Annotated in this window: 79 protein-coding genes and 1 tRNA gene; 44 read left to right on the top strand and 36 right to left on the bottom strand. The window is 69.1% G+C overall.

Features of this window, described 5'->3' with window-relative positions:
* Window positions 1-201: 201 nt before the first annotated feature.
* The 4 genes from KIH27_RS12555 to KIH27_RS12540 form a co-directional block, all read right to left on the bottom strand.
* Window positions 202-1,665 (bottom strand): PPE family protein, encoded by a 1,464-nt coding sequence (locus tag KIH27_RS12555; RefSeq protein ID WP_214093276.1) that lies wholly within the window; start codon window positions 1,663-1,665, stop codon window positions 202-204.
* A gap of 155 nt (window positions 1,666-1,820) precedes the next feature.
* Window positions 1,821-3,002: a cupin domain-containing protein gene (locus KIH27_RS12550; protein WP_214093275.1), complete on the bottom strand. Its 1,182-nt coding sequence runs from the start codon at window positions 3,000-3,002 to the stop codon at window positions 1,821-1,823.
* A 40-nt stretch (window positions 3,003-3,042) separates the two neighbouring features.
* Window positions 3,043-3,426 (bottom strand): nitroreductase family deazaflavin-dependent oxidoreductase, encoded by a 384-nt coding sequence (locus KIH27_RS12545; protein WP_214093274.1) that lies wholly within the window; start codon window positions 3,424-3,426, stop codon window positions 3,043-3,045.
* Window positions 3,427-3,440: 14 nt separating this feature from the next.
* Entirely contained in the window at window positions 3,441-3,824 is a 384-nt protein-coding gene (locus KIH27_RS12540) for a nitroreductase family deazaflavin-dependent oxidoreductase (RefSeq protein WP_214093273.1), read from the bottom strand.
* Window positions 3,825-3,974: 150 nt separating this feature from the next.
* Between KIH27_RS12540 and hemL the strand changes: the two genes are divergently transcribed.
* The 7 genes from hemL (at window position 3,975) to KIH27_RS12505 (ending at window position 11,347) form a co-directional block, all read left to right on the top strand.
* Complete coding sequence (gene hemL, locus KIH27_RS12535) at window positions 3,975-5,288, top strand: glutamate-1-semialdehyde 2,1-aminomutase (RefSeq protein WP_307856864.1); 1,314 nt, start codon at window positions 3,975-3,977, stop codon at window positions 5,286-5,288.
* Entirely contained in the window at window positions 5,288-5,896 is a 609-nt protein-coding gene (locus tag KIH27_RS12530; protein ID WP_214093272.1) for a histidine phosphatase family protein, read from the top strand. Before hemL ends, KIH27_RS12530 begins: the two co-directional genes overlap by 1 nt.
* Window positions 5,896-6,501, top strand: coding sequence for a TlpA disulfide reductase family protein (locus KIH27_RS12525; protein ID WP_214093271.1), 606 nt, complete (start codon window positions 5,896-5,898; stop codon window positions 6,499-6,501). Before KIH27_RS12530 ends, KIH27_RS12525 begins: the two co-directional genes overlap by 1 nt.
* The gene (locus KIH27_RS12520) at window positions 6,498-7,277 is read left to right on the top strand and encodes a cytochrome c biogenesis CcdA family protein (RefSeq protein ID WP_214093270.1); all 780 of its coding nucleotides are present in this window, start codon (window positions 6,498-6,500) and stop codon (window positions 7,275-7,277) included. Before KIH27_RS12525 ends, KIH27_RS12520 begins: the two co-directional genes overlap by 4 nt.
* Window positions 7,274-8,848, top strand: coding sequence for a cytochrome c biogenesis protein ResB (gene resB, locus KIH27_RS12515; RefSeq protein WP_214093269.1), 1,575 nt, complete (start codon window positions 7,274-7,276; stop codon window positions 8,846-8,848). Before KIH27_RS12520 ends, resB begins: the two co-directional genes overlap by 4 nt.
* Window positions 8,849-9,838 (top strand): c-type cytochrome biogenesis protein CcsB, encoded by a 990-nt coding sequence (ccsB, locus tag KIH27_RS12510; RefSeq protein WP_214093268.1) that lies wholly within the window; start codon window positions 8,849-8,851, stop codon window positions 9,836-9,838.
* Window positions 9,839-9,922: 84 nt separating this feature from the next.
* Complete coding sequence (locus tag KIH27_RS12505) at window positions 9,923-11,347, top strand: nucleotide-binding protein (protein WP_372451361.1); 1,425 nt, start codon at window positions 9,923-9,925, stop codon at window positions 11,345-11,347.
* 15 nt (window positions 11,348-11,362) lie between these two features.
* Here KIH27_RS12505 and KIH27_RS12500 read toward each other — a convergent pair whose 3' ends face one another.
* On the bottom strand, window positions 11,363-11,524 hold the full coding sequence (locus tag KIH27_RS12500) for a hypothetical protein (RefSeq protein ID WP_214093266.1): 162 nt from the start codon (window positions 11,522-11,524) through the stop codon (window positions 11,363-11,365).
* 77 nt (window positions 11,525-11,601) lie between these two features.
* Here KIH27_RS12500 and KIH27_RS12495 point away from each other — a divergent pair, with 77 nt between their 5' ends.
* Entirely contained in the window at window positions 11,602-11,925 is a 324-nt protein-coding gene (locus KIH27_RS12495; RefSeq protein WP_214093265.1) for a DUF4229 domain-containing protein, read from the top strand.
* Window positions 11,926-12,128: 203 nt separating this feature from the next.
* Here the strand turns inward: KIH27_RS12495 and KIH27_RS12490 are convergent, their stop codons facing one another.
* Window positions 12,129-12,998, bottom strand: coding sequence for a 1,4-dihydroxy-2-naphthoate polyprenyltransferase (locus KIH27_RS12490; protein ID WP_214093264.1), 870 nt, complete (start codon window positions 12,996-12,998; stop codon window positions 12,129-12,131).
* A 39-nt stretch (window positions 12,999-13,037) separates the two neighbouring features.
* On the opposite strand from KIH27_RS12490, the gene KIH27_RS12485 reads away from it, so the two are divergent.
* On the top strand, window positions 13,038-13,814 hold the full coding sequence (locus tag KIH27_RS12485) for an S-methyl-5'-thioadenosine phosphorylase (protein WP_214093263.1): 777 nt from the start codon (window positions 13,038-13,040) through the stop codon (window positions 13,812-13,814).
* Between the two features lies 1 nt (window position 13,815).
* Here KIH27_RS12485 and KIH27_RS12480 read toward each other — a convergent pair whose 3' ends face one another.
* A complete protein-coding gene (locus tag KIH27_RS12480) occupies window positions 13,816-15,201 on the bottom strand; it encodes a DUF7937 domain-containing protein (protein WP_214093262.1) in 1,386 nt (461 codons plus the stop codon).
* A gap of 121 nt (window positions 15,202-15,322) precedes the next feature.
* On the opposite strand from KIH27_RS12480, the gene KIH27_RS23000 reads away from it, so the two are divergent.
* The gene (locus KIH27_RS23000) at window positions 15,323-17,635 is read left to right on the top strand and encodes a DUF7159 family protein (protein ID WP_214093261.1); all 2,313 of its coding nucleotides are present in this window, start codon (window positions 15,323-15,325) and stop codon (window positions 17,633-17,635) included.
* A 15-nt stretch (window positions 17,636-17,650) separates the two neighbouring features.
* On the opposite strand, the gene menE is transcribed toward KIH27_RS23000, so the two are convergent.
* From menE to KIH27_RS12430, 9 genes are all read right to left on the bottom strand, one after another.
* The gene (gene menE / locus KIH27_RS12470; protein WP_250150041.1) at window positions 17,651-18,736 is read right to left on the bottom strand and encodes an o-succinylbenzoate--CoA ligase; all 1,086 of its coding nucleotides are present in this window, start codon (window positions 18,734-18,736) and stop codon (window positions 17,651-17,653) included.
* 47 nt (window positions 18,737-18,783) lie between these two features.
* Entirely contained in the window at window positions 18,784-19,080 is a 297-nt protein-coding gene (locus tag KIH27_RS12465; protein WP_214093260.1) for a DUF3349 domain-containing protein, read from the bottom strand.
* 64 nt (window positions 19,081-19,144) lie between these two features.
* Entirely contained in the window at window positions 19,145-19,450 is a 306-nt protein-coding gene (locus KIH27_RS12460; RefSeq protein WP_214093259.1) for a hypothetical protein, read from the bottom strand.
* Window positions 19,447-20,616 carry an inorganic phosphate transporter gene (locus KIH27_RS12455; protein ID WP_214093258.1) on the bottom strand — a complete coding sequence of 390 codons (1,170 nt, stop codon included), beginning with the start codon at window positions 20,614-20,616 and terminating at the stop codon, window positions 19,447-19,449. Before KIH27_RS12455 ends, KIH27_RS12460 begins: the two co-directional genes overlap by 4 nt.
* 59 nt (window positions 20,617-20,675) lie before the next feature.
* Window positions 20,676-20,969, bottom strand: coding sequence for a hypothetical protein (locus tag KIH27_RS12450; protein WP_214093257.1), 294 nt, complete (start codon window positions 20,967-20,969; stop codon window positions 20,676-20,678).
* Window positions 20,966-22,258 carry an inorganic phosphate transporter gene (locus KIH27_RS12445; RefSeq protein ID WP_214093256.1) on the bottom strand — a complete coding sequence of 431 codons (1,293 nt, stop codon included), beginning with the start codon at window positions 22,256-22,258 and terminating at the stop codon, window positions 20,966-20,968. Before KIH27_RS12445 ends, KIH27_RS12450 begins: the two co-directional genes overlap by 4 nt.
* 118 nt (window positions 22,259-22,376) lie before the next feature.
* A complete protein-coding gene (locus KIH27_RS12440; RefSeq protein WP_214093255.1) occupies window positions 22,377-22,784 on the bottom strand; it encodes a VOC family protein in 408 nt (135 codons plus the stop codon).
* 10 nt (window positions 22,785-22,794) lie between these two features.
* A complete protein-coding gene (locus KIH27_RS12435; protein ID WP_214093254.1) occupies window positions 22,795-23,679 on the bottom strand; it encodes an SDR family oxidoreductase in 885 nt (294 codons plus the stop codon).
* A gap of 94 nt (window positions 23,680-23,773) precedes the next feature.
* Window positions 23,774-24,676: a 1,4-dihydroxy-2-naphthoyl-CoA synthase gene (locus KIH27_RS12430; protein WP_214093253.1), complete on the bottom strand. Its 903-nt coding sequence runs from the start codon at window positions 24,674-24,676 to the stop codon at window positions 23,774-23,776.
* A 194-nt stretch (window positions 24,677-24,870) separates the two neighbouring features.
* On the opposite strand from KIH27_RS12430, the gene KIH27_RS12425 reads away from it, so the two are divergent.
* Both KIH27_RS12425 and KIH27_RS12420 read left to right on the top strand, forming a co-directional pair.
* Entirely contained in the window at window positions 24,871-26,028 is a 1,158-nt protein-coding gene (locus KIH27_RS12425; RefSeq protein ID WP_214093252.1) for a DUF7159 family protein, read from the top strand.
* A 48-nt stretch (window positions 26,029-26,076) separates the two neighbouring features.
* Entirely contained in the window at window positions 26,077-27,036 is a 960-nt protein-coding gene (locus KIH27_RS12420) for an o-succinylbenzoate synthase (protein ID WP_214093251.1), read from the top strand.
* A gap of 1 nt (window position 27,037) precedes the next feature.
* On the opposite strand, the gene KIH27_RS12415 is transcribed toward KIH27_RS12420, so the two are convergent.
* The gene (locus KIH27_RS12415; protein ID WP_250150021.1) at window positions 27,038-27,736 is read right to left on the bottom strand and encodes a sensor domain-containing protein; all 699 of its coding nucleotides are present in this window, start codon (window positions 27,734-27,736) and stop codon (window positions 27,038-27,040) included.
* Between the two features lie 115 nt (window positions 27,737-27,851).
* Here KIH27_RS12415 and KIH27_RS12410 point away from each other — a divergent pair, with 115 nt between their 5' ends.
* From KIH27_RS12410 to KIH27_RS12390, 5 genes are all read left to right on the top strand, one after another.
* A complete protein-coding gene (locus KIH27_RS12410) occupies window positions 27,852-28,682 on the top strand; it encodes an alpha/beta fold hydrolase (RefSeq protein ID WP_214093250.1) in 831 nt (276 codons plus the stop codon).
* Between the two features lie 19 nt (window positions 28,683-28,701).
* The gene (gene menD / locus KIH27_RS12405) at window positions 28,702-30,363 is read left to right on the top strand and encodes a 2-succinyl-5-enolpyruvyl-6-hydroxy-3-cyclohexene-1-carboxylic-acid synthase (RefSeq protein WP_214093249.1); all 1,662 of its coding nucleotides are present in this window, start codon (window positions 28,702-28,704) and stop codon (window positions 30,361-30,363) included.
* A 14-nt stretch (window positions 30,364-30,377) separates the two neighbouring features.
* Window positions 30,378-30,869, top strand: a complete 492-nt coding sequence (locus KIH27_RS12400; RefSeq protein ID WP_214093285.1) for a DUF3592 domain-containing protein — start codon at window positions 30,378-30,380, stop codon at window positions 30,867-30,869.
* 104 nt (window positions 30,870-30,973) lie between these two features.
* The gene (locus KIH27_RS12395) at window positions 30,974-31,171 is read left to right on the top strand and encodes an excalibur calcium-binding domain-containing protein (protein ID WP_214093248.1); all 198 of its coding nucleotides are present in this window, start codon (window positions 30,974-30,976) and stop codon (window positions 31,169-31,171) included.
* A gap of 12 nt (window positions 31,172-31,183) precedes the next feature.
* A complete protein-coding gene (locus tag KIH27_RS12390) occupies window positions 31,184-31,702 on the top strand; it encodes a hypothetical protein (RefSeq protein WP_214093247.1) in 519 nt (172 codons plus the stop codon).
* A 314-nt stretch (window positions 31,703-32,016) separates the two neighbouring features.
* Here KIH27_RS12390 and KIH27_RS12385 read toward each other — a convergent pair whose 3' ends face one another.
* Entirely contained in the window at window positions 32,017-32,655 is a 639-nt protein-coding gene (locus KIH27_RS12385; protein WP_250150019.1) for a thioredoxin domain-containing protein, read from the bottom strand.
* 24 nt (window positions 32,656-32,679) lie between these two features.
* Between KIH27_RS12385 and KIH27_RS12380 the strand changes: the two genes are divergently transcribed.
* A complete protein-coding gene (locus KIH27_RS12380) occupies window positions 32,680-33,363 on the top strand; it encodes a demethylmenaquinone methyltransferase (RefSeq protein WP_214093246.1) in 684 nt (227 codons plus the stop codon).
* Window positions 33,364-33,454: 91 nt separating this feature from the next.
* Here the strand turns inward: KIH27_RS12380 and menJ are convergent, their stop codons facing one another.
* The gene (menJ, locus tag KIH27_RS12375) at window positions 33,455-34,681 is read right to left on the bottom strand and encodes a menaquinone reductase MenJ (protein WP_214093283.1); all 1,227 of its coding nucleotides are present in this window, start codon (window positions 34,679-34,681) and stop codon (window positions 33,455-33,457) included.
* A gap of 39 nt (window positions 34,682-34,720) precedes the next feature.
* Here menJ and grcC1 point away from each other — a divergent pair, with 39 nt between their 5' ends.
* From grcC1 to KIH27_RS12360, 3 genes are all read left to right on the top strand, one after another.
* The gene (gene grcC1 / locus KIH27_RS12370) at window positions 34,721-35,737 is read left to right on the top strand and encodes a nonaprenyl/(2E,6E)-farnesyl/geranylgeranyl diphosphat synthase (RefSeq protein ID WP_214093245.1); all 1,017 of its coding nucleotides are present in this window, start codon (window positions 34,721-34,723) and stop codon (window positions 35,735-35,737) included.
* Window positions 35,738-35,798: 61 nt separating this feature from the next.
* Complete coding sequence (gene htpX, locus KIH27_RS12365; protein WP_214093244.1) at window positions 35,799-36,647, top strand: zinc metalloprotease HtpX; 849 nt, start codon at window positions 35,799-35,801, stop codon at window positions 36,645-36,647.
* A gap of 135 nt (window positions 36,648-36,782) precedes the next feature.
* Complete coding sequence (locus KIH27_RS12360; RefSeq protein ID WP_214093243.1) at window positions 36,783-37,127, top strand: type II toxin-antitoxin system HicB family antitoxin; 345 nt, start codon at window positions 36,783-36,785, stop codon at window positions 37,125-37,127.
* 69 nt (window positions 37,128-37,196) lie between these two features.
* Here KIH27_RS12360 and KIH27_RS12355 read toward each other — a convergent pair whose 3' ends face one another.
* Together KIH27_RS12355 and KIH27_RS12350 are read right to left on the bottom strand one after the other, a co-directional pair.
* On the bottom strand, window positions 37,197-38,654 hold the full coding sequence (locus KIH27_RS12355) for a SulP family inorganic anion transporter (protein WP_307856865.1): 1,458 nt from the start codon (window positions 38,652-38,654) through the stop codon (window positions 37,197-37,199).
* Between the two features lie 225 nt (window positions 38,655-38,879).
* Window positions 38,880-39,902 carry an NAD(P)H-dependent glycerol-3-phosphate dehydrogenase gene (locus KIH27_RS12350; RefSeq protein ID WP_214093242.1) on the bottom strand — a complete coding sequence of 341 codons (1,023 nt, stop codon included), beginning with the start codon at window positions 39,900-39,902 and terminating at the stop codon, window positions 38,880-38,882.
* Between the two features lie 145 nt (window positions 39,903-40,047).
* Between KIH27_RS12350 and KIH27_RS12345 the strand changes: the two genes are divergently transcribed.
* Together KIH27_RS12345 and KIH27_RS12340 are read left to right on the top strand one after the other, a co-directional pair.
* Window positions 40,048-41,904, top strand: a complete 1,857-nt coding sequence (locus KIH27_RS12345; protein ID WP_214093241.1) for an alpha/beta hydrolase — start codon at window positions 40,048-40,050, stop codon at window positions 41,902-41,904.
* Between the two features lie 142 nt (window positions 41,905-42,046).
* Window positions 42,047-42,472 carry a lipoprotein LppJ family protein gene (locus KIH27_RS12340; protein WP_307856863.1) on the top strand — a complete coding sequence of 142 codons (426 nt, stop codon included), beginning with the start codon at window positions 42,047-42,049 and terminating at the stop codon, window positions 42,470-42,472.
* A gap of 1 nt (window position 42,473) precedes the next feature.
* On the opposite strand, the gene KIH27_RS12335 is transcribed toward KIH27_RS12340, so the two are convergent.
* Together KIH27_RS12335 and KIH27_RS12330 are read right to left on the bottom strand one after the other, a co-directional pair.
* Complete coding sequence (locus KIH27_RS12335; RefSeq protein ID WP_214093240.1) at window positions 42,474-43,946, bottom strand: flavin-containing monooxygenase; 1,473 nt, start codon at window positions 43,944-43,946, stop codon at window positions 42,474-42,476.
* Between the two features lie 44 nt (window positions 43,947-43,990).
* Complete coding sequence (locus KIH27_RS12330) at window positions 43,991-44,482, bottom strand: YajQ family cyclic di-GMP-binding protein (protein WP_214093239.1); 492 nt, start codon at window positions 44,480-44,482, stop codon at window positions 43,991-43,993.
* A gap of 72 nt (window positions 44,483-44,554) precedes the next feature.
* Between KIH27_RS12330 and KIH27_RS12325 the strand changes: the two genes are divergently transcribed.
* Window positions 44,555-44,637 (top strand) — tRNA-Tyr (locus KIH27_RS12325).
* Window positions 44,638-44,831: 194 nt separating this feature from the next.
* On the top strand, window positions 44,832-45,785 hold the full coding sequence (locus KIH27_RS12320; protein ID WP_214093238.1) for an oxidoreductase: 954 nt from the start codon (window positions 44,832-44,834) through the stop codon (window positions 45,783-45,785).
* A gap of 23 nt (window positions 45,786-45,808) precedes the next feature.
* Here KIH27_RS12320 and KIH27_RS12315 read toward each other — a convergent pair whose 3' ends face one another.
* Entirely contained in the window at window positions 45,809-46,021 is a 213-nt protein-coding gene (locus tag KIH27_RS12315) for a hypothetical protein (RefSeq protein ID WP_214093237.1), read from the bottom strand.
* A gap of 112 nt (window positions 46,022-46,133) precedes the next feature.
* Between KIH27_RS12315 and KIH27_RS12310 the strand changes: the two genes are divergently transcribed.
* The 4 genes from KIH27_RS12310 to KIH27_RS12295 all read left to right on the top strand — a co-directional run bounded on the left by KIH27_RS12310 (window position 46,134) and on the right by KIH27_RS12295 (window position 49,679).
* Window positions 46,134-46,922 (top strand): class I SAM-dependent methyltransferase, encoded by a 789-nt coding sequence (locus KIH27_RS12310; RefSeq protein WP_214093236.1) that lies wholly within the window; start codon window positions 46,134-46,136, stop codon window positions 46,920-46,922.
* A gap of 89 nt (window positions 46,923-47,011) precedes the next feature.
* Window positions 47,012-47,494: a DUF309 domain-containing protein gene (locus KIH27_RS12305; RefSeq protein WP_214093235.1), complete on the top strand. Its 483-nt coding sequence runs from the start codon at window positions 47,012-47,014 to the stop codon at window positions 47,492-47,494.
* Window positions 47,491-48,591 (top strand): galactose-1-phosphate uridylyltransferase, encoded by a 1,101-nt coding sequence (gene galT / locus KIH27_RS12300; protein ID WP_214093234.1) that lies wholly within the window; start codon window positions 47,491-47,493, stop codon window positions 48,589-48,591. The genes KIH27_RS12305 and galT overlap by 4 nt, the downstream gene beginning before the upstream one ends.
* A complete protein-coding gene (locus KIH27_RS12295; RefSeq protein WP_214093233.1) occupies window positions 48,588-49,679 on the top strand; it encodes a galactokinase in 1,092 nt (363 codons plus the stop codon). The genes galT and KIH27_RS12295 overlap by 4 nt, the downstream gene beginning before the upstream one ends.
* 4 nt (window positions 49,680-49,683) lie before the next feature.
* On the opposite strand, the gene KIH27_RS12290 is transcribed toward KIH27_RS12295, so the two are convergent.
* Window positions 49,684-52,050, bottom strand: coding sequence for a lysylphosphatidylglycerol synthase transmembrane domain-containing protein (locus tag KIH27_RS12290; RefSeq protein ID WP_214093232.1), 2,367 nt, complete (start codon window positions 52,048-52,050; stop codon window positions 49,684-49,686).
* 149 nt (window positions 52,051-52,199) lie between these two features.
* Window positions 52,200-53,168, bottom strand: coding sequence for an oxidoreductase (locus KIH27_RS12285; protein ID WP_214093231.1), 969 nt, complete (start codon window positions 53,166-53,168; stop codon window positions 52,200-52,202).
* A 127-nt stretch (window positions 53,169-53,295) separates the two neighbouring features.
* On the opposite strand from KIH27_RS12285, the gene KIH27_RS12280 reads away from it, so the two are divergent.
* Window positions 53,296-54,060, top strand: coding sequence for a hypothetical protein (locus KIH27_RS12280; RefSeq protein ID WP_214093230.1), 765 nt, complete (start codon window positions 53,296-53,298; stop codon window positions 54,058-54,060).
* A gap of 13 nt (window positions 54,061-54,073) precedes the next feature.
* Here KIH27_RS12280 and KIH27_RS12275 read toward each other — a convergent pair whose 3' ends face one another.
* Window positions 54,074-55,195 (bottom strand): hypothetical protein, encoded by a 1,122-nt coding sequence (locus tag KIH27_RS12275; protein WP_214093229.1) that lies wholly within the window; start codon window positions 55,193-55,195, stop codon window positions 54,074-54,076.
* Window positions 55,196-55,346: 151 nt separating this feature from the next.
* Here KIH27_RS12275 and KIH27_RS12270 point away from each other — a divergent pair, with 151 nt between their 5' ends.
* The 5 genes from KIH27_RS12270 to KIH27_RS12250 all read left to right on the top strand — a co-directional run bounded on the left by KIH27_RS12270 (window position 55,347) and on the right by KIH27_RS12250 (window position 59,091).
* The gene (locus KIH27_RS12270; protein WP_372451360.1) at window positions 55,347-56,216 is read left to right on the top strand and encodes a lytic transglycosylase domain-containing protein; all 870 of its coding nucleotides are present in this window, start codon (window positions 55,347-55,349) and stop codon (window positions 56,214-56,216) included.
* A gap of 122 nt (window positions 56,217-56,338) precedes the next feature.
* Window positions 56,339-56,866, top strand: coding sequence for a hypothetical protein (locus KIH27_RS12265; protein WP_214093227.1), 528 nt, complete (start codon window positions 56,339-56,341; stop codon window positions 56,864-56,866).
* Window positions 56,867-56,905: 39 nt separating this feature from the next.
* Window positions 56,906-57,745 (top strand): DUF2182 domain-containing protein, encoded by an 840-nt coding sequence (locus KIH27_RS12260; protein ID WP_214093226.1) that lies wholly within the window; start codon window positions 56,906-56,908, stop codon window positions 57,743-57,745.
* A 12-nt stretch (window positions 57,746-57,757) separates the two neighbouring features.
* Window positions 57,758-58,354, top strand: a complete 597-nt coding sequence (locus tag KIH27_RS12255) for a DUF1326 domain-containing protein (protein WP_214093225.1) — start codon at window positions 57,758-57,760, stop codon at window positions 58,352-58,354.
* 11 nt (window positions 58,355-58,365) lie between these two features.
* A complete protein-coding gene (locus KIH27_RS12250) occupies window positions 58,366-59,091 on the top strand; it encodes an FAD-dependent oxidoreductase (RefSeq protein WP_214093224.1) in 726 nt (241 codons plus the stop codon).
* A 6-nt stretch (window positions 59,092-59,097) separates the two neighbouring features.
* Here the strand turns inward: KIH27_RS12250 and KIH27_RS12245 are convergent, their stop codons facing one another.
* The gene (locus KIH27_RS12245) at window positions 59,098-59,862 is read right to left on the bottom strand and encodes a chymotrypsin family serine protease (protein ID WP_307856862.1); all 765 of its coding nucleotides are present in this window, start codon (window positions 59,860-59,862) and stop codon (window positions 59,098-59,100) included.
* Between the two features lie 70 nt (window positions 59,863-59,932).
* Between KIH27_RS12245 and KIH27_RS12240 the strand changes: the two genes are divergently transcribed.
* Window positions 59,933-60,352, top strand: a complete 420-nt coding sequence (locus tag KIH27_RS12240) for a hypothetical protein (protein WP_214093223.1) — start codon at window positions 59,933-59,935, stop codon at window positions 60,350-60,352.
* Between the two features lie 95 nt (window positions 60,353-60,447).
* On the opposite strand, the gene KIH27_RS12235 is transcribed toward KIH27_RS12240, so the two are convergent.
* The 8 genes from KIH27_RS12235 to KIH27_RS12200 all read right to left on the bottom strand — a co-directional run bounded on the left by KIH27_RS12235 (window position 60,448) and on the right by KIH27_RS12200 (window position 66,684).
* Window positions 60,448-61,527 (bottom strand): HNH endonuclease, encoded by a 1,080-nt coding sequence (locus KIH27_RS12235; RefSeq protein ID WP_214093222.1) that lies wholly within the window; start codon window positions 61,525-61,527, stop codon window positions 60,448-60,450.
* Between the two features lie 144 nt (window positions 61,528-61,671).
* Window positions 61,672-62,451 carry a DUF3800 domain-containing protein gene (locus KIH27_RS12230; protein ID WP_307856861.1) on the bottom strand — a complete coding sequence of 260 codons (780 nt, stop codon included), beginning with the start codon at window positions 62,449-62,451 and terminating at the stop codon, window positions 61,672-61,674.
* A gap of 58 nt (window positions 62,452-62,509) precedes the next feature.
* Window positions 62,510-63,781 carry a hypothetical protein gene (locus KIH27_RS12225; protein ID WP_307856860.1) on the bottom strand — a complete coding sequence of 424 codons (1,272 nt, stop codon included), beginning with the start codon at window positions 63,779-63,781 and terminating at the stop codon, window positions 62,510-62,512.
* A 258-nt stretch (window positions 63,782-64,039) separates the two neighbouring features.
* Window positions 64,040-64,492: a hypothetical protein gene (locus KIH27_RS22560; protein ID WP_250150017.1), complete on the bottom strand. Its 453-nt coding sequence runs from the start codon at window positions 64,490-64,492 to the stop codon at window positions 64,040-64,042.
* A 1-nt stretch (window position 64,493) separates the two neighbouring features.
* Entirely contained in the window at window positions 64,494-65,354 is an 861-nt protein-coding gene (locus KIH27_RS12215; RefSeq protein ID WP_214093221.1) for a RelA/SpoT-related domain-containing protein, read from the bottom strand.
* A gap of 90 nt (window positions 65,355-65,444) precedes the next feature.
* Window positions 65,445-65,861 (bottom strand): hypothetical protein, encoded by a 417-nt coding sequence (locus tag KIH27_RS12210; RefSeq protein ID WP_214093220.1) that lies wholly within the window; start codon window positions 65,859-65,861, stop codon window positions 65,445-65,447.
* Window positions 65,862-65,884: 23 nt separating this feature from the next.
* Window positions 65,885-66,292, bottom strand: a complete 408-nt coding sequence (locus KIH27_RS12205; RefSeq protein WP_214093219.1) for a helix-turn-helix domain-containing protein — start codon at window positions 66,290-66,292, stop codon at window positions 65,885-65,887.
* Window positions 66,289-66,684: a type II toxin-antitoxin system RelE/ParE family toxin gene (locus KIH27_RS12200; RefSeq protein WP_214093218.1), complete on the bottom strand. Its 396-nt coding sequence runs from the start codon at window positions 66,682-66,684 to the stop codon at window positions 66,289-66,291. Before KIH27_RS12200 ends, KIH27_RS12205 begins: the two co-directional genes overlap by 4 nt.
* 229 nt (window positions 66,685-66,913) lie before the next feature.
* Between KIH27_RS12200 and proA the strand changes: the two genes are divergently transcribed.
* From proA to KIH27_RS12160, 8 genes are all read left to right on the top strand, one after another.
* Window positions 66,914-72,763, top strand: coding sequence for an anti-phage protein ProA (proA, locus tag KIH27_RS12195; protein ID WP_307856858.1), 5,850 nt, complete (start codon window positions 66,914-66,916; stop codon window positions 72,761-72,763).
* A 101-nt stretch (window positions 72,764-72,864) separates the two neighbouring features.
* Complete coding sequence (locus KIH27_RS12190; protein WP_250150016.1) at window positions 72,865-74,382, top strand: DUF726 domain-containing protein; 1,518 nt, start codon at window positions 72,865-72,867, stop codon at window positions 74,380-74,382.
* A gap of 367 nt (window positions 74,383-74,749) precedes the next feature.
* Complete coding sequence (locus tag KIH27_RS12185) at window positions 74,750-79,885, top strand: DEAD/DEAH box helicase (protein ID WP_214093216.1); 5,136 nt, start codon at window positions 74,750-74,752, stop codon at window positions 79,883-79,885.
* A 2-nt stretch (window positions 79,886-79,887) separates the two neighbouring features.
* Window positions 79,888-82,704 (top strand): DUF8741 domain-containing protein, encoded by a 2,817-nt coding sequence (locus tag KIH27_RS12180; RefSeq protein WP_214093215.1) that lies wholly within the window; start codon window positions 79,888-79,890, stop codon window positions 82,702-82,704.
* Window positions 82,701-86,681 carry an Eco57I restriction-modification methylase domain-containing protein gene (locus KIH27_RS12175; protein ID WP_214093214.1) on the top strand — a complete coding sequence of 1,327 codons (3,981 nt, stop codon included), beginning with the start codon at window positions 82,701-82,703 and terminating at the stop codon, window positions 86,679-86,681. Before KIH27_RS12180 ends, KIH27_RS12175 begins: the two co-directional genes overlap by 4 nt.
* The gene (locus KIH27_RS12170) at window positions 86,678-88,927 is read left to right on the top strand and encodes an McrB family protein (RefSeq protein WP_214093213.1); all 2,250 of its coding nucleotides are present in this window, start codon (window positions 86,678-86,680) and stop codon (window positions 88,925-88,927) included. Before KIH27_RS12175 ends, KIH27_RS12170 begins: the two co-directional genes overlap by 4 nt.
* Window positions 88,896-90,143, top strand: a complete 1,248-nt coding sequence (locus KIH27_RS12165; RefSeq protein ID WP_214093212.1) for an McrC family protein — start codon at window positions 88,896-88,898, stop codon at window positions 90,141-90,143. Before KIH27_RS12170 ends, KIH27_RS12165 begins: the two co-directional genes overlap by 32 nt.
* A partial coding sequence (locus KIH27_RS12160; protein WP_214093211.1) for a hypothetical protein occupies window positions 90,136-90,773 on the top strand: 638 nt, incomplete at its 3' end. The genes KIH27_RS12165 and KIH27_RS12160, both read left to right, overlap by 8 nt.

Here is a 90,773-nt window from a genome sequence, read left to right as displayed (position 1 = left end):
AGCGGGTCGGCCGGCGTGCAGGGCGCCGGCGGCAACGGCGGCAACGGCGGTAGCGGTGACGTGGCCGGTGGCGGCGTGGGCGGGGCCGGCGGCGCCGGTAACCCGGCGGGCCAGCCCGGCGCCACCGGCCCGGCCGGCACCTACCTGCCCGGTCAGGGCATCACCAAGTAGGTCGCCCGACCGGGCGTTGCGCGTGCCCGGTCAGTGCGCGGCGTCGGGGTCCTCGCCCGGCGCCCAGGTGTGCGGCACCATCGGGATCGTCGGCCGGTCGGCGGCGACGTCGGCCGTCAGCGTGGTCATCCCGGTCGCCGTCGCGGCCGCAGCCCGGTTCGTCCCGGTGAACCCCAGCACTCCGGCGCCGTGCGCCGACGCCTCGGCGTCCAGGTATTCGTAGCGGTCACCCGGGTCGGTCAGCCCGGTGCGACGGCGGCGCTTCCGGCGAGCCGATTCCTCGGCCTGCGCGGCGGAGCCGGCGGTGGCCGCGGCTGCCGGGGCCGCCGCCTTCGTCTCGGTGCGGACCGGCAGCGACGCCCGCGCGCCGGACGTCGGGCCGGCGACCAGGTACGGGAACGCGAAGCCCTGCGCGCCGATCACCGGCGGTGCTCCCGGCGGTGCCGCCGGGGGCGCCATCGTGCTCGGCACCGGGATGCCCGACGCCGCCGGTGGCGCGGCGATCGTGCCGGCCTGCATCGCCGGGGGCGGGGCGACGGCGTCGACCGCGCCCGGCACGATCTGCGGCGGGGCGTCGGGGACGAAGCCCGCGATGGGAGTCGGGGTCTGTATGCCGGCCAGACCGGCCAGGCCGGCCAGCCCCGCGGGGGCGCCGGAGAGCCCGACCGTCGGCACCAGGGCGTACATCATCGGGCTCAGCGTCGACAGCGGCGCCGACAGCCCGGCGATCACCTCGCCGGCGTAGTGCGGGATCACGCCCTGCAGGAAGCCGTCGGTGAGGATCGACTGGAACGGGTTCGGCGACGCCAGGTCGTTCTGGACCGCGGTCACCAACTGATCCCACCGGGACTCCCACCACTCCGGGTTGGTCACGCCTTCGCTGTCCTGGGTGGCGGGCTGACTGCCCGGATCGTTGAGGTGATGGTGCACGTGGATCGGTCCGACGCTGGCGGCGGACGCCGCGATCTGCGGGGCCGCCGTGGTCTGCGGGGTCGCCGCGACCGCGGCGCCGGCGACCGTCTGATACGTCGCCATCGTCGTCGCCGCCTGCACCCACATCCGGATGTAGTCGGCCTCGTTCAGGGCGATCGGCACCGTGTTGATCCCGAAGAAGTTCGTCGCCACCAGCACCCCGTGCACGGCGTGATTGGCGGCCAGCTCGGCCAGGGTCGGCATCGCCGCCAGCGCGGTGGTGTAGGCGGTCGCCGCGGTCTGGTGCTCGGCGGCCGCGGCGGCGCTGTTGCCGCTGGCCCGGGTCAGCCAGGCCAGGTAGGGCACGTTGGCGGCGAGGTAGGACTCGGCGCTGGGGCCCTGCCAGGTGCCGGCCTGCACCGCCGCCAGCATCGCGGCGAGTTCTTCGGCCACCGAGGCGTATTCGGTGCTGAGCGACTCCCACATCGCGGCTGCGGCCAGCAGCGGCCCGGCGCCGGGCCCGCTGCTCAGCAGTGTCGAGTACACCTCCGGGGGGGATGCCATCCAGATTGGTGCCGTCATGACCAGTAGCTCGCCCTTCCGAATGTGCCCGAACTTAAGAAGCTTACAACCTCAAATCTCGAAACACACCTGGATAATTCCTTGGAATGCGGATCGACTGACCGTATTTGTCCGCATATCTGGGTCGACACGGTTTCGGTCGGGTTGGCCGGGTCTCAGCCCGATGCCAGCCGGACCAGAAAACCGCTGGTGAGCAGCTGCCGGGCCAGCTCGATGCGCTGCTGCGGCGTCAATCCGGGCAGCTCACCCACCCGGAACGGCGTGCTGCTGTCGGAGGCGAACCGCAGCGCCGCCTCGTGGTCGGGGGCGGCGCTGATCAGCAACTGGGCGAACTGCAGTGCCACCCGGCCGTCGGTGTTGACCACCCGGGAGTACAGCGGCCGATGCTTGCGCACCAACGTCTGCTCGTCGATGTCGACGACGTCCGACACCCGCCCGACCGGTGGCAGCCGGCCGCGCCGCACCAGCAGATCCTCGAAGGCGTCCAGGCCACCGGCGATCACGGTCGGCTCGGTCAGCAGTCCCAGGGCGTCGTCCACCACCGCCGGAAGATCCGCCCGCACGCCCGGGTCGTCCAGGTAGCGGGCCGCCAGCCGGGTGTGGATGCGGTCGTCGGTGAAGCTCAGCAGCTGCAGCATGTGGGTGAGCAGGTCGAGGACGGTCGGCACGTGGATGCCGACGGTCAGGTGCACCGACGGCTCGGCACCGGTCTCGGCGGCGTGCACCCGGCCGCGTGGCAGGTACAGGGTGTCGCCGGCTTCCAGCACCAGGTCGGTCGGCTCCGGCAGGTCGCCGCCGAACACGTCGGCGACCTCCTTGCGGCGCCGCATGTCGTGCGGGGTCACCGCGGCGTCACCGTAGAGGTGCCAGGTCTTGCGCCCGTGGATCTGCAGCACCAGCACGTCGTGGTGGTCGTAGTGCGGCAGGAAGCCCCGCGACCCCGGCGGGCTCAGGTAGGCGTTGAGTTGCGTCGGATAGTTCAGCTCGACCTCGAGGGCGTGGGTCAGCCCGCCGAGTGAGCGGACGTACCGCTCCAGGTTGTCCAGGATGACCGTGTAGCCATCGGCCAGGTCGTGCCGGACAGCGGCGGTGTTCAGGGTGCCGTCCGGGAGCCGGTAGGCCGCCGCCTCCCGGGACGCCGCGCCGCGCACCGCGTGCACCCCGGCGGGTTCGTCGCGCAGCTGCGCCAGCAGTTCGTCGACCGCCGTCGGCCCGTCCAGCAGCGGAGTGAAATAGCCCGGGTCGCCGCGCCGGATGTGGTGGTGGCGGTCCCCGAACAGCTCGTCGAGGAAACCCTGCACTCCCAGCGGCGCCAGCAACCAGGCCAGATCGATCACCCGACTGAAACTACACCCGCAGCTGCGGCTGTCCTGAGCCTCAGTCGGCGCGGTTGAGCAACAGCGTGTGCGGCACCCCGAGGCGTCCGAGCAGTTGCCGCCACGGCGATTTCAGCAGCCCCGCGGCGTCGGTGGTGTCCACGATCCGCGGATCGGTCACCGCGAACGTCCGGCCGGAGAACTTCACCCGCCCGCCGCCGGCCGCCGTCAGGTTCTTCACCCAGTCCCGGTCGGTCCCGTAGGGCAGCAGCACCGCCACCCCGTCGGGCGTGCGGAACATCGACACCGGGGTGCGGTACGTCGTGCCGGAGCGGCGCCCGGTGTGCTCGACGATCGACCACAGCGGCACGAAACCGGAGACCGGTCGGAACAGTGGATTGGTCACCACCCGGTTGAACCGGGCGCGGCGTTCGGAGAACTGCATGGGTCGATCTTCGGCTAATCCTCACCGACGAGCAGCACCGCCCGCTCGAACGGCAGCCGGGCGAAGATCGGCCGCCAGCGCGGATGCACGTACAGCGCCGCCTCGGCCCGGCTCACCACCCGCGGTTCGGTGACTCGGAAGGACCGGCCGTACCGGCGCAGCGTGCCGCCGCCGGCCGCGCGCAGATTCTTCAGCCAGTCCCGGTTCGGCCCGTAGGTGAGCAGGATCGCCACCCCGTCCCGGGTGCTGAACACGTTCAACGGGGTGCGGTAGGGCTTGCCGGACTGCCGGCCGACGTGCTCGAGGATGCCGAACGCCGGCAGCCAGCCGGCCCACAACCGTTGGATCGGGTTGGTGACGTGCCGATTGAACCGGGCCAGCCATTGCGGAAGTTGCATGTTTCACCGTCTGAGTCATCGACCGGGGGACTGTGATAGTGCTCACCATTGTCCTCGCGCGCGCGGCCGCGATCAAGGTGTGCGACGGTCCACTACACCCTCTAGACCCCCTTGGTCGGCTTGCCCGGATCGGCTGGGACACTGGTCGGCGTGGCTAGCACGGATCAGACGGTGTCGGAACGGCTGTTCGCCGACGCCTGCGCGGTGACACCCGGCGGGGTGAACTCGCCGGTGCGGGCGTTCGCCTCGGTCGGCGGGACGCCGCGCTTCATCGCCGAGGCGGCCGGCTGCTGGCTCACCGACGCCGACGGCAACCGCTACGTCGACCTGGTCTGCTCGTGGGGGCCGATGATCCTCGGCCATGCGCACCCGGCGGTCGTCGACGCCGTGCAGCGGGCCGCCGCCACCGGGCTGTCGTTCGGGGCGCCGACCCGCAGCGAAACCGAACTGGCCGCCGAGATCATCAACCGGGTTGCCGCGGTGGACAAGATCCGGCTGGTCAACTCCGGCACCGAGGCCACCATGAGCGCGCTGCGACTGGCCCGCGGTTACACCGGCCGGGAGAAGGTGGTGAAGTTCTCCGGCTGCTACCACGGTCACGTCGACGCGCTGCTCGCCGACGCCGGCTCCGGGGTCGCCACGCTCGGATTACCGTCCTCACCCGGGGTCACCGGCGCGACCGCCGCCGACACCATCGTGCTGCCCTACAACGATGTCGACGCGGTGCGGGCGGTCTTCGCCGAGCAGGGCGACCGGATCGCCGCGGTCATCACCGAGGCCGCCGCCGGCAACATGGGGGTGGTGGCGCCGGCGCCCGGCTTCAACGCCGCACTGCGCGAGATCACCGCCGCCCACGGCGCGCTGCTGATCCTCGACGAGGTGATGACCGGGTTCCGGGTCAGCGCCGGCGGTTGGTACGGATTGGAGCCGGTGGACGCCGACCTGTTCACGTTCGGCAAGGTGATCAGCGGCGGGCTGCCGGCCGCGGCGTTCGGCGGCCGGGCGCAGGTGATGGATCGCCTCGCGCCGCTGGGGCCGGTGTATCAGGCGGGCACGCTGTCCGGGAACCCGGTGGCGGTGGCCGCCGGGCTGGCCACGTTGCGCTCCGCCGACGCCGCCGTCTACGCCACGCTGGACGCCAACGCCGACCGGCTGGAAGTCCTGTTCGCCAGCGCGCTGACCGATGCCGGTGTGCCGCACCAGATCCCGCGGGCCGGCAACATGCTGGGCGTGTTCTTCACCGACACCCCGGTGACCGACTACGCCGCCGCCCGGGCCAGCCAGACGTGGCGTTATGCCCCGTTCTTCCACGCGCTGCTGGACGCCGGGGTCTACCCGCCGTGCAGCCCGTTCGAGGCGTGGTTCGTCTCGGCGGCGCTCACCGACGACGCGTTCGAGCGGATCGCCGCCGCGCTCCCCGCGGCCGCCAAGGCCGCCGCCGCTGCCACGAAACCGGAGAACTGATGTCCGAACACACCCGCGTCCACCTGGTGCGGCACGGCGAGGTCTACAACCCGGACGGCATCCTCTACGGCCGGCTGCCCGGCTTCCGGCTCTCCGACACCGGGCAGGCGCAGGCCGCCGCGGTCGCCGACGCGCTCGCCGACCGCGACGTCGTCGCCGTCATCGCATCGCCGCTGCAGCGCGCCCAGGAGACCGCCGCGCCGATCGCCGCCGCGCACAACCTGACGATCGACACCGACGACAACCTGATCGAGTCGCTGAACGTCTTCGAGGGCAAGCGGGTCTCACCCGGCGACGGCGTGTGGCGCAGCCCGCGGTTCTGGTGGCATCTGCGCAACCCGATCAGCCCGTCCTGGGGCGAGTCCTACGGTCAGATCGCCACCCGGATGGCGGCCGCGGTGGACAAGGCCCGGGCCCGCGGCGCCGGCCATGAGGTGGTCTGCGTCAGCCACCAGTTGCCGGTGTGGACGGTGCGGCAGTTCCTGACCGGCAAGCGCCTCTGGCACGACCCGCGCAAGCGTGAATGCGAGGTGGGTTCGGTGACCACCCTGGTGTACGACGGCGACGAGCTGGTCGACGTCGAATACCTTGTCCCGGCCCGCGACTGATGAAGCGGACGCTCGTCGTGACAGTGGCAGTGGCCCTGGCACTGCTGGGGTCGGGCTGCGCGACCGGTGACGACGCCGTAACCCACGGCGGCACCTTCGAATTCGTCTCGCCCGGCGGCAAGACCGACATCTTCTACGACCCGCCGGCGGCGCGCGGCAAGCCCGGCAAGGTGTCCGGACCGGACCTGATGGACCTGTCGCGCACCATCGGCGTCGACGATTTCCCGGGCAAGGTCGTCGTCCTCAATGTGTGGGGGCAGTGGTGCGGGCCGTGCCGCACCGAGGTCAGCCAGCTGCAGAAGGTGTACGACGACACCCGTGCGCAGGGGGTGGCGTTCCTGGGCGTCGACGTCCGCGACGCCGACCCGCAGCCGTCCCGGGACTTCGTCAAAGACCGGCACGTCACCTACCCGTCGATCTTCGACCCGGCGATGCGCACGATGATCGCGTTCGGCGGCCGGTACCCGTCGTCGGTCATCCCGGCGACCATGGTGCTCGACCGGCAGCATCGGGTGGCGGCGGTGTTCCTGCGCGAGGTGCTCGCCGAGGACCTGCAGCCGGTGGTGCAGCGGCTGGCGGCCGAGCCCCCCGAGGGGCAGCCGTGACCGGGTTCGCCGCAACCGCGGCCACCGGGCCGCTGCTGCTGGCGGTCGCGGTGGCGGCGCTGGCCGGGCTGGTGTCGTTCGCGTCGCCGTGCGTCGTGCCGCTGGTACCCGGCTACCTGTCGTACCTGGCGGCGGTGGTCGGCGTCGACGAGACCCCGGCCGCGGGTGCGCTGAAGGCACCGCCGTCGGCGAGGTGGCGGGTCGCCGGGTCGGCGGGACTGTTCGTCGCCGGGTTCACCGCGGTGTTCCTGCTCGGCTCGATCGCGGTGCTCGGCATGACCACCACGCTGATCACCAATCAGGTTGTGCTGCAACGCATCGGCGGTGTGGTGACGATCGCGATGGGACTGGTCTTCGTCGGCTTCGTCCCGGCGCTGCAACGCCAGCTGCGGTTCACCCCGCAGCAGCTGTCCACCGTGGTCGGGGCGCCGCTGCTCGGTGCGGTGTTCGCCCTGGGCTGGACGCCGTGCCTGGGGCCGACGCTGACCGGGGTGATCGCGGTGGCCTCGGCGACCGACGGCGCCTCGGTGGCCCGCGGCGTGCTGCTGGTGATCGCCTACTGCCTGGGCCTGGGAATCCCGTTCGTGGCACTGGCGTTCGGATCGGCCAGTGCGGTGGCCGGGTTGAGCTGGCTGCGGACGCACACCCGCGCCATCCAGATCTTCGGCGGGGTGCTGCTGATCGCGGTCGGCGTCGCCCTGCTCACCGGGGTGTGGGCGGACTTCATCTCCTGGGTGCGCGACGCGCTGGTCTCCGACGTCAGGCTGCCGGTATGAGCAAGGCCGTGGCCTGGATCCGCAACACCTGGCGGGCGCTGACGTCGATGGGCACCGCCCTGGTGCTGCTGTTCCTGCTCGCGCTCGGCGCCATCCCCGGCGCCCTGCTGCCGCAGCGGAACCTCAACGCCGCCAAGGTGGATGAATACCTGGCGCTGCACCCGGTGCTCGGGCCGTGGCTGAACCGGGTGCAGGCGTTCGACGTGTTCTCCAGCTTCTGGTTCACCGCGATCTACGTGCTGCTCTGCGTCTCGCTGATCGGCTGCCTGACGCCGCGCACCGTCGAGCAGTTCCGCACCCTGCGCGCCGTGCCGGTGCCGGCGCCGCGCAACCTGTCCCGGCTGCCCAAGCACGCCGCCACCGAGCTGCCCGGCGAGCCGGCGGTGCTGGCGGAGACACTGGCGGCGCGGCTGCGCGGCTGGCGGCGGATCACCCGCACCGGCGACGACACGGTCACCGGCGCGGTCGAGGTCTCCGCGGAGAAGGGGTACCTGCGCGAATTCGGCAACCTGACCTTCCATTACGCGCTGCTGGGCCTGCTGGCGGCGGTCGCCGTCGGCCGGATGTTCGGCTACGAGGGCAACGTGATGGTGATCGCCGACGGCGGCGCCGGTTTCTGCTCGGCGTCGCCGGCTGCGTTCGACTCGTTTCGGGCCGGCACCACCATCGACGGCACCGAACTGCACCCGATGTGCATCCGGGTCAACGACTTCGACGCCAACTACCTGGACTCCGGGCTGGCCACGTCGTTCACCGCACACATCGACTACCAGGCCGGTGACGACCTGGCCGCCGACAACTGGCGGCCGTACCTGCTGGAGGTCAACCACCCGCTGCGGGTCGGCGGCGACCGCGCCTACCTGCAGGGACACGGCTACGCGCCCACCTTCACCGTCGTGTTCCCGGACGGTCAGGCCCGCACCCAGACCGTGCAGTTCCGGCCCGACAACCCGTTGACGCTGCTGTCGTCGGGCGCGATGCGGTTCGACCCGCCGGCCGGCAGGTACCCCGACCCGACCGAGCGCCGCAAGCACCAGATCGGCATCCAGGGCCTGTTCGCCCCGACCGAGCAGCTCGATGACGGGCTGCTGTCCTCGGCGTTCCCGGCGCTGCGCGACCCGGCCGTCGCGATCGACGTCTACCGCGGCGACACCGGCCTGGACACCGGCCGGCCGCAGGGCCTGTTCACGCTGGATTCCCGGCTGATCCACCAGGGCCGGCTGACGAAGGTGGCCCGCGCCAACCTCAAACCCGGCCAGCAGACCCGACTCGACGACGGCACCGTGGTGCGCTTCGACGGCGCGGTGCCGTTCATCAACATCCAGGTGTCGCACGATCCGGCCGAGTTCTGGGTGCTGGTGTTCGCGATGGCGATGATGGCCGGCCTGGTGGTGTCGCTGGTGGTGCGCCGCCGCCGGATCTGGATCCGGCTGAGTCCGGGCGGGACGGCCGGTACGGTGAACGTCGAGGTGGGCGGCTTGGCGCGTACCGACAACTCCGGCTGGGGGGATGATTTCGAGCGGCTGACCTCCCGGCTGTTCACCGGATTCGACCGAGGCGAGGAGGCCTGAGTGAACCGCACTCACATCGACGTCGGGCTGGCCCGCTACTCCGACTGGGCGTTCACGTCGGCGCTGATCGTGCTGGTCGGGGCGCTGCTGCTGCTGGCCGTCGAACTGGCCTACACCCGCAGCCGGGCTTCCGATGAACGCGCGGCTGAGCGTGAACTGGTGGCCGCCGGCGGGGTGACCGCCGACAGCGCCACCCCCGGTGTCGTGCTGCCCGCGGCGCGCCGGTCGGTCGACGAACGGGTCGGCCGGGCCGGGCTGGCCCTGGTCTACCTGGGCATCGCGCTGCTGTTCGGCTGCATCGCGCTGCGCGGGGCCGCCACACTGCGCCCGCCGTGGGGCAACATGTACGAGTTCATCAACCTGACCTGTTTCTCCGGGCTGATCGCCGCCGCCGTCGCGCTGCGCCGCCCGCAGTACCGCAGCCTGTGGGTGTTCGTGCTGTTCCCGGTGCTGATCCTGCTGGCGGTCTCCGGGCACTGGCTGTACGCCACCGCGGCGCCGGTGATGCCGGCGCTGCAGTCCTACTGGCTGCCGCTGCACGTCTCGGTGGTCAGCATCGGCTCCGGGGTGTTCGTGGTGGCCGGTGTGGCCAGCATCCTGTTCGTGCTGCGCCGATCACGGCTCTCCGACCCGGCCACCCCGGGTGTGTTGGCCCGGGTCGTGCGCCGACTGCCGGACGCGCAGACCCTGGACCGGATCGCCTACCGGACGACGATCTTCGCGTTCCCGGTGTTCGGTTTCGGTGTGATCTTCGGCGCGATCTGGGCCGAGGGCGCCTGGGGCCGCTATTGGGGCTGGGACCCCAAGGAGACGGTGTCGTTCATCGCGTGGATCGTCTACGCGGCCTACCTGCACGCCCGGTCGACGGCCGGTTGGCGGGACTACAAGGCGGCCTGGATCAACATCGCCGGATTCGTGGCGATGATCTTCAACCTGTTCTTCGTGAATCTCGTCACGGTGGGGTTGCACTCCTACGCAGGGGTGGGCTGAACCGCACTGACAGGTTCCGCTGGGAGTGCTGCGCTACCCTGCGGTGGCAACCATGAATTGACCACCGATCACTCGACGGGGGATATGTCAGTGTCCGAGCATCCGCCGCACGGCGGCGACGTTCCGCAGGCGTACAGCCAGCCGGAGCAACCCACGACCCAGTTCCGGCCGTACCACCAGGAGGCTGAGGCTGCGGCCGTCGAGGCCGACAGCCCGGAGACGCCGCCGTTCGGCACCCCGGCCGAGACGGCTGCCTACAGCGCCCCGGAGGCAGCCGCTTACGGCGCCCCGGAGGCGCCCGCGTTCGACAACCCGGAGGCGCCCACCTACAGCCACCCGGTCGAGGTCGCCGCCGAGCCGTCGTTCGGCGGCTTCCGCACCGAGCGCCGCTTCCAGGAGCCCTGGCCCGCGCAGCACCCGGTCGAGCCCCAGCCGCAGCAGCAGGCCTGGACGGCCACTCAGAGCTGGAACCCGCAGCCGGCGACCGAGCAGTCGCAGGTCTACTTCGGCGGCGGATCCAACGCCGGCCCGGTCGACGCGCCGTACCGGCCCGGCGCCCCGGCGTCGCCGTACTCGGATCTGTCCACCACGTCGCTGCTGCGGCAGGTCAAGCCGCCGCCGACCAGCGGCTGGCGCCGGCTGCTGTACGTGCTGTCCGGTCAGCTGATCAACGTCGGCGATTCGGCGCGCACCGCCCGCTACAGCGACCTGGTGGTGCAGGCCAACCGGCCGCTGCAGGGCTGCTACCGGATCGCGGTGCTGTCGCTGAAGGGCGGCGTCGGCAAGACCACCATCACCGCCACGCTCGGCGCCACCTTCGCGTCGATCCGCGGTGACCGGGTGGTGGCCGTCGACGCCAACCCCGACCGGGGCACGCTGAGCCAGAAGGTGCCGCTGGAGACCCCGGCCACCGTGCGCCACCTGCTGCGCGACGCCGACGGCATCCAGCGTTACAGCGACGTGCGCAGCTACACCAACCAGGGGCCGAGCCGCCTGGAGGTGCTGGCGTCGGAGAGCGACCCGGCGGTGTCGGAGGCGTTCAGCGCCGACGACTACACCCGCACCCTGCAGGTGCTGGAGCGGTTCTACAGCCTGGTGCTCACCGACTGCGGCACCGGCCTGATGCACTCGGCGATGTCGGCGGTGCTGGACAAGGCCGACACCCTGATCGTGGTGAGTTCCGGCTCGGTCGACGGGGCCCGCAGTGCCTCGGCGACGCTGGACTGGCTGGACGCGCACGGCCACGAGGACCTGGTCCGCCGGTCGATCGCGGTGATCAACGCGGTGCGGCCGCGGTCGGGCAAGGTCGACATGCAGAAGGTCGTCGACCACTTCTCCCGGCGGTGCCGGGCGGTGCGACTGGTGCCGTTCGACCCGCACCTGGAGGAGGGCGCGGAGATCGACCTGAACCGGTTGAAGCGGGAGACGCGTGAGGCGCTGATCGAGTTGGCGGCTGTTGTGGCCGACGGGTTCCCCGGCGACGACCGGTCGAACCAGCACTTCGTCTGAGTCAGCCGGAACCAGTCAGGCCTTCGGGCCGTGATCGCCGCGGCCTAGTCGCCACAGGAATTCGGGGTCGTCGTCGGGTCCGATCACCCGGGTCTTCGGGCGTGCCTGCGCGCGGGCGCTGCGCAGCCCGAAGTAGATGACCGTCCCCAGTGTGACGATGAGGAGCAGGTAGAGCACGGAACACCTCCTGGCGTCCGAATATACCGTCATCGGCACCCGGTTCGGGGCCACTGGGTGACCAGTAGGCTCGACCCGTGACGGAGGGTCGGGCCCAGCGGGGTCGTGCGGTGGTCGATGTTCTCAGCTATACCGCGGCGCGGTTGGCACTGGTACTCGTGCTCAGCGCAGTGATCTACGGGCTGGGACGGCTGGTCGGGGTGAGCGACTTCCCGCCGATCGTCGCGCTGCTGTTCGGCCTGATCATCGCGATGCCGCTGGGCATGTGGGTGTTCGGCCCGCTGCGCCGCCGGGCCACCGCCAGCCTGGCATCGGCGGGCGAGGGCCGGCGCCGGGATCGCGAGCAGTTGCAGGCCCGGTTGCGCGGGGAGGAACCCGCTGAGGAACCCGCCGACGACTGACCCCCGGCGTTGACTGTGCGCCCACCTGTCATCAATGTCCTCAGCGGCCTCGTCTGCCACTTGTGCACCTGGAAGTAAGGCATGGGGTCGGTCAGAGATTGATACCGGATGCGCTATCACCGTCCTGTGGATCGCGACATGATAGCACTGGCGGTATCGAAATCCAGAAGGTCCACATCCTCCTGACCGGGGGCTGCTGAGGCCTATGTGACAGCGAGTGCACCCGCCACCGCGGTCGACCACACCAGCATCGCCAGACCGGTGTCACGCAGCACCGGGATCAACTCACCACCGCCCCGACCGGACCGCACCGGCCGGGCCGCCCGCACCGCCAGCGGCACCGCGACCAGCCCCAGCGCACACCACGGCGTCGCCAAAACCAGCGCCAGCGTCAGCACCCCCGGCAGCGCCAGCAGCAGCTGAAACAGCACCCGGGTCCGGGCGTCGCCGAGCCGCACCGCCAGCGTCGTCTTCCCGGCCACCGCGTCGGTGGGAATGTCGCGCAGGTTGTTGGCCACCAGCACCGCCGACGACAGGGCGCCGACCGCCACCGCCAGCGTCCACCCCACCCAGTCCACCCGCAGCGCCTGGGTGAACTCGGTACCCAGCACGGCCACCAGGCCGAAGAACACGAACACCGCCACCTCGCCGAACCCGGCGTAGCCGTACGGCCGGGAGCCGCCGGTGTACAGCCACGCCCCGGCGATGCAGCCCGCCCCGACCGCCAGCAGCCACGGGGCGCTGACCAGCGCCAGGGCCAGCCCGGCCACCGCCGCCACCGCCAGCGCCGTCACCGCGGCGGCCAGCACCGCGCGCGGGGTGGCCAGCCACGAGCCGACCAGGCGCACCGGCCCGGTCCGGTCGTCGTCGGTGCCGCGGATGCCGTCGGAGTAGTCGTTGGCGAAGTTCACCCCGATGATCAGCGCCACCGCGACGGTCAGCGCCAGCAGCGCCCGCCACCACACCGCGCCGCCCAGCCAGGCCGCCGCGCCGGTGCCGGCGATCACCGGGGCCACCGCGTTCGGCAGCGTCCGGGGCCGCGCCCCCTCGATCCACTGTGCAAAGTCGGCCACCAGCCGATCCTGCCACGGGCGTATCGGAGAATGATCGCCATGATCGGGGTCATCGGCGGTAGCGGCTTCTATTCGTTCTTCGGCGACGACGCGCAGCGCGTCGACCTCGACACCCCCTACGGCACACCCAGTGCACCGGTCACCGTCGGCACCGTCGGCGGCCACGACGTCGCGTTCCTGCCGCGGCACGGTGAACGGCACGAGTACTCGCCGCACACCGTGCCCTACCGGGCGAACATGTGGGCGCTGCGCACGCTGGGGGTGCGCCGCATCTTCGCGCCGTGCGCGGTCGGCAGCCTGCGGCCCGACCTGCAGCCCGGTGCGATCGTGGTGCCGGACCAGTTGATGGACCGCACCCGCGGGCGGGCCGACACCTACTTCGACGAGGGCGGGGTGCACGTCGAGTTCGCCGACCCGTACTGCCCGGCGCTGCGGTCGGTGGTCACCGGGATGGCCGACGTGGTCGACGGCGGCACCATGGTGGTGATCCACGGGCCCCGGTTCTCCACCCGGGCGGAGAGCCAGTGGTACGCCCGCGCCGGGTTCAGCCTGGTCAACATGACCGGCTACCCGGAGGCGGTGCTAGCCCGGGAGTTGGAGATGTGTTACGCGGCAATCGCTTTGGTGACCGACGTGGACGCCGGTGTGGACGTCGGCGACGGCGTGCGGATCACCGACGTGATGGCCGAATTCGCCAAGAACATCGAACCGTTCAAGAAGCTGGTGCACCGGGCGATCGAGCAGGTCGACGCCGAGCGCACCTGCACGCACTGCCTGCCGCATCAGGGCGTGCAGCTGCCGTTCGAACTGCCCTGAGCTACTCCGGGGCAGGGTCGGCTTCGTCGCCGGCTGAATCGACTTCGCCGCGATAGATTCTCGGTCCGCCGACCGGGATCCGGACGGTGGTGTCCGCGGACCGGAAGATCCGTGGCGACCCCGCGGCACCGGGTTTGGGTCGAGCCCTCCGACGACGCGGGAGTCGGCCGACAACGATCGCGACAGCCAGCCCGTACAGCGCCAACCCGCACAGCACCACGTCGAACGTGCTGGTGATCTGCTGGGCGAGACCGTTGCCGTACACCGGATGCGTCAGCGCGGCCGAGCGCTGCGGATCGGCAAGGCGCGGAGCCAATCCGACGCCGACCATGATCCGGGCGATGGTGAACCCGAGCAGCACCGCGCTCACCGACCAGATCGCGGCCGCCGGCAGCGACCGGTTGCTCAGGTTGATCCGCAGCCAGATCGCGATGACCGCGGCCACCAGGTCGAACGCGGCCATCGTCGCACTGTCGTACGGCGAGTACGGCAGGTGCAACGTCACCGCGACCACCAGGTCGGTGATCCGCATCAGGGCCGAACCCACACACCAGACGACGATGAGCAGCAGGGTGTTTCCGGTCGCGTCGAGCCAGGCGGGGGCCGGTGAACCACGCAGCACCGGAACCAGGAAGATAGCCGCCGCTGCCGCCCACGCCAGGTATCCCTCGAAACCGACACCCGCGGTGGAGGTGTTCTGCGCGATCCCGTGGAACCCGTCGATGATCCGGCCGGCCGGCAGCAGCCACACCAGCACACCGGCGCCCAGTGTCGAGACGCCCAGCACCACGGTGGCGATCCGAGACCGACTGTCGGCGTGCACAATCCAGCGCGCTCCGGCGTACACGGTCACCCAGGCGACGGCCGCGTACACCACTGCGGTCGCGATGATCGCCACGTGCTGCCGGCCGAACCCGTCGCCGGAATGCGGGTCGGGCAGGGCGTAGCGCACCCGCCAGTAGAGGTTGAACAGCGCGCTCGCCCCGGCGCCGATCATCGCGGCGAAACCGAGGAATCGCACTGTTCGCGGCCGGCTTTCGATGCGCGCGGCCAGCAGTGCTCCGGCGACGCCCAGAAAGGCGCCCGGCCCCACCCCACCCGGCGGGTGATCGGTCCCGCCGTACCGGACCGTCTGCACCACGTCGAAAACCACTGCGGCACAGACCAGCAGCAGGTACGGGGTGTTGAGCGTGACCCGCAGCCGCCGGATTCCGATCGACGCCAGCGACAGCACCGTCGCAGCCGCCAGCACCGCGAACAGTCGTCGGTCGCTGCCGGGGATGCCGAGGCCGAGGTAGAGATTCCACGGCAGCACCAGCGCACCGCACAGCAGCAACCCGGCGACGGCATCCCGGCCGAAGGACCGTCGGGTCGACTCACGCGTCATCTGCCCACCATAACCGTGCTGCCTGCGGGTATCGGTGTGCAGCGACGGTTCGCTCGGGTCGCGGTGTCGCCCGGCGCGACTAGACTGGCGAAGCGATTCGACGGCGGAAGGGAGACACGCGATGGACGTCGCGTTGGGCGTGTCGGTTTCCGACGCGATCGCCCGCCTGGCGCTCGTCGAATCCGCCGGCGGCGGTGATGCGGTACTCGATGAGTCGCTGCTCGACCTGGCGCAGGAGCCGGTTGAGACGCTCACCGAGACCGTGATCGGAACGCACCGAATGCTGGCCGACGAGGGGCACCGGCTCGTCGCCACCCGGCTGTCCTGGACCGACGCGGACGCGGTGACGCGACTGCGTCAGGCGCTGGACGACGCCGGCGTGCGTGACGTCACCGTGCTACCCGGTGCGCGCTCGGCGGTGGCGCTGGCGCGCAACCTGGCCGCCGACGCCGGGGAGACGGCACTGCTGCCGACGGGCGCCGGTGACGCGACCACCGCGGCGCCGGCGGTGACCGCCGCCGAAGCGACCGCGCTGGCACCGGCGCTCGCCCCGGACGAGTCGACCGCCCCGCCGACCGAGGTGACACCGGCGGTGCCCGACGCGGACGCCGAGCATCAGCTGGCCTACTCGATGACCGACGACGACTCCGAGTTGCTGCCACTGGAGTACGACGGCGACGACTACGAGAGTGACTACGACGGCGGCACCTACGACGAGATGTTTGACGACGGCGCCGGTATCGACGTAGCGAGTCTGGCACCGCCGGTCGGCCGGGCGCTGCTGGTGGGCAGTTCGGTCGGCGGCATCCTCGTCGCCGGCTGCGCGGCGCTGGCGGTCGCGGTCACGATCGGCATCCGGCCGACCGCCGCCGCCGTTGTGCAGCAACCGGTTCAGGCGCAGCCGCAGGTGGCGCCGCAGCCCGTCCCGGGCAACTTCGTGCCCCCGCTGCCGGCGCCGAAACCGGTCCCGGTGCGGCCGCCGGTGGAGAATCCCGTTGGGGGCGAGTCGGTTCCGGTGCCGCAGGCACCCGCAGCCGTTCCGGCGCCGACGATCCCGATTCCGAGTGCGGTGCCCGCCCCGGCGCCGGCGCCGCCGGTCATCCCGGTGCCCATCCCGATCCCGATCATTCCCGGGCCGATCGGCGGTGCGGGCGGTCTCGGTGGTCTCGGTGGGTTGGGCGGACTCGGCGGGCTCAACCCCGATGGTATCGCGGGCAGTAACGGCGAGATCGGCTCCGGCGGTGGGCAACTCGGCGGCAGCGGCGGTGGTGTCGGCGGTTCCGGTTCGGGTGTGGGCGGGACCGATGGCGGCGGCGGATCCCATGGCGGCACCGGCGGTTCCGGCGGGACGACGGGTGGCAGCGCCGGCGGTTCCGGCAACAGCACCGGTGGGTCGGACAGCAGCGCCGGTTCGGGCGGTGAATCGAGCGGTACGGGTGGCTCGGGTGGGTCAGACAACAGCACCGGAGGCTCGGGATCGGGTAGCGGCACCGGGTCGGGATCGGGTGGCACCTCCGGCGGTTCCGGGTCCGGCGGCGGCGCCGGGTCGAGCGGCGGGACCGGCGATTCGGGAGGCTCGGGCAGCACTCCTGGTGGATCCGGGCCCGCCACCGGCGCCGGCGGGTCGAGCGGCAGTGGCGCCGGCGGTTCGGGTTCAAGCGATAGCGGCAGCACCGGGTCGGGCGGCACTAGCGGCAGCGGGTCGGGTAGCGGCACCGGGTCGGGTAGCAGTGGCTCCGGCGGCAACTCCAGCGACTCCGGCGGTTCGGGGAGTACCCCCGGCGGTTCGGGGTCGAGCGGCAGCAGTGGCTCAGGTGGCGGCTCGTCCAGCGGGTCGAGCGGTGGTCACTCGGGTGGCGGGCCGAGTGGCGGGTCCTCCGGCGGGTCGAGCGGCGGATCCTCCGGCGGGTCGAGTGGCGGATCCTCCGATGGAGGCCTCGGTGGCGGTGGACATTCCGGCTTCGGCGGAGGCTCCAGTTCCGGTTCCAGTGGTGGGTCCGATTCCGGTTCGAGCGGTGGATCGGGCGGTGGCCTCGGCGGCTTCGGTGGCGGTGGTCATTCCGGTGGTGGCTCTGATTCGGGTTCCGGTGGTGGCCTCGGCGGTTTCGGTGGCTTCGGCGGCGGTGGCCACTCCGGTGGTGGGTCCGATTCCGGCTCGAGTGGTGGATCGGGTGGTGGCCTCGGTGGCTTCGGTGGCGGTGGTCATTCCGGTGGTGGCTCTGATTCGGGTTCCGGTGGTGGCCTCGGCGGTTTCGGCGGTTTCGGCGGGGGTGGTCACTCCGACGGCGGCAGCGGTTCGGGCGGCGGCTTCGGCGGCGGCTCGGGTGGTGGCTTCGGTGGCTTCGGTGGCGGCTCCAGCAGTGGCGGCTCAAGCGGTGGTAGCTCAAGCGGAGGTGGGCTCGGCGGCTTCGGCGGTTTCTTCGGCGGCCACTGAGCCGCGCCGACCCGGCTAGCCGGCGAACCGCTGCGCCAACGCCTTTCGGTCCAACTTGCCGATCCCGCGCCGCGGCAGGGCGTCGACCAGATGCAACTCGCGCGGCGCGGCCGTCACCTCCAGGACGGCCCCGACGTGCGCCCGCAACGCCTCCAGCGTCGGCGGCGTCGCGCCGGCCACCACCACGGCGACGGCCACCCGCTGCCCCAGCCGGTCGTCGGCGACCCCGAACACCGCACAGTCGGCCACCGCGGGATGCGTCACCAGCGCCGCCTCCACCGGCCCCGGCAGCACGGTCAGACCGCCGGTGCTGATCGCGTCGTCGGCGCGGCCCAGGATCGTCAGCACTCCCGCGTCGTCCACCCTGCCGATGTCGCTGGTGTGGAACCAGCCCGGCTCGGCGAACGGGTCCGGGTCGACCGGGTTGCGGTACCCGGACGCCAGCGTCGGCCCGCCGAGCGCCACCCGGTCGTCAGCACCGATCCGCACCCCGACCCCGGTCAGCGGCACCCCGTCGTAGACGCAGCCGCCTGTGGTCTCACTCATCCCGTAGGTGCGCACCACCCGGATGCCGGCGTCGGCGGCCGCCGCCAGCACCGGCTGCGGTGCCGGGCCGCCACCGAGCAGCACCGCGTCGAACCCGGCCAGCGCCGCGGTCGCCGCCGGCGACCCCAGTGCCTTGCCGAGTTGGGTGGCCACCAGCGAGGTGTAGCGCCGACCGGACCCGAGTTCGGCGACCGCGGAAGGCAATTCGTCGACGTCGAAGCCCGCCGAGACGTCCATTTCGACGGGGGTCGTCCCGGCCAGCACGCTGCGCACCAGTACCTGGACCCCGGCGATGTGGTGCGCCGGCAGCGCCAGCAGCCAGCGTCCCGGACCGCCGAGCCGCTCGGCGGTCGCGGCCGCACTGGCCCGCAGCGCGGTAGCGGTCAGCAGCGCGCCCTTGGGCGCCCCGGTGGTGCCCGACGTCGTCGCCACCAGCGCGACGTCGTCGTCGATCGGTTCCCCGGCCCGCAGTTCGGGTGGGGGAGCGGAGTGCTCCGGGATCGGCAGCAGTGCTGGGCCGTGCCCGCTGAGCGCCTCGGTCAGGGCCGGCAGCAGCGCGCTGACCGCGCCGCCCGCCGGGACGGGCAGTGCGCGCAGAACGGCTATGACGACTCCCCGGCGGGGATGTCCAGCGGCCAGCCCTTGGCGGCCAACCGCTCCCACACCCGCTCGACGTCCTCCTGCGCGGGCAACTCGTTGGTGAACCGGGCGATCAGCACCCCGATGTCGATGTGGTCGAACTCGCCGCGGCCCATCAGTTCCCGGGCCACCTCTTTGACCTCGTCGTGGGTGAGCCGCCGCGACAGCAGCGCCAGCAGTGGCACGTAGTCGGTCTGCGGGACGCCATCGGGGTATCCGGCGCGCAACCACGCGACGATCGAGCTGAGGAATCGGTTCACTCTGCGTCAACTTCCCGTGCCGACACCGGCGTCTGTACCGCTTGATACTACGTGCACCGCACGACTAGGCGAGTCCGAAGACGTCGTCCCAGCCACCCCAGTCGTCCCACTGCCAGCCGATGCGGTGCTCGATGAAGTCGCGGGCGATGAACAGGACACCGACGGCCACCAGCACCAGCAGCAGCAGAAAGATCAGCCAGCGCAACGTGACCAGATTGCCGCGCCTGCGCTCTGCCGGGCCGCCGTCGGCCGCGGCGCCGAGTCGCACCCCCACCGCGAACAGCGACGGGATGGCCGCGCCGATCAGCAACCCGAAGATCAGGATCTTCGCCGTGGCGACGTAGTCGAACCAGTATTTGAGGGTGCTCATGCGCCCGACGCCTCCGCGGCGCCGACGGGTTCGAGCCCGTCGGTCATGTGCTCGCCCCAGTCGGCGGTGACGTTGTTGTGGTCGACCGGCACCTTGCGCGACTCGCGCCAGATCAGCCCGGCCGCCGCCGCCAGCAGCGCGAAACCGCCCAGCACCCCGGCGTATCCGCCGAGCCGGTGCACCAGCGTGTAGCTCAGCGCGCCGATCGCACCGGCCAGCGGCAGCGTGATCAACCAGGCCATCGCCATCCGGCGGGCCACCCCCCAGCGCACCTCGGCGCCGGGCCGGCCCAGGCCGGCGCCGAGCACCGAGCCGGTGACGACCTGGGTGGTGGACAGCGTGTAGCCGAAATGGCTGGACATCAGGATGATCGCCGCCGACGACGACTCCGCGGCCATGCCCTGCCGGGATTCGATGTCGACCAGACCCTTGCCGAGGGTGCGGATCACCCGCCAGCCACCGGAGTAGGTGCCCGCCGCCATCGCCAGCGCGCAGCAGACGATCACCCACAATGGCGGCAGCACGTCGGTGGTCTTGGCCGCCCCGTAGGAGATCAGTGCGAGGAAGATCACGCCCATCGTCTTCTGGGCGTCGTTGGTGCCGTGCGCCAGCGCGATCAGGGCGGTGGTGCCGATCTGGCCGCGCCGGAACTCGCGGCGGGCGCGCTTCTCGTCGACCCGGCGGGTGAGGCGGTACACCAGTGCCGTGCCGACCGTGGCGACCAGCGTCGCCGCCAGCACCGCCACCACCGACGGCACCAGCACCTTCGACACCACCCCGCCCCAGCGCACACCGTGGGTGCCGACCGCGGCGATCATCGCGCCGACGACGCCGCCGATCAGGGCGTGCGACGAACTGGACGGGATCCCGAACAGCCAGGTCAGCAGGTTCCAGACGATGCCGCCGACCAGGCCGCCGAACATCACCTCCAGCGTCACCAGGTGGGTGACCACCAGGTCCTTGGCGATGGTGGCGGCCACCTGAGTGGACAGGAACGCGCCGACGAGGTTCAGCGAGGCACAGAGGGCCACCGCGGTTTTCGGTTTCAGCGCACCGCTGGCGATGGCGGTGGCGATCGCGTTACCGGTGTCGTGGAAGCCGTTGGTGAAGTCGAAGGCCAGTGCCGTGACGACGACGATGATCAGCAGCAGGAGCTCCACGGTCACCGTGCGGATTTTGGCAGCCGGGTGGGGGATTTGTCGAACCGGCCGGGTCGAAACCGGCGCTACTTGGGTTTGGCGCCCAGGATGTACCAGCCGACGTGGTGGGCGATGAAGTCGCGGGCGATGAACAGCACCCCGACGATGACCACGATCAGCACGAACGCGAAGATCGCCCAGCTCAACGCGATCAGCAGCGGCCGGCGGGGGGCGGCGGTGCCGTCAGCATTCGCGGTAAGGCCGTTGCCGACCGCGTGCACCCGCATCGCCACCGCGAACAGGGCCGGCAGGGCGGCCCCCACCAGTAATCCGTAGACCAGGATCTTGAGGGTGGCGACGTAGTTGAACCAGTGGCTCATGACCGAACGGCGTGGCGGGCGGGGACCAGATCCCGCGCGGCGACGGTCAGCGGCGGCAACTCCGGTGCGGCCTCCAGGGCGGCTTTCAGGGCCAGGTCGCCCACCGGCTCGCCGGTCGGGGCCGCCACCGAACCGGTCGGCAGTGCCCGGCTGTCGATGCCGCCGGTCAGGCTGCCTTCCCATTCGGCGTTGACGTTGCTGTGGTCGATGCGCACCGTGCGCGAGCGCAGCCAGATGCCCACCACCACAGCGGTCAGCAGCGTCACGCCGACGCCGATGCCGGGGTAGCCGCCGATGCCGTGCACCAGCCCGTAGGCGGCCGCGCCGACGCCGCCGGCCAGCGGCAGCGTCACCAGCCAGGCCGTCGCCATCCGGCCGGCCACACCCCAGCGCACCTCGGCGCCGGGCTTGCCGACCCCGCTGCCCAGCACCGAACCGGTGGCGACCTGGGTGGTGGACAGCGAGTAGCCGAAGTGGCTGGACAGCAGGATCACCGCGGCCGCAGCCGATTCGGCGGCCATGCCCTGCGGGGACTTGATCTCGACCAGGCCCTTGCCCAGGGTGCGGATGATCCGCCAGCCGCCGGTGTAGGTGCCCGCGGCCATCGCCAGCGCGCAGCAGACGATCACCCACAGCGGCGGCAGGGTGGCCGACGTGCTGACAGTGCCGTAGGACATCAGCGCCAGGAAGATGACGCCCATCGTCTTCTGGGCGTCGTTGGTGCCGTGCGCCAGGGACACCAGGGCGGCCGAGCCGATCTGGCCGCGCCGGAACATCTTCTCGGCGTGCTTGTCGTCGACGCCGCGGCTGATCCGGTAGACCAGCCAGGTTCCGGCGGACGCGATGACGGTGGCGATGACGGTGGCGACCACGGCGGGCACCAGCACCTTGGAGACCACGCCGCTCCAGTTCACCCCGTGCCCGCCGACCGCGGCGATCATCGCGCCGACGATGCCGCCGATCAGGGCGTGCGACGAGCTGGACGGGATGCCGAGCAGCCAGGTGAGCAGGTTCCAGACGATGCCGCCGACCAGGCCGGCGAAGACCAGCTCCAGGGTGACCAGGTGCGCGTCGACCAGACCCTTGGCGATGGTGGCCGCCACCGCGGTGGACAGGAACGCGCCGACCAGGTTCAGGCACGCGGACAGTGTCACCGCCGCTTTGGGCTTGAGTGCACCGCTGGCGATCGAGGTCGCCATCGCGTTGCCGGTGTCATGGAAGCCGTTGGTGAAGTCGAAGGCGAGCGCCGTGACCACCACGATGATCAGTAGGAACAGATCAAGGCTCACGGAGCATCACGGCACTGATTCTGACGGTCGGTGATGCGGTTGTCTAACGAACGGGTACCGGAAACGCCGGTGTACTTGGAGCCGTTGCCGATTGTTTGCCTGTTGTTAACCTTGCGACTCACGGCTGCTTGCCGGGTTTGTCCTGGCGGGTGTCCCGGCGCAGCGGATGCTCGGGCGGGATCTCCACGAAGATCAGCGTCACCCCGTCGGGGTCGGTGACATGCATCTCGATCAGCCCCCACGGTTCGCGACGGGCCGCCCGGGTGATCGGCACCCCGCGTCCCCGCAATTCGGTCTGGGTGGCCTCGATGTCGCGGACCTGCAGCCACAGCGCCCCGGGAAAGGGCGCGGTGCCGTGCTCGCCGGTGCTGAAACCCGCCAGTTCGATGAGGGATTGGCCGGCGTAGAACACCGTGCCGGCGCCGTAGTCGCGGGCGATCGCCAACCCCAGCTCGTCGCGGTAGAACCGCAGCGACCGCTGGTAGTCGGTGGGTCGGAACAGCACCCGGCTGGCCAGAATCTCCATCAGGCGTCCATCAATCCTCGACGGGCTCGATCCGGTTCCGCTTCACCAGCGCGGTGGCCCAGCCCGCGTTGAGGTTGTCCAGGGCGCGGAACGCCAGCGCCAGCCGCGGCGCGATGCGGATCGGGCGGTAGCGGGCCGCCTCGATCATCCACTCACCGGCCTCGGCGGGGGTGAGCGCCGGCTTGCCCTGGAACGCCTCGGTCGGCGCGATCATCGGGGTGGCCACCAGCGGGTAGTACAGCGTGGTGGACTGTACGCCGTCGCGGGCCCACTCGCTGTCGATGACCCGGCTCACCGCGCTCAGTGCGGATTTGGAGGCGTTGTACACGCCGAACAGCGGGGAGGAGTCGGTGAAGACGCCCCAGGTGGCGACGTTGATGATGTGGCCGTCGCCGCGCTTGAGCATCGCCGGGGCGAACCCGCGGATCAGCCGCAGCGGCGAGTAGTAGTTGAGCTGCATGGTCCGCTCCACGTCGTGCCAGCGGTCCAGGGATTCGGCCAGCGGCCGGCGGATGGAGCGGCCGGCGTTGTTGACCAGGATGTCCACCCCGCCGAACCGCTCGTCGACGTCCTTGACCAGGGCGTCGATGGCGTCCAGGTCCGACAGGTCGCAGGCGATGGCGTGCGCGGTGCCGCCGGCGGTGGTGATCCGCTCGACCAGCGCGTCCAGCTTCTCCTGGCGGCGGGCCACCGCGATCACGGTGGCGCCGGCCTTGCCGAACCGTTCGGCGCCGGCCTCCCCGATGCCCGACGACGCCCCGGTCACCAGCACCCGCTTGCCGGTCAGGTCGATCGGCTTGGCGCCGGGCCGGTGCATCAGCTGCGCGGCGACCGGGGGACGCATGGTCGCGAGCGTGAACTGGTCGGACAGGCGGCGCAGCGGGTTCTTACTCATGGTTAGCCAGTCTATGCGGGGGCCCGTTGGTCGAGATCGACGCTGGCGCGCGGGGTTCTTCGCACTTTCCCACGCTGCCGTCGATCTCGGCGCTTTAGAAGTAGCGCGGGAACGGCGTCCAGTCCGGGTCGCGCTTCTCCAGGAACGCATCCCGGCCCTCGACCGCCTCGTCGGTCATGTACGCCAGTCGGGTGGCCTCGCCGGCGAACAGCTGCTGGCCCACCAGGCCGTCGTCGAGCAGGTTGAATGCGAACTTCAACATCCGTTGCGCCTGAGGGGATTTGCCGTTGATCTCTTTCGCCCACTGCACGCCGACGGTCTCCAGCTCGGCGTGGTCGACGACCTCGTTGACCGCACCCATGTGGTGCATCTGCTCGGCGGTGTAGGGCCGGCCCAGGAAGAAGACCTCGCGGGCGAACTTCTGGCCGACCTGCCGCGCCAGGTAGGCGCTGCCGTAGCCGCCGTCGAAGCTGCCGACGTCGGCGTCGGTCTGCTTGAACCTGGCGTGCTCGCGGCTGGCCAACGTCAGGTCGCACACCACGTGCAGGCTGTGCCCACCGCCGGCCGCCCAGCCGTTGACCAGGCAGATGACCACCTTCGGCATGAACCGGATCAGCCGCTGCACCTCCAGGATGTGCAGCCGCCCGGCGCGCGCCGCATCAACGGTGTCCGCGGTGTCTCCACTGGCGTACTGGTAGCCGCTGCGGCCGCGGATGCGCTGGTCACCGCCGGAGCAGAACGCCCAGCCGCCGTCCTTGGGGGCGGGTCCGTTGCCGGTGAGCAGCACCACGCCGACGTCGGGGGACATCCGGGCGTGGTCGAGGGCCCGGTAGAGCTCATCGACGGTGTGCGGGCGGAACGCGTTGCGCACCTCCGGCCGGTTGAACGCGATCCGCACCGTGGCGTCGGTGACGTGGCGGTGGTAGGTGATGTCGGTCAGGTCGGCGAAGCCGTCCACCGGCCGCCAGATACTCGGGTCGAAGGGATTGCTCAACACGTCTCCTCGTTGACTCTGCGCTCACGGCGCTGATCTGGGCCGAATCACCGCCCTCAGCGCAGAGTCAACCGTACGCGGGAGGCTCCCGGTCACGATCGCGGCCGACGGCCCGCCACGACAGGGCGACTCCCGCTAGAGTCAGGCAAGGTTGGCCTAATCCGGGGGGGCTTAGGTCGTAGTGCCGGGGGGATGTCGTGGGCGCTGTACTGGGGGTATCGCTGTCGGCGGGGCACGGGGGCGTGGTCGTTCTCGACGGCGTCGGGGCCGATGCGCGGACGGTGATCCGCGACTCGGTCGCGGTGTTCGCGTCCGAGATGGATGCTGTTGCGACCGCCGTGGCACAGGCCGCGCGTACCGCCGCCAGCCGGGGTTACCCGGTGCAGGCGGTTGGGCTGACCTGCACGGTCGACGTCGAACGGTGCGCGGTGGACCTGGCGTCGCGGTTGGCCGATTCCGGTATCGCAGAGATCGAGTTGGTCGATCCGGTCGACGCTACGGCGGCGCTCGCCGAGGTGATCGCCGCAAGCAGACGCTCTCAGTGCGCGACCGTCAGCCTGCTGGCCGGGGATGCGACCATCGCGGCGTTCGCCGATGGCCGAGGCGGTGTGCATCGGCCCGCCGTCACCCTCCACCACGGCGACGCGACCTTGGCAACGCTGAACGAACTCGTCGCCGACCGGCGAGCGGATGCGGTGTTCGTGATGGTCCCGCGCGCCCTTGCCGTCGATGGCTTCGCCGAACGGCTTGAGCGTGCCCTCGCGCCGCGGATGGCGGAGGTGCTCGATGCCGAGCTGGGATTGGCCCGCGGGGCGGCGCTCGCGGCGGGACAGTCGGCCCGCGGCGGCGACGGTGCCGCCGATCAGTCGACTGTTCCTGTGCAACAACGACTTCACCGCACCCACGCGCTGCTATTCGGTTTGGCGGCCGCGACGCTGCTGGTCGCAGCGGTGACGGTCGCACTGGTCCGTGCCGGCACCGCACACAATGCGGCCGAGCAGACTCCCCGGGCCGCATCCCCGTCTTCCGCTGTGGCGCCTCCGGTTTCGGCAGCGGAGAATGCCTCGACTGTCCGGCCGCCGGTGTCGGCGCCGGAGCCGGCCGAACCGCAGGTCGCTGAAGCCGGTGAGGTGCGGCTCCAAACGATGGCGGAGCCGCTTGCCGAGTCGGCCCCCGTCCCGGACGCGCCGCCTGTCGGCGCTCCGCCGCCGGCGCCCGTTGAGGAACCGGCGGCGTCGCCGATCCAGGACGCGATTGCATTCGTCGAACAGGCTCTCGGAATAGATGTCGACAACGACGGGCTGATCGGTGGCCGCGCGGCAACGCCGGCGCCGAATTCCGAACACGCCCCGTGAGACTCCCACCGCCTGGCGCGCCGCACCGCGGCCCGGCACGATGGACCGATGCCGCCCGTCCCGCCGCCGGATGACGTCCTCGACCGCCTGCACGTGGTGGCGCTGCCGATGCGGGTGCGCTTCCGTGGCATCACCGTTCGGGAGGTGGCGCTGATCGACGGCCCGGCCGGCTGGGGCGAGTTCGGCGCGTTCGGTGAATATGGCGCCCCGGAGGCCGCGCACTGGCTGGCGTCGGCGCTGGAGTCGGCCTACCGCGAACCGCCGGAAACCAGCAGGGACCGCATCGCGATCAACGCCACGGTGCCGGCCGTCGCCGCCGCACAGGTGCCCGAGGTGCTGGCGAGGTTCCCCGGCGCGACGACCGCCAAGGTCAAGGTCGCCGAACCCGGGCAGGCGCTGGCTGAGGACATCGCCCGGGTCGAGGCGGTGCGTGACCTCGTCCCCACGGTGCGTGTCGACGCCAACGGCGGCTGGACGGTGGAAGAAGCGGTGCACGCGGCGCAGGCGCTGGGGGAGCTGGAATACCTGGAGCAGCCCTGCAAGACCGTGGAAGAGCTGGCCGAGCTGCGCCGGCGCATCGACACCCCGATCGCCGCCGACGAATCCATCCGCAAGGCCGACGACCCGTTCACCGTCGCCCGCCTGCACGCCGCCGACATCGCCGTGCTGAAAGTCGCACCGCTGGGCGGGATTTCGGCGCTGCTTTCCATCGCCGAAAAGATCGGGATGCCGGTGGTGGTCTCCAGCGCGATCGACTCCGCGGTCGGCATCGCCGCCGGGCTGCGGGCCGCCGCCGCGCTGCCACAACTGGAGCACGCCTGCGGGCTGGGCACCGGATCGCTGTTCGTCGACGACGTCGTCGCACCTGTGCAGCCGCAGGACGGCTACCTGCCGGTGCAGCCGGCCACCCCCGACCCGGCCCGGCTCGCCACACTGGCCGCCGCCCCGCACCGCCGCCAGTGGTGGATCGACCGGATCCGGGCCTGCTACCCGCTGCTGCCGCGGTAGCTCACACGCTGGGCAGTTGCGCGTCGATCCCGTTCGCGATCGTGACCGCCTCGTCGCCGACGCCGACCTTGCAGGCCAGCACGTCGATCGCCACGTTGTTGGTGACCTGCAGCGCCCGCTGGCACCCCCACCCGTCGCTGTCGCCCTGCTGCTGGGTCATCCACAGCGTGGTGTCGACCTCGGAGACCTCGTCGAACGCCCACGGCGTCTCGCTGGCACCGTCCTTGGTGGTGGTGGTGAAGCTGCGCCCGCCGCACGGTTTCCACAGCTGCGCGGCCTGGTCGTAGAACGCGCGCGCCGCGTCGCGGGATCCGAACGCCACCGCGGCCTGGATCACCACGTGGTCCGGTTGCCCGTCGGCCTCCCACAGGCTCTGGGCGAACATCGCCGTCCACCCGGACCGCTCGTACACCGACTGCTCGGCCGGCATCCACGCCACCAGGCAGTCCCGGTCCGGGAACTGTTTGGTGGCGTCGAACATCTGGGACCGGGAATCCTGGACCACCAGGCTGAGGGTCCCCATGATGTCGGCGACCGTGGAACTGTCCAGCAGCGCGTCGGGGAGTTGTGCGGCGGCGACCGGCCGCGGGCCGTCGTGGTCGGCGGGCACCGGCACCCCCGCGATCCGCACCGAGCAGCCGCTCACCACCGCGCAGGCCAGCAGCAGCGCTGAACCCACCCTGGCGGCCCGTCGTCGCATCACCGTCCCTCGCGTCGTGACCCTGACACCATAGGACGGGGCCGTCGCGCGGATCACATCCCCCGGGCGTCCCGCCGCTTCGGTTCCGCGCGGCGCTCGCGTAGGTTCTCAACACGTGACCACCCTCGCGTACGACGACCGCAATTTCGACGGCGAGCCGGTCCTGTTCATCGCCGGGCGCGGCGGAGCCGGTCGCGGCTGGCATCTGCACCAGGTGCGTGATTTCCAGATCGCCCGGTACCGCCCGATCACCTTCGACAACCGCGGCATCGGCGCCACCGAGAACGCCACCGGTTTCACCACCGAAACCATGGTCGCCGACACCGCGCAGCTGATCGAATCCCTCGACATCGCCCCGGTCCGGCTGGTCGCGGTGTCGATGGGCGCGTTCATCGCCCAGGAGTTGATGCTGGCCCGCCCGGAGCTGGTGAAGTCCGCGGTGCTGATGGCGACCCGCGGCCGGCACGACCGGGCCCGCGACTTCTTCTATCAGGCCGAGGTGAAGCTCGCCGAGTCCGGCGTCGAACTGCCCGTCGAGTACGAGGCGAAAATGCGTCTGCTGGAAAGCTTCTCACCGAAGACGCTGAGCGACGACGCGGCCATCAAGGACTGGATCGCGATGTTCACCATGTGGCCGGTGAAGTCCACCCCGGGCCTGCGCTGCCAGCTCGACGCCGCGCCGCTGACCAACCGGCTGCCGGCCTACGCCAACATCACCCAACCGGTGCTGGTGATCGGGTTCGGCGACGACGTCGTCACCCCGGCGCACCTGAGCCGCGAGGTCGCCGACGCGATCCCCGGCGCCCGATACCTGGAGATCCCCGACGCCGGTCACCTCGGGTTCATCGAGAAACCCGACGACGTCAACAAGGCCGCACTGGAGTTCCTGACCGAGATCGACGGCAAGAAGTACCGGTGGACACCGCCGCCACCCGGCGGCTTCTGATGACATTTAGCCTGTACCGGTGAGCAATCCCTCGACGGCGCAGGCCCGGATCGTCGTCGACGAACTGATCCGCGGCGGCGTCCGCGACGTCGTGCTGTGCCCGGGCTCCCGCAACGCCCCGCTGGCGTTCGCACTGGCCGACGCCGACAGGACGGGCCGGTTGCGGCTGCATGTGCGCATCGACGAGCGCACCGCCGGCTACCTGGCGATCGGACTGGCGGTCGGGGCCGACGCCCCGGTGTGCATCGCGATGACGTCGGGCACCGCGGTGGCCAACCTGGGCCCGGCGGTGGTGGAGGCCAACTACGCGCGGGTGCCGCTGATCGTGCTGAGCGCCAACCGGCCCTACGAACTGCTGGGCACCGGCGCCAACCAGACCATGGAGCAGCTCGGCTACTTCGGCACCCAGGTGCGGGCCACGATCAGCCTGGGGCTGGCGGAGGACGACCCGGCCCGGTTGGACGCGCTGAACGCCACCTGGCGCTCGGCGGTCTGTCGAGTGTTGGCCGCCGCCACCGGATCTCGCACCGCCAACGCCGGCCCGGTGCAGTTCGACATCCCGCTGCGGGAACCGCTGGTGCCCGAGGCGGACGACGCCGGCGGCTATCCACCCGGCCGGCCCGGCGGGGTGCCGTGGACCTACACCCCGCCGGTCAGCTTCGATCAGCCGCTGGACGTCGACCTGACCCCGGACACCGTGGTGATCGCCGGGCACGGCGCCGGGGTGCACCCGAACCTGGCGGCGCTGCCCACCGTCGCCGAGCCGACCGCACCACTGCCGGCCACGCCGCTGCACCCGCTGGCGCTGCCGCTGCTGCGCCCGGCTCAGGTGCTGATGCTCGGCCGGCCGACCCTGCACCGCAGCGTCTCGACGCTGCTGGCCGACGGCAGCGTGCCGGTGTACGCGCTGACCACCGGGCCGCGCTGGCCGGACGTGTCGGGTAACTCCGAGGCCACCGGCACCCGGGCGATCACCACCGGTGCGCCGAACCCGGCGTGGCTGCGCCGCTGCGCCGAACTCAACGCCGCGGCGCTGGCCGCGGTGCACGGCCAGCTGGCGGCGCACCCGAGCACCACCGGGCTGCACGTCGCCGCCGCGGTGTCCGCGGCGCTGCGCCCCGGCGACCAACTGGTGCTGGGCGCCTCCAACCCGGTGCGCGACGTCGCGCTGGCGGGCCTCGGCGGCGCGCGCGGGGCCGATAACGTCGTGGTGCGGTCCAACCGCGGGGTCTCCGGCATCGACGGCACGGTGTCCACCGCGATCGGTGCGGCGCTGGCTTTTGAAAGGGCGCAGCGCGGGTCCGATTCCGCCCGCACCGTCGCGCTGATCGGCGACCTGACGTTCGTCCACGACAGCTCCGGGCTGCTGATCGGGCCCACCGAACCGAGGCCGCGCAACCTGACGATCGTGGTCTCCAACGACAACGGCGGCGGCATCTTCGAACTGCTGGAGCAGGGCGACCCGCGATTCTCGGACGTGTCGTCGCGGATCTTCGGCACCCCGCACGACGTCGACATCGCCGCGCTGTGCGGTGCCCACCGGGTGGACTTCCAGCAGGTCGACTGCGACGCGCTGCCGGCCGCGCTGGCCGAACCCGCCGACGGCATGCGGGTGATCGAGGTCAAGGCGGACCGGTCCTCACTGCGCGCGCTGCATGCGGCGATCAAGGCGGCCCTGTGAAGTTAGCCCGGCTGGTGGCGACGTCGAAGGAGTTGTGCCACACCCTGATTCACGGCGGCAACGGCACACCGCCGGACAGCCGGGCTGGTCGGGCGCTGCGTTTCAGCCGGATCGGCGTGCTGATCTTCGTCGCGATGGTGACGCTGCAGTCGGTGCTGCTGGTCGCCGGCGCCTGGCGCAACGACATCGCGATCGAAGGCAACATGGGCGTGGCCGAGGCGGAGGTGCTCAGTGCCGGGCCGCGCCGGTCCACGATCGAGTTCGTCACCCCGGACCGGGTGACCTACCGGCCGGAGCTCGGGGTGCTGTATCCGTCCGAATTGGCCACGGGCATGCGGATTTACGTCGAATACGACAAGTCCGACCCGGATCTGGTCCGGGTGCAGCACCGTACCGCGGCGCTGGCGATCATCCCGGCCGGGTCGATCGCGGTGCTGGCCTGGCTGATCGGCGGGGCCGCGCTGGCCGGGTTGGCCGTCGTCGACAGACGGTGGGGGAGTCGCTAGCAGCGGATCTTTTGCCGGAAACATAATCGTTTGTTAGGCTCCGGCGAATTTCATCCGGCGCGTCCAGCAGCGGGCGACGGCCCTTACCGGCGAGGAGCCTTTCAATGATCCGTCGTACCGTGGCCATCGCCGGGGCGCTCGCATTCGCAGTCGGCTTCGCAACCGTCCCGGTCGCAGCCGCAGAGCCGTACTACAAGAACTGCGCTGAAGCCCGGGACGCAGGAGTGGCGCCCCTTCACGAGGGTGACCCCGGCTACCGTTCAAAGCTCGACCGCGATGGGGACGGCATTGCCTGCGAGTAACGGCAGAGTCGAATGAGCACTGGGAAGGTGCGGACGCAGATCATCGGGGCAGCCGGTGAGGTGCTGGTGACCTACAAGCTGTTGAAGCACGGAATTGACAGTGCGCGAATGACCACCGATTCGGGTATCGATTTGGTGATGTACGTACCCGGTGTGAATCGGGCCGCGACGATACAGGTCAAGGCGCTGTGGGAGCCCGTGCCCGCCGGCGGCAAGGGGCCGCTCTCGTATGGGTGGGTTTTCAGCCCAGCGTATGAGGCCGATTGGTTGGCTCTGGTTGACGTAGCAGGAAACCGTGCCTGGCTGCTGGAAATGGTCCGCGCGCGCGAGCTGGCGCAGCAGAAACCCGAAAGCGGCAAATGGCGAATTTATTGGTATCCAGACGATTCCGCTGTCGAGGGAGACGCGCGACGGGAATCGGAAATGGCCGCGTTTGAGATTGAGACTGTTTTGAAGCGCATCGCAGCGAGCCGGGACGTCGTCCCCGAAGACGTTGGACCGGCGGGCAGTTCGCAATGTCCGGCCCGGTGATTCAGCTCGTACGCGGTGGGTCGATGAGACGACTCCTGGCCGCGCTGGGCGTCGCCGGGACTTCGCTGGTAGCCACGGCTAATGCCGGTGCGGATCCTGCACCGTTTCCGTACTGCGCGTACGACCCGACCGGTAACGCGGGTTCATGGTCGGACCCCTGCGAGCCGGTGGGACTGCAGCCCGATGGACGATACAACCCGCCCGCATTGCCCTGGGCGCCGGCGACCGACCCCGACACGGGCCAGACTCAGAACCCGTACGTCGCAGGTGGCGGGCAGTGGTGACCGGACGGGCAACGGCATACTGCTGAACGATCAGCGGTCCTGCACGAGCCGATCCAGCCAGCCGGTGTCGCCGGTGTCGACGACGGTCCGCGACCGGGTGTCGTAAACCGTTGGCGTGCCCGGCTTTTCCGGGTTCGCCGCAAGTAGCTGCACCCGGTTGAACGCGTTCATCGAGGTGGGGTCGACGGCCGGCTGGCCGGACTCGATGCGCTGCACCGCCGTCTCCGGCAGCCCGCTCTCCCGGGCGGTGACCGCGACGTCCGCCACGCTCGGGGCGCCGGCCTTGCGGTACAGGTTCTCGGCGAACGTCTGGTAGGCGACGGCCGAGGTGTCCGGGCCGGCGGCCGCCATCAGCGCGTTGCCGACCCGCGCGGAGACGTCGTTGTTGCGGCGGGCATCCAGGAACGTCATCCAGCGGTAGGTGACCGCCACGTCGCCGGCGGCCAGGTGGCGCCCGAGGCTGGCACCGGAGGCGGCCTCGAACTTGGCGCACTCCGGGCACTGCGGGTCGCAGAACAACTCCAGTTGGACCGGGGCGTCGGGAGAACCCGCGGTCACCCCGTAGTGGTCGGGACTCAGGGCGGTGGCCGGCGCATCGGCGTGCGCGGTCCCTGCTGTCATGAGCGCGCAGGCTGTCGCGGTGAGCACCGCAGCGGTCCAGGATCGCATGGGGGACAGGGTAGCGTCGTCGCCGTGAGCCGCGCGAACCTGGACAAAGACCCGCATGCGGTAGCGGCCATGTTCGATGGTGTCGCTCGCCGGTACGACGTGACCAACACCGTGCTGTCGCTGGGCCGGGACCGGGCCTGGCGACGGGCCACCCGCCGGGAGTTGGCGCTGCAGCCCGGGCAGAAGGTGCTGGATCTGGCGGCGGGCACCGCGGTGTCCACGGTGGAACTGGCGAAATCCGGGGCCTGGTGCGTGGCGACGGACTTCTCCGTCGGGATGCTGGCCGCCGGCCGGGGACGGCCGGTGCCGAAGGTCGCCGGTGACGCCACGGCGCTGCCGTTCGGCGACGCGGTGTTCGACGCGGTCACGATCAGCTTCGGCCTGCGCAACGTCGTCGATCACGTCGCGGGCCTGCGGGAGATGGCGCGGGTGACCCGGCCCGGCGGGCGGCTGGTGGTCTGCGAGTTCTCCACCCCGACCGTCCCGGTGTTCGCCACGGCCTACAAGGAGTACCTGATGCGGGCGCTGCCGGCGGTGGCCCGCGCGGTGTCGTCGAACCCGGACGCCTACGTGTATCTGGCCGAGTCGATCCGGGCCTGGCCGGATCAGGCGGAGTTGGCGCGGCGCATCGAGCAGGCCGGCTGGTCGGGGGTGCGGTGGCGCAACCTCACCGGCGGCATCGTGGCGCTGCACAGCGCTGTCCGCTGACCCCGCCACCCGCTGACCCCACCCCTGCGCCGAGCGTGCAGAAAAGTTCACCCCGACCTGGGGAGATACCGGACGCTTGTGCACGGTCGCGCTAAGCGAACGGGGGCCGACGGTCGATCAGCCGGGACAGCCGGCCGCCGCCGCGCCACGCCCGGGCCACCCAGTCCGCGTCGTCGTCGGTGACCAGGTTGGCCATCACCCGCACCGCCACCCCCATCAGCGCTGTCGACCGCATCGCCAGCGGGCCGGTGCGCGGCAGGAACTTCGGGAACGTCAGCAGCAGCCCGAGCCGTCGGGCCACCGAGAAGCCTCGGGCGTAGCGGGCCTGCAGTTCCGCCGGCCAGGCGTGCGTGAGGTCAGCGGACGGTCCAGCATCGCCCAGCATCTGGCTGGCCAGCAGACCGGTCTCCAGCCCGTAGTCGATGCCCTCGCCGTTGAGCGGGTTGACGCACGCCGCGGCGTCGCCGATCAGCATCCAGTTCGGCCCGGCCACCCCCGACACGGCGCCGCCCATCGGCAGCAGCGCGCTCGCCGGTGCGCGCACCGGCCCGTCGAAGCCCCACTCGTCGCGGCGCAGGTCGGCGTAGTAGCTCATCAGCGGCCGCAGCGCCACGTCGGCGGGACGTTTGACGGTGGCCAGTGCGCCGACGCCGATGTTCACCTCGCCGTTGCCGAGCGGGAAGATCCAGCCGTAGCCGGGCAGCGTCGCGCCGTCGGGGGAGCGCAGCTCCAGGTGCGAGGTCAGCCACGGCTCGTCGCTGCGCGCCGACGTCAGATATCCGCGGGCCGCCACCCCGTACACCGTCTCCTGATGCCAGTGGCGGCCCAGTGCCCGGCCGAGTACCGAACGGGCCCCGTCGGCGACGATCAGCGACCGGCAGCCGACCTCGGCGCCGTCGGCCAGCACCACCGCACGCACCCGACCCGCCGCGTCGTGGTGCGCGCCGACGGCCTTGCGGCCCAGCAGCATTCGGGCGCCGGACTCTTCGGCGACCTTGCGGATCCGCTCATCGAGTTCGGTGCGCGGCGCGGCGCTGCCGGTCGACGGGAACGCCGGCCCGGGCCACTCGACCTGCACCTCGCCACCGAATCCGGACATCCTTAAGCCGCGGTGCCGGATGTGGGCGTCGAGCCAGTCGCCCAGCCCCAGCAACTCCAGTTGCTGCACGGCGCGCGGGGTCAGCCCGTCGCCGCAGGGCTTGTCGCGCGGGAAGCTCGCCGCGTCGATCACCAGCACGTCCCGGCCCGACCGGGCGGCCCAGGCGGCGGCCGCCGACCCGGCCGGTCCGGCGCCCACCACCACCACATCGGCCACCATGTCAGCGCTGGCATTCACGGTGACCAGTATGTTGGAGCCGTGAGGACACCGGCGAGTGTGGTGGCGGGCTTGGACTTCAGCGCCTTCGGCGATCCGGCGTTCGCCGGCGAGGTGCGTGACGGGGTGGCGCGCATCGAGAAGCTGATGGACGCCGAACTGCGCGGTGGCGACGAGCTGATGACCGAGGCGGTGACCCACCTGTTCGACGCCGGCGGCAAGCGCTTCCGGCCGCTGTTCACGGTGCTCTCCGCCCAGCTCGGCCCGGAACCGGACGCCTGGCAGGTGACGGTGGCCGGCGCGGTGATCGAGTTGGTGCACCTGGCCACGCTGTACCACGACGACGTGATGGACGAGGCGCAGATCCGCCGCGGGGCGCCCAGCGCCAATGCCCGGTGGGGCAACAACATCGCGATCCTGGCCGGCGACTACCTGTTCGCCACCGCGTCGCGGCTGACGTCGCGGCTCGGGCCGGAGGCGGTGCGGATCATCGCCGAGACGTTCGCCCAGCTGGTGACCGGTCAGATGCGGGAGACCCGCGGGAGTGCCGGTGACGTCGACGAGATCGAGCACTACCTGAAGGTGGTGTACGAGAAGACCGCCTGCCTGATCTCGGCGTCCGGCCGGTTCGGGGCGACATTCTCCGGCGCCGACGCCGACCAGGTCGAGCGGCTGGCCCGGCTCGGCGGCATCGTCGGCACCGCGTTCCAGATCTCCGACGACATCATCGACATCGACAGCGACCCGGATGAGTCCGGCAAGCTGCCCGGCACCGATCTGCGGGAGGGCGTGCACACGCTGCCGGTGCTCTACGCGCTGCGGGAGAGCGACGCGTCGGTCGAACGGCTGCGGACCCTGCTGGCCGGGCCGGTCACCGACGACGACGTGCTCGCCGAGGCGCTGGCGCTGCTGCGCACCTCACCGGGGATGGCCAAGGCCAAGGAGACGGTGGCCGACTACGCCGCGCAGGCCCGCGCCGAACTGGCCGCGCTGCCCGACTGCGTCGGCCGTGCGGCGCTCGCCAGCCTGGTCGACTACACGGTCAGCAGGCACGGCTGAATTCGGAACCTTCCAAAGCTTTGTGGCGTTTAATCGGCACTGACCTTTCAGGAGGACTCCGATGACCTGGCATCCGCACCACAACACCGCCAAGACATTCCTCCTGCTGTTCGGTATGTCGGCGGTGATCGTCCTGGTCGGCCGGGCGTTCGGTCCCACCCAGATGTGGCTGGCGGTGCTGTTCGCGGTCGGCATGAACGCCTACACCTATTTCAACAGCGACAAGCTGGCGCTGCGGGCCATGCACGCGCAGCCGGTCACCGAGGTGCAAGCGCCGGCGATCTACCGGATCGTGCGGGAGCTGGCCACCACCGCACACCAGCCGATGCCGCGGCTCTACATCAGCGACACCGACGCCCCGAACGCGTTCGCCACCGGACGCAACCCGCGGCACGCCGCGGTCTGCTGCACCAGCGGAATCCTGCGCATCCTCGACGAGCGGGAACTGCGCGCGGTGCTCGGCCACGAACTGTCGCACGTGTACAACCGCGACATCCTGATCTCCTGCGTGGCCGGCGCGATGGCCTCGGTGATCACCGGCCTGGCCAACATGGCGATGTTCATGGGCAACCGCCGGGACGGCAACCCGCTGGCGGCGCTGCTGGTGGCGCTGGTGGGGCCGCTGGCGGCCTCGGTGGTGCGGATGGCGGTGTCGCGGTCACGGGAGTACCAGGCCGACGAGTCCGGCGCGGTGCTCAGCGGCGACCCGCTGGCGCTGGCTTCCGCGCTGCGCAAGATCTCCGACGGGGTGCAGGCGGCACCGCTGCCGCCGGAGCCGCAGCTGGCCAGCCAGTCGCACCTGATGATCGCCAACCCGTTCCGGGCCGGTGACAAGATGGGCGCGCTGTTCGCCACCCACCCGCCGATGGCCGACCGGATCCGCCGGCTGGAGGACATGGCCCGCGGATAATTCCCGGGCGTCCCATCGGTCCCACCGGCACCGTGTCTGGGGCATGTGGATGTGTTGGAAAACGATGTCGCATGCGCTATCACCTGTGGATCGCGGACTTGCCGGGAACTCCGACGAGTGGGTTACTGATCGGCCATGAACAACTACACCTACCGCGCGGAATGGTCACAGGACCACCGGCAATACGTCTGTCGCTGCATCGAACTGCCGTGGCTGTCGCAGTGGGCACTGACGATGCCCGAGGCGATCGCCGCAACCGCGCGGGCCGTCGACGACTACGTCGCTGACCGGTCGGTGGAAGGCGACCGACTGCCGCCGCCGCTCACCGAACAGCGGTACAGCGGCAAGTTCATCGTCCGGACCTCACCGGCGCTGCACGCCCGGCTTGCGGTGGAAGCCGCCGAGCAGAACGTGTCGCTGAACCAGTGGGTGATCCAGCGGCTGGCGAACCAGCCACCGGTCAGCCTCCTCGACTGGTGATAGCGCATGCGACATCGTTTTCCAACACACCCACACCACTGAGTCACGGTGCCACTGGGGCGGCAGTGACTACTGCAGCCGGGTGAGGTCCACGCTGCCGCCGGTGCCCTGATGCTGGTGGGTCCAGTCGTCGATCGCCTGCTGCGCCGCATGGTCGAGGTAGGTGGCCGCGATGTCCAGGGTGACCGACGCGCCGCCCGGAATCTGGATCAGCACCCCGGTCAGCTTCGGCACCGACAGGAACGTGCAGATCCCCGATACCCGGACGTACCAGGCGTCGCCGATGTGCTCGGCGGTGATCTTCGACCGGATCACCCGCCACCCGGTCATCACGATCGCCAGCGCCAGCCCGATCAGCACGCCGTGCAGCAGGTTGACGAAGACCACGCAGATCGCGGTCACGACGTACACCGTGACGTCGCCGTTGCGCCGGGCGGCCTGCAGGTGGGCGGGCTTGAGCAGCTGGGCGCCGATCACGATCAGCAGCCCGGCCAGTGCCGCGGTCGGGATCTGCTGGATCACCGCCGCGAACGGCACCGCGAACAGCAGGATCCAGACGCCGTGCAGGATCGTCGACGCCCGTGAGCGTGCCCCGGCGCTGACGTTGGTGGAACTGCGGACGATCACCCCGGTGACCGGCAGGCCGCCGAGCATCCCGGAGGCGACGTTGGCCGCGCCCTGTCCGATCAGCTCGCGGTTGAAGTCGGTGCGTGCACCGCGGTGCAACCGGTCCACCGACACCGCCGACAGCAGACTCTCCACGCTGGCGATCAGCGCCACCGTCAGCACGCCCATCGCCACCGCACCCCAGTGGCCGTCGGGCAGGCCGGGCAGCGCCAGCGCGTCGAGCAGCGATCCGTCCAGGTGGATGCGGGCGACGTGGAACGGGAAGGCCAGCGACAGGACTGTGGCGCCGGTGATGGCCACCAGCGGGCCGGGCAGGTGCGACAGCGGCGCCGGAACCCAGCGCCAGCCGACCAGCACGGCGATCACCAGCACGCCCAGGATCAGGCCGCCGCCGTGCGCGCCGACGATCTGGTCCGGCAGGCCGATCACGTTGTGCCAGGCGTCGCTCTTCGACGAGCCACCGAGCAGCACATGGGTCTGCTGTAGGGCGATCGTGATGCCGATGCCGGCCAGCATCGCGTGCACGACGACCGGCGAGATCGCCAGCGCCGCCCGTGCCACCCGGCTCAGTCCCAGTGCGATCTGCACGGCGCCCGCGCCGGCGGTGATCAGGCAGGTCACCGCCCAGCCGAACTGGGCCACCAGATCGGCGACGATCACGGTCAGCCCGGCCGCGGGGCCGCTCACCTGCAGCGGCGATCCGCCCAGCGCGCCGGCGAGGATCCCGCCGACGATCGCGGCGATCAGACCGGCCAGCACCGGTGCGTCGGATGCGATCGCGATGCCCAGTGACAGCGGCAGCGCGACCAGGAACACCACCAGCGAAGCCGGCAGGTCGTAACGGCAGAGCGATCGCAGCCGTGGAGTCAAGCGGTCAACGGCGTCCTTGGCGTCGTGAATGGCCGTTTGCTCGGTGAGAATCGTCTGCTCCCTCGATCTGCCCGTCGCAGGTCCGGCGACGGGTGGTTGAATGGTCACCGTCGAGGGTATTGAGCGACAAAATGCCAGCGCAAACCAAGAATAAAAAACACAGCGAACTTAAATTTTCGCGGTGTGCCCCGTCACTGTCGCAGCCTTTTCGTCCGCAGACCGTAATCGGATAGTTTGCTGGTATTCACCGGCTGTTCAGAACCCGCTGCCGTCGACCTCGTGTCCGGGGGTCTCGGCCATCAGCCCGCGGTAGGCCTGCTCCACCGTCGAGCCGTGGTTGATCACCGCGTCGACCTCCCGGGCGATCGGCATCGTGATCCCGTACTGGGCGGCGAACTCCATGACCACGCTGGCGGCGCGCACCCCCTCGGCGACCTGGCTCATCGAGGCGATGATCTCGTCGATCGACTTGCCCGAGCCGAGCTGTTCGCCGACGTAGCGGTTGCGGCTGCGCTGGCTGGTGCAGGTGACGATCAGGTCTCCCATGCCGGCGAGCCCGGCGAACGTGTCGCGGGCGCCGCCCATCGCCTCGCCGAGCTTGGCCATCTCCCGCACCGACCGTGACATCACCAGGGCCCGGGTGTTCTCGCCGATGCCCAGCGAGTAGCCCATCCCCACCGCGATCGCGTAGACGTTCTTCAGCGCGCCGGACAGCTCCACCCCGGTCACGTCGTCGCTGGTGTACACCCGGAACCGCCGGGTGTGGAACAGCAGTGCCAGTTCGGCCGCCAGGTGTTGGTCGGGCATCGCCAGCACCGCCGCCGCCGCGTAGCCGTCGGCCACCTCCCGGGCGATGTTGGGCCCGGCCAGGATGCCCGCCGGGTGGCCGGGCAGCACTTCGTCGACGATCTGCGACATCCGCATGTTGGTGCCCTGCTCCAGGCCCTTGACCAGGGACACCACCGGTACCCACGGCCGCAGTTCGGTCGCGAGTTCTTCGAGCACCCCGCGGAACCCGTGCGACGGCACGGCCATCACCACGACGTCAGCGCTGTGCGCGGCCTCGGCGAAATCGGTGGTGGCGCGCAATGTTTCCGAGAGCACCACCTCGTTGCCCAGGTAGCGGCTGTTGCGATGGTTGTCGTTGATGTCGGCGGCGGTCGGCGCCGAACGCACCCACTGCAGCGTCGGCGCGCGCCGCGAACAGATCGACGCCACGGTCGTCCCGAACGAACCACCGCCGAGCACCACGACCTTGGGAGTGCGAGTAACAGCCATGTCGCTCAGGGTATTGGCGCCGACGCCGCCGCACCGGCGGTTGGCGAACTCAGCCTGATCTCCGAAATTGGTGCAGGGTAGCCGCTCGGACCGGTGATAGTTTCGGTCTAACCGTTTTCCCCAACCGCCGGAGAGAGTCAGCCGCATGACCGTTTCGGTGTCTACGGTCAAAGCCTCCCGCCCTAGCACGCTGATCGACGCCGCCGGTGATATGTCCGGCAAGATCAGTCAGCTGGAAACCGTCATCGCCGGCGAGCGCGAGGATCTGGCCCGGCTGCAGCAGTCCTGGCAGGGGGATGCGGCGGGCGCCGGGCTGAACAAGGGGCTGCAGCTCATCGGCAAGGAGGAGCGATTCCTCACGCGGCTGCGGGCATTGGAGTCCGCCCTGGAAAACGGCGGCGATCAACTCTCGGCACTGCGCCGCGCGATCGTGGAGATGGTCGAGACGCTAGCGAAGCTCGGATTCTCGGTCAGCGATGCCGGTGTGGTCGAACCGCACCAGTGGCTTATCGGCAAGTATCTGCAGAGCATTGCGGAGAAGGCCACCCAGTTACTGCAGAAGTTGCTGCAACTCTTCGATGACGTCGACCAGGCCACCGCGGCCGCCATCGACCAGGCGCGGGGTTCGTCGATTCCGAATCCGCCGGTCAAGGTCGGGGGAGACGAGATCGCGATCCCGTCGCCGGACACCAGCCCCGAAGACGTCAAGCGCTGGTGGGATTCGCTCACCGACGACCAGCGCCAGGAGTTGATCCGGCAACACCCGGCGTTGCTCGGCAACCTCGCCGGCATCCCGGCCGACGTCCGCGACCCGGTCAACGTCGCGGTGATGGACGACGACCTCGACCGGGTCGAGCATCTCGCGCAGCAGCGCGGCGTGTCGGTCGACGACGTGGTGAACAACCCTGCGAAATACGGACTTTCGGATGCCGACATCACCCGGTATCACAATGCGCAGAAGACCCAGGAGGGTCTGCTGCACGACATGGGGATCGACACCAGTAAGGACCATCGGCGGTACAGCGAGATCAGTGATGAAGAAAAGAAGGATCTGCGGCCCACCATGCTCTGGGCTTACGATCCGTTGGCGATCAACGGCAAGGGTAAGGCCGCGATCGCGATCGGCAACCCCGACAAGTCCCCGAACACCGCCGTGATCGTGCCCGGCACTGGAAGCAGTGTCCGTGATGGTTGGCTCTCCGACGGTCACAACGACGCGATCAACCTCTACGACCAGTCGTCGTTCGCCGATCCGAGCCATCCGACCGCGGTGATCGCCTGGATGGGGTACGACACTCCGGCGAGTTTCACCGATCCGAACATCGCGAACCCGGGTCTGGCGAGGACCGGCGGTGATCTGCTGGCCTGGGATGTCAACAGCCTGAGCGCCACGCACGAGAGCGGTGTCCCCCAGCACGTCACCGTGATCGGGCATTCCTACGGGTCGACGACGGTCGCCGACGCATTCGCGAACTCCGGCATGCAGGCCAATGATGCTGTGCTGCTGGGCTGCCCGGGCACCGACCTGGCGAAGAACGCCGCGGACTTCCACCTCAACGGCGGGCAGGTCTACGTCGGTGACGCCTCCACCGATCCGGTTGGCTGGATCGGGGAGGGGCACAGTTGGACCAATCCGCTCAACGACGCACTGGGGCACCCGCTGGGGACATCCGCCGGGCTCGGCACCGACCCTGCTCATGACGGCTTCGGGGCGACCCGCTTTCGGGCTGAAATCCCGGATGCGAACGGCCTCAACCCCGGCGACCACTCGCACTACTACGAAGTCGGCGGCGAAGCACTGCGCGGAATGACCGACATCGCAACCGGGCACGGGGCCGATCTAGCGAACGATGGAATGCTTGCTGCGCCCAGAACGGATGCGCCGATTCTCGGCACCGGGTCGGTGCATACTCCATTCGGTGACAGACCCGTACCGACACTGCAATCGCCGATTCAAGATCCGGAAGCAGATCGACCTGGAACAAGTGGCCATGAGTTCTAACCGCCATCGAAATAGTCACCGCCGACCTGTGATCGCGGCAGGATTGGCCGCAGTGGCAGTGGCAGTGGCAGTGGCGGTGGCAGTAGGAGGGTGTTCGTCGATGTCTCCGTTTCATAAGGGCGCAACGGGTCCCGCTCATCCCGTGGAACCGCTCTCCGATGAGCAGTCTCGAGCACAGGTCGTCGATCCGGCCAAGGAGATCGCCAGGGCCGCAGGCCTGCAGGTCACCCGTGTGACGTTCGCGTGGGAGTGGTGCAATGACCAGGGTGAACCCCCGTATCACGGCCGGGTCGACATGGTGTTCAAACTGCCATCCGATGGCGATAGCGGTGCGTATTTCGAGCGGATTCTCTCAACGATGGCGGATCAGCCCGGCTGGGGTGAGGGCCCGGTGCCAGGTAAGCGTCCTTTCGGCGACAGCCTGCATAAAGCCGGTGCGACAGTGGTCGTCGGTAGGCGGAACAAGGAACGTGGTATCGCACAGGTCTTCGGCGAATGCCGCAACATGAACGACCACCGCGATGACAGCGGCTGGCACGACATCACCGACGAGTTCACCGGCAACTGAATCAGCCTGCGAGCGGGGTCCTTTCACCGGCCCGCCCGAACACCATCGCCTCCTCGATCCGGTCGAAGCGGTAGTCGAGGGCGTCGGCGAAGTAGTTCTGCCGTACGTTCCACGGCCGTTTCGTGCCGGACTTGGGCAGCGCGTGCGGTGCGCGGAGCACGTAGCCGGCCTGCAGGTCCCAGGCCGACTTCTCCTGCATCGGCCGGTGGTCGGAGTCGGGGTAGGCGTGCGTATACCCGCGGGCCTTCATGTAGCCGATCAGCTTCGCGGTGGCCCGGGCGGTGATGTCGGCGCGCAGCGTCCACGACGCATTGGTGTAGCCGACGCACCAGAACAGGTTCGGCACGTCCTCGAGCATGTGCGCCTTGTAGACGAACCGGTCTGTCGGCTTGATCTCGGTGCCGTCCAAGCTGATTCGCACTCCGCCCAGCGCCTGCAGTTGCAGTCCGGTGGCGGTGACGACGACGTCGGCGTCCAGGCGCCGACCGGACTGCAGCACGATGCCGGTGTCGTCGAAACGGTCGATCCGGTCGGTGACCACCGTGACGCGCCCGGCACTGATCTCGGTGTACAGGTCGGCGTCCGGGATCAGGCACAGTCGCTGGTCCCACGGCTCGTACGGCGGCTTGAAGTCGACGTCGACGGGGTAGCCGGGCGGCAGGTTCGTCACCGCCTGCCGGCGCAGGATCGCCTTCAGGGCCGGCGGGCTGGTGCGGGCGACGAACCAGATGACGGCCTCGAAGAACGCCATCGTGAATCGGATGATCGGGTGCGCCACCTTGCGCGGGAACACCTTTGCGACGACGTCGATGAACTTGCTGTAGTTCGACGCCGAGATCAGGTAGGTGGGGGTGCGCTGCAGCATGGTGACCTGCGCGGCGTCCTCGGCCATCGCCGGCACCAGCGACATCGCGGTGGCGCCACTGCCGATCACCACGACCTTCTTGCCGGTGTAGTCCAGGTCCGCCGGCCAGTGCTGCGGGTGCACCACGGTGCCGGTGTAGCTCTCGATCCCCGGGAAGTCCGGGGTGTAGCCGTCGTCGTAGTTGTAGTAGCCGGAGCCGAAGAACACGAACCGGCTCCGATAGGTCCGTGCTTCGCCACCCTCGTCGACGGTGACCGTCCAGGTGTCGGTTGCCGAGTCCCAGTCGGCGGAACGGACGTAGCTGTTGAACCGGATGTGGCGGTCGATGCCGTACTTGGCCGCCGCCTCGGTCAGGTACTCGCGGATCTGGGTGCCGTCGGCGACTCGCGCCCGGCCGGTCCACGGCTCGTACGGCAGGCAGAGCGTGAAGATGCTGCTGTCCGAGCGCACGCCGGGGTAGCGGAACAGGTCCCAGGTGCCGCCGATCCGCTCGCGGCGCTCCAGGATGACGTAGCTGGTGCCGGGGTTGCGCTTGGTGATGCGGTAGGCCGCGCCGATACCGGAGATGCCCGCGCCGATGATGACGACGTCGAGAGTGTCTTCAGTCACGGGGCCAGCCTAGGCACCGACCGGTTGGTTGGGTAATCGGACGGCTATCGGTAGTTGACGAACTGCAGCGCCACGTCCAGATCGGCACCCTTGAGCAGCGCGATCACGGCCTGCAGGTCGTCGCGCTTCTTCGACGACACCCGGATCTCGTCGCCCTGCACCTGGGACTTGACGCCCTTGGGGCCCTCGTCGCGGATCAGCTTGTTGATCTTCTTTGCCTGCTCGCCGGAGATGCCCTCCTTGATGCTGCCGCTGACCTTGTAGGTCTTGCCGGAGGCCTGCGGGTCGCCGGCGTCGAACGCCTTCATCGAGATGTCCCGGCGGATCAGCTTCTCCTTGAACACGTCCACGGCGGCCTTGACGCGCTCCTCGGTGGAGCTGACAAGTTCGATGTTCTCCTCGCCCTTCCAGGCGATGGTGGTGTCGGTGCCGCGGAAGTCGAACCGGGTGGCCAGTTCCTTGGCGGCCTGGTTCAGCGCGTTGTCGACCTCCTGCCGGTCAACCTTGCTGACGATGTCGAACGATGAATCCGCCATGAGGTGTCTCTCCTTGGTCGTGGCCGTTTGCGTGTTGAGACCATCCTCGTTGTAGTCTGCTACTCGCAATACGGCAGGTTGTCCGAGCGGCCAATGGAAGCGGACTGTAAATCCGTCGGCGAAAGCCTACACAGGTTCGAATCCTGTACCTGCCACCGAAGATCGGGCCCGCTTTCGAGCGGGCCCGATTTCGTTGTCCGAGGGGATCTGCGCACCCGGCCGATCGACTTGTGTTCCAAGTCACGGAAAATCATTCCTGTTTCAATCCTGGTAGGTTGGTTTGCGATAAGTCGCACCGGTTAACTAGACGCCGGTTCGGGGTTCGCGGTAGCGGCTGACGGGGGCGACGGTGTCGAGCGACGAGCGTCGGAAGACTTTTCGGGCTGATGACATCGGCGACCAGAGCGGTCGCAGGTTCGTGGTGACCGGTGGCAGCCGGGGCCTGGGTGAGGTCGTCACCCGGGTGCTCGCCGCCAAGGGCGCGACGGTGGTGATGGCCTGCCGCAACACGGCCAAGGCGCAGCAGATCGCCGACCGGATCCGCGGTGACGTGCGCGTCGCAGCGCTGGATCTGGCCAGCTTGGCATCGGTGCGGGACTTCGCCGCGCGGCAGGGCGACGTCGACGTGCTGATCAACAACGCGGGGATCATGAACATCCCCAAGACCCGCACGGTGGACGGTTTCGAGGCGCAGTTCGGCGTCAATCATCTCGGCCACTTCGCGTTGACCGGACTGCTGCTGGACCGCATCGGCGATCGGGTGGTGACGGTGTCCAGCATCGCGCACAAGCAGACGCCGAAGTTCTGGATCGGCGACCTCAACTACGAGCGTCGCGTCTACCAGCGCAACCTGGCCTATGTGCAGTCCAAGTTGGCGAACCTGATGTTCGCCCGCGATCTGCAGTCCCGGCTGAGCGCGATGGGATCGAGCATTCGCTCCTACGCGGCGCATCCGGGGGTGTCCGGCACTGAGATCTTCGACAGCGACAAGACGCTGAACGGCCGCGTCTCACGGCGTTTGATGCGGGCCATTGGCCAGTCGCCGCAACGGGCCGTCGAGTCGATTCTGTTCGCGGCCACCGCTGCCGCCGACCCGACCATCTACTGGGGACCCACCCGGCTCATGCAGACTCGCGGACCGGTGGGGCAGTGCCCGCCGAGCAGGCGAGCGCAGGACCGCGCACTGTGGTCCCAGCTGTGGACGGAGTCGGAGAAGATGACGGGCGTCATCTACCCGTTCGGAATCTCGGCTGCGTACAGCGGTGGTCTGGCGATGGCGGGGGCCGCCCACGCCGGACCGTAGGGCGCCCGGCTCCGGTTTACCGGTCAGCTTTTGAAGGCCGGCACCTGCCGCAGTCGCGGCGTATGCAGCTTGATGACGTGCCCGATCGGCGTGGTGAACTCGTTGAGGCCCTCGCCGTGGCAGTTCTCCGGCGGCTGCACCCCGCAGAACGGGCAGGAGTGGTTGACGGCTTCAGCGACGACCTCATCGGACCAATCGCTGACACCGCCGTGAGTTTCATGATTCGCGGTGGTCATGTGATCCACGTTACGACGATCGCGCCCGTCGCACGCGGGTTTGGGCGCCGCCTTCGGTAAAGGTCCAAAGTCCCCTAGCGGGCCGGATTTGGGTAAGGCTAACCTTTGCCGCATGACGCTTCCCATGCCTGACCGGAAACCCGCTGACCTGCCTGGCCACTGGCTCTTCGCCCGACTGGGCAAACGCGTGCTGCGGCCCGGCGGCCTCGGGCTGACCGAGCGGATGCTCACCGACGCGAACCTGGCCGGCGCCGACGTGGTGGAGCTGGCGCCCGGCATGGGCCGCACCGCGCAGGAGATCATCAACCGCCACCCCGGCTCCTACACCGGGGTGGAGGGTGACGCCAACGCCGCCGAGGTGGTCCGCGGCGTCGTCGGCGCCAAGGGCACGGTGGTCAACGGGGAGGCCTCCGAGACCGGCCTGGCAGACGGTTGTGCCGACGTCGTCGTCGGTGAGGCGATGCTGACGATGCAGACCGACCCGCACAAGACCGAGATCGCCCGTGAGGCGTTCCGGGTGCTGCGCCCCGGCGGCCGCTACGCCATCCACGAGTTGGCGCTGGGCCCGGCCGGGGTCTCCGACGACGTCAAGAACGAGGTCCGTACCTCGCTGGCCCGCTCGATCAAGGTCAACGCCCGCCCGCTCACCGACGACGAGTGGACCAAGGTGCTCACCGACGCCGGTTTCACCGTCAAGACCATCTCGCACGCCCCGATGTCGCTGCTGGAGCCGCAGCGGCTCTTCGCCGACGAGGGGATCGTCGGGGCGCTGCGGTTCATCGTCAACGTGCTGCGCGACGGCGACGCCCGGACCCGGGTGCTGGAGATGCGCTCGACGTTCCGCAAGTACGCCAAGAACATGTCCGCGATTGAGGTCATCGCCGAGAAGCCGGCGGCCTGAGCCCCGCCGAACCCACGCCGAGCGGGAATCCGGCGACGCGACACCCCGGTACCGCGTCGCCGGATTCCCGCTCGCGGCAAGATGACAGCATGACTTCCCCCGACCGTGATCGCGACGCCGCCGGGCGGGCCCGCAACGCCCGGCCCCGCGATCGGCTGGGCCGGCCGCTGCCCCGCGGCGCTCAGGGCGACATCGAGACGATCCCCGACGACTTCGAACTGCCGCCGGCCAAGACCCTGGCCTACGCGCAGCGCCTGCTCGACGACGGCCTGGCGTTCAGCGCCCACGAGGTGCTGGAGGCCGCCTGGAAGAACGGGCCGGACACCGAACGCGACCTGTGGCAGGGCCTGGCGCAGCTGGCCGTCGGTGTCACCCACATCCAGCGCGGCAACCGCACCGGCGCGGCGAGCCTGCTGCGCCGCGGCGCGGATCACCTGGCACGCCTCGACAGCCCGGGACCGTACGGTGTCGACGTGCCCGGCCTGCTGCAGTTCGCCGCCGAACTGATCGACGCCCTGAACTCCGGCGCGGAGATCGCCCCGCAGCGGCTGCACCCCAGGCTGGTCGCGTGAGCGAGCCGACCCGGTGGCCGCTGGCCGACGGCCGGGAGCTGCTGTTCTTCGCACTGCCCGGGCGGGTGCCGGCGCCGGTGCCCGACCTGCGGCCGCTGCCGCCGCGGGATCCCGAACCCTCGGAGTTGCGGTTCGACCGCACCACCGGCCAGTGGATCATCATCGCCGCCGCCCGCCAGGACCGCACCTATCACCCGCCCACCGACGCCTGCCCGCTCTGCCCGGGACCGTCCGGGCGCACCAGTGAGATCCCCGCGGCCGACTACGACGTCGTCGTCTTCGAGAACCGGTTCCCCAGTCTGGCGGGATTTCGGCGCGATAATGCTCGCTCAGCGGGAGGAAACGCGCCGAAATCGTTCGTGACGGAGCCCGGGGATGGCCGCTGCGAGGTGGTCTGCTTCTCTGCCGACCACACCGGGTCGTTCGCCTCGCTGGCACCGGCGCACGCCCGGCTGGTGGTGGACGCGTGGCGGCATCGCACCGCCGCACTGTTGGCGACCCCCGGCGTCGAGCAGGTGTTCTGCTTCGAGAACCGCGGTGAGGAGATCGGGGTGACGCTCGCCCACCCGCACGGCCAGATCTACGGCTACCCGTACCTCACCCCGCGCACGGCGGCGATGCTGGAGCAGGCCGGCAAGCACCGGATTGCCCACGGCCGCAACCTGTTCGCCGATCTGCTCGCCGACGAGATCGCCGACGGGGCCCGGATCGTCGCACGCACCGAGGCGTTCACCGCGTTCGTGCCGTTCGCGGCGCGCTGGCCGGTGGAGGTGCACCTGTACCCGAATCGCAAGGTAGCCAACATCACCGAACTGAACGAGGCTGAATTGGACGACTTCACCGCGGTCTACCAGGACCTGCTGCGGCGCTTCGACGCGCTGTACGACACGCCGCTGCCGTACATGGCCGCACTGCACCAGTACCGGGACGACACCGACGCCCAGCGTGACGGCTACTTCCACGTCGAGCTGATGTCGATCCGGCGCAGCGCGACGAAGCTGAAGTACCTGGCCGCTTCCGAGTCCGCGATGGACGCGTTCATCGCCGACGTGACCCCGGAATCGGTGGCCGCCCGGTTGCGAGAGGTGGCGGCGTGACGATCTCCTACACCGCGCCCGGCCGGGTCAACCTGATCGGCGAGCACACCGACTACAACGGCGGCTACGCGCTGCCGATCGCACTGCCGCAACGCATTACGGCCACCTTCACCCCGGCGCAGATCGAGACGCTCACCGTCGTCAGTGACCGCGCCGAGGATTCGGTGCGCATCGACGTGGACACCGTGCCGGGTGACGTGACCGGTTGGGGGGCGTATCCGGCCGGGGTGGTGTGGGCGCTGCGACAGGCCGGGCATCCGGTCTCCGGCGGGACGATGAGCCTCACCAGCGACCTGCCGATCGGGTCGGGCCTGTCGTCGTCGGCGGCGCTGGAGTGCGCGGTGCTCGGAGCGCTGGCCGGTGCCGCCGGTCTGGAACTCGACCGGATCGAGGCTGCCCGGATCGCGCAGCGCGCCGAGAATGACTACGTCGGCGCCCCAACGGGTTTGCTGGATCAGTTGGCGTCGCTGTTCGGGGAGATCTCGACGGCGCTGCTGATCGACTTCCGGGACGTCGCCGTGCACCCGGTGGAGTTCGACCCGGACGCCGCCGGGTTCACTCTGCTGCTGATCGACTCCCGGGCGCCGCACGCCCACGTCGATGGCGAGTACGCGGCACGGCGGGCCTCCTGCGAGCGGGCGGCCGCCGACCTTGGCGTGGCATCGCTGCGGGAGGTGCAGCACCTCGGAGCCGAGGCACTGGCGTCGGTCAAAGATCCGGTGGACGCCCGGCGGGCAAGGCACGTGCTCACCGAGAACGAGCGGGTGCTGGATTTCGTTGCGGCCCTTGGTGAGTTGGATTTCGCCGCCGCGGGGAAGCTGATGACGGCGTCGCACGCCTCGATGCGCGACGACTTCGAGATCACCACCGCGCACATCGACCTGCTCGCCGACACCGCGGTCGCCGCCGGTGCGGTGGGGGCCCGGATGACGGGCGGCGGCTTCGGCGGCTGCGTGATCGCGCTGGTGCCCACCGATCAGACCGTCACCGTCGTCGACGCGGTGCGGAAGGCGGCCGTCGGCGCGGGTTATGACGAGCCGGAGCTCAGCCGGGTGTATGCCGCGCTCGGTGCGGGGGCGGGCCGGTAGCGGCTCAGATCATCTCGTTCTCGGTGAGCCAGCGCATCACCGGCCAGCCGACGAAGACCGGCAGCCAGCAGGTCAGCACCCGGTAGAGCAGCACCGAGGGGACCGCGATCGCCGCCGGCAGGCCGAACGCGGCCAGTCCACCGATCAGTGCGGCCTCCACCGCGCCGACCCCGCCGGGGGTGGGCGCCGCCGACGCCAGGGTGCCGCCGACCATCGTCACCACGGTCACGGTGACGAACGACGTGCTGCCGCCGAACGCCTCCACGCTGGCCCACAGTGCCAGTGCCGCACCGAGAGTCGTGCCGGCCGCACCGAGCACGATCAGGCCCAGCCGCTTCGGCTCACCGGCCAGTTCCCTCAGGTCGGCGGTGACCTCGGCCAGCCTCGGCCGCACCGCCGTCGACAGCCAGCGCCGCAGGTTCGGCACCAGCAGGAAGGTGCCGACGATGCCCAGTGCCACACCGGCGATCAGGTAGAGCAGGGTGGCGCTCGGCACGAAGTGCGACAGGTCCGCCGAGGCGCCGGCCGCGGTGGTGAAGATGATCAGCAGGATGACGTGCACGATCACCTGCACCGACTGCTGCAGGGCGACGGCGGCGGTGGCCCGCAGCGTGCTCAGCCCGCCCTTGACCAGGAACCGGGTGGACAGCGCCAGGCCGCCGACGCCGGCCGGGGTGGTGGTGGCCGCAAAGGTGTTGGCCACCTGCATGATCGCCAGGTTCTTCATGCTCACCGCGCCGTTCGCGCAGGCCCACAGCGCACCGGCCGCGCCGACGTAGGTCAGCGAGGAGACCGTCAGCCCCAGCAGCGCCCACCACCAGTTGGCCCGGTGCAGCTGGGTGAAGAACGTCGGGACGGCGCTGATGAACGGGTAGGCCACGTAGACCAGCGCGCCCAGCAGCACCAGCTGGATGAGCTGGCTGCGGGTGAACCGGCTGATGGTCTTGGTCTGGATCTGGTCGGTGCCGGTCTGGCGTTTGACCTCTTCGCGGGCGGCGTTGATGACCGCGCCGACGTCCGGCAGTGAATCCCGAAGCCGGGCCGGCAGCGCCGATTTGGTGAGCCGGCGGGACGCGGACAGCACCGTGGGCCGGTCGAACGCGTCGATCGCGGCGCGCACCGCGGCCGCCGGGTCGTACAGCGCGGACGTCGTCACGAGCAGCTGGGCGATGTCGGACTGCAGCTGGGCGCGGGTGGCGCCGTACTCGGCGTTGCCGAACCCGCCGAACAGTACGGTCTCCCCGTCGACGCTGAGCTCCTTGCCGCGCAGGTCGCCGTGCGAGATCTGCTGGGCGTGCAACCGGTGCAACGATTCCCACGCCCAGGCCACCGAGGTGGTGCCGACGCACTCGGTGATCGGCGTCCCGAGCGGCGGGGTGTGGGCATAGAGGGTCCAGCCGCGGTCCAGGGAGGCGACCGCGACCGTCGTGGTGTTGGCGACCTCGGCGCGGCCGATCGCGATCGCCATCAGCGCACGGTGTTCGACGGCGCGGTGCATCGACGCGTGCAGCGGTGACGTCTCGGTGTTGCGCAGCCGCAGTTTGCGCCAGAGTTGGCGCAGCGCACCGCCGCTGCGCTGGTTGGGGCCGTACAGCTCCACCGTCACCGGCTCACCCGCCATCGCCGACAGCACCAGTGGACCGCGGCCGGCCGGGTGGATGACGGTCAGCTCGGAGACGTCGCAGCCGCGGCGGGACAGCGCCCGGATCGCGCCGTCGAGCGGCACCTCCAGGGCCGGGGTGCCGACCACCAGCACCACCAGCGCGCCGACGAACCAGCCGACCGCCAGGCCGAGCAGCGAGCGGGCCGGCACGATCGCGCTGACCACCAGGTGGATCGGGACGAACGCCAGCAGCAGCGCCCACCACCAGCGCCGCCACCGCGACGGCAGCCAGGGGCCGGAGACGGTGAGCATCGCGGCCAGCATCGCGATCCAGCGCGGGTCGTCGAGGAAGTGCGCCAGCGTGGTGGCCAGCCGCTCGGAGAGGTCGAAATGCCAGGCGGGCGCGGCGATGCCGTCGCTGCGGATCGACAGGCTCAGCACGGCCAGCAGGCCGGCGACGGCGTAGGCGCCCAGCAGCGTCCACTGCCGCGAGACGATCAGCCCGATCAGGATCGCGAACGGCAGCGCCAGGATCGCGATGCCGTAGCCCAGGTAGACCAGGTTGGACTGGGTGGGGGAGAGCACCCCGACGATCTGCGAGACCGAGCGCTCCAGGCTCACCCACTCGTAGCGGGTGACCAGCGAGCTGGCGATGACGGCGGCGAGGAACATCGCCGCCAGCACGAGGCGCAGGATGTCGTTGGTGCGTCGGGTCAGCGGCTGCAGGAGGCTGCCGGTGACGACGACGTCGCGCCCGTCAACTCGCATGGTCACTTTCGGTCCGGTGTGGCGTCGCGTCGCGCGACGGCTCGCCACAACTTATCCGGTGGGATGCGAGATGCACCTTATTGCTGGCGTTGCTGACCCCGTGGCCGCCTCACCTGTCTCAGCAGTCACGGGTGGGTGGCGGCCCCGCCTCAGTTGTCGCGCGGAGGCGGGCACTTGCACACGTCCCGCCGCCCGGTGACGGGTGTGACCGGCGATGCTGCCGCCGGGTAGACCACACCCGTCAACTGCTCCGCTGCCGCCCACAGCCGGGCCCACTGGCGGCGATCCCGGGACAGCTTGCTCGACGGGCACGGCCCCACCGCGCCGCGGGACTGCAGCAGGCGGGTCGGCCCCCAGTAGAGCGCCGGGTCGGCGTCAGCGGCGGTGGCCGCGAACAGGATCGACTCCGCGGCGCGCTGCGGCGGCTGGCCGATCGCGCGCATGACGTGGCGGCCGATCCGGCCGGGCAGCGACCGGTCGGTGTCGAAGATCTCGGTGCGCGAGACCCCGGGATGCACCGCGTAGGAGCGGATCGGAGACCCGTTCCCGGCGAGGCGGCGCTGCAGTTCGCGGGCGAACATCAGGTTCGCCAGCTTGGACTGGGTGTAGGCCAGGTTGCGCTGGTAGGTGCGGCGCTCGAAATTCAGGTCGTCGACGTGGAGCTTGCGGGCCTGCCGGTGCACGACGCTGGACACCGTCACCACCCGGTCGGCGATGCGGTCCAGCAGCAGCCCGGTCAGCGCGAAATGGCCGAGATAGTTGACGCCCAACTGCATCTCGAAGCCGTCCGCGGTGCGGCTGTGCGGGATGTTCATGATCCCGGCGTTGTTGATCAGCACGTCGACGCGGCCCTGACGCGCGGCGAACGCGCGCACCGAGGCCAGGTTCGCCAGGTCCAGCGCCGCCACCCGCACGTCGCCGTCGATGCCGTCCGCAAGCTGGCGCGCCCCCGCGGTGTCCCGGCACGCCATCACCACCGTGGCGCCCCGGGCGGCGAGCGCACGGGTGACGGATGCCCCCAGCCCACGGTTGGCGCCGGTCACCACGAAGGTGCGGCCGCGCTGCTCCGCCGACGACGAGTGTGATGATACGACAAAACGTCCATTTATTTCCCCCATGTTCCGAACGTATCGACGGGGTCTGACAAGTCTCGTGCGGCGATGGATGCCCCGGGACTTGTCGGTGGGCCGCGATACCTTCTGGGCGGAGCCTCCGGGGGGAGGCCTGATCTATCGGGAGGTAGTCATGGCAGATGTTCCGGTGATCCTGCTCGGCGACGAGGAGACCGTCGCGCACTGTGAGGACTTGGACGCCGAGGCGTTCCGGCGCGGCTGCGTCGTCGCCGAGGTGTTCCGCTTTCCGAGTGGCGCGGCCGCCGGCACCGATGACCTGGCCGACCTCCAGGCGGTGGTGGCCGCCCTGGGCTGTGCGATCACCGCCCGGCGTGACGTCTGGGTGCCGTTCCCGGGCCCGGACTTCGTGCGCGAGCAGCACCTGCGCCGACTCAGCCTGGTCCTGCAGCGGCACGGACTGAACCTGCTGGTCACCCGGGAGATGTACCCCGCGCCGACCGACGGCGGCATGAACGAGGTCGACTACGCGCTGCGGCGGGAGGTCCAGGCCGTCGACGGCCTCGACCGGGCGGTGCTGGCCGCCGAGGGGGCCAAGAGCCTCAGCCAGGAGATCGAGTCGGTGCTCGCCGCCGCGGTGACGAACGACCCGGTGGCGGTCCGGCGTGCCGGGACAGCCCGCGCCGCCGAAATCGCCAAGAGTGCGGGACACACTGGGCCGCCGGCACTTCCGGCGCCGGCGGTGCCGTGGGCGCAGCGCAAGCCGATGCTCACGCGGTACGCCCGCTGGCTGGTGTACGACTGCGGTGTCACCCAGGCCGCCACCGCCCGGGTGCTGAACTCCTCCGGGCAGCGCACCGCGACCGGGCGGCCGTGGCAGCCGGGGACGGTGTCGAAGCTGCTCAACGGGAAGTACGACACCGCGGTTCGCACGGCGTGACCGCTCGACGCCGTCATGTCTTTGCGCGCGGCGGGGCTGGGGGCCGGCCCCGGGGTGTGGGCGGTGTGCGCCGCTGTACCGGGGCGGCCAGGGACGGCGCAGCGGGTGACGTCGGCGACGTGGCGACCGGGGCGCCCGGTGCCGGCCCGGCCGGCGCCGCGGGTGCGATCACCGGCGGGCGCAGATCGGCCCCGTAGGTCGGCAGCGGCCCGGCGGGCTGCGGGCCGGTGGTGGAAGGTGCCGGCCGCGCCGGCGGATTAACCGGGGCCGCACCGGCCATCGGCGTCACCGAGGGTGACGGCGGCGCCGGTGCGGCCTGCGGTTCGGTGTCGTCCACATCCGGTGCGTCCGGTGTGGCCGTCGACTGCTCCGTATCGGTGTCGCGCGGATCCTCCGCTGATGAACCGCCGTCCCAGGCCCCCGGGGAACCCACCAGGCCCAACGGGTTCGGCGGCGCGAACGACCCGAACCCGCCGCCCGACTCGCCACCGGATGCGCCGCCGCCCGCGGGGAAGCCGAAACCGCCGCCGCCGAGTGCGCGTGTCACGTCGTCGGCGGTGAACTCGCGCGGGCGGGGCCACGGATGGACGTCCGCCCCGTGCTCCCGCAGGATGCTGCGCGCGTCCCCGCCGGTCGTCTGGTCGAGCACGCGCTGCGTGCTGCCGGTGATCTGGTCGGCCGCATCATTCGAGGCGCCGGCCGCGGCCTCGTGGGCGTCGCGTATCGCGTTGTTGATGTCGGCCACCTTCTTGGCGAACGGATCGTCGCCGGCCAGGCTGTCGGCTATCCGCTGCCGGCCGTTCGCGGCGATTCCCCGGAGCCGCTCCCGCAGGCCGTCGACCGCCCGGGCGACGGCTGCGTTCCCCTCGCTCTTGGCCTGGCACTGGTCGGCGATGTCGCGCAGTTGATTCCGGCCGGTGTGCAGCCGGGCCAGCAGATCCTCGGCGGTGACACCGGTGTTCTCGGCAGCCAGGCGGGTTCGCAGCAGATCCAGCGTGCCGGCCTCGTCCTCCTTGAGCTGGCGCTGCGTCTCCCAGTGCGTCGCCGCACTGGCCGGGCCGGCGGGCGGCGCCGGCCACCACGCGCCGATCATGGCCGCGGTGAACGGGTCGGACAGTTCGTCAGCCGCCGCCACCGCAGGTCTCCGTCGTCACAGTGCGGAGCGTAAACCTGGGGGCCGGTTCGGTGCTTCCACGTTTGCCCACGCTGGGGATAACCGTCGCGGCGGGTCGGCGCGGGTAGCGTGAGGTGCTGATCACGGCGACGATTCGGCAGGGGTGAGTGCGGTGCGGCGAGGCAGTGCGATCCGGGGACTGTTCGCCGCGGCCCTGGCCTGCGTCACGCTGACCGGCGCTCTCGGACTGCCGACGGCGGCCCGGTCGGCCGCTGCACCGGGTGCGGACCCGGCGGCCATCGCCGACAGCCTGGTCGCCGCCGATACGGCCCTGCGCAACACCACGTCGTCGCAGCAGGTGCTGGCGCAGGCCGCGCACCAGCAGCAGATGGCCTACCGCACGCTCGGCTGGCATCCGGAATGGGATCAGGTGGCGCGGGCCCGCATCCCGGCGAACCTGCTCGGCGTCTACGACCGCAACATCGACGCCCGGCGGCAGCTAACCGCGCTGAACTCCGGTGAGGTGAAGTCCACCCTGCCGCCCTGGACGATCATCGCGCCGGCGCCGGCCGAGCAGCTGCTGGACTACTACCGCCAGGCCGAGGAGGCCACCGGCGTCGGCCGCAGCTACCTGGCCGCGATCAACCTGGTGGAGACCACGTTCGGGCGGATCGCCGGCGCCAGCTCCGCCGACGCGCGCGGGCCGATGCAGTTCCTGCCGTCGACGTTCGCGCAGTACGGCGCCGGGGGCGACATCAACTCACCGCGCGACGCGATCATGGCGGCCGGGCGGATGCTGGCCCACAACGGTTTCGCCAGCAACCCCAACGGTGCGATCTACAGCTACAACCACTCCGACCACTATGTGCAGGCGGTGCAGGACTACGCCACGATCATGGCCTCCGACCCGGCCGCGTTCACCGGGTATTACCGCTGGAATGTCTTCTACCACACCACATCCGGTGATGTGATGCTGCCGGTGGGCTATTCGGCGTCGCAGCGGATCCCGGTCGCGGAGTATCTGGCGGCGCACCCGCAGTGAGGCGCTGACGCACCGTCCCGGCCGGGTGATATCGGATACGAGGTCATTCTCCAACCGACCCACATGCCCGGGACTAGGGACGTGAGTGACGGCGGTGACCACTCTCCCTAGACTGGGATCCCATGGCCGTACTGGTGAACAACCCGATCATCGACGCCGTCCTCGACCGGTACGCAGCGCAACTCGGCGACAGCGCCACCGACTATCGCAACCACCTCTACCGCGCGCTGAACTATCAGCTGCGGCTGCTGAACACGCAAGAACCGGCGCCGGAGATCGCCCTGGCGTGGGCGGTGCATGACATCGGGATCTGGACCGCCGGCACCTGGGATTATCTGGAACCGTCGGCCCAGCTGGTCGACGAGTGGGCGGCGCAGTTCGGCGTCACCGACATCGCCCGCACCAAGGAGATGGTGCTCGATCACCACAAGCTGCGCAGCGTCACCGACCCGTACGTGGAGACGTTCCGGCTCGCCGACCGGGTCGACGCGTTCCGCGGCCTGACGCTCGGTACCGCGCTGACCCGCGACGACGTGCGGGAGGTGGTGGCGGCGCTGCCCTACGGCGGGTTCCACACGTTCCTGATCCGCAGTGCGGCCACCTGGACCCGGCACCATCCGCTGCGGCCGCTGCCGATGCTGCGCTGGTAGCCGAAATAAACCGCGACACAACCGAGGTTGGGCTAGAACGTGGCTCCTGAGCAGGCAACCGTCGCAACGCTGCCGTCGGCGCGGGATCGACTGCGCGACCCGGGCGTGCAACTGTGGACGCTCGCCGGCGTGTGCTGGGTGGCGCTGCTGGTCGCCGGGCACCACCATGACGTCACGCTCGGCGGCCCGGGCGCGTCGGTGGCCGGCATCGCGGTGTCGCTGCTGCTGGTGCTCGGCGCCTGGCTGGAGATGACGGTGGCGATGATGCTGCCGACGACGGTCCCGATGGTCCGGATGTTCCAGGTGGTCAGTGCCCGCGCCCCGCGGACGACGGCCGTGCGGGTGGCGTTCCTGGCTGGGTATCTCGCGCTGTGGCTGGTGTTCGCGGTCGCCGCCACCGGCGCCGCGGCCGGGCTGCGGGCGTGGGTGGTGGCCGGGCACGCGCCCTGGCTGGTCACGCGGCCGGGCCTGCTGCTGGCGGTGGTGCTGGCGATCGCCGGCGTGTTCCAGCTGACCCCGCTCAAGGACGCCTGCCTGACGCAGTGCCGCGACCCGCGGGCGTTCCTGTTCGCGCACTACCGGCGCGGGGTGCGCGGCGGCTGGCTGCTCGGCTGGCGGCACGGGATTTCGTGCCTGGGCTGCTGCTGGGCGCTCATGCTGATCATGATCGGCACCGGGCTGGGTAACCTGCTGGCGATGCTGGTGCTCACCGCGGTGATGGTGGTGGAGAAGACCACCCGCTTCGGTCACCGGCCCGTCGTCCCGCTGGGGATCGGGCTGCTGATCGCCGCCGCGGCGGTGGCGCTGTACGGCGACACGCTGGCCGGCTGGGGCCTCTACGAACCGTTCGTCGCGCCGGTCGGCGCGCACCACCACTAGGAGGAGATCGCCGTGGGATACGACCTCAAGGGCCGGATGGCCGAGGTGTGCAGCTGCCGCTCGCTGTGCCCGTGCACGATCGGCGAGAACGCCGACGGCAACAACTGCGGGTTCAACTGGGTGTTCCACATCGACCGCGGCGCGATCAACGACGTCGACGTGTCCGGGCTGAACCTGGGGCTGCTGGGTCATCACGCCGACAACATCTTCGACGTCAACACAAGGGTGTTCGTCATCATCGACGACCGCGCCGACGACGCCCAGTCCGATGCGCTCGTCACCGCGTTCACCGGGAAAGCCGGTGGGCCGCTGGCCGATCTGGCCGGTCTGGTCAAGGAGATCGTCGGCGTGACCCGCGCGGCGATCGAGTTCGACGTCGACAAGGGCAGTGGGCACTTCAAAGTGGACGGCATCTTCGAGGGCGAGGTGGAGGGCTTCCGCGGCAAGGACGGTTCGCACACCACGTTGAACAACACCGCGCTCGGCCACGTCTACGGCAGCCTGACCTACCCGGGGAAGGTGCTCCGGCACCGGGTGCACGACACCGAGCACGGCCTGCAGTTCCGGGGCCGGCAGTCCACCCAGACCGAGTTCAGCTTCGCGTCCTGATCGGAGAACTGATGGACTTGTACGACTCGCATCTGATCCGCCGCGAACTGATCGCCGAGGACACCATGGCGTTCTACTTCGCCAAGCCCGAGGGCTATGAGTTCCAGCCTGGCCAGTCCTTCCAGCTGACGCTGATCGACCCGCCGCCGGCCGAGGACCGCGGCGGAGCGACCCGCGAGTTCACCATCGCCAGCGCCCCACACGAACCGGAGCTGATGATCGCAATGCGGTTGCGCGACTCCGGGTTCAAGGATCTGCTCAAAGATGCGCCGCCGCTGACCTCGGTGACGATCAGTGAGGCCGACGGGGATCTGCTGCTGCACCGCGACGTCGCCCGCCCGGCGGTGCTGCTGGCCGGTGGCATCGGCATCACCCCGTTCCTGTCGATCGCCCGGCACGCCGCCCACGCATCCCTGGAACACCCGATCCACCTCTTCTACTCGAACTGGCGTCCGGAGGTCGCGGCGTTCCTGCCGGAGCTTCAGGCCATCGCCGCGGCGAACCCGAACTTCCGGCTGGTCACGGTCATGACCGAACCGGAGAAGTCGATCCAGCCGTGGTCGGGGGAGACCGGCGTGATCGACCCGGAGTTGCTGCGCCGCCACCTCGATGACCTGGCGAAACCCGTCTACTACCTGGCCGGCCCGCCGGCGATGACGCTGGCGATGCTGGACATGCTGCTGGACCTCGGTGTCGAGGACGGCGCCATCAAGTCCGCGGAGTTCCTCGGCTACTGAGGCGCATTACTCAGGCGTCGTCACCAGCGTCAGGTCCCACGCCCGCAGCCACGGCTTGACCATCTGGGCGATCGAATACTCGTGCACCTCATCGCATTTCGGTTCCGAGTAGTCGCCGTTGGACACCTCGATGTAGATGCCGACGGCTTCGGCGGCGCCGTCGGGCCGCAGCCGGTAGACCGGGCCGCCGGAATCCCCGCAGCGGCCGGTCGCCGCGAACCGCACCTTGTTCTCCTCGACGTAGGCCACCGGGCCGCAGACCGCCGCGTCGCTGCGGATCCCGAAGTGGCAGAGCTCGTCGCCGACCTCGACGTGCTCGGCGATACCGACCAGCGGATGCCCGTCGACGTCGGAGGTCAACGGAATGCCGTCGATGTCCTTGTGCTCCAGGGTGATCAGGCCGATGTCGTAGTCGGTCCACTCGTTGCCGTCGTACACGCTCTCGGCGAACCGGCCGACCTTCGGGTACACGTACAGTCCGCCGTGGTGAATGGTGACGGTGCCCTCGGTGCCCTTCTCGTTGCAGTGCCCGGCCGACAGCAGCCCGGGCCGGCCGTCGGCGGTGCGCACCAGAAAACCCGCCGTGCAACTGATTCCGCTGGTTCCGTCGGGCCGGGTGATGTCGATGCCGATACCCGGGCCGATCGTCTTCGCGGCCGGCATCGGGATGTTCTGCCGGCCCGGATGGGTGTGATCCACCCACAGCGCGGCGCCGATGACCGCGACGACAACAGCCCCGCCGGCGACCTTGCCGGTCAGGGCTTTGAACACTCGTCGCAGGGCAATACGTCGACTCTACCGAGCGGTGCGCGCCATACTGGAGGCCTGGTTGGAGGTGGGCATGAGCACTACCGAACAGTCTTTTGAGACGACCCGCCGGTTCGCCCGGGTGATCGGGCCGTTCCTGGCGGTCATCGCCGCCACCGCCGCGGTGCACGCGCCGAGGCTGTTCGCCCAGATCGCCGACTTCGGGGCGGACCCGCTGTGGGGCTGGGTGGCCGGCTCGTTCACGCTGATCGCCGGGCTGACGGTGGTGGCGCTGCACCCGTACTGGCGGGGTGCCGCCGCAGCCAGCGTCTCGGTTTTGGGCTGGCTGACCGTCGTCAAGGGTTTCTTCCTGGTGGCGTTCCCGGCGACGCTGACGTCGATTCCGGTGGGGGCGGCCGACGCCGTCGGGGTGTTCCGGGCGGTCTACCTGGTGTTCGCAGCGTGGGGGCTGTGGCTGGCCTGGGTCGGGTGGGGGCCGGCTCGGTCGCGGTGACCGGGTGACCGGGTGACCGGGTGTCGCACCTTTTGTCACTTGCGTACCGGGAGTGGACCACCAGGATCTTCTGGAAAACGATGTCGCCGGTGATATCAGTCGACCCGAATCCACCACGGCGGGACGCTGATATCCAGCCGGGCGTGGGTTTTGTAGCCCGACCAGGTGGGCACCCCGGCTGGTTGGCCGCGGTAGATACCGCGTGCGGCGGCGACGACGCGCTCGCGCTGGGTGGGCCAGATGATCTCGGTGGCGATCTGCTCCAGCGCCGCGCGGTCGCGGTCCAAGACCCGATCCATGATGTCGACGGCCGGCAGTGCGTTGGTCTTGTCGGTGTTGCAGCGGGCGCAGGCCAGCACCAGGTTCGCCAGTCCGTCGATGCCGACGAGCGACCACGGCAGCACATGATCGACCGGGTTGTCGACCGGCAGGTGCGCGCCGCAGTAGAAGCAGTGCGGGCCGAACGCGTCCTTGAACGACTCGCGCACCGCGGCCAGTGCGGTGCGCTCCCGGCCGAACAGGTGCCCGGCGACGTCGGGCACGTCGGCGTCGAGGAACTTGTTCATTCGCCGTACGTCGTCGACCCACATGATCTCCAGCGCCGGCTTGAGCAGCCCGGCTAGTCGCGCCAGTCCGTGCGCCACGCCCGGGCGCAGTTCGATCGAATCCCCCTGGGCTTGAAGTGCTTTCCGGGAGACGTGGTCGTGCAGGAATGCGTCGTCGTAGAGGAACGAGTCACTCTCGGTGGATCCGGGCAGCCGCTGCAGCCGGTGCAGCGGCTGCTGGGCCAGGCAGAGCGTGACCTCGTCGATGGCGCGGCGATAGGCGTCCGGGGCGCGTAAGGCGGCGGTGTCCAGGGACAGCGCGCCGGCCTGCGCGGCATCTCGCAATTCGCTGGCGGCGCGCAGGATCCGCGACTTCGAACCGGTGGACTGCTGCAGCTGGCGGCCGTCGAACGGGCGGATCTGTCGCCAGTACAGCTCCAGCACCCGGTGCGCCAGGTCCGGGATCGGCACCGTCAGCGACGCATTCGAGTCGGCCGGCAGGTGCTCGATGCAATGCTCGATCAGCGCCATCAGCGTCGCCAACTTGTAAGTGGCGGTGCGCAGCCCGGTCTCCAGGATCGCGACCACGCGCTGGCCGAGCAGCAGCGGGTCGGGTGGGGTGTCAGCCATTGAACTCCTCCAACACGCTGAATGGTGACGTCCGAATTTGATTCGTAGCGTATGTCGGCACACCCGGCTATCCTGGATACCGCTAGCTGATTCGGCCGCATGGCCGGGGTAGGTTAGCCGTCAAGGGCCCCGCAAGGGGCCCCTTCACTTTGATGGGAAGACGTGTAGGCCGTCGCTCCGCTCTGAAACGGTCCGAGCGTGGACGGGCCCCAGTAGCTGCCACATCCGCTCATCGCAGATGGAGACGGTGCGGCCATGGCGGGGCAAGACCTTTGCTGCGGCGGCGTAGGCTGTGAGGTCGGCAAGTTGGATGAAGTAGGAATGCTGGGAGTCGCGCGGCACTGGATCCTCAACCAACAGACGCGCCGAGGCCGGTAAGCCGTTGGCCGACAAGGTGGCCCGACGAAACCGACGGACCAACCTGCGGATCGCATCGTCTTGTCCGACGTCATGGATCACCATAATCGGTGTTCCGCTGGCTTCGGAACGTCGACGCAGGTGCTCCAGAAGGTAATGCCAGGCCACGCCGAACACGTCCAGTTCGTCGTGCGGCAGCAGATCCTTGCGGATCACGATTCCGAACACCCCGGAAGCGATCTCGGCGGTAGCTCTCATGTGGCGCTGGTAGATGTCGCGTACCTGGCCGTCGCCGAGTCCGAGGTCGCGGTAGATCCGCTTCACGCCGACGAGATGATTCGCTTTCATCTCGTGGCGCAAGGGGACTCGGTAGGTCTCGCGGATGCGTGTCCGCAGGTGAAGGAGTCGCTCGAATCGCTCAAACCAGCGGTCGACGGGAACCAGGACGCAACCGAGCGTGAACGTCCACGAACCGCGCTGCCCCGTGTCGCCGGATTCGTCGACGTAGGCGAACTCCATTCGGTAGTTCACGGCGGTGCCGCTGATGTTGAACGGGTGATGCTGCACATGGCTGCATGATGCCGGAGTGCACCGACAGCACCGCGCGGTCGCGGTCCGGCGAAAGTTACTCGGCGGCGGTGGGAGCGGACGGTGGCTCGTCGTTGAGCACGCCTTCCTTCTGGCCGAATCGCTGCGCCACGAAGCCCCGCAGGTTGGCCAGTCCCCGGCCGGCGGTGGCGATGGCTTTTTGGGCGACGGGTTTGGCGATCTCCACCGCGGCGTCGACGGCTTCGCGGACACCGGGGGTGGCCATGTCCTGCCAGCTGTCGACCTGGTGGTGGCGTGCCCGGGCGAAACTGTCCAGCTCACCCTGCAGGGCGTCGCGGTCGGCGGCGAGCTGATCGACCGCCCAGAACCGGAAGCCGTCGAACGCTTCGGTTTTCGCGATCGCATCGACCACCTGGTGGGCCTGCTGGTAGAGCTTGCCGTCCTCGGCTAACTGGTAGGCCAGCAGTTCGCGGGTGTGCTCGAGCACCTGCGGCAGATGGTCCGGTTCGGTGGCCTGCACCCGGGCCAGCCGCAGCCGCTGCCACTTGTACAGCGACTCCTCGGCCACCACAAGCAAACTCAGCGTCTCCCCGACCAGGCCGTCGGCGATGGCGGCCCGCAGCTTGTCGGCCCGGTCCTGCACCGAATGGTCCGGTTCCAAGGTGGCCAGGACACGCTTGGCGTGGTTACGCAGGCCTTCGACGGCAGCGTTCAACGCCGGCCCCAGGCTCGCGATGGATTCCCAGTAGGTGTCGGGAAGCGACCCGTTCTTCTCCAGGTAGGCCAACTGCCGGGTGATGGTCAGGTTGTCGCCGAGCACATCGCCGGCGCGCTCAGCCTGGGCCAGATGAAGGACGGCGCCGACCTTGCTCTCCACCCGCTGGATCGAGTCGCTGACGTCGGCGATCGCGGCTTTGAGCGCGACTTGCACCCCGATCATCTGCAGCGACACCAGTTGCTGCGGGTCCAACATCGCGGGGCGCCACTGCAATTGCTCGGTGAACTTGGCGTCGGCGCCGCGGGTCATCATCCGGTAGAACCCATCGGTGCCGGGAATCAGGTTGCCGCGCTTGACCGCTGCCACGCTGTCCGGGTGCAGCTGCACGAATTTCCCGGCCTGCTGCAGGACCGCCGTGATCCCGACACCGAGTCCGGCGGCGTTGCTCAGCGTCGCCGTGTCCAGGCCGGCGACCTGGACCGCGTTGTCGGACACCGCGCGCAGCCGCTCCAGATAGGACTCGACGGCTTCGGGGTCGCCGCCGACCAGCAGGCCTTCGGGTTGTTCGAGGATGACGAGCTCGCCGGGGGTGACAGTGGCGGGCAGGCCGGTGACGTCGTTGTCGGGCACAGCGAACCTCCGTGGATCGGATTTCCGCTGAGTGTAAACATGGGCGGTGACGCGGAAGGTTGGCCGGTCGAAGATCGTCGCCGTTACCGGTGCCGGAGACGCGCCCGCAACGCAGACGCAGCAACGGCGCGGGAGGGATCAGCAACGACGGCGTCGTAGGCGGCAGCGACCTCGTCGTGCAGCCACGCTTCTACCGCGTGGAAACGACGGCCTGCATCGTGATCGCGATAGCCGGTGCTGTTGCGCCAGGCGTCGCGACTATCGGCGCTCGGGCTGGGCATGAGGTTGGTCGTGGCGGTCGAAGTTCTGGGCTTTGCTGGCGGTGAGTTCGGTTCGACTTCCGATGTCGGCGAACAGGGAGCCGAGGCTGGCGCCTCCGTCGGATTCGGCAGCGTCAGCCAGGATCGCGCTTACTTCCGCCAGAGTGCTTCGGCCGTTGTGAGCGGCTTGGGCCTGAATTGCGTTGAACAACTCCGTGGGCGGGTCCACCCCCCACAGGCGCTCATGCAGCGCCGCGTCACGGAAGTACCTCGTGTGGGTGTGTTTGATGGTGTCGAGAGAGTTGGCCGACAGCACGACGATCTCGATGTCGCGGTCGGTGCGCTCCTCTTCGAGCTTCAACTGGTGTTGAACGGCCTCTTGGCTGGTCGCGAACTCAGTGATGTGGCTGACGCGGGTGCGCCGGTTGTATTCGATGAGGAAACCTGCCATGTCACCCACCAACCTCTCCGGTGTTGCCCTCGATTGTAAGCACCGCCGCCGTGATGGCCTTTACTTTCGCGATGACGTCTGCGCGGGTCGCGAGTACGCGCTCGTCGGGCGTGGGCAGATCAGATGCCTCCTGCCACTGGTGTTCGGTGATCGCCAGCGCCGTAGACAGGTTGTGCATCGTCTGCACCGCCGTACGCACCTGATTCGGGTCGAAGCCGGGGGCGGCTGCTTGATCGATCGGCTCGCCGTAGCGGATACCGCGCCCGCACGTGTCGGCGAGCGACTCGTAGGCGTCGGCCCACAGATGCTGCAGGGCGGTCCGAATCTGGATTTCGACACGGCCGGCCGGCAATCGAAGCCAGACGTGAACGGCGCGGTAGCCGGCGTGCGCGCCATCACGCAGGTCATGGATCGCCGAGTCGTCGGCGCCGAAGTGCTGCGCTATCTCACCGGCGAGTGCGGTCTGCTCGTCCAACAGCAGATCCGCGTCCATGCGGACGCCGGCTAGATCCTGAACGGTGTTGAGTTGCAACGACGGCTGCCGTCGGAGCTTATCGACGAGGGTGTCCTGGGTCTTTCGGCGGGAGCTTACGTGGAAGCCGGTGGTCAATCGCCAACGCGATGTGGTCCAGAGCTTCGACTCAACCGCCCAACTGCCACCTTCGATCCGGTTGTCGACTTCGTTGGCGAGGTTGTCATGCCACGCAACGACGTCCGCGTACGACGGCGCGTCTTCCAGCGGCGCGGTACCTGCGCGCAGTGCATCTCCGAGGCGCCGTAGCGCCCCGTTTGACCACGGCGGACGGGCGTTCAGGTCCACGCTTGTCGATCTTCCAGAATTCGGGACGCGGAGACAACTCATCGACCGTGCGTTGACCGAAAGACTGCTGCTGATCGACAGCCCGTTGCGTTGAGCTTCGGGAAGTGAGCCCGGTAGCCGTCCGGACGCGGTCTAACCTTCGCCCGGCACATCCAGCTTCGGCTGCGGCTGCAGCATCACGCCGCTGATCCCCTGGAACCGGCCGGTGAGCTGGTAAACCTCTTGCCGCAGAAACGGATACAGGTCGTGAACTGCGCGTTCGGTGAACGCTCGCATTTCCACCGATGTTGCGGCGCCCAGAATCGAGTCGTCTTTGTCGTTCGGGTCTGAGGTGTTCATCTGCTCGTCGGTGGCGAACAGGCCCGACACTGCGATCACCGCCACGTAGAACCGGTGCTGATATTTCGTTTCGATGGTGACCAGGACGGCGCCGCCGTACCAGCCTTGGCAGTGCACGCTTCCCAACGACGCTTGGTCGAACCAGTCGGGGATCTCGCCGGTGAAATCGGTCCGCTGCAACAACAGCTTTGACGGGTCGACGTGGCGCAATGTCAGGTCCGCCAGGCTCGCTGTCATCGCGTTTCCAACGAGAGGGTCGGGGTTGGGATGACGCGGGTATCGCCGGCTTCCGCGTCGATCTCACCGCCGAACATCATCGTCAGAGTGCCCGGCGGGATGACGTCGATCTTCACCATCCGCGTCGCCGCACTGCCGACCGGGGGGAGTGCCGGGCGCAGCGTGAGTTCGGCTCGCATGCCGAGTTTGTGCAGCATCGCGGCGAAGGTCCGAAATGTCAGGTTGCGCCGGCCACTGAGGCGCTGACTGATCTCGCTCGGTTTCACGTTGAGGCGGGCGGCCAACTCCCGCTTGGTGACACCGGCGCGGTCCAACGCTTCGTGGACGATCTCGGTTGCCGAGAGCACCAGCCGTTCCTCAGCCAGCATCGCCTCCCGTTCCGGGGTGCTCTCAAACCAACTCATCGCCCGCCCGCCTTCCTTTCTCGATAGCTCCGGTAGATGTCACGAGCCCGCGTCGCCTCGGTGCACACCCTCGCGTCCCGGGGCTTTGTCGTTCCATGGGTTGCGAGCCAATCGCGCCCGACGCGGATGACGTACAGCCGGTATCCCGGCCCGAACGGCACCTTGATCTCGTGGACCTTCTCCCCGGATCCGCATTGCAACTCCCGCATCTCTTCGGGGCTCCGCAGGAAGCCGATCTCGGCCAATCGTTCGAACCGCGCCAGGAACTGCGCCTTCGCCCGATCGGCCAGTGCTGCCAGCCAAGCCTCGGCTTCACAACCCCCGGTTGGCCCGATCGCTGCGTAGATCGTCAGCTTCGGCCCGGTATGGAGCACCCGGTGATGTGAAGTCATAACTTCACTAGCCAGTGTAGGGGTATCCAGCGTCGCGGGGTAGCTGCAGGTTGGACACCCATGGTCGTGATCGTTGCAGCCGGCGCCGACAAAGGTGCTCCTTGTGGACAGCCCCTTCCCGGTGACTTGACCGCTGCGCGCCAGCTTGTCGGGGGTCGTGGATAGGCTCGGTTATCTGCGGGCCCGTCAGATAAACCATCGGCCCGAACAGCGGCGTGAAGGAGTCTTAGTGGGGACGGTTGACGACAATCCGGGCGCGCCGCGGATCACGATCAGTGCCGTCACCGACCTGGGTTACGCGCTGGCGCACTGCCGCATCCCGGTGGTCCACCAGATCACCGTCGAGAACCCCGGCCCCGCCCGGCACGGCGCGGTGCTCGACGTCGAGATCGTCGACGCGACCGGCCCGCACGGCGAACCGCACCAGCTGCATCTGGACCTGGCTGAAAACCAGCCGACCGTGCTGCGCGACGTCAACCTGACGCTGGACCCGGCCTCGATGCTCGCCGTCGACGAACAGCGGCCCGGCACCATCCGCGCCACCCTGCGCGACAACACCGGTGCAGAACTCGCCACCGCCGCCGTCGACGTGACGATCCTGGCCGCCAACCAGTGGAAGGCCAACCCGCCGCAGCTGGGCCTGGAGATGCTCGCCGCCTACGTGCAACCCAACGCGACCGCGGTCACCGCCCTGCTCACCGACGTCTCCGACCGCCTCAAAGCCGCCACCGGAAACTCCGCGATCGACGGCTACCAGAGCGAGGATCCCGCGCGGGTCGACGCGATCGCGAAAGCCGTGTTCGAGGCGATGCAGGCCCGCGACATCCGCTACGCCGAACCGCCGGCCAGCTGGGGTGACGACGGGCAGAAGGTCCGCACCCCCGCCGAGGTGCTCGACGGGCGCCTCGGCACCTGCCTGGACACCACCCTGGTGATGGCCGCGGTGCTGGAGCAGGCCGGGATCAACTCGACGATCTGGGTGGTGACCGGGCATGCGTTCCTCGGCTATTGGCGCGCCGACGCCGGGCTGCCCACCATCAGCACGACCGACGCGATCGATGTCGTTAACCAGGTCGACCTGGGGGTGATCGGCCTGGTCGAAACGACCATGATTCCCCAGCCGCAGGCGACGTTCGCCGAGGCGACCCGGGCTCCGAAAACCCGGCTGGCCGGGGACCTGTCCAACATCATCGGGGTCACCGACATCCGGCAAGCACGGCGCGCCAAGATCTTCCCGCTGCCCAGCCGTGTCGTGGATGGGCACGGCAACGTCGTCGTCACCCACTACCAACCGGGTGTCGGCCCAACCATCGCCCCCTACGTCGGCACCCCGAAACACCCGGCGGCCGTCGACACCGTCCCGGCCCGGGTCAGCCAGTGGAAGAACGCGCTGCTGGATCTGAGCCTGCGCAACCGGCTGATCAACTACACCGACCGGGCCGGTTACCGACTGGAGGTGCCCGGCCCGGCGCTGGCCCGGTTCGAGGACAGCGTCAACGCCGGCGCGCACATCCGGCTGCTGGCCTCCGACGCAGTGCCGAGCATCGACGCCGCCCGCGGCATCCGCTACGGCCGCGACCTGCCCGAACCGGAGCGCGAGGTGCTGCTCGCCGACAAGCACAGCGCCTACATCGACATCACCGACGCCGCCTACACCGCCAAGCTGCGCTACCTGGCCAACAAGGCCCGCACGATCCTCGAAGAGACCGGCTCCAACAACCTCTACCTGGCGTTCGGGATGCTGAACTGGCGGTTCGGCGGGAAGGAACTGCGCTCCCCGCTGGTGCTGGTGCCGGTGGCGCTGAGCACCGCCAATCGCGGCAGCAGCTACCTGCTGACCATCGACGAGGCCGGCGCCTCCACCCCCAACTACTGCCTGGTGGAGAAGCTGCGCACCAGCTTCGGCCTGGAGCTACCCGAGCTGGCCAACCCCGCCGAGGACGCCTCCGGCATCGACCTGGCCGGCACGTTCGATGCGGTGCGCCGGGCGATCGCCGCGGGCGGCCTGCCGGCCCGGGTCGAGGAGACCGTGCACCTGTCGATCCTGCAGTTCGCGAAGTTCCCGCTGTGGAAGGACCTCGACGACTCCTGGGCGGAACTGGCGAAAAACAGCCTGGTGCAACACCTCGTCGACACCCCGCTGGACGCCTACACCGACCCGGTCGACGCGCCCGCGCGCGTCGACCTCGACGACCTGGGGGCCGCGCTGCCGGTGCCGGCGGACTCCTCCCAGTTGCATGCGGTCGCCGACGCCGCCGCCGGGCGCACGTTCGTGCTGGAAGGCCCACCGGGAACCGGGAAGTCGCAGACCATCACCAACCTGCTGGCGCACGCGATGGCTTCGGGGCTGCGGGTGCTGTTCGTCGCCGAGAAACGCGCCGCACTCGACGTGGTGAAAAAACGCCTGCGCGAGATCGGGCTGGGCGAGCTGTCCCTGGACCTGCACGACAAGTCTGCCCGGCCCGCCGCGGTGCGCGCCCAGATCAAAGCGGCTCTGGAGTTGCGGGTCAGCACGGACGCGGACCTGCTGACCACCAGCACCCAGACCGCCGAGTCGGCGCGACGCAGCCTGGCCCGCTACGCCGAACGGTTGCATCAGGCCAACGCTGCCGGCCAATCCCTGTACACCGCACGGTCTTCCGAGCTGGCCGCCGATCAGGACGTGGCGCCGCTGACGGTACCGCGCTCGTTGGTGGCCGCCGCCGACGCGGACACCTTCGGTGTGCTGCGCGCGGTGCTGCGGGCGCTGCCGGAGAAGGTCGACCTGGCCCGCCCCGGCGCCGGGCACCCGTGGGGATTCCTCGACCACGTCCCGGACGGCGGGCTGGACGCGGCGAAGATCCACGCCGCCGCCGTCGACTTCGACGCTGCACTACAGCAGTTGCACGCCGCCGGGTTCGACCTGACCACGCTGGCGCGCACCGAAACCCCGGTGGCACTGGCGCAGTGGGCGAAGCTGGCCGCCGCGCCGCGCTACCCGCTCGACGGCATCGACGCGCTGCGCAGCGGGGCGTGGCAGGCTGAGCTGATCGGGATCGCCCAGGCGGCAACCGAACTCGCGCACGCCGAGCCCGACTGGCTGGCGGTCTGCGGGGTGGCCGCCATGGAACTGGACATGCCGGCGGTGCATGAGGCCGCGCTGGCCGCCGACGCGTCCGGGATGTTCGGGCGCAAGAAGCGCCGACGGGCGGTGCTCGCGCAGCTGGCCGACGTGCTGACGGTGGCACCCGAGACGGTGCCGCTGAAAACCCTCTCGGGCATGACCGCACAGGTCGCCGAAACCCACGCCGCGGTCACCGACCTGCGGGCGCGGGTGGCGGCGCTGCCGATCAGCCTGGTCGGTGAGGGGTGGAACCCGCTGATCGCCGAGGACACCGCCGCACTCACCGCCCACCTGGACTGGCTGACCCGGTTGGTCGCGGATCTCGCGCCGGGATCAGAGCGCCCGCACATCGCCGACGTGCGCGCGTTCTACGCGGCGACCCCGGCCGGCGCACTGGCCGAACCGCTGGGCTGGCTGGGGGCGACATGGCAGCGGGTCGCCGACACCACCGGGGTAGCACCCGACAAGCAGCACACCTGGGCCGGTGGATCGTTCCTCGAAAAGTGTTGGGCCACCCGGGATTCCCGACGCCTCGCCACCCCGGACACCGTCGAATGCTGGGTGGGGCTGATCGAGCACATCGAACCGCTGCGGGCCACCGGGATGTACACCACACATCAGGCGATCCTGGCCGGCGCACTCGACGCCGACGACGCCGCGTTGGCGTTCGACCGCGGCACCGCGATCGCCTCGGTGGGGGAGCGGCTGGAGGCCAGCGCACTGGACTCCTTCGACGTGGCTGCCCACACCAAGGCCATCCAGCGGTTCACCACCAGCACCCGCGCGATCCGCACCGAACTGCGCCACGCGATTCCGGCTCGACTGCTGGAGCAGCGCAGCTTCGACGCCGAAGCCTCCAGCGGGCAGGTCGGCGGGCTGCGCCGGCAACTGGACCGCAAGCGCGGCGGGATGAGCGTGCGGGCGCTGATCGACAACTACGGCGAGCTGATCACGAAGATCCTGCCGTGCACGCTGATGAGCCCGGACTCGGTGGCCCGGTTCTTCCCGGCGCGGGCCGGCATCTTCGACGTGGTGGTGTTCGACGAGGCCTCCCAGATCCGGGTGGCCGGTGCGGTCGGCGCGATGGGCCGCGCACGCTCGGTGGTGGTGGTCGGTGACAGCAAGCAGATGCCGCCGACCAGTTTCGCCGAGGCCAGGGTGAGCATCGACGAGGACGAGGACTACGACCCGACCGTGGTGCTCGACGAGGAATCCATCCTCACCGAATGCGTGCAGGCCCAGGTGCCGCGGCAGTGGCTGTCGTGGCACTACCGCAGCCAGGACGAGGCGCTGATCGCGTTCAGCAACTACCAGTACTACGACGGGCGGCTGGCGTCGTTCCCCGCACCCGCGGCGGTCGGGGCCGGGCACGGCGTCTCCCTGGTGCGGGTTGACGGGCAGTTCCAGCGCACCGGCAAGGGAAAACTGCTGCGCACCAACACCGTTGAGGCGCAGCGGATCGTCGACGACATCCGGGTGCGGTTCGCCAAGTCGCCGGCTACGGCGCCGTCGCTCGGGGTGATCACGTTCAACGCCCAGCAGCGCGACTACATCGAAAACCTGCTGCGCGACTCCGGTGACGACCGGCTGGTGGCCGCGCTCGATGAGCCGGACGGGCTGTTCGTGAAGAACCTGGAGAACGTCCAGGGCGACGAACGCGACACCATCCTGTTCTCGGTGGCGTTCTCCGCCAACGAGCGTGGCGTGGTGCCGCTGAACTTCGGGCCGCTGTCTCGGCCGGGCGGGGAGCGCCGGCTCAACGTCGCGGTCACTCGGGCGCGGCGGGAGGTGGTGCTCTACGCCAGCTTCGACCCGGCCGCGCTGCGCGCCGAGGAGACCACCCAGGTCGGCACCAAACACTTGAAGGCGTACCTGGAGTTGGCGGCGCGTGGCGTGCAGGAGATCACCGACGGCGGACGACGTCAGCGGGTGATCGACCGGCACCGCGACGACATCGCCGACGCTTTACGTGACGCCGGTTTGCTGGTGAGCACCGATGTGGGGCTGTCGGATTTCCGGGTCGACCTGGTGCTGGCCGATGCTTTGGAGCCCGACAAGCCGTTGGTGGCCGTGCTTTTGGACGGCCTGGAATGGCACGACCGGCAGACCGTCGCCGACCGTGCCGGGCTGCCGGTGGACGTACTGGCCAACCTGATGCACTGGCCGGCGGTGGAGCGGGTGTGGCTGCCGGAGTGGCTGAACCATCGGGCGGCGACGGTCGCGCGGTTGCAGGCGGTTGTCGGCGAGGCGCGGGAGAAGGCGGCGGCTGTACCGGCTGTGGAGACGGCGCCGGTAGTTGCACCGCCAATTGTGGATCGAGTCGAGGTGGCCGCGCCGCTGCCGGCCCCGCTGCGCTCAGCGCCGGTGGCCGCGCCGCCACTGGCCGAGAAGCGTCACCCGATGCTGCAGACCTTCCAGCCGTGGGAGTCGCGGGCGGTCGGTGACGTGACCGTGCTCGACGAGCTGCCGATGGAATACGCAAAGCAGAAGGTGCGCACCGTCATTGACGAGGTGATCGCCGCCGAGGGGCCGATCCACCCGGACCGGCTGGCCAAGCTGGTCGCGGGCGCGTTCGGGTTGAACCGGGTTGCGGAGAGCCGCCGCACGGCGATCCAACGGCTGGTCCCCGTCGACTATCGGCGCAGCGGCGATCCCGAAGGGTTCTACTGGCCGACCGGTGTAGATCCGGCGACTTGGCGGGTGGTGCGCTGCCCAGCCGAAGGTGAGGGCCGAGTCCTCGACGAGGTCAGCCTGGTCGAGATCGGCAACGCGATGGCGGTGGTTGCGGAACAGACCGGGGGGATTGAGGCCGAGGAGTTGAAGCGGGAGGCGCTGGGGCTGTTCGGGGGGAAGCGGATGACGGCGGGTATTGAGGTGCGGTTGGGGGAGGCGTTGGAACAGGTGTTGGGGAAGGGGATCTTGGCGCGGGACAACGCGGGGTTGATCGCGGGCGCGCAGATGGGGCGGATTGTATGAGTTCTGGGGTTTCTTTCACCTCGAGCAAGGGAACTGCATTCGTCTGCTCAATCACGTCGCCGCAGGGGCGTTCCCTACGTTTGACCGGTGACCTCGCCGACATGGAGCCGACCACGGACGGCGATCCACGGATGATCCGCAATCATGCTCTGCTGAACAACCTTTGGGCTTTCGGCAAGCACATGAAGCAGCATCTGATCCTCCGCAATCAGGAGAAGCGGGACAGCCACGCCAAACAGGCTCAGGAGCACGAGAAGCTTGCTGTCGCAATAGCGAAGTTGATTGATCTGGAAGGCACTGATACTCGGGCCGCTTGGTGCTCGGCCTGCCTCAGCCATGCTGACCACCTTGAGTTGACGATGCCGATCGCCAGCGTGCCGGCATACCTGTGTTCCGCGTGCGGCTCACCCACATTGGGCTGCGCAGCACCAAGGTGTGAACACATGGCGACCCGGGGCTTCGGTGCGCTCCGCATTCCGCGGTACTGCGCCGAACATCGGCATGAAGTCCCGAGCTTCGACAAGGTCAACGGGAAGGTCGGGCCGCTCGAAAACTACGCAAACTTTCTCGTATACGACAAGAAGAACCTGGCGCTCGGTTCCCGGGTGGCGGGAGCAGTGACGGCCGCCGGGGCCGTCATCGGGACCGGCGGATTGATGCTGGCGCCGGCAATAGGCGGCGCCGTCGGCACACTAGTCGGTGGGTACACGGGAGCAGCGGCCACCAGCTACGGGTTGGCGTTGCTAGGTGGCGGATCGCTGGCCGCGGGTGGCATGGGTACGGCTGGTGGTACGGCCGTTGTGGCCGGGCTTGGAACCCTGCTGGGGGGCGGGCTCGGTGCCCGCGTGACGACCGCCTACATCGGGGCGGACAAGTCCTTCCGGATCGACAAGCTCGCCGACGGTTCGGGTTCACCGGTCATAGTGGCCAGCGGCTTCCTCACCGATGGTGGAGGTTCGTGGGGGGACTGGGAGCCGATCATCCGCCAGCGGTACCCGGAGGCGCCGGTCTACCGCGTCCATTGGGGGAGTAAAGAGCTCGCGGAGCTGGGTGCGATGCTCGGCTACGGCGGTGGGAAGGCTGCCGCGGCAGTCGCAGTCAAGGGGCTGGCTGCGCGAGCGAGCAAAGCAGGGGCCAAGCTGATCCCCGGTGCTGGGACAGCATTTGTTGCGGCTGGTCTAGCCATGAACCCGTGGCATACGGCAAAGGTGCGTGCCGATTCAACTGGTGTCGCTCTGGCCGGTTTATTGGCGCGTACCGATGCCGAGGATTACGTTCTCGTCGGCCACAGCTTGGGGGCACGTGTCATGGCCACTGCCGCACAGGCAGTCGCCACCGATCCCGCCGCCCCGAAAATCCGCACCGTTCATCTTCTCGGTGCAGCCCTCGGTGCCAACGGAGACTGGCGCACTCTCAACGACTCGGTGATCGACGCGGTCTACAACTACTACTCCACCAATGACAAGGTGCTGAAATATCTCTACGCTGCGGTCCAGGCTGGCAGCAAGGCTGCCGGTTTGCGTGGATTCGGTACTGGCTTTCCAAAAATTAAGGACCGCAACGTATCCCGGATGGCTTCTGGGCATTCGGAGTATCTCAACCACGTCAAGTTGGTGTGATGGGGTTCCACCGGCATTCGATTCGTACTAGGAGCAGCCGTTCACAACCAGGGTCGCCGTGTCTCGACGCTGTCAGAAGGAGTGTTGCCCGATGACCCAACCTGCGAAGGGGCTGCCGGATGAGTTGCGCGGGAAGTAGCGTGGCTGGCGAAACGGGTGTGCCCGGCCGTGTCCTAATACCAAGTCGGATCTCGCGTCGAGCACGCCACGGCTGTCAGGACAGCCCAGTATGTTTGCGATACAAGTGCGGTCTCGCCCTATGGAGGGGTACCTGTTGAGTGAGTATCGATCTGCCGATGGTCGAATTTGCTGGAGACGGCGCGGAGTCGACGCTGCCCGTCCTGCCGTGTGCCGGTAAGTGACGCCCATGGACATATTCCGCGTACACCAAGAGCTGATCGATGACTACCGGCTGTTCACGACCAGCGCTATCGAGCCGCGTGATCCGCGGGTCAGCCAGCACGTCCAGGACGAGTTGGCCAAGCAAACCCAGTGGCCCGAACCGTGGCTGTCCCTGAACCCGATGTTCGCCTCCGGCGGGTCGATCGACGCCCTCGTCGCCGAGGGTCTGCTGCACCCGGAGTGCGCGAAGATCTTCCGCCCCAAGCGGGACATTGTCGACGTCGGTACGGCGCCGATCACGCTGCACCGCCATCAGCGTGACGCGATCGAGACCGCCAAATCCGGCAAGAGCTACGTGCTGACCACCGGCACCGGGTCCGGTAAGTCGCTGGCCTACATCATCCCGATCGTCGACTACGCCCTGCGGCAGGAACCGCGCCGGCCGGGGGTGAAGGCGATCATCGTCTACCCGATGAACGCACTGGCCAACAGTCAGGTCGGTGAACTGGAGAAATTCCTGCGCTACGGCTACGGCGAGGGCAACGAGCCGGTGACGTTCGCCCGCTACACCGGCCAGGAGAAAAACGAGCAGCGCGACCAAATCCTGCGCAATCCGCCCGACATCCTGCTCACCAACTACGTGATGCTGGAGCTGATGCTCACCCGCCCCGAGGAACGTCGCAGGCTGGTCGGCGCAGCGGAAGGCCTGCCATTCCTGGTCCTCGACGAGTTGCACACCTACCGCGGGCGTCAGGGCGCCGACGTCGCGATGCTGGTCCGGCGGGTGCGGGGAGCCTGCCAGTCGCCGCAGCTGCAGTGCATCGGCACTTCGGCGACAATGGCCAGCGGCGGCACGCTGGCACATCAGCGGCGCGTGGTCGCCGAAGTCGCCAGTAGCTTGTTCGGAACCGAGGTCGCCGCGGACCGGGTGATCGGGGAGACCCTGGACCGCGCCACCGCCGGCGATCCCGACGACGTCGACGGATTGATCCGCGAGGTGCGCCAGGGCGGTGCTGAGGGCGGCTACGACGCGCTCGTGTCGTCACCATTGGCGACCTGGATCGAGACCACCTTCGGGCTGACCACCGAGCCGCAATCCGGGCAGGAGATTCGGCAGCGACCGGCCAGGGTGCACGACGCGGCTGCTCGCCTGGCTGACCGGACCGGCCGCACCGTCGACGAGTGCGAGCAGGCGATCCGGGCCACCTTGTTGGCCGGGTCGGCAGTCGCGCATCCTACGACCCGCCGACCGCTCTTCGCGTTCCGGCTGCACCAGTTCCTGTCCAAGGGTGACACCGTCTACGTGTCCATCGAGGAAGAACAGCGCCGCCACATCACCTCGCAGTACCAGGTGACGGTCCCGGATCACCCGGACCAGCTGCTGATGCCATTGGCGTTCTGTCGCGAGTGCGGACAGGAGTACCTGGTAGTCGCACGCTCCACCCTCGGCAACGAGGCGGTCTACCGGTCGCGGCGAGACCGCGACGCCAGTGGCGGCGACCAGGCCAACGGTTACCTCTACATCGCCACCGATCAGCCGTGGCCGGTCGACCCGCTGCTGGAGGGCCGACTGCCGGATTCCTGGTTGCTCGACGGCGAGATCATCGACCGCCGCAAGCAATATCTGCCTCGTCGCATCCGGGTCGATGTGGGTGGCAACGAGGTCACCGGCGGCGGTGTGGAGGCGGCGTTCGTGCCGGCGCCGTTCCGGTTCTGCCTGCGCTGCAAGGTCTCCTACGAACAAGCCCGGGGCAGCGACTTCGCCAAGCTGGCCACCCTCGACGTGGAGGGCCGCAGCTCGGCAGTCTCGGTGCTGAGCACCTCGATCGTGCGGTCGCTGGACAACATCCCCGAAGCAGAGCTCAGCCCCGAGGCGCGCAAGCTGCTGACGTTCGTCGACAACCGCCAGGACGCCAGCCTGCAGACCGGTCACTTCAACGATTTCGTGCAGATGACTCAGTTGCGTGGTGCGCTGCACCGGGCGGTGCAGCAGGACTCGCTGCGCCACGACGATGTGGCCGAGCGGGTGGTGGCGGCCCTAGGCCTGGCATTTACCGACTATGCCGCGAACCCGGAAGCCGTCTACGGGGCGCGTACGGCGGCCGAGCGGGCGTTCAAGGAGTTCATCGAATACCGGCTCTACGCCGATCTGCAGCGCGGTTGGCGGGTGACGATGCCGAACCTGGAACAGACCGGGCTGCTGCGCATCGGCTACGAATCGTTGACCGAGATCGCCGCCGACGCCACGCTGTGGGACAAGGCGTACCCGCCGCTGCGCGATGCACAGGCAGGGCAGCGAGAAGAGCTGTGCCGCATCGTGCTTGACGAGTTCCGCCGTGAACTGGCTGTCGATGTCGAGTGTCTGACCGACGACGGATTCGACCGAGTCAAGCGCCAGTCCGACCAGCACCTGGCCGGGTTGTGGGCGATCCCGCCGTACGAGCCGCGGCCCCGTCCTGGCACGGTGTCGACCGTCTCCGGGCAGAAGGGCACCCTCCGTGTTGATTTCCGGATGACCGGGCGATCCGCGGTCGGGCGCTACATCCGCGAACGAAGCGAGCTGAACCTCGGCGGTGATCAGCTCGACGTTGCCGACGCCCAGAAGGTCATCGAGGATTTGCTGGCCACCCTCGACCGTGTCGGGTTGTTGACGACGGTGGACTTGCCGGGGGCGACCGGCACCAACTACCGTCTGAAAGCCTCCGCGGTGATCTGGAACGCCGGCGACGGAAAACACGGGGCGCCCGATCCGCTGCGACGCGGATTCGACCCCGACCAGGGAACCCGGGTCAACCCGTTCTTCCTCGACCTGTACCGCAGCACCGCGGCCGATCTCGGTGGCATGCACGCGCGGGAGCACACCGCGCAGGTGTCTGCCGCCGACCGGGAGGAACGTGAAAAGCAGTTCCGCAAGGGCGATCTCAAGGTGATGTACTGCTCGCCGACGATGGAGCTCGGCGTCGACATCGCCAGCCTCAACGCGGTGATGATGCGCAACGTGCCACCGACCCCGGCGAACTACGCCCAACGCAGCGGCCGCGCCGGCCGATCCGGGCAGCCCGCCCTGGTCACCACCTACTGCGCCACCGGAAACGCCCACGACCAGTACTACTTCCGGCGCTCCGAGGACATGGTCGCCGGGTCGGTGGCCGCGCCGCGTCTGGACCTCACCAATGAGGCACTGCTGGCCTCACATCTGCATGCCCTGTGGCTGGCCGAGACCCGCGCGAGTCTGCACACCCGGATGCCGCAGCTGCTTGACGTCGATGCCGAAGGCATGCCGCTGTCGGCGGATCTGCATCGCGCCCTGGCCGATTCGGACGCGGTGCGGCGCGCTACCGATCGTGCCGCCGAACTGGTGGAGCCGCTCGTCGCCGACCTGGAGCGCACCGCATGGTGGTATGACGGCTGGGCCGAAGCCGTGATCGCCAACGCCGAAAGCCAGTTCAACCGCGGCTGCGAACGGTGGCGTGAGTTGTACCGGGCGGCGCTGGCGGATCAGAAGGAACAGAACCGGATCATCTTGGACCCCACCGTGCCCAAACGGACACGGGAGGCTGCTGAAGCGCGCCGCCGTGACGCCGAAGGCCAGCTGCGGCTGCTGCGTAACGAGGACACCGACCAGGCGTTCTCGGACTTCTACACCTACCGCTACTTCGCCTCGGAGGGCTTTCTACCCGGCTACAACTTCCCGCGGCTGCCGCTGGCCGCCTACATCCCCGGGGCACGTCAGAGCGCCGGACGCCGCGAAGGCGGCAACTATCTGCAGCGGCCGCGATTCCTGGCGATCAGCGAATTCGGCCCCGGCGCGATCATCTACCACGAGGGTGCGCGCTACGAGGTCAAGCGCATCCAGGTGCCGATGACCGTCGGCGGTATCGGCACCGTCGAGTTGCAGGACGCCTACCGCTGTGAGTCCTGCGCTTACCACCATGTGCGACGTCCGGGCCTGGACGTGTGCGAGAACTGCGGTGTGGCACTGGGGCAACCGCAACACGGATTGATGCGAATGCAGACGGTGTTCACCCGCCGCCGCGAACGGATCTCCAGTGACGAGGAAGAGCGGCGTCGGGCCGGGTTCGAGCTGCACACCTCCTACCGGTTCAGCCAGCACGGGCCACGCTTGGGCCGGCTGGACGCAACAGCATCGGGTGCAGATGCTGACGAGTTGGCGACGCTGAGCTACGGCGACACCGCCACCGTGCGGGTCACCAACGTGGGCCGGCGGCGCCGCAAGAAGCCCAACGAACTCGGTTACTGGCTCGACACCGTCAAGGGTGACTGGCTCAGTGAGAAAGCCGCCGAGGATACCACCCCCCAGGACGATGGGCTCGGCGATGCCGCCGATGTGCCGACCAAGGACAAGGTGATCCCGTACGTCGAGGACACCCGCAACGTCCTGGTGCTGCGATTGGCGTCGCCGGTATCCCTGCAGGTCGCCACCAGCCTGCGGTACGCACTGGAACGCGGTATGGAAGCCGAGTTCCAGCTGGAGGACTCCGAGCTGTCCAGCGAAGCCCTGCCCGACGACGCCGATCGCGGCCGGACGCTGTTCACCGAATCCGCCGAGGGCGGCGCCGGGGTGCTGCGCAGGCTGCACTCCGAACCCGACGCGCTGGCGCGTGCGGCCCGACAGGCCCTGCAGATCACCCACTTCACTGCCGATGGCACCGACCTCGGTAAGGCCGACGGCGCGCGGGAGCGTTGCGAAAAGGCTTGCTATGACTGCCTGCTGTCTTATGCCAACCAATACGAGCACGACGTGATCGACCGGCATTCAGTGCGGGATCTGCTGCTGGCACTGGCCTCGGCCACCACCGCGGTTGCCGCGGATGCGTCGCGTAGCGATCAGACCGAAGACCTTCGCGCCCAATGCGAATCGGAGCTGGAACGCGACTTCATCGACCTGCTGATCAACCACGAATTCGCGCTGCCCGATGCTGTGCGCGAAAAGATCGCCGGTGTCACGGCCCACTTCGCGTTCCACGGCGACGATGCCGGCCTGGCGGTGTTCGTCGAATCCGAGCCGCGCGGTGATGCCAGCGAGGTCGAAGACGCGTTGATGGATGCCGGATATTCGGCTCTGTGGCTGCATCCCGGCGAGGACTGGCTAGCCCGGGTGCAGCAGCACTCATACGTGTTCGGCGAAGGAAGGGTGTAGCAGTGGGATTCGCCCCAGGAAATCTGGTGACCGCACGCGGCCGCGAATGGGTGGTGCTGCCCGACAGCACCGACGACTTTCTGGTACTGCGTCCGATCGGCGGCATCGACGACGACATCGCCGGTGTGCTGGTCAGCGAAGGCGTCCACCCGGCCACGTTCCCGCCGCCGCAACCCGACGACATCGGCGACCACCTGAGCGCCACCCTGCTGCGCAGCGCACTGCGGATCGGATTCCGCTCCACCGCCGGCCCGTTCCGCAGCCTGGCGTCGATCGCGGTGGAACCCCGCGCCTACCAACTCGTTCCGCTGATGATGGCGCTGCGCCAAGACGTGGTGCGGCTGCTGGTCGCCGACGACGTCGGCATCGGCAAGACCGTCGAAACCGCCCTGATCGCCACCGAGCTCCTCAAAGTCGGCGATGCACGGGGATTGAGCGTGCTGTGCAGTCCGGCGCTGGCCGAACAGTGGCAGGGCGAACTGCGCGCCAAGTTCGGGATGGAAGCCGAACTGGTGCTGCCCAGCACGGTGCGCCGCCTGGAACGCGGCCGCATCGGCGCCGAGTCGATCTTCGAGCGCTACCCGATCACGGTGGTCTCCACCGACTTCATCAAAAGCGCCCGCCGCCGCTACGAGTTCCTGCGCACCTGCCCGGATCTGGTGATCATCGACGAAGCCCATACCTGCGTCACCGACACCGCAGTCGCCGGCTCCGGACGCACCCAGCGCTACGAGCTGATCCGCGAATTGGCCGCCGACCCATCACGGCACCTGATCCTGGCCACCGCCACCCCACACAGCGGCAAAGAAGAATCGTTCCGCAACCTGCTCGGGCTGCTGCACCCCGATCTGACGACCGTCGACCTAGAGAAGAAAACCGGCCGCGAACTGTTGGCCACGCACTTCGTGCAGCGCCGCCGCGCCGACATCCGCCGCTACCTCGACGAGGACACCCCGTTCCCCAAAGACCGGCTCTCCACCGAGGTTCCCTACACACTCAGCCGCGAATACCACGCCCTGTTCACCAAAGTCCTTGACTACGCCCGCGAAACCGTCCGCACCGAAGATGGCGGGCTGGCCCGGCGGGTCAACTGGTGGTCGGCGCTGGCCCTGCTGCGAGCGTTGGCATCCTCCCCGCGGGCTGCCGCGCAGACCCTGCGCACCCGAGCGGCCGCGGCTGCTGCCGCCTCCCCGGAAGAAGCCGACGCGATCGGCCGGGCCATCGTGCTCGACCAGCCCGACGACGAGGTGATCGAAGCCGCCGACACCACCCCCGGCGCTGAAACCGACGGCGCCGGCAGTGACGCGAGAACCCGACGGCTGCGAGGCTTCCTCGCCGAGGCGCAGAAGCTCGAAGGCAAACCCGACCACAAGATCACCGCGCTGGTCAAAAGCGTCAAAGAACTGCTGAAACTGGACTGCGACCCGATCGTGTTCTGCCGCTTCATCGACACCGCCGACTACGTCGCCGAACAGCTCTCGGCAGCGCTCGGCAAGAACGTCACGGTCCGCGCGGTCACCGGAGCCCTGCCGCCCGACGAGCGGATCGCCCGTATCGACGAGCTGGCCGCTGTCCCGAGCCGGCACGTGCTGGTCGCCACCGACTGCCTGTCCGAAGGCGTCAACCTGCAGGACAACTTCCAGGCCGTGATCCACTACGACCTGGCCTGGAACCCCACCCGCCACGAACAGCGCGAAGGCCGGGTGGACCGGTTCGGCCAAACCGCCGACACCGTGCGCACCGTGATGCTCTACGGGCGCGACAACCAGATCGACGGCATCGTGCTGGAGGTGTTGCTGCGCAAACACCAGGCGATCCGCAAGGCCACCGGGGTGTCGGTGCCGGTCCCCGACAGCAGCGACGCCGTCGTGCAGGCCCTGATGGAAGGCCTGCTGCTGCGCGGCCAGGACGCCGAACAGCTCAGCCTCGATCTCGGGGTTCAGGAACAACGCGACGCCCTCTACGGACAGTGGGAGTCGGCGGCCGAACGCGAAAAAGTCGCCCAAACCAAATACGCCCAGCACAGCATCAAACCCGAGGAAGTCGCCGAAGAACTCCGCGAAACCCGGGAGACACTCGGCACCAACCCGCAAGTCGCCGAATTCGTCGAACAAGCCCTGCGGGCGCTGCGCTCCACCGTGACTGCCGCCGACACCGGCTTCACCGCCACCCTGGGACCGCTGCCGCTGGGGCTGCGCGACGCCTTGCCGCCCGGCCGCAACGACCCGCTGCACTTCACCACCGACCTTCCGGTGCCCCGCGGCGATGCGGTGCTGGGCCGCACCGACGCATCAGTCGAGGCCGTCGCCAACTATGTGCTCGAATCCGCCCTCGATGCGAACCTGCCCGAAGAGCAGCGGCCGGCGCGCCGCTGCGCGGTGGTCCGCACTGACGCGGTAACCACCCGCACCACGCTGCTGGTCGTGCGCTACCGCTTCCACCTACAGCTGCCGTCGCGCTCCGGCACCCGGCAACTGGTCGCCGAGGACGCGGCGACACTGGCCTTCGAAGGCGCCCCCGGCCAGGCCCGCTGGCTGCCACCAGATGCGGTAGCGCCGTTGCTGACCGCCCGCCCGTCCGGCAATGTGCCGGTCGCTCAAGCCGAACAATTCCTGGGCCGCGCCCTCGACGGCCTGCCCGACATCGCGCAGCACCTCGCCGCCCACGGCGAACAGTTGGCCGTGCGCCTACGCGACGCCCACCGCCGGGTGCGCCACGCCGCCGCTGAGGTGGTACGCGGGTTGAAGGTGACCGTCGAACCCGGCGCCGACGTGCTGGGCGTGTTCGTGTTCGTACCACCGACCGGAGGCGGGAAATGAGCGGCGGCGCTTCGAGTTTCGTCGGGGTTCGGATCCAGGGCGGCCTGCTGCCCGCCGACCTTCTGGCACGGCTGGCCGGCCGCGCCGGCGTCGATGGGCTGACCTCCAAGGACTACCACCTGGCCGCCGGCGAATCGGTCACCGATGCCGCCAACCGGGTGTGGGCATACCTGCGCGGCGCGTGGACGGCCTACCGCGAAGCCCTCCAAGCCCTGCCCGACACCGACGCCGCCACATCGTTGACCCGGGAACGGTTCACCCTGGTGCTGCTCGACCAGCTCGGCTACGGCCGGGTGCCCACCACCGGTAAGGGTGGCATCACGGTGGGGGAGCACAGCTTCCCGATCTCCCACCACTGGGGTGCTGTGCCGATGCACCTGCTCGGCCGGATACCGCTGGACACCCGCAGCAAAGGGGTGGCCGGCGCGGCGGGGGCCTCCCCGCAGTCGATGGTCCAAGAACTGCTCAACCGCTCCGAGCAGTACCTGTGGGCGCTGCTGGCCAACGACACCACGCTGCGGCTGCTGCGCGACTCCACCTCCCTGGTCGGGTCGGCCTACGTCGAATTCGACCTGGAAGCGATCTTCGACGGCGACCTGTTCGCCGACTTCCTACTGCTGTACATGCTGTGCCAGCAATCCCGGCTGGAGGTCCGCGACCCCGACGTCGGCCCGGCGTCCTGCTGGCTGGAGCAGTGGCGCCAAGACGCCCTCGACACCGGATCGCGGGCACTGAACCTGCTGCGCGACGGTGTGGTCGACGCACTGCAGACCCTGGGCACCGGATTCCTCACCCACCCGGACAATCACGCACTGCGCCAACAACTGGCCGACGGCACCCTCACGGTGTACGACGTGCACCACGGGCTGCTGCGGGTGATCTACCGGCTGCTGTTCACCTTCGTTGCCGAAGACCGCGGCGTGCTGCTCGACCCGAACGCCGACCTGACAGCGAAACAGCGCTACCTGGACTACTTCGCCACCGAGAAGCTGCGGCGCATCTCGCGGCGCCGCCGTGGCGGCCGCTACGGCGATCGCTGGCAGGCGCTGACCCTGATCTGGCGCGGCCTCGGCGACGAGAACGGGTTGCCGCAATTGGGCCTGCCCGGCATCGGTGGCCTGTTCGACGCCGGCGAACTTGATTTTTTGACCGATCACGCGCTGAGCAACGCCGCGCTGCAATCCGCGGTGCGCTCCCTGTCGCTGGTCCGCGAACCCGGCTCGCAGCTGCTGCGGGTGGTCGACTACCGCAACCTGGGTGCGGAAGAACTCGGCAGCATCTACGAGGCGCTGCTGGAGTTCATGCCGGCCTGGGACCCGGCCACCAAAGCCTGGCAGCTGAACATCTCGTCGGGCAACCAGCGCAAGGACACCGGCACCTACTACACGCCGACCTCGCTGGTCGAATCCCTGCTGGACACCGCACTGGACCCGGTGCTCGACGACGCCCACAAAGCCGACGACCCCGAAGCGGCGTTGCTGGCCGTCACCGTCTGCGACCCGGCCTGCGGCAGTGGACATTTCCTGGTCGGCGCCGCCCGGCGAATCGCCAAACGCGTCGCGGCCATCCGCACCGGCGACCCCGAGCCCGCGCCCGCGGCCGTCCGCTCCGCTTTGCACGACGTGGTGGCCCGCTGTATTTACGGCGCCGACCTGGACCCGCTGGCAGCCGAGTTGGCCAAGGTGTCGCTGTGGCTGGAAACCCTCGACCCCGGTCGGCCGCTGACCTTCCTGGATGCGCAGATCAAGGTCGGCAACGCCTTGGTCGGCACCACCCCCAAACTGCTCGCCGACGGCCTGCCCGAAGAGGCGTTCCAACCGATCGAAGGCGATGACAGGAACATCACCCGAGCACTCGCCAGACAGAACCGGGTGGAGCGCAGCGCCCAGGGCAGCCTGTTCGACATCGACATGGCCGCTGCTACCGCCGCACTCGGCGAACAAGTCCAGCAGGTGGTGTCCGCCCCGGCACTGTCGTTGAGCGATGTCCACCTGCAACGCAAACGCTGGCGCGCCCACACCGACTCCGAGACCTACCGGCGCCAGCACCTGGCCGCCGACGCCTGGTGCGCTGCGTTCGTCTGGCCGAAGACACCCGGCGCCCCCACCGCGCCGACACACCACACCATCGCGGCGCTCGCGGCCGGTGACGACACGCTGAGCGACGCGTCGCGCGCCGAGGTGCAGCGGCTGGCCGCCGAATACCGGTTCTTCCACTGGCATCTGGAGTTCCCGCACCTGTTTCCCACCACAGCGGGGACAGGTGACAGCGTGAACCCGGCCACCGGGTGTGCCGGCGGGTTCACGGTGATCATCACCAACCCGCCGTGGGAGCGGGTCAAACTGCAGGAGCAGGAGTTCTTCGCTGCCCGCGACCCCGACATTGCCACCGCACCCAACGCCGCAGCGCGCAAGAAGCTCATCAAGGATCTGCCGGCCACCAACCCGGGCCTGCACGCGGCGTTCATTGCCGCCAAACGACGCGCGGAAGGTGTGTCGCATTTCCTGCGCAACTCCGGCCGCTATCCGCTGGCCGGGCGCGGCGACATCAACACCTACCAGGTTTTCGCCGAAAACGACCGCGGCCTGATCGCCGCTGCCGGGCGGCTCGGGATCATCGTGCCCACCGGTATCGCCACCGACGCCACCACCCAGTACTACTTCAAAGACCTCGTCGAACACGGCTCAATCGCCAGCCTCTACGACTTCGAGAACGCCAAGCCGCTCTTCGAGGGCGTGCACCGCAGCTTCAAGTTCTGCCTGCTCACCCTGGTCGGACGCGACATGCGTGAACCGGAGGCTGATTTCGCGTTCTTCGCCCACGACCCCACCGACCTGCAACGCCCCAACGTTTGCTTCGCGTTGAGCCCCGAGGAGATCACCCTGCTCAACCCCAACACCGGCACCTGCCCGGTGTTCCGCAGCCGCCGCGACGCCGAAATCACCCTCGGCATCTACCGCCGGGTCCCGATCCTCATCCGCGAGGGTGACCCCGACGGAAACCCTTGGGGCATCAAGTTCATGACGATGTTCCACATGTCCAACGACGCGCACCTGTTCCACACCCGCGATGAGTTGGAGGCCGACGGGTGGGTGCTCAGCGGCAACGTGTTCGAGCGGGGTGAGCAGCGGATGCTGCCGCTGTATCAGGGCATGATGGCGACCTTCTACAACCATCGGGCAGCGGACGTTGTTCGGAGCGCCGCGGCGACTCAACGCCAGAACCAACCGAACTATCTCTCGAACGATGACCTTTCGAACCCCAACAGACTTGCGATACCCGCGTATTGGGTTGCAGCCGAGGAAGTTAACGGATTGCCAGATTGGCTCATCGGCTTCTCCGACATCACGAGCCCCACAAATGAGCGCACCATGGTTGCGTATCCACTACCTGCTGTTGCCGTGGGTAACAAAATTCCTCTGGTCGTATCGCAACAGCCTTCGTCCAAGCGCAGCGCCTTGTTGGCGTTGCTCTCCTCTTACGCATTCGACTACGTGGTGCGCCAGAAGGTAGGCGGAACCACACTGAACTTCTACTTGGTGAACCAGTTCCCTGCGCTTGATCCCGGGCGGTTCGACGGCCGATGCCCGTGGACGCAAGGAAAGTCATTTGAGCAATGGATCGTGGAGAGGGTCAGTGAACTGTCCTATACCTCGGTAGATATGCAACCGTTCGCTGGGTCTGTTGGTCTGTCGGGCTCCCCGTATGTGTGGAACGAGCAACGGCGCGTGCTCCTGCGTGCCGAACTCGACGCAGCGTTCTTCCGCCTCTACGGCATCGAGCGTGACGACGTCGACTACATCATGGAGACCTTCCCGATCGTCAAGCGCAAGGACGTCGCCCAGCATGGCGAGTACCGGACCAAGCGGATGATTCTGGAGATTTACGACGCCATGGCCGAGACCGAGGCAACCGGGGTGCCGTTTAAGTCGCCGTTCGATGATGACGCCACAACAACCAAGGCAGGTGTGCGATGAGTGAGGCCGAGGTGGGGACCTTCGCGCGGGAAGCCGCAATCCCTGTCGAGACGATCGGGCGGCGGATCATCGATTCGGGTCTGGGCAAAGATGATTCGCTGCTCATCCCCGGGCAGCCGATCTGGACCATGGCCAACCTGGACGAGCTCGTCAGGGAATACGTTGACCGACCCGATGCCGGACCGGGTGGGTTCTTCGAGAAGCTAAAGCTTCAGCTGGCCGACTCGTCGCCGGCTGCGGTGCAGCTTTTCGCGGAGCTGCTGATCCTCAACACGCTGCCCATCATCAACCTCGGCGGCACGCTAAAGGTCAAACAGGTCAACAACGTGCTGGGGATGAGCAGCGTTCCGGTGGCACTACCTGACGATGTCGAAACCGCGCTTTTGGCCGGCGGCGTGTTCAACGGCGGCCAGGCGTTCACCACCTACCGGTGGGCGCAGATTGTCTACCTCATCCAGGTCGCCCGTCACTTCAAGTCGCTGCCCGAGCAGCGCCAGGTCGACGCGCTAGCCGACCCGCTGATCTTCCGCGATGAGGTCAACGCGGTCCCCACCGGCCAAGCAGCCCAACGGCATTCCCTGCTGTACCTGGCGTTCCCGCACTTCTATCTGCCGGTCGTGAGCAACGATCACCGAAAACTGCTGCGCGACAGTTTCGCTGCGAAATACCTCGCTGACCCCTCTGGCGATCTCGACACCGACATCGCCCAGATTTACGAGGCCATCACCGACAAAGAAGGCGGGCACGTCGACCTCTACGAAGACCCCTGGATCGAGCGCTGGCTGAAGAAACCCGCGCCGCCGGTCCGGCGTGCATGGCGGATACAGGGTTCCAACGTCAAAGGCCAAGACATGGTGCCGATCTGGCGCCGCAAGGGTACCGTCTCGCTGGCTGCGAGCCTGCTGCGTCCCGTCGACGCCGACGTGGACCGCGATGACCTCAAGGGATTCGTTGACGAGGACTACGCCTCGTCCGACTACACCCAGCGTCAGGAGAAGCTCGACGAGTTCTTCGCTTTCCTGGCACGCATGCACCCGCAAGACCTTGTCGTCACCGTCAGCCAGGGCCGGGTGTACTTCGCGACGATCACCGGCGATGCGGAATACACGAAGAGCACCGACGGTCGCTCCAACCTGCGCCGCACGGTGAAGTGGTACGACACGTGGCTCCCGCTGAGCGAGCTTCCCGACGAGGTGTCCGCGCGGCTGAGCACACAGGGGGAGGTACTGGATCTCAGTCAGCAACTCGACACTCTGCTTGCGCTCGCAGAACACCGCCGGCCGCCCGTTGGCGCCGCGGCTCTGCACCTGCCCGACGCCACCAAGGATCTGGCGGACCGGCTGCATGTGCCACTGGCGTGGCTGCAGGAATGCATCGAGTTGCTGCGCGACCGGCCGCAGTTGATCTTCTACGGGCCGCCGGGCACCGGGAAGACCTACATCGCCCAGGTGCTCGCGCAGCACCTGGCCACCGGGGCGAACGTCAAGATCGTACAGTTCCACCCGGCCTACTCCTACGAGGACTTCTTCGAGGGCTATCGCCCAGCTGGGCAGAGCGGCGGTCAGGTGGGGTTTGCGCTGAAGGCTGGTCCACTGCGTTCGCTGGTTGGCCGTGCGAACGACAACTCCGACGCCGTGTACGTGCTGATCATCGACGAGATCAACCGCGGCAACCTCGCCAAGATCTTCGGTGAGCTGTACTTCCTGCTGGAGTACCGTGACACCCCCATCGATCTGATGTACCACCCGGATGCCACCGAGCCGTTCACGTTGCCGAAGAACATCGTCATCCTCGGCACGATGAACACCGCCGACCGCTCCATCGCCCTGGTCGACGCCGCAATGCGGCGCCGGTTCGCGTTCGTCGCCCTGCACCCGTCGGAGGAACCGACTCGCGGGCTGCTGCGCCGGTGGCTGGCGGCCACGGGACGCCCGGCAGAAACGGCGAACTTGCTCGATGAACTCAACGCCCGCATCGACGACCCGGACTTCAAGATCGGGCCGTCGTACTTCATGCGCCGTGCGGTGTACGACGCCGACGGGCGCGGCCTGGAGCGGGTGTGGCGCACCGCGATCCTGCCGCTGCTGGAGGAACACCACTACGGCGACCGCAACGTGGACGTACCAGGCAAATATGGACTGCCGGCGATAGAGAAGGCGGTGCACGCCAGGGCCGATGTCGCCTACCCGCCGGCTGTCCCGACGATGGAACACGATGACAGCACCGTCGCCGCTGATCCTCACTGAGGGCGGCGACCCGCAGACAGTCGCGCTGAGCGGTGCTGAGGCCCGCGCGCTGCAGGGCCTTGGGCTGGTCACCGTGACGACCACACTTGACCCGGGTTGGTATGACATTGCTGCGGCCCGCAAGGTCGGCGCGGTCATGGTGGGGGAGCGCCAGCTCATCGTGCACCCGAAGATCACCGACCTGAACCGGCTGCTGTTTTTGATCGGCTATGCCCGCGACCCGACGATCTGGCGCGACGAGCACGTAGACCTCATTGTCGATGATGAACTGCTGCCCGGCCTGGCCGAGGCGTTCAGCCGGCTCGCCTCGCGCGCCGTCGAACAAGGCCTGGTCCAGGGTTACCGAACCGTCCGTGACACCCTGCCGGTGCTGCGCGGCCGGCTGCTCGCAGGCGAACAGATGACCCGGCTCTACGGCCTGCCGGTTCCGGTCGCGGTGGAGTACGACGACTTCACCGTCGACATCGCCGAGAACCAGCTGCTGCTGTGGGCCTCGTTGCGACTGCTGACCGTGCCGAAGATCAGCGAGGTTTCGCGGCGCCGGCTGCAACGGCTGCGGCGCACGCTGTCTGATGTGTCGGTGCTGTCCCGCGGCGCCGCGCTTCCGGCGTGGCAACCGTCCCGGCTCAACACCCGGTATCACGCGGCGCTGCGGTTGGCGCAGATCGTGTTGGCGGCAGAGTCTTTCGAGCACCATGTTGGTGACCTGCGGGTGTCGGGGTACATGTTCGACATGTGGCGGATCTTCGAGGACTTCGTCACCGTCGCGCTGGGTGAATCCTTGGCCGCGCTCGGATGGCGGTGCGAGACGCAGGCGGCGTTGCATCTCGACGAGCAGCGTCAGGTGCCGATGCGCCCTGACCTGTTGTGCCGCCGGGACGGGGTGCCGGTGGCGGTGGCTGACGCCAAGTACAAGGCCGAACGCCCAGAGGGCTTCCCTAACGCCGATTTGTACCAGATGCTGGCGTACTGCACGGTTCTCGGGCTGGGCGACGGCCACCTGGTGTATGCCAAGGGTAATGAGCCGGTCAGCGTGCACACCGTGCAGAACGCGGGGGTGACCATCCACTGCCACGCCCTTGACCTCGCCCTGCGGCCGGCCGACATTCTGCTGCATATCGATGGGATGGCCGCCAGATTCCGTTCGACCGTCTCCAGCGATACACCTATTGGAAGGCCATCACAAATAGATGACAGGATCGCGAGAGATGCCTGACCTGACCGGAATCCGGCTCGACACCGCTGACTTGGCGGATGGATCGGGGTGGCGGGTTGCCTCGACAAACCTTGCTGACGAATTCAGCAGGGACGGTGTCAGCATCGAGGTTAGTTACACCGCAGGCGACGACGTTGTGGGTGCCGTCAAGCGTGGTCCTGACGATCAGCCGGAAGTCGTCGATGTTACGACCGTCGACAAACATGATCTGATCCGATTCTGGTTGACAGGGCGGCCTGCGGCGCTCGCCGGACTATCGTGGGCCGAACTTCTCCAGGGACTAGAAATCAAATTTGACGGTACCAATCCCTGGGTCCCCCAAGAGTTCTGCGAGGCCGTCGAGGATCTCGCCGGCAAAGTTTTCCTGCGTAGGATTCTGGAACTGGTGCATTCCACCATTCAACTTCCGGCGATGGGCGATTACTGTCATCTCTGCTTCGGGCAATACCCTGGTGGGACGCTGTTCGTATACCCATTCATGCGCAGATTCCCGCCCTACAAGTTCAAACTCAACACTGGGGAGTTGATGGTCGCCGGCTGTTGGAAGAGCAACTTCAAAGGCGTCACCGGGCACCCCGGCTTTGCGGAACTGGCGGCGGTGTCAAGCGGTGGAAGCAACGGAGTCGGTCA

The organism is Mycolicibacter acidiphilus (genome assembly GCF_018455725.1).
GTDB lineage: Bacteria > Actinomycetota > Actinomycetes > Mycobacteriales > Mycobacteriaceae > Mycobacterium > Mycobacterium acidiphilum.
This window is presented reverse-complemented; position numbering and strand designations above follow the sequence as displayed.

Excerpts from the sequence above, each read along its gene's own strand:
- KIH27_RS12440 (WP_214093255.1), bottom strand. The coding sequence starts at position 22,784 with ATGGAGATTCTGGCCAGCCGGGTGCTGTTCCGACCCACCGACTACCAG.
- KIH27_RS12435 (WP_214093254.1), bottom strand. The coding sequence starts at position 23,679 with ATGAGTAAGAACCCGCTGCGCCGCCTGTCCGACCAGTTCACGCTCGCG.
- KIH27_RS12280 (WP_214093230.1), top strand. The coding sequence starts at position 53,296 with ATGGCAGATGTTCCGGTGATCCTGCTCGGCGACGAGGAGACCGTCGCG.
- KIH27_RS12545 (WP_214093274.1), bottom strand. The coding sequence starts at position 3,426 with ATGCAGTTCTCCGAACGCCGCGCCCGGTTCAACCGGGTGGTGACCAAT.
- htpX (WP_214093244.1), top strand. The coding sequence starts at position 35,799 with ATGACCTGGCATCCGCACCACAACACCGCCAAGACATTCCTCCTGCTG.
- KIH27_RS12265 (WP_214093227.1), top strand. The coding sequence starts at position 56,339 with ATGGCCGTACTGGTGAACAACCCGATCATCGACGCCGTCCTCGACCGG.
- KIH27_RS12170 (WP_214093213.1), top strand. The coding sequence starts at position 86,678 with ATGAGTGAGGCCGAGGTGGGGACCTTCGCGCGGGAAGCCGCAATCCCT.
- KIH27_RS12235 (WP_214093222.1), bottom strand. The coding sequence starts at position 61,527 with ATGGCTGACACCCCACCCGACCCGCTGCTGCTCGGCCAGCGCGTGGTC.
- KIH27_RS12345 (WP_214093241.1), top strand. The coding sequence starts at position 40,048 with ATGACCGTTTCGGTGTCTACGGTCAAAGCCTCCCGCCCTAGCACGCTG.
- KIH27_RS12415 (WP_250150021.1), bottom strand. The coding sequence starts at position 27,736 with ATGCGACGACGGGCCGCCAGGGTGGGTTCAGCGCTGCTGCTGGCCTGC.
- KIH27_RS22560 (WP_250150017.1), bottom strand. The coding sequence starts at position 64,492 with ATGGCAGGTTTCCTCATCGAATACAACCGGCGCACCCGCGTCAGCCAC.
- KIH27_RS12305 (WP_214093235.1), top strand. The coding sequence starts at position 47,012 with ATGACTTCCCCCGACCGTGATCGCGACGCCGCCGGGCGGGCCCGCAAC.
- KIH27_RS12240 (WP_214093223.1), top strand. The coding sequence starts at position 59,933 with ATGAGCACTACCGAACAGTCTTTTGAGACGACCCGCCGGTTCGCCCGG.
- resB (WP_214093269.1), top strand. The coding sequence starts at position 7,274 with ATGAGCAAGGCCGTGGCCTGGATCCGCAACACCTGGCGGGCGCTGACG.
- KIH27_RS12190 (WP_250150016.1), top strand. The coding sequence starts at position 72,865 with ATGGAGCCGACCACGGACGGCGATCCACGGATGATCCGCAATCATGCT.
- KIH27_RS12480 (WP_214093262.1), bottom strand. The coding sequence starts at position 15,201 with ATGACGCGTGAGTCGACCCGACGGTCCTTCGGCCGGGATGCCGTCGCC.
- KIH27_RS12525 (WP_214093271.1), top strand. The coding sequence starts at position 5,896 with ATGAAGCGGACGCTCGTCGTGACAGTGGCAGTGGCCCTGGCACTGCTG.
- KIH27_RS12290 (WP_214093232.1), bottom strand. The coding sequence starts at position 52,050 with ATGCGAGTTGACGGGCGCGACGTCGTCGTCACCGGCAGCCTCCTGCAG.
- KIH27_RS12165 (WP_214093212.1), top strand. The coding sequence starts at position 88,896 with ATGACAGCACCGTCGCCGCTGATCCTCACTGAGGGCGGCGACCCGCAG.
- KIH27_RS12530 (WP_214093272.1), top strand. The coding sequence starts at position 5,288 with ATGTCCGAACACACCCGCGTCCACCTGGTGCGGCACGGCGAGGTCTAC.
- KIH27_RS12185 (WP_214093216.1), top strand. The coding sequence starts at position 74,750 with ATGGACATATTCCGCGTACACCAAGAGCTGATCGATGACTACCGGCTG.
- KIH27_RS12200 (WP_214093218.1), bottom strand. The coding sequence starts at position 66,684 with ATGACTTCACATCACCGGGTGCTCCATACCGGGCCGAAGCTGACGATC.
- KIH27_RS12460 (WP_214093259.1), bottom strand. The coding sequence starts at position 19,450 with ATGAGCACCCTCAAATACTGGTTCGACTACGTCGCCACGGCGAAGATC.
- KIH27_RS12385 (WP_250150019.1), bottom strand. The coding sequence starts at position 32,655 with ATGCGATCCTGGACCGCTGCGGTGCTCACCGCGACAGCCTGCGCGCTC.
- KIH27_RS12390 (WP_214093247.1), top strand. The coding sequence starts at position 31,184 with ATGAGCACTGGGAAGGTGCGGACGCAGATCATCGGGGCAGCCGGTGAG.
- KIH27_RS12310 (WP_214093236.1), top strand. The coding sequence starts at position 46,134 with ATGACGCTTCCCATGCCTGACCGGAAACCCGCTGACCTGCCTGGCCAC.
- menJ (WP_214093283.1), bottom strand. The coding sequence starts at position 34,681 with ATGGTGGCCGATGTGGTGGTGGTGGGCGCCGGACCGGCCGGGTCGGCG.
- KIH27_RS12250 (WP_214093224.1), top strand. The coding sequence starts at position 58,366 with ATGGACTTGTACGACTCGCATCTGATCCGCCGCGAACTGATCGCCGAG.
- KIH27_RS12330 (WP_214093239.1), bottom strand. The coding sequence starts at position 44,482 with ATGGCGGATTCATCGTTCGACATCGTCAGCAAGGTTGACCGGCAGGAG.
- KIH27_RS23000 (WP_214093261.1), top strand. The coding sequence starts at position 15,323 with ATGGACGTCGCGTTGGGCGTGTCGGTTTCCGACGCGATCGCCCGCCTG.
- KIH27_RS12395 (WP_214093248.1), top strand. The coding sequence starts at position 30,974 with ATGATCCGTCGTACCGTGGCCATCGCCGGGGCGCTCGCATTCGCAGTC.
- KIH27_RS12315 (WP_214093237.1), bottom strand. The coding sequence starts at position 46,021 with ATGACCACCGCGAATCATGAAACTCACGGCGGTGTCAGCGATTGGTCC.
- KIH27_RS12360 (WP_214093243.1), top strand. The coding sequence starts at position 36,783 with ATGAACAACTACACCTACCGCGCGGAATGGTCACAGGACCACCGGCAA.
- KIH27_RS12350 (WP_214093242.1), bottom strand. The coding sequence starts at position 39,902 with ATGGCTGTTACTCGCACTCCCAAGGTCGTGGTGCTCGGCGGTGGTTCG.
- KIH27_RS12215 (WP_214093221.1), bottom strand. The coding sequence starts at position 65,354 with ATGAGTTGTCTCCGCGTCCCGAATTCTGGAAGATCGACAAGCGTGGAC.
- KIH27_RS12285 (WP_214093231.1), bottom strand. The coding sequence starts at position 53,168 with ATGGGGGAAATAAATGGACGTTTTGTCGTATCATCACACTCGTCGTCG.
- KIH27_RS12505 (WP_372451361.1), top strand. The coding sequence starts at position 9,923 with ATGTCAGTGTCCGAGCATCCGCCGCACGGCGGCGACGTTCCGCAGGCG.
- KIH27_RS12540 (WP_214093273.1), bottom strand. The coding sequence starts at position 3,824 with ATGCAACTTCCGCAATGGCTGGCCCGGTTCAATCGGCACGTCACCAAC.
- KIH27_RS12175 (WP_214093214.1), top strand. The coding sequence starts at position 82,701 with ATGAGCGGCGGCGCTTCGAGTTTCGTCGGGGTTCGGATCCAGGGCGGC.
- KIH27_RS12485 (WP_214093263.1), top strand. The coding sequence starts at position 13,038 with ATGATCGGGGTCATCGGCGGTAGCGGCTTCTATTCGTTCTTCGGCGAC.
- KIH27_RS12555 (WP_214093276.1), bottom strand. The coding sequence starts at position 1,665 with ATGACGGCACCAATCTGGATGGCATCCCCCCCGGAGGTGTACTCGACA.
- KIH27_RS12205 (WP_214093219.1), bottom strand. The coding sequence starts at position 66,292 with ATGAGTTGGTTTGAGAGCACCCCGGAACGGGAGGCGATGCTGGCTGAG.
- KIH27_RS12420 (WP_214093251.1), top strand. The coding sequence starts at position 26,077 with ATGCCGCCCGTCCCGCCGCCGGATGACGTCCTCGACCGCCTGCACGTG.
- KIH27_RS12450 (WP_214093257.1), bottom strand. The coding sequence starts at position 20,969 with ATGAGCCACTGGTTCAACTACGTCGCCACCCTCAAGATCCTGGTCTAC.